Origin of the sequence: Maribacter sp. 6B07 (assembly GCF_002700155.1) — a bacterium.
GTDB classification, from domain to species: Bacteria; Bacteroidota; Bacteroidia; order Flavobacteriales; family Flavobacteriaceae; genus Maribacter; species Maribacter dokdonensis.
In genome coordinates this window covers 547,436-662,778 of record NZ_PDUT01000001.1, presented here as the reverse complement: position 1 = coordinate 662,778, position 115,343 = coordinate 547,436, and the positions used below count along the sequence as shown (strand labels likewise).

112 protein-coding genes (2 of these 112 running past the window's edge) are annotated in these 115,343 nt (G+C 36.5%); 85 read left to right on the top strand and 27 right to left on the bottom strand.

Annotation, left to right across the window (positions count from 1 at the left end; translation table 11 throughout):
* Nucleotides 1–1,107 carry the 5' portion of a SusD/RagB family nutrient-binding outer membrane lipoprotein gene (locus tag CSC80_RS02855; protein ID WP_058103833.1) on the bottom strand. Its footprint begins 570 nt before the window's first position, so 1,107 of the gene's 1,677 nt are visible here — the first part of the coding sequence; it begins with the start codon at nucleotides 1,105–1,107; its stop codon lies off the left edge, out of view.
* A 30-nt stretch (nucleotides 1,108–1,137) separates the two neighbouring features.
* Nucleotides 1,138–4,371, bottom strand: a complete 3,234-nt coding sequence (locus CSC80_RS02850; protein WP_071341360.1) for a SusC/RagA family TonB-linked outer membrane protein — start codon at nucleotides 4,369–4,371, stop codon at nucleotides 1,138–1,140.
* A 400-nt stretch (nucleotides 4,372–4,771) separates the two neighbouring features.
* Here CSC80_RS02850 and rpsL point away from each other — a divergent pair, with 400 nt between their 5' ends.
* The 41 genes from rpsL (at nucleotide 4,772) to CSC80_RS02645 (ending at nucleotide 32,915) form a co-directional block, all read left to right on the top strand.
* Nucleotides 4,772–5,146, top strand: a complete 375-nt coding sequence (gene rpsL / locus CSC80_RS02845) for a 30S ribosomal protein S12 (protein WP_036152127.1) — start codon at nucleotides 4,772–4,774, stop codon at nucleotides 5,144–5,146.
* Between the two features lie 23 nt (nucleotides 5,147–5,169).
* Entirely contained in the window at nucleotides 5,170–5,646 is a 477-nt protein-coding gene (gene rpsG / locus CSC80_RS02840; RefSeq protein WP_027064831.1) for a 30S ribosomal protein S7, read from the top strand.
* A 6-nt stretch (nucleotides 5,647–5,652) separates the two neighbouring features.
* Entirely contained in the window at nucleotides 5,653–7,785 is a 2,133-nt protein-coding gene (gene fusA, locus CSC80_RS02835; protein ID WP_058103831.1) for an elongation factor G, read from the top strand.
* A gap of 9 nt (nucleotides 7,786–7,794) precedes the next feature.
* Complete coding sequence (gene rpsJ / locus CSC80_RS02830) at nucleotides 7,795–8,100, top strand: 30S ribosomal protein S10 (RefSeq protein ID WP_007094989.1); 306 nt, start codon at nucleotides 7,795–7,797, stop codon at nucleotides 8,098–8,100.
* 145 nt (nucleotides 8,101–8,245) lie between these two features.
* Nucleotides 8,246–8,863: a 50S ribosomal protein L3 gene (gene rplC, locus CSC80_RS02825; protein WP_058103830.1), complete on the top strand. Its 618-nt coding sequence runs from the start codon at nucleotides 8,246–8,248 to the stop codon at nucleotides 8,861–8,863.
* Nucleotides 8,864–8,868: 5 nt separating this feature from the next.
* On the top strand, nucleotides 8,869–9,501 hold the full coding sequence (gene rplD, locus CSC80_RS02820; RefSeq protein WP_058103829.1) for a 50S ribosomal protein L4: 633 nt from the start codon (nucleotides 8,869–8,871) through the stop codon (nucleotides 9,499–9,501).
* A gap of 4 nt (nucleotides 9,502–9,505) precedes the next feature.
* Entirely contained in the window at nucleotides 9,506–9,796 is a 291-nt protein-coding gene (rplW, locus tag CSC80_RS02815; RefSeq protein WP_036152136.1) for a 50S ribosomal protein L23, read from the top strand.
* Between the two features lie 9 nt (nucleotides 9,797–9,805).
* Nucleotides 9,806–10,630 carry a 50S ribosomal protein L2 gene (gene rplB / locus CSC80_RS02810; protein WP_058103828.1) on the top strand — a complete coding sequence of 275 codons (825 nt, stop codon included), beginning with the start codon at nucleotides 9,806–9,808 and terminating at the stop codon, nucleotides 10,628–10,630.
* Between the two features lie 14 nt (nucleotides 10,631–10,644).
* On the top strand, nucleotides 10,645–10,923 hold the full coding sequence (gene rpsS / locus CSC80_RS02805; RefSeq protein ID WP_036152139.1) for a 30S ribosomal protein S19: 279 nt from the start codon (nucleotides 10,645–10,647) through the stop codon (nucleotides 10,921–10,923).
* Between the two features lie 3 nt (nucleotides 10,924–10,926).
* Nucleotides 10,927–11,334: a 50S ribosomal protein L22 gene (gene rplV, locus CSC80_RS02800; RefSeq protein WP_058103827.1), complete on the top strand. Its 408-nt coding sequence runs from the start codon at nucleotides 10,927–10,929 to the stop codon at nucleotides 11,332–11,334.
* A 1-nt stretch (nucleotide 11,335) separates the two neighbouring features.
* Nucleotides 11,336–12,052 carry a 30S ribosomal protein S3 gene (rpsC, locus tag CSC80_RS02795; protein ID WP_058103826.1) on the top strand — a complete coding sequence of 239 codons (717 nt, stop codon included), beginning with the start codon at nucleotides 11,336–11,338 and terminating at the stop codon, nucleotides 12,050–12,052.
* Between the two features lie 20 nt (nucleotides 12,053–12,072).
* Nucleotides 12,073–12,501 carry a 50S ribosomal protein L16 gene (gene rplP / locus CSC80_RS02790; protein ID WP_058103825.1) on the top strand — a complete coding sequence of 143 codons (429 nt, stop codon included), beginning with the start codon at nucleotides 12,073–12,075 and terminating at the stop codon, nucleotides 12,499–12,501.
* A 12-nt stretch (nucleotides 12,502–12,513) separates the two neighbouring features.
* Complete coding sequence (rpmC, locus tag CSC80_RS02785) at nucleotides 12,514–12,705, top strand: 50S ribosomal protein L29 (protein WP_058103824.1); 192 nt, start codon at nucleotides 12,514–12,516, stop codon at nucleotides 12,703–12,705.
* Between the two features lie 12 nt (nucleotides 12,706–12,717).
* A complete protein-coding gene (gene rpsQ / locus CSC80_RS02780) occupies nucleotides 12,718–12,975 on the top strand; it encodes a 30S ribosomal protein S17 (protein WP_058104316.1) in 258 nt (85 codons plus the stop codon).
* A 3-nt stretch (nucleotides 12,976–12,978) separates the two neighbouring features.
* Entirely contained in the window at nucleotides 12,979–13,347 is a 369-nt protein-coding gene (gene rplN, locus CSC80_RS02775; RefSeq protein WP_027064819.1) for a 50S ribosomal protein L14, read from the top strand.
* A gap of 13 nt (nucleotides 13,348–13,360) precedes the next feature.
* Entirely contained in the window at nucleotides 13,361–13,675 is a 315-nt protein-coding gene (gene rplX / locus CSC80_RS02770) for a 50S ribosomal protein L24 (protein ID WP_058103823.1), read from the top strand.
* A gap of 2 nt (nucleotides 13,676–13,677) precedes the next feature.
* Entirely contained in the window at nucleotides 13,678–14,229 is a 552-nt protein-coding gene (gene rplE, locus CSC80_RS02765) for a 50S ribosomal protein L5 (RefSeq protein WP_058103822.1), read from the top strand.
* A gap of 1 nt (nucleotide 14,230) precedes the next feature.
* Entirely contained in the window at nucleotides 14,231–14,500 is a 270-nt protein-coding gene (gene rpsN, locus CSC80_RS02760; RefSeq protein WP_058103821.1) for a 30S ribosomal protein S14, read from the top strand.
* Nucleotides 14,501–14,565: 65 nt separating this feature from the next.
* Nucleotides 14,566–14,964, top strand: coding sequence for a 30S ribosomal protein S8 (rpsH, locus tag CSC80_RS02755; RefSeq protein ID WP_058103820.1), 399 nt, complete (start codon nucleotides 14,566–14,568; stop codon nucleotides 14,962–14,964).
* A 19-nt stretch (nucleotides 14,965–14,983) separates the two neighbouring features.
* The gene (gene rplF, locus CSC80_RS02750; RefSeq protein ID WP_058103819.1) at nucleotides 14,984–15,526 is read left to right on the top strand and encodes a 50S ribosomal protein L6; all 543 of its coding nucleotides are present in this window, start codon (nucleotides 14,984–14,986) and stop codon (nucleotides 15,524–15,526) included.
* A 12-nt stretch (nucleotides 15,527–15,538) separates the two neighbouring features.
* Nucleotides 15,539–15,895, top strand: coding sequence for a 50S ribosomal protein L18 (rplR, locus tag CSC80_RS02745; protein ID WP_058103818.1), 357 nt, complete (start codon nucleotides 15,539–15,541; stop codon nucleotides 15,893–15,895).
* Between the two features lie 9 nt (nucleotides 15,896–15,904).
* Nucleotides 15,905–16,429 carry a 30S ribosomal protein S5 gene (rpsE, locus tag CSC80_RS02740; protein WP_058103817.1) on the top strand — a complete coding sequence of 175 codons (525 nt, stop codon included), beginning with the start codon at nucleotides 15,905–15,907 and terminating at the stop codon, nucleotides 16,427–16,429.
* Between the two features lie 10 nt (nucleotides 16,430–16,439).
* Nucleotides 16,440–16,619 carry a 50S ribosomal protein L30 gene (gene rpmD / locus CSC80_RS02735; protein WP_027064811.1) on the top strand — a complete coding sequence of 60 codons (180 nt, stop codon included), beginning with the start codon at nucleotides 16,440–16,442 and terminating at the stop codon, nucleotides 16,617–16,619.
* 12 nt (nucleotides 16,620–16,631) lie between these two features.
* Nucleotides 16,632–17,084, top strand: coding sequence for a 50S ribosomal protein L15 (rplO, locus tag CSC80_RS02730; RefSeq protein WP_071341363.1), 453 nt, complete (start codon nucleotides 16,632–16,634; stop codon nucleotides 17,082–17,084).
* 14 nt (nucleotides 17,085–17,098) lie between these two features.
* A complete protein-coding gene (gene secY / locus CSC80_RS02725; protein ID WP_058103815.1) occupies nucleotides 17,099–18,442 on the top strand; it encodes a preprotein translocase subunit SecY in 1,344 nt (447 codons plus the stop codon).
* Between the two features lie 3 nt (nucleotides 18,443–18,445).
* Nucleotides 18,446–18,661: a translation initiation factor IF-1 gene (gene infA, locus CSC80_RS02720; RefSeq protein WP_013305172.1), complete on the top strand. Its 216-nt coding sequence runs from the start codon at nucleotides 18,446–18,448 to the stop codon at nucleotides 18,659–18,661.
* An 8-nt stretch (nucleotides 18,662–18,669) separates the two neighbouring features.
* On the top strand, nucleotides 18,670–18,786 hold the full coding sequence (ykgO, locus tag CSC80_RS02715; RefSeq protein ID WP_013305171.1) for a type B 50S ribosomal protein L36: 117 nt from the start codon (nucleotides 18,670–18,672) through the stop codon (nucleotides 18,784–18,786).
* Nucleotides 18,787–18,788: 2 nt separating this feature from the next.
* Complete coding sequence (gene rpsM / locus CSC80_RS02710; RefSeq protein WP_036152167.1) at nucleotides 18,789–19,163, top strand: 30S ribosomal protein S13; 375 nt, start codon at nucleotides 18,789–18,791, stop codon at nucleotides 19,161–19,163.
* 9 nt (nucleotides 19,164–19,172) lie between these two features.
* Complete coding sequence (gene rpsK, locus CSC80_RS02705) at nucleotides 19,173–19,565, top strand: 30S ribosomal protein S11 (RefSeq protein ID WP_027064807.1); 393 nt, start codon at nucleotides 19,173–19,175, stop codon at nucleotides 19,563–19,565.
* Between the two features lie 88 nt (nucleotides 19,566–19,653).
* Nucleotides 19,654–20,259, top strand: coding sequence for a 30S ribosomal protein S4 (rpsD, locus tag CSC80_RS02700; protein ID WP_058103814.1), 606 nt, complete (start codon nucleotides 19,654–19,656; stop codon nucleotides 20,257–20,259).
* A 17-nt stretch (nucleotides 20,260–20,276) separates the two neighbouring features.
* Complete coding sequence (locus tag CSC80_RS02695; RefSeq protein WP_058103813.1) at nucleotides 20,277–21,269, top strand: DNA-directed RNA polymerase subunit alpha; 993 nt, start codon at nucleotides 20,277–20,279, stop codon at nucleotides 21,267–21,269.
* A gap of 59 nt (nucleotides 21,270–21,328) precedes the next feature.
* On the top strand, nucleotides 21,329–21,883 hold the full coding sequence (gene rplQ, locus CSC80_RS02690) for a 50S ribosomal protein L17 (protein ID WP_058103812.1): 555 nt from the start codon (nucleotides 21,329–21,331) through the stop codon (nucleotides 21,881–21,883).
* A gap of 95 nt (nucleotides 21,884–21,978) precedes the next feature.
* Complete coding sequence (gene carA / locus CSC80_RS02685; RefSeq protein ID WP_058103811.1) at nucleotides 21,979–23,106, top strand: glutamine-hydrolyzing carbamoyl-phosphate synthase small subunit; 1,128 nt, start codon at nucleotides 21,979–21,981, stop codon at nucleotides 23,104–23,106.
* Between the two features lie 104 nt (nucleotides 23,107–23,210).
* Nucleotides 23,211–24,503 (top strand): phosphopyruvate hydratase, encoded by a 1,293-nt coding sequence (eno, locus tag CSC80_RS02680; protein WP_074672198.1) that lies wholly within the window; start codon nucleotides 23,211–23,213, stop codon nucleotides 24,501–24,503.
* 118 nt (nucleotides 24,504–24,621) lie between these two features.
* Nucleotides 24,622–26,157: a glycogen/starch synthase gene (locus CSC80_RS02675; protein ID WP_074672200.1), complete on the top strand. Its 1,536-nt coding sequence runs from the start codon at nucleotides 24,622–24,624 to the stop codon at nucleotides 26,155–26,157.
* Between the two features lie 115 nt (nucleotides 26,158–26,272).
* Nucleotides 26,273–27,559: a citrate synthase gene (locus CSC80_RS02670; protein WP_058103808.1), complete on the top strand. Its 1,287-nt coding sequence runs from the start codon at nucleotides 26,273–26,275 to the stop codon at nucleotides 27,557–27,559.
* 92 nt (nucleotides 27,560–27,651) lie between these two features.
* Entirely contained in the window at nucleotides 27,652–28,566 is a 915-nt protein-coding gene (locus CSC80_RS02665; RefSeq protein WP_074672204.1) for an arginine deiminase family protein, read from the top strand.
* Between the two features lie 19 nt (nucleotides 28,567–28,585).
* Nucleotides 28,586–29,515, top strand: coding sequence for an arginine deiminase-related protein (locus CSC80_RS02660; RefSeq protein WP_074672206.1), 930 nt, complete (start codon nucleotides 28,586–28,588; stop codon nucleotides 29,513–29,515).
* 106 nt (nucleotides 29,516–29,621) lie between these two features.
* On the top strand, nucleotides 29,622–30,230 hold the full coding sequence (locus tag CSC80_RS02655) for a hypothetical protein (protein WP_099189625.1): 609 nt from the start codon (nucleotides 29,622–29,624) through the stop codon (nucleotides 30,228–30,230).
* A gap of 9 nt (nucleotides 30,231–30,239) precedes the next feature.
* The gene (locus CSC80_RS02650; protein WP_099189623.1) at nucleotides 30,240–30,734 is read left to right on the top strand and encodes a (2Fe-2S)-binding protein; all 495 of its coding nucleotides are present in this window, start codon (nucleotides 30,240–30,242) and stop codon (nucleotides 30,732–30,734) included.
* Nucleotides 30,735–32,915, top strand: coding sequence for a molybdopterin cofactor-binding domain-containing protein (locus tag CSC80_RS02645; RefSeq protein ID WP_074672213.1), 2,181 nt, complete (start codon nucleotides 30,735–30,737; stop codon nucleotides 32,913–32,915).
* On the opposite strand, the gene CSC80_RS02640 is transcribed toward CSC80_RS02645, so the two are convergent.
* The 4 genes from CSC80_RS02640 to CSC80_RS02625 form a co-directional block, all read right to left on the bottom strand.
* Nucleotides 32,912–33,778: a lysophospholipid acyltransferase family protein gene (locus CSC80_RS02640; protein WP_099189621.1), complete on the bottom strand. Its 867-nt coding sequence runs from the start codon at nucleotides 33,776–33,778 to the stop codon at nucleotides 32,912–32,914. The two genes, CSC80_RS02645 and CSC80_RS02640, sit on opposite strands and share 4 nt — an antisense overlap.
* Nucleotides 33,779–33,895: 117 nt before the next feature.
* Nucleotides 33,896–35,329, bottom strand: a complete 1,434-nt coding sequence (locus CSC80_RS02635; protein ID WP_099189619.1) for an SDR family oxidoreductase — start codon at nucleotides 35,327–35,329, stop codon at nucleotides 33,896–33,898.
* Complete coding sequence (locus CSC80_RS02630) at nucleotides 35,326–35,841, bottom strand: DUF1648 domain-containing protein (protein WP_099189617.1); 516 nt, start codon at nucleotides 35,839–35,841, stop codon at nucleotides 35,326–35,328. Before CSC80_RS02630 ends, CSC80_RS02635 begins: the two co-directional genes overlap by 4 nt.
* Nucleotide 35,842: 1 nt before the next feature.
* Nucleotides 35,843–36,268: a hypothetical protein gene (locus CSC80_RS02625; protein ID WP_091606583.1), complete on the bottom strand. Its 426-nt coding sequence runs from the start codon at nucleotides 36,266–36,268 to the stop codon at nucleotides 35,843–35,845.
* A 113-nt stretch (nucleotides 36,269–36,381) separates the two neighbouring features.
* Between CSC80_RS02625 and argS the strand changes: the two genes are divergently transcribed.
* Nucleotides 36,382–38,163 (top strand): arginine--tRNA ligase, encoded by a 1,782-nt coding sequence (gene argS / locus CSC80_RS02620; RefSeq protein WP_099189614.1) that lies wholly within the window; start codon nucleotides 36,382–36,384, stop codon nucleotides 38,161–38,163.
* 2 nt (nucleotides 38,164–38,165) lie between these two features.
* On the opposite strand, the gene CSC80_RS02615 is transcribed toward argS, so the two are convergent.
* The 3 genes from CSC80_RS02615 to CSC80_RS02605 all read right to left on the bottom strand — a co-directional run bounded on the left by CSC80_RS02615 (nucleotide 38,166) and on the right by CSC80_RS02605 (nucleotide 42,361).
* Nucleotides 38,166–40,685: a carboxypeptidase-like regulatory domain-containing protein gene (locus CSC80_RS02615; RefSeq protein ID WP_099189612.1), complete on the bottom strand. Its 2,520-nt coding sequence runs from the start codon at nucleotides 40,683–40,685 to the stop codon at nucleotides 38,166–38,168.
* Nucleotides 40,666–41,577 (bottom strand): FecR domain-containing protein, encoded by a 912-nt coding sequence (locus tag CSC80_RS02610; protein WP_099189610.1) that lies wholly within the window; start codon nucleotides 41,575–41,577, stop codon nucleotides 40,666–40,668. The genes CSC80_RS02615 and CSC80_RS02610 overlap by 20 nt, the downstream gene beginning before the upstream one ends.
* A gap of 271 nt (nucleotides 41,578–41,848) precedes the next feature.
* The gene (locus CSC80_RS02605; protein ID WP_074674725.1) at nucleotides 41,849–42,361 is read right to left on the bottom strand and encodes an RNA polymerase sigma factor; all 513 of its coding nucleotides are present in this window, start codon (nucleotides 42,359–42,361) and stop codon (nucleotides 41,849–41,851) included.
* A 106-nt stretch (nucleotides 42,362–42,467) separates the two neighbouring features.
* On the opposite strand from CSC80_RS02605, the gene CSC80_RS02600 reads away from it, so the two are divergent.
* The 3 genes from CSC80_RS02600 to CSC80_RS02590 all read left to right on the top strand — a co-directional run bounded on the left by CSC80_RS02600 (nucleotide 42,468) and on the right by CSC80_RS02590 (nucleotide 46,730).
* Entirely contained in the window at nucleotides 42,468–44,240 is a 1,773-nt protein-coding gene (locus CSC80_RS02600) for a hypothetical protein (RefSeq protein ID WP_236973312.1), read from the top strand.
* Nucleotides 44,241–44,474: 234 nt separating this feature from the next.
* Nucleotides 44,475–45,812: a signal recognition particle protein gene (ffh, locus tag CSC80_RS02595; RefSeq protein WP_099189608.1), complete on the top strand. Its 1,338-nt coding sequence runs from the start codon at nucleotides 44,475–44,477 to the stop codon at nucleotides 45,810–45,812.
* Nucleotides 45,813–45,845: 33 nt separating this feature from the next.
* Entirely contained in the window at nucleotides 45,846–46,730 is an 885-nt protein-coding gene (locus CSC80_RS02590) for a bifunctional 5,10-methylenetetrahydrofolate dehydrogenase/5,10-methenyltetrahydrofolate cyclohydrolase (protein ID WP_058103795.1), read from the top strand.
* A 51-nt stretch (nucleotides 46,731–46,781) separates the two neighbouring features.
* On the opposite strand, the gene CSC80_RS19405 is transcribed toward CSC80_RS02590, so the two are convergent.
* Nucleotides 46,782–46,928 carry a hypothetical protein gene (locus tag CSC80_RS19405; RefSeq protein WP_156894565.1) on the bottom strand — a complete coding sequence of 49 codons (147 nt, stop codon included), beginning with the start codon at nucleotides 46,926–46,928 and terminating at the stop codon, nucleotides 46,782–46,784.
* A 213-nt stretch (nucleotides 46,929–47,141) separates the two neighbouring features.
* Here CSC80_RS19405 and CSC80_RS02580 point away from each other — a divergent pair, with 213 nt between their 5' ends.
* The 4 genes from CSC80_RS02580 (at nucleotide 47,142) to CSC80_RS02565 (ending at nucleotide 52,073) form a co-directional block, all read left to right on the top strand.
* Nucleotides 47,142–48,194: a PAS domain-containing sensor histidine kinase gene (locus tag CSC80_RS02580; protein ID WP_099189606.1), complete on the top strand. Its 1,053-nt coding sequence runs from the start codon at nucleotides 47,142–47,144 to the stop codon at nucleotides 48,192–48,194.
* A gap of 108 nt (nucleotides 48,195–48,302) precedes the next feature.
* On the top strand, nucleotides 48,303–50,033 hold the full coding sequence (locus CSC80_RS02575) for an alpha/beta hydrolase-fold protein (RefSeq protein ID WP_143751715.1): 1,731 nt from the start codon (nucleotides 48,303–48,305) through the stop codon (nucleotides 50,031–50,033).
* Between the two features lie 140 nt (nucleotides 50,034–50,173).
* Entirely contained in the window at nucleotides 50,174–51,145 is a 972-nt protein-coding gene (locus tag CSC80_RS02570) for an aldo/keto reductase (RefSeq protein ID WP_099189604.1), read from the top strand.
* Nucleotides 51,146–51,164: 19 nt separating this feature from the next.
* Nucleotides 51,165–52,073 (top strand): prolyl oligopeptidase family serine peptidase, encoded by a 909-nt coding sequence (locus CSC80_RS02565; RefSeq protein WP_099189602.1) that lies wholly within the window; start codon nucleotides 51,165–51,167, stop codon nucleotides 52,071–52,073.
* 9 nt (nucleotides 52,074–52,082) lie between these two features.
* On the opposite strand, the gene CSC80_RS02560 is transcribed toward CSC80_RS02565, so the two are convergent.
* The 5 genes from CSC80_RS02560 to CSC80_RS02540 form a co-directional block, all read right to left on the bottom strand.
* Nucleotides 52,083–52,508: a VOC family protein gene (locus tag CSC80_RS02560; RefSeq protein ID WP_099189600.1), complete on the bottom strand. Its 426-nt coding sequence runs from the start codon at nucleotides 52,506–52,508 to the stop codon at nucleotides 52,083–52,085.
* A gap of 2 nt (nucleotides 52,509–52,510) precedes the next feature.
* Complete coding sequence (locus CSC80_RS02555) at nucleotides 52,511–52,762, bottom strand: Rho termination factor N-terminal domain-containing protein (protein WP_058103789.1); 252 nt, start codon at nucleotides 52,760–52,762, stop codon at nucleotides 52,511–52,513.
* Nucleotides 52,763–52,820: 58 nt separating this feature from the next.
* Nucleotides 52,821–53,660, bottom strand: a complete 840-nt coding sequence (locus tag CSC80_RS02550) for an alpha/beta hydrolase (RefSeq protein ID WP_071341387.1) — start codon at nucleotides 53,658–53,660, stop codon at nucleotides 52,821–52,823.
* Between the two features lie 65 nt (nucleotides 53,661–53,725).
* Entirely contained in the window at nucleotides 53,726–54,280 is a 555-nt protein-coding gene (locus tag CSC80_RS02545) for a hypothetical protein (RefSeq protein WP_058103787.1), read from the bottom strand.
* Between the two features lie 3 nt (nucleotides 54,281–54,283).
* Entirely contained in the window at nucleotides 54,284–55,789 is a 1,506-nt protein-coding gene (locus CSC80_RS02540) for a helicase HerA-like domain-containing protein (RefSeq protein ID WP_091606556.1), read from the bottom strand.
* Nucleotides 55,790–55,959: 170 nt separating this feature from the next.
* On the opposite strand from CSC80_RS02540, the gene CSC80_RS02535 reads away from it, so the two are divergent.
* Nucleotides 55,960–56,592: a 7-carboxy-7-deazaguanine synthase QueE gene (locus tag CSC80_RS02535; RefSeq protein WP_099189598.1), complete on the top strand. Its 633-nt coding sequence runs from the start codon at nucleotides 55,960–55,962 to the stop codon at nucleotides 56,590–56,592.
* A 12-nt stretch (nucleotides 56,593–56,604) separates the two neighbouring features.
* Here the strand turns inward: CSC80_RS02535 and CSC80_RS02530 are convergent, their stop codons facing one another.
* Nucleotides 56,605–57,516 (bottom strand): hypothetical protein, encoded by a 912-nt coding sequence (locus CSC80_RS02530; RefSeq protein ID WP_099189597.1) that lies wholly within the window; start codon nucleotides 57,514–57,516, stop codon nucleotides 56,605–56,607.
* A 44-nt stretch (nucleotides 57,517–57,560) separates the two neighbouring features.
* On the bottom strand, nucleotides 57,561–58,274 hold the full coding sequence (locus tag CSC80_RS02525) for a methyltransferase domain-containing protein (RefSeq protein ID WP_099189595.1): 714 nt from the start codon (nucleotides 58,272–58,274) through the stop codon (nucleotides 57,561–57,563).
* 75 nt (nucleotides 58,275–58,349) lie between these two features.
* Here CSC80_RS02525 and CSC80_RS02520 point away from each other — a divergent pair, with 75 nt between their 5' ends.
* The 4 genes from CSC80_RS02520 (at nucleotide 58,350) to CSC80_RS02505 (ending at nucleotide 61,215) form a co-directional block, all read left to right on the top strand.
* Entirely contained in the window at nucleotides 58,350–58,841 is a 492-nt protein-coding gene (locus CSC80_RS02520) for a YkgJ family cysteine cluster protein (RefSeq protein WP_099189594.1), read from the top strand.
* A 25-nt stretch (nucleotides 58,842–58,866) separates the two neighbouring features.
* The gene (locus CSC80_RS02515; protein WP_257786204.1) at nucleotides 58,867–59,589 is read left to right on the top strand and encodes a tRNA-uridine aminocarboxypropyltransferase; all 723 of its coding nucleotides are present in this window, start codon (nucleotides 58,867–58,869) and stop codon (nucleotides 59,587–59,589) included.
* Between the two features lie 52 nt (nucleotides 59,590–59,641).
* Nucleotides 59,642–60,142 carry a hypothetical protein gene (locus CSC80_RS02510; protein WP_099189592.1) on the top strand — a complete coding sequence of 167 codons (501 nt, stop codon included), beginning with the start codon at nucleotides 59,642–59,644 and terminating at the stop codon, nucleotides 60,140–60,142.
* Between the two features lie 200 nt (nucleotides 60,143–60,342).
* Nucleotides 60,343–61,215, top strand: coding sequence for a sterol desaturase family protein (locus tag CSC80_RS02505; protein ID WP_099189589.1), 873 nt, complete (start codon nucleotides 60,343–60,345; stop codon nucleotides 61,213–61,215).
* Here CSC80_RS02505 and CSC80_RS02500 read toward each other — a convergent pair.
* The gene (locus tag CSC80_RS02500; protein ID WP_099191388.1) at nucleotides 61,204–62,439 is read right to left on the bottom strand and encodes a DUF1343 domain-containing protein; all 1,236 of its coding nucleotides are present in this window, start codon (nucleotides 62,437–62,439) and stop codon (nucleotides 61,204–61,206) included. The genes CSC80_RS02505 and CSC80_RS02500 overlap by 12 nt on opposite strands.
* A 3-nt stretch (nucleotides 62,440–62,442) precedes the next feature.
* Here CSC80_RS02500 and CSC80_RS02495 point away from each other — a divergent pair, with 3 nt between their 5' ends.
* The 7 genes from CSC80_RS02495 (at nucleotide 62,443) to CSC80_RS02465 (ending at nucleotide 70,245) form a co-directional block, all read left to right on the top strand.
* Nucleotides 62,443–63,684: an FtsX-like permease family protein gene (locus CSC80_RS02495; protein WP_099189587.1), complete on the top strand. Its 1,242-nt coding sequence runs from the start codon at nucleotides 62,443–62,445 to the stop codon at nucleotides 63,682–63,684.
* Between the two features lie 76 nt (nucleotides 63,685–63,760).
* Entirely contained in the window at nucleotides 63,761–65,056 is a 1,296-nt protein-coding gene (locus tag CSC80_RS02490; RefSeq protein ID WP_099189585.1) for a M20/M25/M40 family metallo-hydrolase, read from the top strand.
* A complete protein-coding gene (locus tag CSC80_RS02485; RefSeq protein ID WP_099189583.1) occupies nucleotides 65,049–65,834 on the top strand; it encodes an aldose 1-epimerase in 786 nt (261 codons plus the stop codon). The genes CSC80_RS02490 and CSC80_RS02485 overlap by 8 nt, the downstream gene beginning before the upstream one ends.
* A gap of 27 nt (nucleotides 65,835–65,861) precedes the next feature.
* Complete coding sequence (locus CSC80_RS02480; protein WP_099189580.1) at nucleotides 65,862–66,635, top strand: SOS response-associated peptidase; 774 nt, start codon at nucleotides 65,862–65,864, stop codon at nucleotides 66,633–66,635.
* A 3-nt stretch (nucleotides 66,636–66,638) separates the two neighbouring features.
* Nucleotides 66,639–66,983, top strand: a complete 345-nt coding sequence (locus tag CSC80_RS02475) for a TfoX/Sxy family protein (protein ID WP_099189578.1) — start codon at nucleotides 66,639–66,641, stop codon at nucleotides 66,981–66,983.
* A 52-nt stretch (nucleotides 66,984–67,035) separates the two neighbouring features.
* Nucleotides 67,036–68,784: a sulfate permease gene (sulP, locus tag CSC80_RS02470; protein ID WP_099189576.1), complete on the top strand. Its 1,749-nt coding sequence runs from the start codon at nucleotides 67,036–67,038 to the stop codon at nucleotides 68,782–68,784.
* A 54-nt stretch (nucleotides 68,785–68,838) separates the two neighbouring features.
* Nucleotides 68,839–70,245 (top strand): rhodanese-like domain-containing protein, encoded by a 1,407-nt coding sequence (locus CSC80_RS02465; RefSeq protein ID WP_099189574.1) that lies wholly within the window; start codon nucleotides 68,839–68,841, stop codon nucleotides 70,243–70,245.
* Here the strand turns inward: CSC80_RS02465 and CSC80_RS02460 are convergent.
* From CSC80_RS02460 to CSC80_RS19400, 3 genes are all read right to left on the bottom strand, one after another.
* Entirely contained in the window at nucleotides 70,240–71,604 is a 1,365-nt protein-coding gene (locus tag CSC80_RS02460) for an exonuclease domain-containing protein (RefSeq protein WP_099189571.1), read from the bottom strand. The two genes, CSC80_RS02465 and CSC80_RS02460, sit on opposite strands and share 6 nt — an antisense overlap.
* Before the next feature lie 227 nt (nucleotides 71,605–71,831).
* A complete protein-coding gene (locus CSC80_RS02455; protein WP_099189568.1) occupies nucleotides 71,832–72,038 on the bottom strand; it encodes a hypothetical protein in 207 nt (68 codons plus the stop codon).
* A 288-nt stretch (nucleotides 72,039–72,326) separates the two neighbouring features.
* On the bottom strand, nucleotides 72,327–72,503 hold the full coding sequence (locus CSC80_RS19400; protein WP_180268574.1) for a hypothetical protein: 177 nt from the start codon (nucleotides 72,501–72,503) through the stop codon (nucleotides 72,327–72,329).
* A gap of 621 nt (nucleotides 72,504–73,124) precedes the next feature.
* Here CSC80_RS19400 and CSC80_RS02450 point away from each other — a divergent pair.
* From CSC80_RS02450 to eutC, 3 genes are read left to right on the top strand one after another with little or no spacing between them, the layout of a single operon-like run.
* On the top strand, nucleotides 73,125–74,441 hold the full coding sequence (locus tag CSC80_RS02450) for an amino acid permease (RefSeq protein ID WP_099189566.1): 1,317 nt from the start codon (nucleotides 73,125–73,127) through the stop codon (nucleotides 74,439–74,441).
* Between the two features lies 1 nt (nucleotide 74,442).
* Nucleotides 74,443–75,813, top strand: a complete 1,371-nt coding sequence (locus CSC80_RS02445) for an ethanolamine ammonia-lyase subunit EutB (protein ID WP_058103769.1) — start codon at nucleotides 74,443–74,445, stop codon at nucleotides 75,811–75,813.
* Nucleotides 75,810–76,550, top strand: a complete 741-nt coding sequence (gene eutC / locus CSC80_RS02440) for an ethanolamine ammonia-lyase subunit EutC (RefSeq protein WP_099189564.1) — start codon at nucleotides 75,810–75,812, stop codon at nucleotides 76,548–76,550. The genes CSC80_RS02445 and eutC overlap by 4 nt, the downstream gene beginning before the upstream one ends.
* A 2-nt stretch (nucleotides 76,551–76,552) precedes the next feature.
* On the opposite strand, the gene CSC80_RS02435 is transcribed toward eutC, so the two are convergent.
* Entirely contained in the window at nucleotides 76,553–76,783 is a 231-nt protein-coding gene (locus CSC80_RS02435; protein WP_058103767.1) for a hypothetical protein, read from the bottom strand.
* A gap of 219 nt (nucleotides 76,784–77,002) precedes the next feature.
* Between CSC80_RS02435 and CSC80_RS02430 the strand changes: the two genes are divergently transcribed.
* The 9 genes from CSC80_RS02430 (at nucleotide 77,003) to CSC80_RS02390 (ending at nucleotide 90,924) form a co-directional block, all read left to right on the top strand.
* On the top strand, nucleotides 77,003–78,793 hold the full coding sequence (locus CSC80_RS02430) for an alkaline phosphatase (protein ID WP_099189562.1): 1,791 nt from the start codon (nucleotides 77,003–77,005) through the stop codon (nucleotides 78,791–78,793).
* Nucleotides 78,794–78,895: 102 nt separating this feature from the next.
* Complete coding sequence (locus CSC80_RS02425; protein WP_058103765.1) at nucleotides 78,896–79,465, top strand: RNA polymerase sigma-70 factor; 570 nt, start codon at nucleotides 78,896–78,898, stop codon at nucleotides 79,463–79,465.
* Between the two features lie 147 nt (nucleotides 79,466–79,612).
* On the top strand, nucleotides 79,613–80,551 hold the full coding sequence (locus CSC80_RS02420) for a FecR domain-containing protein (RefSeq protein ID WP_236973311.1): 939 nt from the start codon (nucleotides 79,613–79,615) through the stop codon (nucleotides 80,549–80,551).
* Nucleotides 80,552–80,758: 207 nt separating this feature from the next.
* Nucleotides 80,759–83,980: a TonB-dependent receptor gene (locus tag CSC80_RS02415; protein ID WP_236973310.1), complete on the top strand. Its 3,222-nt coding sequence runs from the start codon at nucleotides 80,759–80,761 to the stop codon at nucleotides 83,978–83,980.
* Nucleotides 83,981–84,000: 20 nt separating this feature from the next.
* The gene (locus CSC80_RS02410) at nucleotides 84,001–85,758 is read left to right on the top strand and encodes a RagB/SusD family nutrient uptake outer membrane protein (protein WP_099189555.1); all 1,758 of its coding nucleotides are present in this window, start codon (nucleotides 84,001–84,003) and stop codon (nucleotides 85,756–85,758) included.
* Nucleotides 85,759–85,830: 72 nt separating this feature from the next.
* Complete coding sequence (locus CSC80_RS02405) at nucleotides 85,831–87,651, top strand: metallophosphoesterase (protein ID WP_236973309.1); 1,821 nt, start codon at nucleotides 85,831–85,833, stop codon at nucleotides 87,649–87,651.
* A 169-nt stretch (nucleotides 87,652–87,820) separates the two neighbouring features.
* Nucleotides 87,821–89,095, top strand: a complete 1,275-nt coding sequence (locus tag CSC80_RS02400) for a DUF5690 family protein (RefSeq protein ID WP_099189553.1) — start codon at nucleotides 87,821–87,823, stop codon at nucleotides 89,093–89,095.
* On the top strand, nucleotides 89,082–90,239 hold the full coding sequence (locus tag CSC80_RS02395; RefSeq protein ID WP_099189551.1) for a TIGR03364 family FAD-dependent oxidoreductase: 1,158 nt from the start codon (nucleotides 89,082–89,084) through the stop codon (nucleotides 90,237–90,239). The genes CSC80_RS02400 and CSC80_RS02395 overlap by 14 nt, the downstream gene beginning before the upstream one ends.
* Nucleotide 90,240: 1 nt before the next feature.
* The gene (locus CSC80_RS02390) at nucleotides 90,241–90,924 is read left to right on the top strand and encodes a phosphonatase-like hydrolase (RefSeq protein ID WP_099189549.1); all 684 of its coding nucleotides are present in this window, start codon (nucleotides 90,241–90,243) and stop codon (nucleotides 90,922–90,924) included.
* A 66-nt stretch (nucleotides 90,925–90,990) separates the two neighbouring features.
* On the opposite strand, the gene CSC80_RS02385 is transcribed toward CSC80_RS02390, so the two are convergent.
* A complete protein-coding gene (locus CSC80_RS02385) occupies nucleotides 90,991–91,557 on the bottom strand; it encodes a helix-turn-helix domain-containing protein (protein ID WP_082642945.1) in 567 nt (188 codons plus the stop codon).
* Between the two features lie 258 nt (nucleotides 91,558–91,815).
* Here CSC80_RS02385 and CSC80_RS02380 point away from each other — a divergent pair, with 258 nt between their 5' ends.
* Genes CSC80_RS02380 through CSC80_RS02355 form a run of 6 tightly spaced genes read left to right on the top strand, consistent with a single transcriptional unit; the run spans nucleotide 91,816 to nucleotide 102,292 of the window.
* The gene (locus CSC80_RS02380) at nucleotides 91,816–94,995 is read left to right on the top strand and encodes a SusC/RagA family TonB-linked outer membrane protein (protein WP_099189548.1); all 3,180 of its coding nucleotides are present in this window, start codon (nucleotides 91,816–91,818) and stop codon (nucleotides 94,993–94,995) included.
* 30 nt (nucleotides 94,996–95,025) lie between these two features.
* Complete coding sequence (locus CSC80_RS02375) at nucleotides 95,026–96,579, top strand: SusD/RagB family nutrient-binding outer membrane lipoprotein (protein WP_099189546.1); 1,554 nt, start codon at nucleotides 95,026–95,028, stop codon at nucleotides 96,577–96,579.
* Nucleotides 96,569–98,236, top strand: a complete 1,668-nt coding sequence (locus CSC80_RS02370) for an alkaline phosphatase family protein (protein WP_180268573.1) — start codon at nucleotides 96,569–96,571, stop codon at nucleotides 98,234–98,236. Before CSC80_RS02375 ends, CSC80_RS02370 begins: the two co-directional genes overlap by 11 nt.
* Nucleotides 98,237–98,253: 17 nt before the next feature.
* A complete protein-coding gene (locus tag CSC80_RS02365; protein WP_099191384.1) occupies nucleotides 98,254–99,606 on the top strand; it encodes an aspartate aminotransferase family protein in 1,353 nt (450 codons plus the stop codon).
* Between the two features lie 6 nt (nucleotides 99,607–99,612).
* Nucleotides 99,613–101,199 carry a fibronectin type III domain-containing protein gene (locus CSC80_RS02360; protein WP_099189541.1) on the top strand — a complete coding sequence of 529 codons (1,587 nt, stop codon included), beginning with the start codon at nucleotides 99,613–99,615 and terminating at the stop codon, nucleotides 101,197–101,199.
* Between the two features lie 4 nt (nucleotides 101,200–101,203).
* Entirely contained in the window at nucleotides 101,204–102,292 is a 1,089-nt protein-coding gene (locus CSC80_RS02355; RefSeq protein WP_099189539.1) for a sulfatase-like hydrolase/transferase, read from the top strand.
* A 187-nt stretch (nucleotides 102,293–102,479) separates the two neighbouring features.
* On the opposite strand, the gene CSC80_RS02350 is transcribed toward CSC80_RS02355, so the two are convergent.
* Nucleotides 102,480–103,091, bottom strand: coding sequence for a hypothetical protein (locus tag CSC80_RS02350; RefSeq protein ID WP_099189537.1), 612 nt, complete (start codon nucleotides 103,089–103,091; stop codon nucleotides 102,480–102,482).
* A 353-nt stretch (nucleotides 103,092–103,444) separates the two neighbouring features.
* Here CSC80_RS02350 and CSC80_RS02345 point away from each other — a divergent pair, with 353 nt between their 5' ends.
* The gene (locus CSC80_RS02345) at nucleotides 103,445–103,849 is read left to right on the top strand and encodes a response regulator (protein WP_058103749.1); all 405 of its coding nucleotides are present in this window, start codon (nucleotides 103,445–103,447) and stop codon (nucleotides 103,847–103,849) included.
* Between the two features lie 12 nt (nucleotides 103,850–103,861).
* Here CSC80_RS02345 and CSC80_RS02340 read toward each other — a convergent pair whose 3' ends face one another.
* Together CSC80_RS02340 and CSC80_RS02335 are read right to left on the bottom strand one after the other, a co-directional pair.
* On the bottom strand, nucleotides 103,862–104,245 hold the full coding sequence (locus tag CSC80_RS02340) for a hypothetical protein (protein WP_099189535.1): 384 nt from the start codon (nucleotides 104,243–104,245) through the stop codon (nucleotides 103,862–103,864).
* Nucleotides 104,246–104,362: 117 nt separating this feature from the next.
* Nucleotides 104,363–106,879 carry a hypothetical protein gene (locus tag CSC80_RS02335; protein ID WP_099189533.1) on the bottom strand — a complete coding sequence of 839 codons (2,517 nt, stop codon included), beginning with the start codon at nucleotides 106,877–106,879 and terminating at the stop codon, nucleotides 104,363–104,365.
* A 260-nt stretch (nucleotides 106,880–107,139) separates the two neighbouring features.
* Here CSC80_RS02335 and CSC80_RS02330 point away from each other — a divergent pair, with 260 nt between their 5' ends.
* The 4 genes from CSC80_RS02330 (at nucleotide 107,140) to CSC80_RS02315 (ending at nucleotide 113,944) form a co-directional block, all read left to right on the top strand.
* A complete protein-coding gene (locus CSC80_RS02330; protein ID WP_099189530.1) occupies nucleotides 107,140–112,134 on the top strand; it encodes a DUF4132 domain-containing protein in 4,995 nt (1,664 codons plus the stop codon).
* A gap of 119 nt (nucleotides 112,135–112,253) precedes the next feature.
* Nucleotides 112,254–112,667, top strand: coding sequence for a hypothetical protein (locus tag CSC80_RS02325; protein ID WP_091606457.1), 414 nt, complete (start codon nucleotides 112,254–112,256; stop codon nucleotides 112,665–112,667).
* A gap of 67 nt (nucleotides 112,668–112,734) precedes the next feature.
* A complete protein-coding gene (locus tag CSC80_RS02320; RefSeq protein ID WP_236973308.1) occupies nucleotides 112,735–113,109 on the top strand; it encodes a hypothetical protein in 375 nt (124 codons plus the stop codon).
* A 145-nt stretch (nucleotides 113,110–113,254) separates the two neighbouring features.
* Nucleotides 113,255–113,944: a hypothetical protein gene (locus CSC80_RS02315; protein ID WP_099189528.1), complete on the top strand. Its 690-nt coding sequence runs from the start codon at nucleotides 113,255–113,257 to the stop codon at nucleotides 113,942–113,944.
* Between the two features lie 90 nt (nucleotides 113,945–114,034).
* Here CSC80_RS02315 and CSC80_RS02310 read toward each other — a convergent pair whose 3' ends face one another.
* Nucleotides 114,035–114,430: a hypothetical protein gene (locus tag CSC80_RS02310; RefSeq protein ID WP_071341433.1), complete on the bottom strand. Its 396-nt coding sequence runs from the start codon at nucleotides 114,428–114,430 to the stop codon at nucleotides 114,035–114,037.
* 154 nt (nucleotides 114,431–114,584) lie between these two features.
* Between CSC80_RS02310 and CSC80_RS02305 the strand changes: the two genes are divergently transcribed.
* Nucleotides 114,585–115,343: the 5' portion of a hypothetical protein gene (locus CSC80_RS02305; protein WP_143751714.1), read on the top strand. It continues 234 nt past the right edge of the window; the window shows 759 of its 993 coding nt (coding positions 1–759); it begins with the start codon at nucleotides 114,585–114,587; the stop codon falls past the right edge of the window.

Sequence of the window (115,343 nt, the reverse complement as noted above, 5' to 3'; positions counted from 1 at the left end):
AACACCTACAGCTGTTCTTTGGAAACCATCTGGAGGAGTACCTTCATTGTTACCATGAGATCTACCCCAGTATCCGTTAGGTACGGAACAATAGATGAAACCGTCATAATGTGCCGGTGGTGTTGCTAAAGAACAAGCTAATAGCTCTTCATTGGCTGGTTCACCCGCAGCACCGGGAGTAGCACTTTCTTGACGATAGAAATAATATCTGATTCTAGGATCGTTTCGTACCATCATGTTGTTCATTAACCAATTATTTTGGTAAATGTTTGCACCACTTGTAGTATAATCATTCTGATAATCTGGGTGACGTGTATCTGGTTGTAATTCTCTAGTGCCATATTGCCATTGAAAATCATCTGCAGAATCAGCAATATATTCACCTCCAGCAATTATAGAATTAAATGTACTTGTGTCACCGGTAGTAACAGCAGCTTTTAATCTAATGGTGTTAATTAATTTAATCCAATTTTCAGTATCACCACCGTAAAAGAAATCTTCTCCACCTTGAGTAGCTGGGTCGGCTGCAAATAATGCTTCTGCTTCGCTTAAAAGGGCTAACGCTCCTGTATAAACATCTTGACCGTCATCTAACATTGGAGCAGGGAAATCAACTGGATTACCTGCTTCGCTCAATGTCGCTTTTCCAAGATAATCAACTAACAATAAAAGCATGTGTGCTTTTAATGTTTGACCTACAGCAATATGGAAAGAGTAATCAATATCACTTTCAGCATCTATAGTTTGCAAGTTGTCAACGTTAGGGAATATACCTAAATCTACAGTTGAGCTATAAACAGCGCCATTACCATCTGTACTACTGTACAAACGTTCCCAGATGTCATCAAACGTATCACCAGGGTATGTGTTAAAGTAGTTACGACCAAGCATGTAATCAATTCTAGTTAATTCAGAACCAATATCATTTATTGTATACATGTTAGCAACATATGCTAATTGAATTGAATTCAATAATAGGTTAGGATCTGCTTGATCAGCAGCAAGATCATTAGGGCTAGTCCTAAGATCTAGATCTGTTGTTTCACAAGAGTTGAATAACACTCCAGCTGCAAAAACAACGGTTATATATTTAATTATTTTTTTCATAATATTTCTATTAATTAAGATTAGCAATTTTTAAAAGGTTGCTTTAATACTAACTCCATATCTTCTAGAACTTGGACCGTTGATAAAGTCAAAACCTTGAGAGTTACCAACACCAGCACCTTGAATGTTTGGATCGAAGTTAGCTCCATCTGGTGTGTTGTAAGCATCATACCAAAGGTTAAATCCTTGGGCAGTGATCGTCAATGAACCGAAAGGAGTTCTTTCTAATGCTTTTGCAGGGAAAGTGTATCCTAAAGAAAGTTCTTGTAAACGTACTACAGAAGCATCATAAACTTTTAATTCTGTAGGTCCGAATAAGATGTTGTTGAAGTAGTAAGTAGAGTTATTGATCTGCTTATTGTTTACTTCTCCAGTGCTCTGAGATACACCAGGTAAAATATAAGTGTTCTCTCTATCTAAAGTTTCAGTAATTAAACCTCTACCTAATAATGTACCAATAGTGTTAGAAACTATGTCACCACCTTTGGTATGACTAAATTGAAAACCTAAATTCCAATTCTTGTAAGAAAGAGAGTTTATGATGTTCATAATATAGTCTGGGTTAGGATTTCCAATAATTGGAACATTACCATTAGCATCTACCTCTGTAGTTACATAATCACCACCATCATCAATTAAGAAGTTGCCATCCGCATCTCTTGCAATTGCATCACCTACAATAACACCTAATTGCTCACCTTTAATTGCGGCGTTACCACCTACTGATAAAGTTGAACTACCAGCATAGATAATGATATCTTGCTCTTGCTCAGTTACTATAAATTTGTTTTTAGTGAAGTTAGCTCTTGTGTTCCAGTTGAAGTTGTCACCTCTTACCCAGTCAACACCTAAATCTATTTCAATACCATCACCTTCTATTTTACCTACGTTACTTTGTGTGAAGGTAAAACCGGTTGAAGGAGAAAGAGGCTCTCTAACGATCAAGTCTTTTGTAGTTCTGTCAAAATATGTGAAATCTAAAGAAACTCTATTGTTAAAGAATTTAGATTCAAATCCTACTTCAAATTCTGATAATAGCTCAGGTTTTAAGTCAGGATTAGCTTTGAAAGCAGCAACTTGGTTGGTTGTAACTTCACCGCCTTCACCATATACTTGTGTATTTTGCTCAACAACACTTACCGTTGGATAAGCAGTTGGGAAAGTCGCAGACTGCCCTAAACCAGCTCTTAATTTCAAGAAGTTAAGACCTTTTTCAGATTTAATACCAGGCCAAGCAGCAGTAGGTAAGAAAGATGCACTAGCACTTGGATATGTTTGACTGTTGTTTTCTGTAGTTAAGTTAGAAACCCAGTCAGTTCTAGTAGATGCTGTAAGGAATAACATGTTGTCGTAGTCCAAAGTAACCTGTCCTAATAAACCAGCAATATTTCTTTTTTCAGAATATTGAATAGGGGATTGGTTAGAGTAGTTAAAATGTCTCTGTATGTCAAATACAATTTGACCAGTACTAGCAACACCTTGCTGATCAAAAGTTGTTGATCTTGTTGTAGCACCTGCGTTGAATGACAAACCTAATTTTTCAGATAAATCATAATTACCGTTAAGGGCTAAGTAGTGATCCCAAATCGTATTATTGTTATCATAGGTATTCAAGAAACCAAATATTGCACTTGTAAATGCAACACCACCCTTATTAGAGTATTGTTCATTTCTTTCGTTATAATAATCTAAACCTGCTCTATAGGTCATGTTTAGGTTATCATTGATATCATATTGTACAGAAGCATTCCAGAAAACACGTGTTGTTAACTGAGAGTATTTTACGTTATTTTCAGTCCAACGTGGATTAATGATATCGTTACCATTTCTATAGTATACACTAGAACCATCAATTGGGTTTTGGTAAGGTAATCCTAATAAATCAACACTACGAGGTGTGAAGTAAATGTTTCCAAAAATAGAAAGACCTGTAGTACCATTACCTTCACTCGCTGCAATTGGAGGTGAACTGTAATCTGTTCTCGAGTAGTTCATAGCTCCTGAAACTGTGAATTTATTCGATAATTTAGATCTACCACCTAAAGAAACGTTAGCTCTTGTTAAACCGTTTCCAGGTACGAAAGATTCATCATCTAAGTAACCAAAGTTTGCATTAAAGGTCGTATTTCCATCTTCTGATGCACCGTTAATGTTAACAGAAGTAGAGCTTACAGAACCTGGTTTGAAGTAATCTTCTACAGAATCGTAAGGTTTCCAGTCATATCTTGTTCCTTGTAATTCAGGAAAAGCTTCACGAGTAGCAGCAACTGCAGTACTACTATATGGGTGCTCTAAAGTACCATTTTCGTCAATCGCAGATTGTCTTCCCCAACCTGAAAGGCCGCTTTCTTCAAAACTTGGCCCCCAGTTACTGAAGAACCATCCAAATGCTTGATCAAAACCATTACCATATTCATCTTGATAGTCAGGTAAAGAAGCAAACTCATTAACAAAGTAAGATTGGTTTACTGTGATTTCAGTTTTCTTTTTACCACCTACAGAAGAACCTGCCTTAGTGGTAATCAAAATAACACCATTTTTACCTTGTGAACCATAAAGTGTTGCTGCCGCAAGACCTTTTAATACCTCAATTTTTGCAATGTTGTTTGGGTCTAAATCTAAAAATCTTGAAGAACCAGTGTTACCGGTTAAGAAGTTAGAACCACCACCATTTGTGTCTTGTGCATTAGTATCACTACTAAATGGTACACCATCAACAACAAAAAGGGCCTGGTTACTTCCACTAAAGGAGCTTAATCCCCTAACAACAACATTCGTTGCAGAACCAGACATACCACCTGCGGAAGTAATCTGTACACCAGATGCTTTACCTGATAATACACGGGCAACATCACCTTCAGCACGTGATTCCAAATCTTCTTCGTCTACAGATGATACTGCGAAACCTAAAGCTTTCTTCTCACGCTTAATACCTTGAGCGGTTACAACTACTTCTTCCAGCGCTTGTGCATCTTCTTCCATTTGCACATTTACTGTACTGCCAGCACCAACCGATTTTCTAACGGCTTTCTGACCAATGTAAGTAAATAATAATGTTTCGCCTTGTGAGGCCATAATGGAATAGTTACCATCGAAATCTGTTTGAGTACCTGTTGTGGTGCCTTCAACTACAATGTTAACCCCGGGCAAAGGAAGCCCTCCCTGATCAGTAACCGTACCGGATACTGTTTTTTGCTGTGCAAAAGAAATATGCACAACTAACGCCAATAGTAGCGTTAACAATCCATTTAGTTTTGTTCTCATTTTTAAATTATTTGAATTAGCTAGCGACAAACTTCACAATAATGTGTTAATAATGCAAGATAATTTTAATAAAACTTTAAGAACTTGTTATAAAATTCGGAGTTACATATTAAACACGATCCATATTTAAAGTTATATAATTCAACACGGTTTTTTTTATCATATTCATAATTCTTCAGAAAAAGTCTAAAAAACCTGCATTTAATTTAAAGTGAAAATTGTATGGGTTTTTACATGAAGTTTTTAAAATATTAAGACAGTTTTAACCAATGAATTTTGTGTTGAATTCTGTTGAATTGAAAAAAAATAAAAATAAATTCATAATGATTTGAATTTTACCGAAATATGACTACATTTGCCGACCCTTAAAGTAGGGGTAATTTTTATATATTATTATAGTATGCCAACAATATCACAATTAGTACGAATAGGAAGAGAGACGATTACTAAGAAGAGTAAATCGGCTGCTTTGGATTCGTGTCCTCAAAGAAGAGGTGTTTGTACACGTGTTTATACTACCACGCCAAAGAAACCAAATTCAGCTATGAGAAAAGTAGCAAGGGTTAGGTTAACTAATGGTAAGGAGGTAAATGCTTACATACCTGGTGAGGGTCACAATTTGCAAGAGCACTCGATAGTATTAGTAAGAGGCGGAAGAGTTAAAGATTTACCAGGAGTTAGGTATCATATTGTACGTGGTGCATTGGACACAGCAGGTGTGGCCGGTAGAACACAACGTAGATCTAAATATGGTGCAAAACGCCCTAAGAAGTAATTAAACTTGTTTAAAACGAAGTAATGAGAAAAAGACAGGCAAAGAAAAGACCACTTTTACCAGATCCAAGATTTAATGATCAGTTGGTGACGCGTTTCGTCAATATGATGATGTGGGATGGTAAGAAATCAGTTGCTTTTGGTGTTTTTTACGATGCAATAGATATCGTAGATGCTAAAAAGACCGATGAAGAAAAAACAGCTTTAGAGCTTTGGAAGGATGCATTAAGTAATGTTATGCCGCATGTTGAGGTGAGAAGTAGAAGAGTTGGTGGTGCAACATTTCAAATTCCAATGCAGATTAGACCGGACCGTAAGATATCAACTGCTATGAAATGGTTGATTAGTTATGCAAGAAAGCGTAATGAGAAAGGTATGGCGCAAAAACTAGCTGGAGAAATTTTAGCGGCGGCAAAAGAAGAAGGTGCTGCTGTTAAGAAAAGAGTCGATACGCACAAGATGGCTGAGGCAAACAAAGCATTTTCGCACTTTAGATTCTAAATAGACATGGCAAGAGATTTAAAATTTACAAGAAATATTGGTATTGCAGCTCATATTGATGCTGGAAAAACTACTACTACAGAACGTATTCTTTTTTATACGGGTGTTAGTCATAAGATAGGTGAGGTACATGATGGTGCTGCAACTATGGACTGGATGGAGCAGGAACAAGAAAGAGGTATTACAATTACTTCTGCTGCGACAACCTGTACATGGAAGTTTCCATTGGAAAATGCCAAGGAATTGGCTGATACCAAAGATTATCACTTTAATATTATTGATACTCCAGGACACGTCGATTTTACCGTTGAGGTAAATCGTTCTTTACGTGTGTTGGATGGTTTGGTTTTCCTTTTTAGTGCTGTTGATGGTGTTGAGCCTCAATCAGAGACTAACTGGAGATTGGCAGATAATTACAAAGTTCCAAGAATTGGTTTTGTAAACAAAATGGACCGTCAGGGTTCTAACTTCCTTATGGTTTGTAAGCAAGTTAAGGAAATGTTGGGTTCAAATGCAGTTCCTATTGTTTTGCCAATTGGAGAAGAGGCTGATTTTAAAGGAATTGTAGATTTAGCAAAGAATAGGGCTATTGTTTGGCATGATGACAACTTTGGTTCTACTTTCGATGTTATTGATATTCCTGAAGATATGAAAGCAGAGGTTAAGGAGTATAGAGCTGCCTTGATTGAAGCTGTTGCTGAGTATGATGAGGAGTTAATGGAGAAATTCTTCGAGGATGAAGATTCTATTACTGAAGAAGAAGTACATGCTGCTTTAAGAGCTGCTGTTATGGATCGTGCAATTATACCTATGATCTGTGGTTCTTCATTTAAGAATAAAGGTGTTCAGTTTTTGTTGGATGCGGTATGTAGATATTTGCCTTCTCCTGTAGATAAGGACGATATTGCTGGTACTAATCCTGATACTGGGGTTGTTGAAAAGCGTAAGCCAAGTGTAAAGGAGCCTTTTTCTGCACTTGCATTTAAAATTGCTACCGATCCTTTTGTGGGTAGATTGGCGTTTTTTAGAACATATTCAGGTCGTCTAGATGCTGGTTCGTATATATTGAATAATAGATCAGGTAAAAAAGAACGTATTTCTCGTATTTACCAAATGCATTCCAATAAGCAAAATGCTATCGATTTTATCGAAGCGGGAGATATTGGAGCGGCTGTAGGTTTTAAGGATATTAAAACCGGTGATACAATGTCAGATGAGAAGCATCCTATTGTTTTGGAGAGTATGGACTTCCCAGAGCCTGTAATCGGTATTGCTGTGGAGCCTAAAACTAAGGCGGATGTTGATAAGTTAGGTATGGCTTTGGCTAAATTGGCTGAAGAGGATCCAACTTTCCAGGTTAAGACGGACGAAGCTTCAGGACAAACTATTATATCTGGTATGGGTGAGCTTCACTTAGATATTATTGTTGACCGTTTAAGAAGAGAGTTTAAGGTAGAGGTTAGTCAAGGTGAGCCTCAAGTTGAATATAAAGAAGCGTTAACAAAAACTGCTGCTCATAGAGAAACTTATAAAAAGCAATCTGGTGGTCGTGGTAAGTTTGGTGACATTGTATTTGAAATGGGACCTGCTGATGATGATTTCGAAGGTGATGGATTGCAGTTTGTTGATGAAATTAAAGGTGGTCGTATTCCAAAAGAATTCATACCATCTGTGGAGAAAGGTTTCCAGATTGCTATGCAAAATGGTCCTTTAGCTGGATATGAAATGGATTCAATGAAAGTTGTACTTAAGGATGGTTCTTTTCACCCTGTGGATTCAGATGCACTTTCGTTTGAATTGGCTGCTAAAATGGGTTACAAAGCTGCTGGTAAAGCTGCCGGTGCTGTAATTATGGAGCCTATAATGAAATTGGAAGTTATTACTCCTGAAGAAAATATGGGTGATATCGTTGGAGATTTAAATAGACGTAGAGGTACTATTGGCGATATGAGTGATAGAGCTGGAGCAAAAGTGGTTAAAGGAACTGTTCCTTTATCTGAAATGTTCGGATATGTTACTTCGTTGAGAACTTTATCTTCAGGTCGTGCAACTTCAACAATGGAATTTTCACATTATGCGGAAACTCCTTCTAATATTTCGGAGGAAGTTATTAAAGCAGCAAAAGGTATAACAGCATAAATTTAGGACATGAGTCAGAAAATTAGAATAAAACTAAAATCTTACGATCATAATTTAGTGGACAAATCTGCTGAGAAGATTGTAAAAACGGTAAAGACTACCGGTGCTGTTGTAACAGGGCCAATTCCTTTACCAACGCATAAAAAGATATTTACGGTTTTACGTTCACCTCACGTGAACAAAAAATCTAGAGAGCAATTCCAATTAAGTTCTTACAAGAGATTGTTGGATATTTATAGCTCTTCATCTAAGACTATTGATGCACTTATGAAGTTAGAACTTCCAAGTGGTGTTGAGGTTGAGATAAAGGTATAATCACCGTCCATCTCTTTTATAGAGTTGGGTTACATGTCCTAAGCTGCGTGCGAGGGAAAAACGGATAAAAATAATTTAGGGTTAAATTATTTTGACCCTATTTTTTTGAAAAGAATTTAATAAGTAATAATTAATATAAATAAGTATGTCTGGGTTAATAGGAAAGAAAGTAGGCATGACTAGTATTTTTGACGAGAACGGAAAGAACATTCCTTGTACCGTTATTGAGGCTGGACCATGTGTAGTTACCCAAGTCAGAACCGAAGAGGTAGACGGGTATAGTGCCCTTCAACTTGGTTTCGATGACAAGGCAGAAAATCGTGCTAATAAGGCTGAATTAGGCCATTTTAAAAAAGCAGGTGCTTCTCCTAAGAAAAAAGTCGTTGAGTTTCAAGATTTTGAAGGTGATTTTAAATTAGGTGACACCGTTGGTGTTGATGTTTTTGCTGAAGGACAGTTCGTAGATGTTATAGGTACATCTAAAGGTAAGGGTTTTCAGGGTGTTGTAAAACGTCACGGATTTGGTGGTGTTGGTCAAGCAACGCACGGTCAGCATAACAGACTTAGAGCTCCAGGTTCTATTGGTGCTGCATCATATCCTGCAAGAGTATTCAAGGGTATGAAAATGGCCGGTAGAATGGGTACGGATCGTGTTACGGTTCAAAACCTTAGAGTTTTAAAAGTAGTTCCAGAAAAGAATCTTTTAGTAGTTAAAGGTTGTGTTCCGGGCCATAAGAATGCTTATGTAACTATACAAAGGTAGATGTAATGAAAGTAGCAGTTTTAGATATTAAAGGAAAAGACACAGGTAGAAAGGCAAACCTTTCTGATGATGTTTTCGCTATAGAGCCTAACGAGCATGCAGTTTACCTTGATGTTAAGCAGTATTTGGCACATCAAAGACAAGGTACGCATAAAGCTAAGGAAAGAGCTGAGATAGCTGGTAGTACAAGAAAGATTAAAAAACAAAAAGGTACAGGTACTGCAAGAGCAGGTAGTATTAAATCGCCGGTATTTAGAGGTGGTGGTAGAATATTTGGTCCTAGACCTAAGGATTATAGCCAAAAGTTGAATAAAAACTTAAAGCGTTTGGCAAGAAAATCTGCATTGACTTTAAAGTCTAAAGAAAATGCAATTTTAGTAGTCGAAGACTTCGATTTTGATACTCCAAAAACTAAAGATTTTGTTGGTGTTTTAAAGACCTTAGGTCTTGAGAATAAAAAGTCTTTAATAGTGTTGGGTGATTCAAATAAAGGTGTATATTTGTCTTCGCGTAATTTTAAAGGGTCAGAAGTTATAACTAACTCAGAATTAAGTACTTACAAAATTCTTCACGCTAATAGTGTGGTATTGTTAGAGAGCTCTTTAGAGGGAATTGAATCGAATTTAAATAAACAATAATATCATGAGTGTGTTGATAAAACCAATTATAACGGAAAAAATGACTGCTGATAGCGAGTTGAACAACCGTTATGGATTCGTAGTTGACCCTAAGGCTAACAAATTGCAGATTAAAGATGCGGTTGAAGCTACTTATGGTGTTTCTGTGAAGAAGGTTCGTACTATGAATTACGGTCCTTCAAGAAAATCCAGATATACAAAAACTGGTGTGCAACATGGTAAGACGAATGCAATTAAAAAAGCGATCGTTGATGTTGTAGAAGGTGATATTATCGATTTTTACAGTAATCTATAAAGACAAGAAATGTCAGTTAGAAAATTAAAACCAATCACTCCAGGGCAGCGTTTTAGAGTAGTAAACGGATTTGACGCCATTACTGCTGATAAGCCGGAAAAAAGCTTGCTTGCTCCGTTAAAAAAGTCCGGAGGTAGAAACAGTCAAGGAAAAATGACCATGCGCCAAAAAGGTGGAGGTCATAAAAGAAGGTATCGTGTAATAGATTTTAAGAGAGATAAGCAAGATGTTGCTGCTACTGTTAAAACTATTGAGTACGATCCAAACAGAACTGCATTTATTGCTCTTTTGGAATATGCAGATGGAGAAAAGCGTTATGTTATCGCGCAAAATGGTTTACAAGTAGGTCAGCAGGTTTCTGCGGGTGCTACTGTAGCTCCTGAGATCGGAAATGCTCTTCCATTAAGCGAGATTCCTTTGGGAACTATAATTTCATGTATTGAGTTGAGACCTGGTCAAGGTGCTGTTATGGCGCGTAGTGCTGGTACATTTGCTCAATTAATGGCAAAGGATGGTAAGTTTGTTACTGTAAAAATGCCATCTGGTGAAACAAGATTAATTCTTTCTGGTTGTGTTGCGACCATTGGGGCTATTTCAAACTCTGATCATCAATTATTGGTATCTGGTAAAGCAGGTAGAAGTAGATGGTTGGGTAGAAGACCAAGAACAAGACCGGTAGCTATGAACCCTGTTGATCACCCAATGGGTGGTGGTGAAGGCAGAGCTTCAGGTGGTCATCCAAGATCGAGAAACGGAATACCTGCTAAAGGTTTCAGAACTCGTACGAAGACCAAGAGCACCAATAAGTATATAATAGAACGTAGAAAGAAATAAAAAAGTAGAAAGAAATGGCACGTTCACTAAAAAAAGGACCATACGTACATTATAGCTTGGAGAAGAAAATCCAGCAAAGTGTATCATCCGGTAAGAAATCGGTAATAAAAACTTGGTCAAGAGCTTCTATGATTACTCCTGATTTTGTTGGGATGACTATAGCGGTTCATAACGGAAAACAATTTGTACCTGTTTTTGTAACAGAAAACATGGTAGGACATAAACTTGGGGAATTTTCGCCAACTAGATCTTTTAGAGGTCACGCTGGTGCAAAAAACAAAGGAAAAAAGTAAGCTATGGGAGTTCGTAAAAAACAGATGGCCGAAAGAATTAAGGCCGAGAAGAAAAAAGTAGCTTTCGCTAAGTTGAACAATTGTCCTACTTCACCTAGAAAAATGCGCTTAGTTGCTGATTTAATTCGTGGTGTAAAGGTAGAGCAGGCATTAGCTATATTAAGATTCAATCCAAAAGAAGCTTCAAGAAAGTTAGAGAAATTATTACTTTCTGCTTTGGCTAATTGGCAAGCAAAAAACGAAGATGCAAATTTAGAGGATGCTGATTTGGTAGTTGCTGAGATTAGAGTTGATAGCGGTGCTATGCTTAAGAGGTTGCGTCCTGCTCCACAAGGTAGAGCGCATAGAATTAGAAAACGTTCAAACCATGTTACATTGGTATTGGGGTCAAAAAATATAACAGAAAACTAGAATGGGACAGAAAACAAATCCAATAGGAAATCGTCTAGGAATCATCAGAGGTTGGGAGTCTAACTGGTACGGTGGAAACGATTACGGAGATAAATTGGCTGAGGATGATAAAATACGTAAGTATATTCATGCAAGACTTTCTAAAGCTAGTGTTTCAAGAGTTATAATTGAACGTACCTTAAAACTTATAACTGTAACGGTAACAACTGCAAGACCTGGTATCATTATTGGTAAAGGTGGTCAAGAAGTTGATAAGTTGAAAGAAGAGTTGAAGAAAATCACCAATAAGGAGGTTCAAATCAACATTTTTGAAATAAAAAGACCAGAACTTGATGCTAATTTAGTTGCGGCAAGTGTGGCTCGTCAAATAGAAAGTAGAATTTCTTTTAGAAGAGCAATAAAGATGGCAATCGCTGCAGCAATGCGTATGAATGCCGAAGGTATTAAGATTCAGATCTCAGGTAGATTAAACGGTGCTGAAATGGCACGTTCTGAATCATATAAAGATGGTAGAATTCCATTATCGACCTTTAGAGCTGATATTGATTATGCTTTACAGGAGGCTCAAACAACATATGGTAAACTTGGTATTAAAGTTTGGATTATGAAGGGTGAGGTTTACGGTAAAAGAGAATTATCTCCGTTAGTTGGAATGCAAAAGGATTCTTCTAAAGGTGGTAAACAAGAAGGTGGAAGAAAACAACGTCGTAGAAAGTAATTTTTTAAAGAACTAAAGTAATGTTACAACCGAAAAGAACAAAGTTCCGTAAGATGCAGAAAGGCCGTATGAAAGGTCTTGCTGGAAGAGGACACCAACTTTCAAATGGTATGTTCGGTATAAAGAATGTTGATGATGCTGCATTTTTAACTTCACGTCAAATAGAAGCTGCACGTATTGCTGCTACTAGATATATGAAAAGGGAAGGGCAATTGTGGATTAAAATATTTCCGGATAAGCCGATTACCAAAAAACCATTAGAAGTACGTATGGGTAAAGGTAAAGGTGCTCCAGAATATTTCGTAGCCGTGGTAAAACCAGGTAGAATTATGTTCGAAGTGGCCGGAGTTCCTATGGAAGTAGCAAAAGAAGCTTTAAGATTGGCGGCTCAAAAACTTCCTGTTAAAACTAAATTTATTGTAGCTCGTGATTACGAGGCTGGAAATTAAACGTAAGGAATAATGAAAAAACAAGAGATTAAAGAAATGTCTGTGGAAGGACTTACGGAGAAACTGGCCGAGTACAAGAAGCAACATTCAGATTTGAAAATTGCGCATTTTGTAACTCCGTTAGAAAATCCACTTCAGATTAGAAAAGTAAGGAGAACGGTGGCAAGAATAGCAACTGAATTAACTAATAGGGAAAACCAATAATTGGTGGGCTTTATGGAAAAAAGAAACTTAAGAAAAGAGAGAGTAGGAGTTGTCACTAGTAATAAGATGGAGAAATCCATAGTTATTTCTGAGGTGAAAAGAGTAAAACATCCTATGTACGGTAAATTCGTTTTGAAGACAAAGAAGTATGTTGCGCATGACGAAAAGAACGATTGTAACATTGGTGATACTGTAAAGATCATGGAAACTCGTCCTATGAGTAAAACCAAATGTTGGAGATTAGTAGAAATCTTAGAAAGAGCTAAATAAGTTATGTTACAGCAAGAATCTAGACTAAAAGTAGCGGATAACACCGGAGCAAAGGAAGTTTTAACTATTCGTGTTCTTGGTGGTACCAAAAGAAGATATGCTTCTATAGGTGACAAAATTGTTGTTACCGTTAAAGAGGCAACTCCAAATGGAGGTATCAAGAAAGGTGCGGTGTCAACAGCTGTTGTAGTTCGTACAAAGAAAGAGGTTAGAAGACCTGATGGGTCTTATATCAGATTTGATGATAACGCTTGTGTGTTATTGAATCCTGCCGGAGAAATGAGAGGAACACGTGTTTTCGGACCTGTTGCAAGAGAGCTTAGGGATAAGCAGTTCATGAAGATTGTATCATTGGCCCCAGAGGTATTATAATATAACGGACAAGATGAAAAAGTTAAAAATCAAAACAGGAGACACGGTAAGAATCATTGCTGGAGACCATAAAGGTACCGAAGGTAAAGTTATGCGTGTTGATCTTGAGAAAAATAAAGCCATCGTTGAAGGTGCCAATATGGTATCTAAACATGAGAAGCCTAGTGCTAAGAATCCTCAAGGTGGTATTGTAAAAAAAGAAGCTTTAATCCATATTTCTAACTTAGGGTTAATCGACAGTAAAACTGGAGATGTAACTAGAGTAGGTTACGAAGTAAGGGATGGTAAAAAAGTTAGGGTTTCCAAAAAATCCAATGAAGTAATTTAGTTATGGCATACGTTGCAAGATTAAAGAAAGAGTATAAGGAGCGAATTATAGCTGCCCTTACCGAAGAGTTTGGTTACAGTAATGTAATGCAGGTTCCTAAGTTAGAGAAGATAGTAATGAGTAGAGGTGTAGGTGCTGCCGTTGCTGACAAGAAACTTATAGACCATGCAATAGATGAAATGACTATGATTACTGGTCAGAAAGCTGTTGCTACAATGTCTAAAAAGGATGTTGCTGCCTTTAAATTAAGAAAAGGTATGCCGATAGGTGCAAAAGTTACCTTAAGAGGTGAGCGTATGTACGAATTTTTGGATCGTTTGGTTACTTCTGCTTTACCACGTGTTAGAGATTTTCAAGGTATTAAAGCAACAGGTTTTGATGGTCGTGGAAATTACAACTTAGGTATTACGGAACAAATTATATTTCCTGAAGTTAATATTGATAAAATCAATAGAATTAACGGTATGGATATTACATTTGTAACTTCTGCCAATACGGATAAGGAAGCAAAATCATTATTAACAGAATTAGGATTACCTTTTAAAAAGAATTAGTATGGCTAAGGAATCAATGAAAGCCCGTGAGAGAAAAAGGGAAAGAACTGTAGCAAATTATGCTGAAAAGCGCAAAGCTTTGAAAGAAGCTGGTGATTATGAAGCGTTGCAGAGATTACCTAAAAATGCATCTCCGGTACGTTTGCATAACAGATGTAAATTAACTGGTAGACCAAAAGGTTACATGAGAACTTTTGGTATTTCAAGGGTAATGTTCAGAGAGATGGCTAACGCTGGATTAATTCCAGGGGTTAAGAAAGCTAGCTGGTAAATAAAAGATTATTAATGGGTTCAGGTTTAGCCTATTGCTGAAAACCGTTCCCGAATTATATATACATGGTAACAGATACTATTGCAGATTACCTAACGAGAGTTAGAAACGCTAGTAGAGCGGGACATAGGGTTGTTGAAATCCCTGCGTCAAATCTAAAGAAAGAGATAACTAAAATATTGTTCGATCAAGGATATATTTTAAGTTATAAGTTTGAAGAAGACAAGGTTCAAGGTTCTATTAAAATAGCTTTGAAATATGATAAGCTTACAAAAGAGCCTGTTATCAAGAAAATACAGCGTATAAGTAAGCCTGGTCTTAGAAAATATGCCGGCAGTGAAGAATTGCCACGTGTATTGAATGGTTTAGGTATTGCAATTGTTTCTACATCTCATGGTGTAATGACTAGCAAGCAGGCCAAGGCAGAGAAAGTTGGTGGTGAAGTTTTGTGCTACGTTTATTAATTGATTAAAGATTTAGAAAATGTCTAGAATAGGTAATAATCCAGTCGCAATTCCAGAAGGAGTTACAATTGAAATCAATGACAATATAATTTCTGTAAAAGGAAAATTAGGTGAATTGACTCAAGAATTCTCTGGTGTAGCGATTAAAGTAGAAGATGGTCAGGCTTGGGTAACAAGACCTTCAGATTCTAAAGAGCATAAAGCTAAGCACGGTTTGTATAGATCACTTATCACTAATATGGTTGAAGGTGTTTCTAAAGGTTGGACTAAAGAATTGGAATTAGTTGGTGTAGGATATAGAGCAAGTAATCAAGGGCAAAAGCTTGATTTGGCTTTAGGTTTTTCACACAACATTGTTTTTGACTTGGCCCCAGAGGTAAAAGTTGAAACTATATCAGAAAAGGGTAAGAATCCTATCGTAAAGCTGACTTCACATGACAAACAACTAGTTGGTCATATAGCAGCGAAAATCAGATCTTTCCGTAAGCCAGAGCCATACAAAGGGAAAGGTATCAAGTTTGTAGGTGAAATATTAAGAAGAAAAGCTGGTAAGTCAGCTTAATAATAGGATATTATGGGATTATCAAAAACACAAAGAAAATTAAGAATCCGTCGTAGAATTCGTAAGGTTTCTTCTGGGACTGCAGCTAGACCAAGGTTATCTGTATTTAGAAGTAATAGCGAAATTTACGCTCAAGTTATAGACGACGTTAAAGGAGTCACTTTAGTATCTGCTTCTTCAAGAGATAAGGATATTGCAAAAGTAAAAGGAAATAAAACCGAGATTGCTGCTTTGGTTGGTAAAACAATCGCTGAGAAATCTGTAAAAGCTGGTTTGGATAAAGTAGCTTTTGATAGAGGGGGTAATTTGTATCATGGTAGAGTTAAGTCTCTAGCTGAAGGTGCAAGAGAAGCAGGTCTAAAATTCTAATATACTAGTATGTTCCAAAAATATAAAAACGTAGAAACTGTTAAGCCAGGTGGTTTAGATTTAAAAGATAAATTAGTTGGTATTCAGCGTGTAACTAAGGTAACAAAAGGTGGTAGAGCATTCGGTTTTTCTGCAATTGTTGTTGTAGGTGATGAAAATGGTGTCGTAGGTCACGGTTTAGGTAAATCTAAAGAAGTTGCTACTGCAATTGCCAAAGCAATTGAAGATGGTAAAAAGAATTTAGTGCGTATACCTTTGAACAAGGGTACTTTACCACATGAGCAAAAAGGTAAATTCGGTGGGGCTAGAGTATATATTCAGCCTGCATCTCATGGTACCGGTGTTATTGCTGGTGGTGCTGTAAGATCAGTACTTGAATCAGTTGGTGTGCATGATGTATTGTCTAAGTCTCAAGGTTCTTCAAACCCACATAATGTTGTAAAAGCTACTTTTGATGCTTTATTGCAACTTAGAGATGCAAAAACCATTGCAACACAAAGAGGTGTTTCTTTAGAAAAAGTATTTAAAGGCTAAGAGGAAAATTATGGCAAAGATTAAAGTTACACAGGTAAAAAGTGGAATTAAGAAACCTCAAAATCAAAAAAGAACTTTAGAGGCTCTTGGTTTAAAGAGAATTGGTCAGGTAGTTGAGCATGATGATACTCCTAACATTCTTGGAATGATAAATAAAGTTAAACATTTAGTTTCCACTGAGGAAGCTTAAATTTAGAATAAAATGGGTTTACATAGTCTACAGCCTGCAGAAGGTTCAGTAAATAGAGACGGAAAACGCCTTGGTAGAGGTCAGGGTTCTGGTAAGGGAGGAACTGCTGCAAGAGGGCATAAAGGAGCGAAATCAAGATCTGGTTATTCTAAGAAAATTGGTTTTGAAGGTGGTCAAATGCCTTTGCAACGTCGTGTACCTAAATTTGGTTTTACGAATATTAACCGTAAGAATTACCAAGGTATCAACTTAGAAAAGTTACAAGAACTTGTAGATAATAAAGTTATTACCAATGAGGTGTCTTTAGACATTTTAATTGAGAATGGTTTAGTTGGTAAAAATGATTTAGTGAAAATTTTAGGAAATGGCGAGTTAAAAGCTTCTCTTAAAGTTTCAGTACATAAATTTACAGCATCTGCCAAAGCAGCAATTGAAGCAGCAGGTGGTGAAGCAATAAGTTTGTAAGCATAGACGAGAGCATGAAGAATTTTATTGATACAATATCCAATATTTGGAAAATAGAAGAGCTAAGAAATAGAATTCTTATTACACTAGGTCTTTTGTTGGTTTATCGTTTTGGTTGTCAAATCGTACTTCCAGGTATAGATTCAACACAATTAGGTGGGTTAACAGATGGTACTGATCAAGGAATATTTGGTCTTTTAAATGCATTTACAGGAGGGGCGTTTGCGAATGCTTCTGTTTTTGCATTAGGTATTATGCCATATATCTCTGCTTCTATTGTAGTTCAGTTAATGGGTATTGCAATTCCTTATCTTCAAAAATTACAAAAAGAAGGAGAAAGTGGTCGTAAGACCATCAATCAAATCACCAGATGGTTGACTATCGGTATTTGTATTGTTCAAGCTCCTGCTTATTTGTATGGTTTAGAAGCTTTTGGTGTTAGGGATAGTGCTTTCTTGTTAGGAAAGGGACTTGATTTTATGGTGCCAGCTGTTATTATATTGGTAACAGGTACGGTTTTTGCAATGTGGTTAGGTGAGAAAATTACCGATAAAGGTATTGGTAACGGTATTTCGTTATTGATAATGATTGGTATTATAGCTACTATGCCACAGTCTTTTGTTCAAGAATTTATTTCAAGAACAACAAATAATAATGGTGGACTAATGTTCATTTTAATTGAAGTTATTATTTGGTTCTTGGTTATTTTGGCTTGTATTCTTTTAGTAATGGCTACAAGACAGATTCCTGTACAATATGCAAGACGAACTGCTTCTGGTGGTTATGAAAAGAACATCATGGGATCTAGACAATATATACCATTGAAGTTAAATGCTTCTGGTGTAATGCCTATAATATTTGCTCAGGCAATCATGTTCGTACCTGGTATGATAGGTGGTGCTTTTGATGATACATCTTTTGGACAGTGGATGCAAGTTCAGTTCAGTGATATATTCGGTTGGGCTTATAATTTACTTTTTGCAATATTGATTATAATCTTCACATATTTTTATACGGCTATTACGGTTCCTACTAATAAGATGGCAGATGACTTAAAAAGAAGTGGTGGTTTTATACCTGGAATTCGTCCTGGGAAAGAAACTGGAGATTATTTAGATAAGATTATGTCTTTAATAACGTTACCTGGATCTATTTTCTTAGCTTTGCTGGCTATTTTACCAGCGGTTGTGGTAAAGTTGATGGATGTTCAAGCTGGATGGGCGTTATTTTATGGTGGTACCTCCCTGTTAATTATGGTTGGTGTTGCTATCGATACGGTACAACAGGTAAATTCATATTTGTTGAACAGACATTATGATGGTTTAATGAAAACCGGTAAAAATAGAAAAGTAGCATAATTTATGGCTAAACAGGCAGCAATAGAACAAGATGGATCTATCATTGAAGCATTATCAAATGCAATGTTTCGTGTAGAATTGGAGAACGGACATGTGGTAACAGCGCATATATCAGGTAAGATGCGTATGCACTATATTAAACTATTACCTGGAGATAAGGTTAAATTGGAGATGAGTCCGTATGACCTTACAAAAGCAAGAATTACATATAGATACTAAGATACAAGATGAAAGTAAGAGCATCAGTTAAAAAGAGAAGTGCCGACTGCAAGATTGTTCGCAGAAAAGGCAGGTTGTACGTAATCAACAAAAAGAATCCTAGATTTAAACAAAGACAAGGGTAATTATGGCAAGAATCGCAGGTATAGATATACCAAAACAAAAGAGAGGTGTTATCGCCTTAACCTACATTTTTGGAATTGGAAGAAGTAGGTCACAAGAAATATTGAGTAAAGCCCAAGTTAGCGAAGATACTAAGGTTTCTGATTGGAATGATGATGAAATAGGACGTATCAGGGAAGCTGTTTCTGAATTTACAATTGAAGGTGAATTACGTTCTGAAACTCAATTGAACATTAAGCGTTTAATGGATATTGGGTGTTATAGAGGAATTCGTCATAGATCAGGTTTACCTTTAAGAGGTCAGCGAACTAAGAACAACTCTAGAACTAGAAAAGGAAAGCGTAAAACAGTTGCTAACAAGAAGAAAGCAACTAAATAATAATTAGGTATGGCAAAGGCAAGTACTAAAGTTACCAAGAAACGTAAAGTTATAGTTGATTCTGTTGGTGAAGCACACATTAGCGCTTCTTTCAATAATATCATTATCTCTTTGACAAATAAAAAAGGAGATGTTATTTCTTGGTCATCTGCTGGTAAGTTAGGTTTTAGAGGGTCTAAGAAAAATACTCCTTATGCTGCTCAAGTAGCTGCTGAGGATTGTTCAAAAGTTGCTCATGAAGCAGGTTTGAGAAAAGTTAAGGTTTATGTAAAAGGTCCAGGTAATGGTAGGGAATCTGCTATTAGGTCTTTACATAATGCAGGTATCGAAGTAACTGAAATCATTGATGTTACTCCAATGCCTCACAACGGGTGTAGACCTCCAAAAAGAAGAAGAGTTTAATTAATTACAAATAATTTCACCGAAAGTGTAATTACGATTATCGAAGGATAAGCCTTAATTCATAATCTCACTTTCAAATTTTTAGAAAATGGCAAGATATACAGGACCAAAATCAAAGATCGCTCGTAAATTCGGCGAAGCAATTTTCGGAGACGACAAATCTTTCGAAAAGAAAAATTACCCTCCAGGACAACACGGTAATAACAGAAGAAGAGGTAAAAAATCTGAATACTCTGTTCAATTGATGGAGAAACAAAAAGCTAAATATACTTACGGTATTTTAGAAAAACAATTTAGAAACTTATTCCAGACTGCTAAGAGAAAAGAAGGTGTTGCTGGTGAGATTTTACTTCAATTATGTGAGTCACGTTTAGATAACGTAGTTTATAGAATGGGTATATCTCCAACTAGAAGCGGTGCAAGACAATTAGTATCTCATAGACACATTACGGTTAATGGTGAGTTGGTAAACATACCTTCTTATTCATTAAAAGCGGGAGATGTTGTTGGTGTTAGAGAGAAATCTAAATCATTACAAAGTATTCAAGATTCATTAGCTGCTAGTAGTGCAGTATATGAGTGGATTTCTTGGAATAGCGAAAAGAAGGAAGGGACTTACGTTTCTATTCCTGAAAGAATGCAAATTCCAGAAAATATCAAAGAACAATTAATCGTGGAGTTATACTCTAAATAAACAACAACGATCCAATTATGGCATTATTTAATTTTCAGAAACCCGATAAAGTAATAATGATCGATTCCTCTGATTTCGAAGGGAAGTTTGAATTTCGCCCTTTGGAACCTGGTTATGGATTAACTGTTGGGAATGCATTAAGACGAGTATTGCTGTCTTCGTTAGAAGGTCATGCAATTACTTCGGTTAGGATAGATAAAGTAGAGCATGAGTTCTCTATGATTCCTGGCGTTGTTGAAGATGTAACAGAGATTATATTAAACTTGAAACAAGTTCGTTTCAAGAAGCAAATAGAAGATTCTGAAGCTGAAGTTGTTTCAATTTCTGTAAGTGGAAAGAATCAATTGACTGCCGGTGATTTTCAAAAATTTATTTCTGGTTATCAAGTATTAAATCCAGATTTGGTTATCTGTAATATGGATGCAAAAGTTAGCATCAATATGGAGATTACTATTGAAAAGGGTAGAGGATATGTTCCTGCGGAAGAAAATAGAAAGTCTGGTGCTCCATTAGGTACTATTGCTGTTGATTCTATTTTTACACCTATTAAGAATGTAAAATATAGTATTGAAAACTTTCGTGTAGAGCAAAAAACCGATTACGAAAAATTAGTTTTTGAAATTTCTTCGGATGGTTCTATTCATCCTAAGGATGCTTTAACAGAAGCTGCAAAAGTTCTTATTCATCACTTCATGTTATTCTCTGATGAGCGTATCACTTTAGAAGCGGATGAAATTGCTCAAACGGAGACCTATGATGAAGAGTCTTTACACATGAGACAATTGTTGAAAACTAAATTAGTAGACATGGATCTTTCCGTTCGTGCTCTAAACTGTTTAAAAGCGGCTGAAGTTGATACTTTAGGAGATTTAGTTTCTTTCAATAAGAATGATTTAATGAAGTTCAGAAACTTCGGTAAAAAATCTTTAACAGAACTTGAAGAACTTGTAATCAACAAAGGATTAAGTTTTGGTATGGATTTATCAAAATATAAATTAGACAAAGATTAAATAATCATATTTTGCTCCTCGTTCTATCGAGTTTGGTAGCAAGATGATAAAACAAAAACATGAGACACGGTAAAAAAGTTAATCACTTAGGTAGAAAAACAGCGCATAGAAAAGCTATGTTGGCAAACATGGCTTGTTCATTGATTGAACACAAAAGAATCAATACTACTGTAGCGAAAGCGAAAGCTTTAAAACAGTTTGTTGAGCCTTTGATTACTAAATCAAAAGCTGAGAACAATGTAAGTGCTGAAAAGGGTACCCATAACAGACGTATAGTTTTCAAAAACTTACGTGACAAGAATGCTGTAACTGAATTATTCAGTGTGGTTTCTGAGAAGGTAGCCGATAGACCAGGTGGTTATACAAGAATCATTAAACTTGGTAATCGTTTAGGTGATAATGCTGATATGGCAATGATAGAATTGGTTGATTTCAACGAATTATACAATGCTGGTAAGCCTAAGAAAAAATCTACTAGAAGAAGTAGAAGATCTGGCTCCGCTGCTACTGAAGCTCCTGCAGCTGAAAAGGAAGCTAAGGTAGTTGAAGAGACTAAGCCTGAAGCTGAAGCACAAACCGATACAGAAGCTAAGACAGATGATTCAAAGGAATAACATTGTCAATAAATATTAATAATGAAAAAGGATAAGCTATCTAGCTTATCCTTTTTTTTATGTTTTTTTGTTAACGAATAAATTATAAGTACAAGATGAAATATCAAGCAAAAAGAAAAGCGTTAATACTACTTGCAGACGGAACTATTTTTTACGGTAAATCTGTTGGTGATAAAGAGGGTACTGCTTTTGGTGAGGTATGTTTTAATACGGGCATGACCGGATATCAAGAAATTTTCACAGATCCTTCATATTTTGGGCAAATAATGGTAACTACTAATGCTCATATTGGTAACTATGGTGTTAATAAAGACGAAATAGAATCTGAATCAATAAAAATCTCTGGGTTAGTTTGTAGAAATTTCAGTTATGAATATTCTAGACCTTTAGCAGATGATAGCCTTCAGGGATTTCTAGAACAGAATGATCTTTTTGCAATTTCAGATGTCGATACTCGTGCATTGGTAAGTTATATACGTGATAACGGAGCTATGAATGCGGTTATATCTACAGATGTTGATAATATTGAAGATCTTAAGAAACGTTTAAGTGAGGTCCCAAGTATGGAGGGTCTTGAACTTGCATCAAAAGTATCTACAAAAGAAGCATATTTTGTTGGTGATGAAAATGCAACTTTTAAAATTGCAGCTTTAGATATTGGGATAAAGAAGAATATTTTAAGAAATCTGGTTAAAAGAGGGGCATATATAAAAGTCTTTCCATACAACAGTAGTTTTGAGGAAATGTCTTCGTGGAATCCTGATGCTTTCTTTATATCTAATGGACCTGGAGATCCAGAACCATTAGTAGATGCTATAGCAGCTGTAAAAAAGATGATTGAAACGGACAAGCCTCTTTTTGGGATTTGTTTAGGTCATCAAGTTTTGGCATTGGCAAACGGTGTTTCTACATACAAAATGCACAATGGTCATAGAGGAATTAATCATCCAATATTGAACTTGGTTACAGGTAAAGGTGAAATAACCTCTCAAAACCATGGTTTTGCAATTAATAGGGAAGAGACGGAAGCAAATTCTAATTTGGAAATCACCCATACGCATCTAAATGATAAAACAGTAGCTGGTATAAAAATGAAGGATAAGGATGTATTTTCTGTACAATATCATCCAGAAGCAAGTCCAGGACCACATGATGCAGATTACCTTTTTGATGATTTTTTCAAATTAATTGAGAAAAGTTCAAAACATAACGAAATAGTTTAAATAAACATTAAATTATTGGGAAATCAAGGGTGTAAACAAACTCATTGATTTCCCTGTTTCGTATCTTTACTTTTTAATACAAACAACAAATAAAAAGATTAAAAATGAGTATTATATTAAATGTTCACGCAAGGCAGATATTAGATTCTAGAGGAAATCCAACTGTTGAAGTAGATGTAGTTACAGAAAATGGTGTAATGGGTAGAGCAGCGGTTCCTTCTGGTGCTTCTACAGGTGAGCATGAAGCTGTTGAGTTGCGTGATGGAGGGGAGACTTTCATGGGTAAAGGTGTAATGAAAGCTGTTGATAACGTAAATAGTGTTATTGCTGAAGAAATTTTAGGTATGAACGTGTTTGATCAAAATTTATTAGATCAAACAATGATAGATTTAGATGGTACTCCAAATAAATCTAAATTAGGAGCTAATGCTATTTTGGGTGTTTCTCTTGCTGCTGCTAAAGCTGCTGCCAATGAATTAGGTCTTTCACTCTTTAGATATATTGGTGGTGTAAGCGCTAATACATTACCGGTTCCAATGATGAATATTATTAATGGTGGATCTCACTCAGATGCACCAATCGCATTTCAGGAATTTATGGTTATGCCTGTTAAAGCGAAAAGCTTTTCACACGCTATGCAGATGGGTACGGAGATATTCCATAATCTTAAAAAGGTGTTACATGACCGTGGACTTAGTACTGCAGTAGGTGATGAAGGTGGTTTTGCGCCAAACCTAGCAGGTGGTACTGAAGATGCTTTGGATACCATTGCAAAAGCGGTTAAAAACGCAGGTTATACCTTAGGTGATGATGTAATGATCGCATTGGATTGTGCTGCAGCGGAATTCTTTGTAGATGGAAAATATGACTACACTAAATTTGAAGGTGAATCTGGTGTTGTTAGAACTTCAGAAGAACAGGCTCAGTATTTAGCTGATCTAAGTGCAAAGTATCCTATTATCTCTATTGAAGACGGTATGGATGAAAACGATTGGGATGGTTGGAAATCTTTAACTGACAAAATTGGAGATAAAGTTCAATTAGTTGGTGATGATTTGTTTGTAACCAATGTTGAGCGTTTGTCTACAGGTATAGAAAAAGGAATCGCAAATTCCATCTTGATCAAAGTAAACCAGATTGGTACATTGACAGAAACTATAGCGGCGGTTAATATGGCTAAAAATGCAGGTTATACTTCAGTAATGTCTCACCGTTCTGGAGAGACTGAAGATAATACTATCGCTGATTTAGCGGTTGCATTGAATACAGGTCAAATTAAAACAGGATCAGCATCAAGGTCTGATCGTATGGCTAAATATAACCAACTACTTAGAATAGAAGAAGAATTGGGGAGTACAGCTTACTACCCTCAAGAAAAAGCCTTTAAATTAGGTTAATTTCTGTGCTAAAATTATAATTAAGCCTTTCTTATTAGAAAGGCTTTTTTTTTGGCGTACTTCAAAACTTTAACTACCTTTTGAGAATAAACCACATTTAATACCATTTTATTGGCGTATGAATAATTTTCTTTTTGTTTCAGCAGAAAACGATGCTATTCCAGATTGTAAAGCTGGTGGAATGGGTGATGTTGTTAGAGATGTGCCTAGGGAAATTTCGAAACGAGAAGATAAAGTTCACGTTGTCGTACCAGCTTATTCTAGATTACATAAAAACGGAATTTTTAAGACCAAACTAGAATTTAGCTTACGTGGTGTTCCGTATACGGCAGAATTATATGAGGTAATTCCAAAAAGGGTAGATAAAAATATTACACATTATGTAATTCATCATCCAGAAATTTTAGAAGGTGGAATTGCTCATATTTATCATGATGATCCTACCGAGCCATTTTTTAATGATTTTGTAAAATTCATTATTTTTTGCACTGCTACCGCAGAGGCTATTAAAATTGGAGCTTTTGGTGATCTGGATATTGTGCATATGCATGATTGGCATTCAGCGGCACTTTTGTTTATAAAGACCTATCACCCAAATTATAATGATCTAAAAAAGATGAGATATGTCTATACCATTCATAATTTGGCTATACAGGGTATTCGTCCCTTTTATAATAATTATGCTTCGGTTAACAATTGGTTTCCAGAAATACAATTGGATCATAATGCCTTAAAGGATTTAAGATATCAAGACTGTATAAATTTAATGGCTGTGGGCATACGCTTGGCAGATGCCGTTCATACAGTATCGCCATCTTATAAAGAAGATGTTCTACTACCTAGTAGAAGACCAGAGTTTATTGGCGGTGAAAGTTTGGAAAATGATTTGTTGAAGGCAGATAATGAAGGTCGTTTATTTGGAATTTTGAATGCGAGTAATTACGGTAATATTAGAGTTGCAGAAAAAGGTCTTTTGTATAGGAATACGGTAAAAGCACTTTTTAGATGGTTGCAAGAAAACTCCAAGAAATACAAAGCTGATTTTTTAGCCCATACTGGTGAAAAAATAATGCAGTATGTAGGGAATAGACCTAAATTTATTGTGTCTAGTGTAGCAAGGCTTACAGAGCAGAAATTTTATTTTTTAAAACGCTCACCAGAGGCCTTTGAAAAGATGTTGGTTAGGCTAAGTGAAGTGGATGGTATTTTTATGCTTTTGGGGACTGGTGATCCTGATTATGAGGAATTCTTTCGTCATATGAGTTATCATCATAAGAATTTTGTTTTTACGAACGGTCAATCAGAAGATTTAATAGATTCTATGTACTTGGAAACCGATCTTTATTTTATGCCAAGTTTGTTTGAGCCTTGTGGTATAAGTCAAATGTTAGCAATGAGAAATGGAAATCCTTGCCTAGTTCATCATACAGGCGGTCTAAAAGATACGGTAGAGCATTTAAAAACTGGTTTTGCTTTTAGTGGAAATACCTATGATGAACAGATTAGTAATATGGTGAAGAGCTTTGATGAAGCATTGACTATTTGGGAGCATGATAAAGACACTTGGAAAAAAATTAAATCCAATGCTAAAAAAGTGAGATTTACTTGGGAGAAATCCTTAAATGAGTATTATGATAAACTATATCTGTTGTAATGAAAGCTATTCATAGTACTTATTGTTAATTTTACCCAAAACAGATTTATGAAATTGGTAGACCAATCCTGTTTTGTTAACTTTACGAGGAGTATTTAAAACGTAAAAATTAAAAATGTCAGACAAAGCTATTTTAGAATATAATGGTGAAAAATATGAGTTTCCGGTAATTAAGGGAACCGAAGATGAACTTGCAATAGATATCAAGTCATTGCGTTCAGCAACCAAAGGAATGATAACCATTGATCCGGGTTTTAAAAATACAGGATCATGTGAAAGTGCTATTACTTTTTTAGATGGCGAAAAAGGTATTTTACGTTATAGAGGGTATTCAATTGAAGAATTAGCCGAGAAAGCTGATTTCTTAGAAGTTGCCTATGCTTTAATATTTGGAGACTTACCTAACAAGGAGGAACTGGCAAAGTTCCACAAGGATATTAAAGATGAATCTCACGTAGATGAAGAGATGAAGAAGATATTGGATGGTTTTCCAAAGTCCGCACATCCAATGGGTGTTCTATCATCTTTAACAAGTGCTCTAATTGCATTTAATCCTTCTACTGTTGATGTAAGTTCAGATGAGGATATGTATCACGCAATTGTACGTATACTTGCAAAATTCCCAGTTCTTGTAGCTTGGACTTTACGTAAAAAGAAAGGTCTTCCATTAGATTATGGAGATGATAGTTTAGGGTATGTTGAGAACATTCATAAAATGATGTTCAAGCGTCCTAACCAAGATTATAAAAAGAATAAAGTTGTCATTGAAGCCTTAGATAAGTTGTTGATATTACATGCAGACCATGAACAAAACTGTTCTACAAGTACTGTTCGTATCGTAGGTTCTTCACATGCTGGATTATTTGCATCGTTATCTGCTGGTATTTCAGCTCTTTGGGGACCACTACACGGTGGTGCGAACCAAGCTGTTTTAGAAATGCTTGAAGCAATTGAAGCGGATGGTGGTGACACCAAAAAATATATGGCCAAGGCTAAAGATAAATCTGATCCTTTCAGATTAATGGGCTTTGGACATAGAGTATATAAGAACTTTGACCCTCGTGCAAAAATCATTAAAGTTGCAGCTGACGAGGTATTGGCAGATTTAGGTATTAATGACCCTATTCTTGATATAGCCAAAGGCTTAGAAAAAGAGGCTTTGGAAGATCAGTACTTTGTGGATAGAAAATTATACCCTAATGTAGATTTCTACTCAGGTATTATTTATAGAGCTTTGGGCATACCAACAGAAATGTTTACAGTAATGTTCGCATTAGGTAGATTGCCAGGGTGGATTGCACAATGGAGAGAAATGAGATTAAATGGTGAGCCAATTGGTAGACCAAGACAAGTATATACTGGTGAAAATTTAAGATCTTTTGTCGAACTTGACAAAAGGTAGATTGCTACCGTTAATAAAAAAACAAAAGCTCTTTTATTTTTAAAGGAGCTTTTTTTTGTGCCAAATTTTAATTTTTATTTAAATAAACACATATGTTACAATTAAATATCAATGATGAGATTTCACCTTTAAAGGCAGTGGTATTAGGTATTGCTAAAAGCTCAGGACCTACACCTACTTTAGAGGAAGCATATGATCCAAAATCTAAGGAACATATAAAGGCAGGGACTTATCCGTTAGAAGCTGACATGATAAAAGAAATGGAAGCTTTTAGAGAAGTCTTTGAAAAATATGGTGTAAAGGTTTTTAGACCAGAGGTTCTAGAAGATTGTAATCAGATTTTTACTAGAGATATCGCTTTTGTAATAGAAAATAAGTTGATAAAAGCCAACATCTTACCTGATCGTGAACAAGAGGTTGAGGCTATTTTACATGTACTTGATAAAATAGAGGATGACAACATTCTTACACCGCCTGAGGACGTGCATGTTGAAGGTGGTGACGTAATGCCATGGAACGATTATATTTTTGTTGGTACCTATACAGCGGATGATTATCCATCATATATTACTGCAAGAACAAATAAGGCCGCGGTAGAATATTTAGCTAAACAGTTTCCGCATAAAACTATAAAGTCGTTTGAGCTTCGCAAGTCCAATACAGTAGCTAAAGACAACGCTTTGCATTTAGATTGTTGTTTTCAGCCTTTGGGTAAAGGGAAAGCTATTATTCATAAAAACGGATTTTTGGTTGAGGAAGAATACCAATGGTTGGTTGATTTTTTTGGAAAAGAAAATGTTTTTGAAATAGATGCCTTAGAAATGTACCATATGTATAGTAATGTATTTTCTATTTCACCAGATGTTGTAGTATCTGAACGCAACTTCACCCGTTTGAATAATTGGTTAAGAGAACAAGGCTTTACGGTAGAAGAGATTCCGTATGGCGAAATATCAAAACAAGAGGGTTTATTACGCTGTAGTACTTTACCCTTAATTAGAGTATAATTTAAATAAATGTACCCCTATGCAAATTACTAACACAATACTAATGATTCGCCCTGTGTCATTTAGAATGAATGAGCAAACGGCTGTCAATAACTACTTTATGGAGGATATTGACTTGAAGAATCAAGAAATTAACAAGAAAGCCCAAGAGGAGTTTGATGCTTTTGTGGTAGAGTTAAGAAATAAAGGAGTAAACGTAATCGTTGTTCAAGATACTAAAGAGCCTGATACCCCAGACAGTATTTTTCCAAATAATTGGATATCATTTCACGCAAATGGTACCGTTGGTGTCTACCCAATGTTCGCAGAGAACAGAAGAAATGAAAGGCGCGATGATATTTTTGATATTCTAGAATCTAACGGTTTTAAGATCAATGATGTTGTTGATTATACTTCTGCCGAAGAGGAAGAATTGTTTCTTGAAGGCACAGGTAGCATTCTTATAGATCGCGTAAACAAAAAAGCATACTGCGCATTGTCTGAACGTGCAGATGAAGAATTGTTTATTGAGTTCTGTGAAGATTTCGATTTTTTTCCGGTAATATTTACCGCAAACCAGTCTGTAGACGGTAAAAGATTACCAATTTACCATACTAACGTAATGATGGCACTGGCAGAAAATTTTGTAATTATCTGTGCAGATTCTATTGATGATAAGAAGGAAAAAAAGAATGTGTTAGATCATCTTAAAAAAGATGGTAAAGAGATTATTACGATTACCGAGCAGCAAATGCATCATTTTGCTGGTAATATGTTGCAGGTTTTGGGTAGCGAAGATAAAAGATATATGGTGATGAGCTCAGCTGCATTTCATAGTTTGACCAAAGAGCAGATTACTAAAATAGAAAACCATTGTTCAATTTTACATAGTTCTTTACATACTATTGAAACCTGTGGTGGTGGTAGTGCCCGTTGTATGATGGCTGAAGTTTTTCTTCCAAAAGGATAATGATACTTGTTACCCTATTAAAATAATTAAACTTAATGGGGTAACATTTTTAAACTGTATTCGCTATCTTCATAGAGATTGAAGCTATTTAGAATTCAAAGTCTATATGAGGTTAAAAGCAATTTATATTTTATTGGCATTCTCTTCTGCAGGATTTATTCTTGTATGGGCAAGTTCACCTATAATTACTGATTATGAAATTATAGAAGAAAAGGCTCTTTCTAATCAAAATGATGATGACTTCAATACAATGATGAATGTACTTACCCATCAACGTTGTGTAAACTGTCACCCAAATGATCATATTCCCAAACAAGGAGACGATAGTCATCCACATTATTTTGATATGGCAAGAGGTGAAGACGATCATGGTTTTGAGGCTACCAATTGCAATACTTGTCATCAGTCAGAAAATAATTTGAATTCAGGTGTGCCAGGTGCACCACATTGGGCGTTGGCTCCGGCATCAATGGCTTGGGAAGGACTCACTAGAACTGAACTAGCTGAGCGTTTGTTAGATAAAACCACCAATGGCAATAGAAGTCACGCAGCGCTTGTAAAGCATATGACAGAAGATGAGTTGGTACTTTGGGCTTGGGAACCCGGGGTAGATGCGGATGGTGATCCACGTACTTTGCCACCGGTTTCAAAAGAAGATTTTAAAAATGCGGTAGAAAATTGGTTTGCTAACGGGGCGGTTATTCCTGTAAAATAATATATCTATATGAAAATTTCCTTAACGGTTAACGGAGCTGTAAGATCAATTGATAATGCAGATGATAATACGCCATTGCTTTGGGTCATAAGAGATACGTTAAATTTAAAAGGAACAAAATTTGGCTGTGGAAAAGCGGCTTGCGGCGCATGTACATTACATGTAGATGGAGAGGCAGTACGTTCTTGTTCGTATCCGGTGAAATTTGCAATTGGTAAAAATGTAACTACCATAGAGGGGTTGGGAAATAGAGATCGTCCACACCCCGTACAGCAAGCTTGGATTGAAGAAATTGTTCCTCAATGTGGCTATTGTCAACCCGGTTTTATGATGGCAACGGCGGCACTTTTAAATAAGGTTCCCAATCCGTCAGATGAAGATATCGATAATAATATTATTAACGTATGCCGTTGCGGTACGTATTATAGAATGCGAAAAGCAATACATAAGGCAGCTAAGTTGCAAGCAAACATGGATATTGAATCAGTTAAAGAGGAGAAGTAAATGGCTGATAAAAAAAATGGTTCAAAAAAAGTATCTAGACGTAAATTTTTAATCAAGGGCGGTCTAGGTGCTATTGGAGTGGTTGCCATTGGTGCCTACATCTTTAGAAACCCGATAAGGCGGCAAATTTTAGGTGTGGTAAATTCATTGGAAGCACCTTATACCGACAATACAGACCAGCCTATGGTTTGGTTTGAGGTAAATTCAGATAATACAATAGTATTACACTCTCCTAAAATGGAAATGGGCCAAGGAACTTTTACGGGTATTGCTCAAATGGCAGCGGAAGAACTTATGGTTGGTATTGAGCAAATTCATGTGGTTCACGCTGTTTCGGCGACAGGTAATGTAGATAGCTTTGCTACTGGCGGAAGTACATCCATATCTGGATTGTGGCAACCGCTTAGAGAGTTGGCTGCAATGTTGCGGGTAATGCTTTTAAATGAAGCTGCTCGCAAAATGAATATAAATGTAGAAGAACTTACCATAGATAAAGGAATCATTTCTGGTGCAGGTGATAAAATGACCTACGCCCAAGTTGCGGAGGGGGTAGTAGATTGGGAGATTCCAGATGTTCCCGTTTTAAAGGATGCTAAGGATTACAAGTATATTGGTAAGCCTATTTCTAGAGTGGATTTGGATGCTAAAGTATATGGAGATCCTATTTTTGGAATGGATGCAGAAATGCAGGAAATGCTCTATGGAGCGGTGGTAAGACCAACTAAAATAGGAGCAACATTTGTAAGTGCGGACATTAAAGAGGCAGAGGGTATGCCCGGTGTCGTTAAGATTATTGTTGAAAATGATTTTGTAGGTGTAATTGCAAATTCTATCATTGAAGCTGAACATGCGAAAGAGGCTATTAAGGTTGTTTGGGAAAGTTATGAGGACTTAAGCACGGCAGATATTATAGGAATGATGACCGTTGGTAATGGTAATTCCATGGTCATACAAAAGAACGGTCAATCACTTGTCGAAGATGATGATTTTGAAACTTTGGAGTTTAGAAGTCCGATCGGTGCTCACGCACAAATTGAACCAAACGGAGTTGTTGCCTCTGTAGAAGGAGATAAGGCTACTGTTAAAATTTCAACCCAAGTGGTAAGTATTACCAGAAAAGAGCTTGCCAAACGTTTAGATATAGATGTTGAAAACGTCAATATCATACCTACTTATTTAGGAGGTGGTTTTGGTAGAAGATTACATACTCCACATGCGGTGCAAGCTGCTTTAATGTCAAAAGCAGTAGGTAAACCTGTAAAATATTTTTTTAGTAGAAAAGAAGAGTTTCAGCATGATATGTTTCGCCCTCCCACGCACCATGTGATTAAGGGTAAGCTGAATGCGGAAGGTTTTTTAGAAGCTCTTGAACATGATTTCGTAAGTGGTGATGTTGCAACTGATTCTGCTTTAATTCCTAATGCACTAACTAATTTTTTAGGTGCCGATGTAGGTGCTATACGTGGTGGTTTTATACAATATACGGCTGTTCCAAATTTTAAGGCGGTTCATTGGCATGTTACCTTACCATTTGCGACCAGTTGGTGGCGCAGTCTTGGGTTGTTGGCGAATACCTTTGCCATGGAGAGTTTTATGGATGAAATGGCTATTAAGGCAAAGAAAAATGCAGTAGATTTTAGGTTGGCACTAATTGGGGATGATGCCATTGATGTTCGTTTAAAAAACGTTATTCAGGCGGCAGCTGAAAAAGCGAATTATACAGAAGATATTATTGATGGTAGGGCTATGGGTTTTGCAGCTTCTATAGATGCAAATACGCCTTGTGCACAGGTTGCTGAGGTTTCAGTGGTTGGCAATGAAATAATTGTACATAAAGTCACTGTGGCCATGGACCCTGGATTAGCGGTTAATCCTGATCAGATTCGTGCTCAGTGTGAAGGTTCTGTAATTATGGGTATGAGTGCTGTTTTGTACGAGAAAATGGAAGTGGAAAATGGCGAATTAACACCTACGATCTATGGTCCTTATCAAATGGCTTTAATGAAAAATGCTCCAAAAGAAATAGATGTAGTTTTGTTGCAAGGAAAAGATACACCGGGGGCAGTGGGCGAACCTCCATTAGGACCAATTGGTGCAGCTATAGCAAATGCGGTTAGAAGATTGACCGGAGAAAGGCTGACCGAATTGCCCCTTAAAATTTCTAAAAATAATCTGAGCTAATAGGTGATACCATCTCTTTTCCACCTTTTGTGGGTCCACAAATATAGTTCTGGATACTTTTGTATGACCTCTTCTAATTTATGGGCATAGGTTTCTATAATATTTTGTTCGTCTAAGTTAGATGCTGAATTAACGATTGTTTCAAAGAATAGTTCATACGTGCCACGCTTTATTTTCTTTAAATAAGGGAGGAATATTATGGAATCTGTCTTTTTGGCAATTTTTGCGGCTCCAGTAAAAAAAGAAGTTTGCTGATTAAAAAATTGGGTTTGGGATTTACCGGATTTTCCTAAAGGACTTTGATCTCCAATTACACAATTCATAGAGACTACGTTATTGTTTTTTAAGTGTAATAAGTGTCTGTACCCTTTATTGCTTGGAATACAATGCACATTAAATCGTTCTCGCATTAAAATGAATAAGTCGTTGAAATATGTGTTTGATAAGGGTTTGTATAAAGTATTGCAGTTTACTTCTAGAAATAATGGAACCGTAGTAAGCCATTCCCAATTGCCTTGGTGAGCAGTGTACAGCATTATATTTTCATTATTTTTAAGATGATCGGTCAATTGGGATAAGTTATTGATCTTAAATCTGTTTTCAATCTCACTTGGTTTTATCGTTAATAATTTTATTGACTCGAAGAACATATCACAAAAATGCTTGTAGAATTTTTTTGCAATGCTGTTTATTTCTTTCTCTGATTTGTGAGGAAAAGCAAGATGCAAGTTTTTACACACTACTTTTTTTCTGTAGCCAAGTATATAATACGTTAAAAAGTAAGTAATGTCAGATATCATATATAACATCCAAAAAGGTAGAATGGACAATACATAAAAAGGGAAAAAACGTAAATATTTCATCTTCAAAATATTAAAAGCATTGATCAATACAGCTTAAATAGGTGTACAATACTAGTCGTAAAATGGAAATGAATATTACCTTAAAAAATAAAAAAATAACGCTTTAGCATGTGGAATTTAGTTGTGGTCCGTTTTAGCAATATTACTGATCATGCCGCCAAAAATAAAATAATGAAAGGGCACAATGCTGTACCAGTATAACCTGCCTCGTAATCCTCTAGGTCTAAAGGTTGCGGTTTGGTGCAATATGTTGTTCTCGTCAATTTTAAACTCTAGCCAAGCCTCTCCGGGCAGCTTCATTTCTGCAAACAATAGAAGTCTTTTTGCGTTTTTATCGGCCAATAGAACTCTCCAGAAATCCAATGCGTCTCCAGCGAATATTTTGTCTGGGTGGGTTCTTCCTCTTCGTAAACCTACGCCGCCCCAAAGCTTATCTAAAAAACCCCTGATTTTCCATAACCAATTTCCGTAATACCAACCAGTTTCGCCACCAATTCTCCAAATACGTTCCAAGACTTTTTCTGGATTTTTTACCTTAATCTGTTTGTAATCTTTGAGTACGCCATATTTTGGAACTTGAATATGTTTTTCAAGGTTTTCTAAAAAACGACCACTGATCATACTGTCTTTCCAACTGCTGATCACTAAATTTTGTTCGATTTTTTTAAAGGCAAGGTCAATGGCCTCTTTGTAGGTATGTGGTTCAATACCAAGTATTTCTTGCAATCTAGTGTCTTTTGCTATGACTTCAATTTTCATGCTATCCACTAGGTTCAACGCTAATTTATATGAAGTTGAGGTTACAAAATAGAGCCAATATGATGATAATTTTGGAGTCATCACAGGTACGGTCCAAATCCAGTTTTTGAATCCTCGCACTTCGGCATATTTATGCAACATATCTTTATAGGTAAGTACATTTGGACCCGCTATATCAAAAGAGTCGTTATAAGTTTTTTCGTGTCCTAGTACGCCGGTTAAAAAGGCTATGACATCTCTTATGGCAATGGGTTGCGTTTTTGTCAATACCCATTTTGGCGTAATCATAACGGGCAGTTTTTCACATAGGTCACGTATAATTTCAAAAGAAGAACTTCCTGATCCTACAATGATACCTGCCCTTAAAACCGTTAAATTATATTTTCCTTGATACAGAATTTCCTCCACATTTTTACGTGATTGTAAATGTTTTGAGAGTTTTTCATCATTGACAATACCGCTTAAATAAATAACTTGCTTAATATTTGTGTTGTTCACATATTTGTTGAAGTTGACAGCCGTTTTTGCTTCCATGTCATCAAAATCTTGGGTAGATGAGCTCATGGAGTGTATAAGGAAGTACGCGGCGTCTATATCCTTGGGTACAATATTTTCTTTAGGTTCTTCTAAAAAATCAATCTCTATGATTTGAATATTACTTCTAATTTCTTTGTCTACGGATAGTCTGCTTTCATCACGAACCGCACAAACAATTTCATGTCCCATTTCTAAGAGCTGCGGTAGTAAGCGCATGCCTATATAACCATTGGCACCTGTGAGCAGTATTTTCATTTCTTAGGAGTTTTATACATTTTAAATATGTAAAAAAATGGTATTATAGTTATACTGATTACCGTAACTATGGATAAACTTGAGAATTTAAAACCTAAGTTAATGTCATGTGCTTGTAAAATGATCTCTATGATTATTGGGGTAGCTATAATTGCTATCAATACGTTAATGTAGACCAACATTTTTAAAGATGTTTTATAAATTTCTGGAGCATTTTCATCCGTTACTTTTATAGGGTAGTTCATGTTCCATAGATTTATATTTTTAATTACCAGATAAAAAATAAAATAAATTATTGAACTTAAGATTGGAAATGTCCAAATAGTACTTTTGGTACCAAATCCGTCCACCTCTCCTTTATAATTAAAATGAGCGGGAATTATATCAGGTAAATTGGTATAGTATATGCCCACGATAATAAAGTTTATAGCTATAATTAGCCATCCTAAAGTAATTAGCCTTTGTTGGTATTTGGTTAGTTTTATTTTTAGTTTGGGTAAATTTGATGACATATTACAAATCTTCAATTGATGTAGGCGCGTTATCCGCTTTGTAGTCCATGATTTTTTTAAAGAATTTCTGTACCGCCTTGGTATCAGAGGCCACTTTTATAAAATATTGATCGCGGTAAATGGAGTAAACCGAAGCTTGACCTTTGTATATAGATAGTTTATAGTAGGGTATGATCAATGCATATGTTTCTAAAAGTGATCTAAACCCTATAATAATTCCATTTGGTCTCATCTCTATATTACAAACATCCCTATTGCTGTCTAATATGAGAAGATTTCTAATTTCAATGCTTGTCTCCGTAATGATCAGTTTTGGTGACCCAATGCCGTTCATGGCCCATCTTTCTTTTAAGGTAAAAGGCTTGCCTACTTCTTCCTCAATTTTTTTAGTGACGGCTTTATTATTGTATGATACGTTTAACAGCATGCAATTTTTTGTACAGTTTTACTAAAGTTAACGAAATACCGCATGAATGCCACATCTGTTTACCCTTAAAGCATAAAAAATCATTAATTTTGCAGGCTTAATTAAACGTTTTGATGAATATTCAAGAGGTACTATCAGTTAAAGTAAAAGAAGCGGTAAAATCTATTTTTGATAAGGATTTGCCAAATGTGGAATTTCAACCTACCCGTAAGGATTTTGAGGGAGATATTACTATTGTGGTTTTTCCAATGTTACGTGTAGTGAAAGGAAACCCAGTGCAAATTGGGGAGCAAATTGGTGCATATTTAGAAGAACACATAGATGAGGTTGCCGGCTTTAATGTGATTAAAGGATTCTTGAATATTGTTATAATCGATTCTTTCTACTTGAATTTTTTCAACTCGATCTCAACCATACCCAATTATGGTTATGTGCAAGAGTCGGATGATGCCGTTATGGTAGAGTACTCTTCGCCAAACACTAATAAGCCATTACACCTGGGTCATATTAGAAATAACTTATTAGGATATTCCGTTGCGGAAATTTTAAAGGCATCGGGTAAAAAAGTATATAAAACTCAAATTATCAATGACCGTGGTATTCATATCTGTAAAAGTATGGTGGCTTGGCAAAAGTTCGGAAATGGGGAGACACCCGTATCAACCGGATTAAAAGGCGATAAGCTGGTTGGTAATTACTATGTGGCTTTTGATAAAGCTTATAAAGAACAAATAGCGGATTTAGTTGCTAAGGGAATTGATAAAAAGGTTGCTGAAAAAGAAGCTCCTATTTTGTTAGAAGCTCAAGAAATGCTTTTAAAATGGGAAGCTGGTGATCCTGAAATCGTAACCTTATGGAAAACCATGAACGGTTGGGTATATAAAGGTTTTGAAGTTACCTATAAGAATTTAGGAGTAGATTTTGATACGCTATATTATGAAAGTGATACCTACCTTTTAGGTAAGGATGTTGTTGCGGAAGGATTAAAGAAAGGAATATTTTTTAAGAAAGAAGATGGTAGTGTTTGGATCGATTTGACCGAAGACGGATTGGATGAGAAAATTGTTCTTCGTTCAGATGGCACTGCGGTCTATATGACCCAGGATATTGGTACCGCCATACAACGTGTTAAAGATCACCCAGATGTTAATGGTATGGTTTACACTGTTGGTAATGAGCAAGATTATCACTTTAAGGTTTTGTTTTTAATTCTGCAAAAACTTGGTTTTTCTTGGTCAAAAAAACTGCACCACCTAAGTTATGGTATGGTAGATTTGCCTAGTGGGAAAATGAAAAGTAGGGAAGGCACCGTTGTAGATGCCGATGATCTTATGGCAGATATGACCCAGACCGCTGCTAATATTTCTGAGGAACTTGGTAAGCTTGAGGACTATAACGAAGAAGAAAAGCAGACGCTTTACCAAATGATAGGTTTGGGCGCTTTAAAGTACTATATTCTTAAAGTAGATCCTAAAAAGAGAATCTTGTTCGACCCAGAAGAGTCGGTAGATTTTCAAGGTAATACAGGACCTTTTATTCAGTATACCTATGCTCGTATTCAATCTATTTTGAGAAAGGCAGAAAGTATGGGTATCAATATTTCTGAAGATGCCAAAGTTTCTGAGTTACATTCAAAAGAAAAGGAATTGATCAAACAGCTTCAACTATTTCCAGAGACCATTCAATTGGCTGCAGATAATTTTAGTCCGGCATTGATTGCTAATTTTACCTATGATCTGGTAAAGGAATTTAATTCTTTCTATCAACAGGTTTCCATATTGGGAGAGGTAGATGAAGCTAAGAAAGTATTACGAGTTCAATTATCTAAAAAGGTTGCCCAGGTTATACAAGATGCATTCAAATTATTAGGTGTAGAGGTTCCTGAGCGTATGTAATTTTAAAAATTGAATCGTACGCTGGCATTGGGAGTTATACCTAATGAGATACGCTCAATAGTTTCAATGGTATTATCGTCTAGTAGTCTGTAATAGGTGTTTAATGTATTGCGTCTATTGGTGAAATTTAATACGGATACTCCAAAGATTATATTCCTTTTATCATCAAATTTTAGGGTATAATTTGCTGATGCATCTGTCCTAAAGTATTCTGATAGCCTACTGCTATTTGGTTCTTCGTAATTTATTTCGGCAGGAAAAACGGTTTGATCTATTGGGTCGTTTTCGTCTGGTCGGGTAAAAGGTTTTCCCGATTTGTAATTAATGCCCATTCCTATTTTTAAATTACCAACGGTGTAGTTTCCTGCAAGTGTTATAGCGTGTCTAACATCTAAATTGTTCGGAAATGTTGCAGGATCCAAAACATTGAAGGTATAGTCGTTTTTGTTGAAGGTGTAACTAAGCCAAGCACTATAATCGCTATTCTTGGTGTTGATCAGAAATTCAGCTCCTTTAACTGTATAAGATCCAATTTCACCATTAAACTGATTCTGATTTTGAAAACCTTGTGTGTATACGTTGATACCATTTACTTCCTTGTAAAAAGCATCTATGCCCACATATAATTTATTGATATCATAATTGAAACCAATAGACCCCTGTTTACTTTTTGTAATGGGCAGCGCATCACCATCAGATAGTATCCACCTTCTTTTTTCAATACCTAAAAAATTTTGTTCTAAATCTATGATCTGATTGGTAACCTGACTTTTGTATTCCCCTAATACTTCCGTTTTAAAATTTGGTAGTAGCTCATAACTGATATTTATGCGAGGTTCAAAAATGAATTCTTGAAACGTATCTAGGTTTTCTATATAGTTCAAACGACCACCAATGAATCCGTTGAGTCTCTCATCTTTTGAGCTATAGTTTATTTCAGTGAATATACCATGTTTACGGATAACCCCTTTTATGTTACTTGCAAATGGAGGCTGATTAACATTTGTAGTGTTTTCAATTCCCGTTTCGGAAAATTCATAACCGTTTGTCCATTTAAGATTTTGTCTTAAAAGGTAATTGGTTACAAGTTTTATGTTAGATTCTTTTACTAGATTATTTTGGATCAGTCGTTGTGCGTCATTGTTTGATATAGATAGGGCATCCAGATCATATTGAGTGTAATAGGCACTTAATTGTGATGTAAGATTACCTGTCCATTCGCTTTGTAATTCACTGCCAATTGAAAAATTATCTTGATTTAGATTACTGCGGTTTGGTGCAGTGCTGTTTTCAACCGATTCAAAATAGTTTAGATTATTACTCATTGTAATCATACTGGTGCTCACCTTGTGGTATGGGTTTATTTCATAGATGAATTTGGTGGTGAAATCATAAAAATAAAATTCACTCTCTTGATTTACTTCTGAATCTTGAAAGGCTTTTTCTGAGAAGGTAGTGTAGGTTGGAGTGTTAAGGAAATCGGTATATGATCTACGGGCAGAAACTTGTAATGCTGATTTTTTACTAATTGTAATTTCACCAAAAACATCACCCGAGATTAAATTTACACCAGCTCCGCCATTGAAATTTAAAGGTAATTTTCCCATAGATTTCATGCTCAAGGTACCACTTACGCCATCACTAAATATGGCTGAGGTTCCATTTTTTATGATCGTTACATTTTCTGTAACATAAGGGTTGAATGCAGATATTAAGCCAAAGAAATGTCCCGTTTGATACATTTTTATTCCGTCCCACAGAATAAGGTTCTGGTCATTGGTACCTCCTCTTATATTAATATCTGAAACAGTTTCATCAACGCTTTTAATACCTGGTAAAGCTTGTACCGTTTGTAAAATATCTGGTTCACTAACACCTGGTAGAATGCCAAATTTTGATGGATTAAGTTCAATACTGGAGTTGTCAAGCTTCTGTAAACCTGTAGTCAAAAATTGTGTCACAATGACTTCATCTAACTCTTGGTAACTCAGCGGCAGGGCAACAATGTTACATTCTGCAGAGTTAATGAATTCTTTTGCTTTTAAGAAAGTAGGTTTGTAACCTAAATGTTTGATCTGAATTATTGCATTAATAGGAACATTATCAAAACTGAACGAGCCATTTTCTTTTGTGATACCAGATAAGTTGGTCCCATAAATTTCAATAGTGGCACCAGGTATGGTATTCTCTTCGAAATTATCGAAAACAAAACCGCATATAGAAACAGTGGTGGCTTTGGTTAAGGTATAATAGCGATCATTAAGTTTATTAATGGTGATCCCAGTTGTATTGTTAATTTCTTTTATGATGGCTTCAAGTGAATTAGAATCAGGTGGCGGTATTTGTACGGTATCAACATCACTGTCGGCAAAAGAGAATTTTACATCATAGGTCTTTTCTAGTTCAGTAAGCACATTGCGCAATTGCACCAATTTTTTTGGTGAATTCTGTGCATAGCTATTTAAGCCGAATATCAGCACAAAAAATAAATAAGAAAGAGTTTTATGGTGCTTCTTCTGCATAGAACAGCACTTTGTTCCCATCTAAGTTAAACTTAATTTGTAAAGGAACACTTATACTTTGCAGGGCAAGTTCTAGATTTTTGTTGCTAAAAGTACCCGTAAAAAGTTGAGTGATATCAATATGTTCTGTGCTAATCTCAATATCATATTGTCTTTGAAGTTCATCTAAAACATAATGTAACGGTATACTTTGAAAAGAACTTTCCTTTGACAACCATGTAGGTTCGCCATTTACGGTAGCTTTAGATTTTCTGCTATTGCCGGCAATTGTCAAAATCGAATTGCCTGCAGGTAATTTTGTTTCATTGCCATTAATGGTAACGCTAACCAAACCCTCAAAACAGGTTACTTCAAAATAATCTTTTCTATTTTCTACATTGAACTGGGTGCCTAAAACGGTAACCAGACCTTGGGAGGTATGAACAGTAAATTTTTCTCCCTTGGCAACTTTAAAATACGCTTCGCCATCAAGGTCTACGTTTCTGTTAGAGTCCCATTTTTTTTCGTTAAAAGATAGTTCAGAGGCTGCATTCAAAATAACCTCAGAATTATCTGGTAGGGTTATGAATTTGTTTTCTGCATATGTTGTCGTAAAAGACTCGTTCAAGGTACTCAGGTAAAAGAAAGACCCGGCCAATAATATCGCAATGACCGCAGCAATTCGTAGAAATGTCTTGAACGGAGTTAAAACAAAAACTTTAGGTGTTTCTGGAGTTTTACGTTGTTCAATAGTATTCCATGCTTTTTCTTTATCAAATTCAGGTGATTCTAATTTTGATGCGGACTCCTTAATTTTTCTATATGTTTCGTATGCTTCAGATTTCTTGAACTCTGCCAACTCGGCATCGGTCAGTTCATCATTAAGCCATTTTGCTAAGTAATTGTCTTGCATATTTTTAGCTTTGTTTTAGTATAACAACTAAGTTTTTGAAAACCCTACTTTTATTTTACGTATCAAGTATTAAGTACTTTATTTAATATTTTAAATTTTCACTTAATACTTTGTACTCCTTACTTAATATTATTTTTTTCCTAACTCCTAACTCCTAACTCCTAACTCCTAACTCCTAACTCCTAACTCCTAACTCCTAACTCCTAACTCCTAACTCCTAACTCTTAACTCCTAACTCTTAACTCTTAACTCTTAACTCCTAACTCTTAACCTATATCCCATCTATCTGCTCCCTTAAACTTTTTAGAGCCAAGTGCATTCTTTTTTCGATTGCCTTTATGCTCACTTTTTCCATTTCGGCAATTTCCGCATATTTTTTACCGTCTATTCTATTCAATAAAAAAGTAGTGCGTTGATTGTCTGGTAAGCTGTTCAACGCGTTGTCCAATTTTTCCTTAAATTGATTCTCCTCCATGATGAACTCCGGAGATTCATTAGTAGTCTTTAAGGTTTGGTCTGCGTACTTTAATCGTACTTTTTCAGCTTTAATAACATTTAAGTATAAGTTATTGGCTACCGTGTATAGGTAAGATTTTGCTTTTTCTGGGGCAACTTTAGCACAATTTTCCCAAAGTTTCACAAATGCCTCTTGAACGGCATCATGAGCTTTTTCTTCATTGCCAAATTTGTAATAAATATAATTGAAGATGGTTTTAGACGTTTCATTAAAAACGCTCTTATATACCAACTCTTCGCAAACGTTCAAATGTTTTTCAGTGTTCAATTCATAACTTTTTATCAAAGATATCCGAAAAAAAACAAAAAAGAAGGTAGGGTATTTTTTAAGTCGGTTGTTTTAGAAACATAATAACAAACAATACCAAGTCATTATGAAAAAGATTTTTAATTATGCAATGTATGTTAGCCTACTAACTATTGCGCTTAGTTTTACTGCATGTCAAGATGAATTTGAAGAAATCAATACAGGTGAAGAGCCACAGGCAATAACTGCAAGTTCTTCCACTGCAGATTTAATACAACGTACCAGTTCTAATGATGGTTCTGGCGATAATATTGTGGATGGTACCAGTTGCTTTGAAATCAATTTTCCGTACGCTGTTGAGGTAAACGGAATTCAATTGACTATTGATTCTGAGGAAGATATAGAGCAAATAGAAGATATATTCGATAGTATAGACGATGATGAAAATTTATTGGACATTATTTTTCCTATTACGGTAACATCAGGTGATTTTACCGAGATCACAATTAATGGTTTAGCAGATCTACGTGATTTAGCGGCCGACTGTAAAGAAGGTGGCGACGATGATGATATAGAATGTATAGATTTTGTGTATCCAATGACCATGTTCACCTTTAATGTCAACTTAGAACAAACAAATACCGTAGAAGTATCTAGTGATCGTGAGTTACGTTTGTTCTTTAAAGATTTGGATGACGATAGTTTGGTAAGTTTTGATTTTCCTGTGACACTTAAGTTACATGATGAAACAACCATTGTTGTTGAAAGCAATCAAGAATTGGCAATTGCTATTGAAAATGCAAAAGACGATTGTGATGAAGACGACGATGATGATTACAATGACGATGACTTTGATGAAGATGAGTTTAAAGAAGAACTTGTTGAATGTGTTTGGTTCGTAACAGATTTTATACGAAACGATGTAGATCAGACGCCTCAATATGTAAATTATATATTAAACTTTAAAGAAGATGGTACCGTAGTAACCGGTTTTAGAGGAGCTACAACGGTAGAAGGTACTTGGAGCAGTACGGTGGGCGATGATGGCGCTAAATTAACCATTGATTTTGAGTCTAATACTGATTTTAATTTAGAGTGGACGGTATATGACTTAGGTGATGATCAAATTAAGTTATATAATGATGCCGGTAACAGAATTATAATGAAACAATTCTGTGAAGAAGACTTGCTGGAAATAACGGTTGAAGATCTTAGAGAGACTTTAAGAGATTGTTCTTGGGTTATTAAAAGAGTTAAAAATAACGGAGATCATATCAATAGGTTACTAGGTGGTGAATTTGAATTTCAAGCGGAAGGTGTAATTACGTTGACCAATAATGCAACCGTTACTGAGGGTACTTGGGAAATTACTACAAATGCAGAAGGTCGTTTTGTGGTTGCCATTACTATGGGTGATGAAGGTGCGGTGAGTTTTGAATGGTTGTTAACAGATTTAAAAGACCGAATAATTAAGTTCAACGTTGAAGAGACTTTTTATGAATTGGTCATCGTTAAAAAATGTTTGGTGGATGACGATGTGGAAGAAGATATCACTTTCATTACGAATATTTTTGATAATGCTGCTTGGGAGGTAGCTTACTTCGCAGAAAATAACGATGAGTCTACTGCACTTTATGCAGATGTAAAGTTATATATGGAGAATGATGGTACCTTAGAAGTAAGAGACCTAAACGGAGACGTTTTCAGTACTGGAAACTGGTTTGTGTATAGAAACGCCTTTACCGGTAAACTAGAAATGATTATTTCTTTTGAAACAGGCAGTAATTACTTGCCATTGGCAAATGATTATCAAATTCTTGAGATCGAGGAAACAAGGATTGAGCTAAAGCATGAGAATGAGACAGGTTTTTATGATCAACTGGTCTTAGAAAGAGAGTAAGATTAAAACATCCAGAAATATACCGTCAACAGTAAAGAGTTGGGCCTCGTTGGCGGTATTGATGGAGGTTTTATTACGGGAATTTTTGAAAATGTAATTCCTTTTTTGCCCCACAACTAAGTTAAGAGCATCCATTTTAGTATGGGTGCTCTTTTTGTTTTGTATATTTTGTGGTACTTGCTACCGAATTAGCATTGATATTATTAAATTTGTAGCCCCTTAAAAAAGAAAAGAATGTTCGATAATTTAAGCGATAAGCTAGATAAGGCTTTACATGTACTAAAAGGTCATGGTCAAATTACAGAAATAAATGTTGCGGAGACTACCAAAGAAGTACGCCGTGCCTTATTAGATGCCGATGTAAACTTTAAAATTGCCAAGGAATTTACCAATAGGGTAAAAGAGAAGGCATTGGGGCAAAACGTATTAACGACCTTACAGCCAGGTCAGTTAATGGTGAAAATTGTTAAAGATGAACTTACCCAGTTAATGGGTGGTGAGTCAGAGGGTATAAATTTATCGGGCAAACCATCGGTAATATTAATGTCCGGTTTGCAGGGTTCTGGTAAAACAACGTTTTCTGGGAAGCTTGCAAATTTTCTAAAAACCAAAAAATCAAAAAACCCATTATTGGTAGCCTGTGATGTGTATCGCCCGGCGGCAATAGATCAATTGCATGTAGTAGGTGAGCAAATAGGGGTTCAGGTATATTCGGACAGGGATAATACCGATCCTGTAGCTATCGCAAAAGCTGGTATTGCAAAGGCAAAAGCGGATGGCAACAATGTTGTTATAATCGATACCGCAGGTCGTTTGGCGGTAGATGATAAAATGATGGCAGAGATATCTGACATACATAAAGCCATTGAACCTCAAGAAACATTGTTCGTTGTAGATTCTATGACAGGGCAAGATGCTGTGAATACGGCAAAAGCTTTCAACGATATCTTGAACTTTGATGGGGTTATATTAACAAAATTAGATGGTGATACCCGTGGTGGTGCGGCTATATCCATTAAGTCCGTAGTTGATAAACCAATTAAGTTTATTGGTACTGGTGAGAAAATGGAAGCAATTGATGTTTTTCATCCATCACGTATGGCGGACCGTATTTTGGGTATGGGTGATGTAATATCACTTGTAGAAAGAGCTCAAGAACAGTTCGATGAAGAAGAGGCTCGAAAGATCCAAAAGAAAATTGCAAAGAATAAATTCGGTTTCGATGATTTCCTGAGCCAAATTCAGCAAATCAAGAAAATGGGTAATATGAAAGACCTTATGGGGATGATACCTGGTGCAGGTAAAGCCCTTAAAGGTTTGGATATTGATGATGATGCCTTTAAACATATTGAGGCGATCATATATTCAATGACACCAGATGAACGTTCTACACCATCTAAATTAAATGCCAGTAGAAAAAAGCGTATTGCAAAAGGTTCCGGTAGGGAAGTTCAAGAGATCAATCAATTGTTAAAGCAATTTGATCAAATGAGCAAGATGATGAAAATGATGCAAGGCGGTGGCGGTAAAAAGATGATGCAGATGATGGGCGCCATGAAAGGAATGAAATAATAAGCGAACAACACAACTAAAAAAGAGACGGATATGGAATTATTGGATGGTAAAAAAGTATCCAATCAAATAAAGGAAGAAATCAAGGCTGAGGTTGCCAAGATGAAAGAGCGTGGTGAAAAAGTACCACATTTAGCGGCAATAATTGTTGGTAGTGACGGTGCCAGTTTAACCTATGTTGGTAGTAAAGTGCGTTCTTGTGAGCGTATTGGTTTTGAATCTACGTTAATTCAAATGCCCAGTACCACTTCTGAACAAGAATTATTGAACAAGATCAAGGAATTGAACGTTGATGATGATATCGATGGTTTTATTGTTCAATTGCCTTTACCGGAACAAATAGATACCCAAAAGGTAATTATGGCCGTTGATCCAGATAAGGATGTTGACGGATTTCACCCTACCAACTTCGGTAAAATGGCTTTGGATATGAGTACGTTCATACCTGCAACACCATTTGGTATTCTAGAATTATTGGAGCGTTATAAAGTTGATACCAAGGGTAAGCATACCGTAGTTATTGGTCGTAGCCATATTGTAGGTAGGCCAATGAGTATTTTAATGGGTAGAAAAGGTTGGCCCGGTAACTCTACAGTGACCTTAACTCATAGTCACACTAAAAATATTACCCAGATTATTTCTCAAGCGGATATTGTAATTTCAGCTCTAGGTGTACCTAATTTTTTAAAGGCGGAGATGGTAAAAGATGATGCCGTAGTTATAGACGTAGGTATTACAAGAGTGCCAGATGATACAAAAGAAAAAGGATACTATATAACCGGTGATGTTGATTTTGAAAACGTTAGTAAAAAAGCATCATATATTACACCTGTACCAGGTGGGGTTGGTCCTATGACGATTGCCATGTTGTTGAAAAACACTTTACTAGCTCGTGAGAGACATAGAAGTAGAAACTAGTATCTAATAAAATGATGAAATCAGCCTTGCGGAACAATCGCAGGGCTTTTTTTATGCAGGTAGTTTTTTAATCACTGCTCCGGTTTCTGTAGTGTCATTTGGGGTTAAAATATCAATATCGTTGCTGTCATCATAATCGCAGCTTGCCATGATGGTTATAGAACAACTTAATATAATCGCGTAAATTACTTTTTTCATAACAACTACGTTTAATGTTAACACCCAATGTTTAACTAAAACGTTCTTATCTTTAATATGGTATGTTTTCAAACCCAAATAATTAATTCATAAGAGACCGTTAGGTTGTTAAATTTTCATAAGTATGTATTAGGCTGATAGATATTTGTCTATGTTTAGCAGAGGTTTAGGTGATTAGCAATCGCTTAGGCTTCTTTTTTACACTTCTAGACTATGAAATTGAACCATTTTTTTGATGCATCCATAGATATGCTTTGTATAGCTAATTATGATGGATACTTTGAAGATGTAAATCCGGCATTTATCAAACTACTAGGGTATGATAAAGAAGAATTAATGTCCAGAAAAATTAATGATTTTGTTTTTGAAGAGGATAAAGAGGTAACGCAACAGACAAGGGCTAGTTTGCACGAAAACAAAAAATTAATCAGTTTTCAAAATAGGTATGTGACCAAGAGCGGCGGTGTGGTTTGGTTATCTTGGAGCGCAGTACCGGTAGATAGTGAAAAACTTGTTTATGCTATAGCCAAGGACATTACCCATGAAATGAATTTAAAGAATGCTAGAATTCTTGAATTTGCAAAAATGAAAACGGTCAATGATGATCTGGTAAGGCTAAATTATACTACTTCACATGATTTAAGGGCGCCATTAAATAACTTAATTTCCCTTTTTGATGTTCTCGATTACAATGTCCTAGATGATGATACGCTACAGATTTTGAGATACATGGAGATTTCTGCCAAGGGGGTGAAAGAGTCTTTGGAGAATTATTTAAAATTAATTGAAAATGCACGTAAAGGGCTAAACACATTAACGGAGATTTATTTTGATCATGTACTTGCCAAAACCCAAAACGTATTAAGTTCGATTATCAAGAATTCTAAAACCTCAATTTCTTATGATTTTACACTTTGTAAAAGTGTTTTGTTCGATAATTCTTATATGGAAAGTATCTTCTTGAACTTGATTACCAATGCTATTAAATATACTATTCCTGGTGAAGCACCAAGAATTGAAATTAAAACGGAATTTGTAGATGGTAAGATAGTTCTATATTTCAAAGATTACGGTCAAGGCTTTGATATGATCAAAAATGGCAGCAAGATTTTTGGTTTAAATGAACGTTTTAATACCGAACAAGATGGCAAAGGCGTAGGTCTTTATTTAATACATAATCAAATTAATAGTCTAGGCGGTACGATCACGGTAGATAGTGAGCTAAAAAAAGGGGCTTTGTTTACTATTGTTTTTCCTACGCAATAATTTTTACTGTCCGGTATTATTATCTTGGTAAATATGGCATAATAATGTTTCTGAATATCCACTTGAGTGGTTTCATTAATTATCTTTAAGCATGTAAATTTATTTGCCATGATAAAACAAGTAATAGCAGTAGCATTGGTATTAGGTCTTTTTATAAGTTGTGAAAAGGTTGTAGAGCCTGTTCAAACTATACAAGTAACTTTTAGTAATGATATTGGTCAAGAATCTATAGATGGTCGTTTATTGCTAATGTTATCGTCTGATGATAGTGATGAACCTCGATTTCAAATTAATGACGGACTTAATACTCAACTCATATTCGGTATGAATGTAGAGAATTGGGTTCAAGATTCTATTTTGACCTTTGATGAATCTGTGTTTGGTTACCCTTATGAAAGTTTAAAAGATGTACCGCCTGGGGAGTATAATGTGCAGGCACTTTTGAACGTATATGAAACGTTTAATCTTTCTACCGGCCATACCGTAAAGTTGCCTATGGATAATGGCGAGGGACAACAATGGAATAAATCACCAGGTAATTTATATAGCAAGCCTTTTAAGATAAGGGTTGCTAGCAACGGGTTTGAGAATGTGTCTGTAGAACTAGATCAGGTGATTCCGCCCATTGAAGAACCAAATGATACCGAGTGGATCAAGCATATAAAGATGAAATCTGAAAAATTATCCGAGTTTTGGGGGAGGGATATCTATTTAGGAGCTCATGTATTGTTGCCTAAGGGATTTAACGAGCATCCGGAGGCCAAGTACCCACTGATGGTTTTTCACGGTCATTTTCCTTCAGATTTTGGCGGATTTAGAACTACACCACCAGACCCTAATTTAAAGCCAGAGTATTCTGAGCGTTTTAGTTTAGAAGGGTATAATATTATTCAACAGCAAGAAGCCTACGATTTTTACAAACGATGGAACGAGCCCGATTTTCCTCGCTTTTTAATTATTGAAATTCAACACCCAACTCCATATTATGATGATTCATATGCAGTAAATTCTGCTAGTCAAGGTCCTTATGGTGATGCTATTACCTATGAACTTATTCCTGAAATTGAAAAACAGTTCAGGGGCATGGGAGAGGGGTGGTCTCGTTTTCTATACGGCGGATCAACCGGCGGTTGGGAAGCTTTGGCGGTACAGGTCAAATATCCGGAGGAATACAATGGTTGTTTTGCGGCATGCCCCGACCCTATAGATTTTAGGGCGTATACCTTGACCAATATTTATGAAGATGAAAATGCATATTACTATCCAAGCGCGCATAAAAAATTAGAAGTGCCCTCACATAGAAATTACTTAGGGCAAATTCAATCTACCTTAAGACAGGGAAATCACTTAGAGTTGGTGTTGGGAGATAAATCTAGATCAGGGCAACAATGGGATATTTGGGAAGCAACTTATTCCCCACAGGGCAAAGATGGCTATCCTGAAAGAATTTGGGATAAAATGACAGGAGATATAGACCATGAGGTTGCCGAGTATTGGAAAGAGAATTTTGATTTAAGACATATTCTTGAACGTGATTGGGATAAACTGGGCGATAACTTAAAAGGGAAAATTCATATCTATTGTGGTGATATGGATAATTACTACTTAAACAACGCTGTCTACCTTATGGAGGATTTTCTTGAAAGTACAACAGATCCTTATTATGAAGGCGAAGTAAAATACGGCGACCGTGATGAACATTGCTGGAACGGTGATCCTGATCAACCCAATGCCATAACGCGCCTACGTTACAATAGTATGTATGTTCCAAAGATTATGGAGCGTATTGAGAAAAGTGCTCCAAAAGATGCCGATTTAACAAGTTGGAGGTATAAGTAATGCTAGTTGTGCAGTCAAAATAAGTATGTCACTTCGAGTGAATTTAGAGGCACGAAAAATTAGTATCGAGAAGCGTTTCAATATACAAAGATGCTTGTTGCTATTTAAAATATGTATAATAACTATAGTGTAAAGATGTAATGAAATACAGAAGATTCGGAAGAACAGATTGGCAAGTAAGCGAAGTGGGATACGGAATGTGGGGAATGGCCGGTTGGACGGCAAGTGATGATGCCCAATCTGCAAAATCGTTGGATTTGGCAGTTGAAAAGGGCGTCAATTTCTTTGATACCGCTTGGGGATACGGGGAAGGTCATAGTGAGGAGCTGTTGGGCGAGTTGGTAAAAAGACACCCTTCCAAGAAATTATACACGGCTAGTAAAATTCCACCAAAAAATTTTCAATGGCCAGCAAAACCTGAATATACGTTTGAGGAATCCTATCCTACAGTGCATATTATGGAATACACCCATAAGACTTTAAAGAATTTAGGGCTAGAGCAAATAGACCTCATGCAATTTCATACATGGGATGACGGTTGGAGCGAGATAGAAGAATGGCAACGCGCTATTGAAGATTTAAAGACTTCGGGTAAAGTAGCTGCAATTGGTATTAGTATGAACCGTTGGGAACCGGAAAATGGAATAAAAGCCTTAAAAACAGGATTATTAGATGCCGTTCAGGTCATTTATAACATATTCGATCAAGCGCCAGTAGATAATTTATTTCCACTTTGTAAAGCGTTGGATATCGCAACCATTGCACGCGTACCTTTTGATGAAGGAACTTTGACAGGAACTATGACGAAGGAAACTACGTTCCCTGAAGGTGACTGGCGAGGCACCTACTTCGTGCCTGAGAATTTAATTTCTTCGGTAGAGCATGCCGATGCTTTAAGACCGCTAATTCCTGAAGGTATGACCATGGCGGAAATGGCACTACGTTTTATTTTGATGAACGATAATGTTGGTACTACCATACCAGGTATGCGTAAACAACGTAATGTCTTGGCGAATACTGCAACAAGTGATGGTAAATTGTTATCTAACGAATTGTACAAAGAATTATTAAAGCACCGTTGGGATAGAGTGCCTACTTCTTGGTCGCAGTAGTAATTTTTTTAGGAATCCAATGAAAAGTATATTCTTCATCATATTAAACTTAACTATTTTCAATATCGGATTTGCCCAAAACGGAAAATTGATTTCTAAATACATTATTGATATTATTAGTACCTCAGTTTGGAATAGGGTTTCCGAAAATAATATTTTGAAACCTGATTATATTCATTTAGAAAAATTAGATTTCTTCTCTATAACTTATCAAAGTGACTCCTTGATAGTAGGGGGCATTGTTGTAGAACCTAAAGAAAAAGGAGTCCATCCTGTTGTAATTTTTAATCGTGGTGGAAATAGGGATTTTGCTCCACTAAACTTGTCTACGATAATTAATTATACTTCAAAATTGGCTGAACAAGGGTATGTTATTATAGGAAGTAATTATCGAGAAAAAGATGAGTTTGGTGGTAAAGAATTGAATGATGTTTTGAATTTGACAGAAACAGTAAAAGAAATTGAAAAAGCCGATGCAAATTGTATTGGTATGTTCGGGTGGTCAAGAGGAGGTATAATGACATACTTAAGCTTAAAAGAGTCAGATAAAATAAAAACAGCCATTGTTGGTAATGGGGTTACGGACTTGTTTCAATTGATAAAAGATAGACCTAAAATGGAAACAGCGGTTTTAGCTGAATGTATTCCAAATTACTATCAGAATAAAGAGGTCGAATTGCGAAAACGTTCCGCTATATTTTGGCCGCAAAAACTTAATAAACATAGTAGCTTATTAATTATCTCTGGAAAGAATGATAAACGAGCAAATCAGGATTCTACAACTAAGTTCGCAGACAAATTATCATACTTGAACTATGATTTTGAATATCAAGAATTTATAACAGATCACTTTTTCTCAAATAAAAGAAAAGAGCTGGATTATTTAGTCATATCCTGGTTTAATAAACGATTAAAAAACGCAGATTAAGCTTGTTTATTACTTCGCAAACAACTGTCCCATATCTTTAAAAGCTTTAAATTCCAAAGCATTACCCGCTGGGTCATAAAAAAACATGGTAGCTTGCTCACCTACTTTACCTGCAAAACGCACATAAGGCTCTATGACGAATTGTACACCTTTGGATTTTAGCTCTTCTGAAAAGCTTTGAAATGTATCCCAAGGTAAAACAACTCCGTAATGCGGTACGGGTACATCATGACCGTCAACAGGGTTGTGATGTACGGTTTCGGTTTCAGATTTAGGCTTGTAGTGTATCACCAATTGATGTCCGAATAAATTAAAATCTACCCAGTGGTCGCTACTACGGCCTTCTTCGCAATTCAATATTTCTCTGTAAAAAGTTCTACATTCCGCTAAGTTGTGTACAGGAATGGCAATGTGAAAAGGTGTAACGTTTTGCATATTCAGTTGTTTCTTAATGCTGAAATTAACTCTTTTTTATTCATTTTAGAACGTCCTTCAATACCAATTTTCTTCGCTTGTTCGTAAAGCTCATCTTTTGTTCTGTCTTCATAAGTAGATGCTTTACCACCTTTTTTGCCCGCATTTTCAGTATTGGCGATTCTAGCTGCTTTTTCTTTGCTATAGCCCTTGTCTACCAATGCTTCATATTGCTCTTCGTTTTTAATTTGCGGTATGTTATTTGATTTTGCCATTTTTTATTTTAAAAATAAATAATTAATGGTCTGTGAACGTGCTGTATACAACAAGAAATTACTCCGCTAAAAAGGAAATGATTTTGTTGTTGACCTCATCTTGGTGCATGGAGTGTCCAAATCCCTCAGTGCTTATAAATTCACTCCCTTTCCAATGTTTATGTACATCAACAGATGCATGGTAAGGTGCAATTTTATCAAATCGATCATGAAAGAGCAATCCTTTTTTAGTATTGTTCTCAACAAATTTGGCACTTGAAAATTCATCTGTTGTAAAATTGAATTTTTTATGTACAAATTTTTTGAGAGCGTTAACGACCTTACTGTTTAGACCAAGAAGGTTTTTGTAATGCGTTAGTATTTCATGAAATTCAGAAGGTGAACCTATGGTTACCATTTTTTCTAAAACTAAATTTGGATTTTGATACTCATTATACAAAATGGTCATACCTCCCATAGAATGCCCTATCGCAATTGTGGGCTTGTATTTTTGTAACATGACCTGTACAAATTCAGCGTATAAAGGGGCATGAAGTATTTTTCCTGTAGAATATCCATGGGCAGGGGCATCAAATGCAATGATATTGTAATTTTCCCTTTGTAGTTTTTCAATAAGTTTATGCCATCGCCATGTATTGCTTTCCCAGCCATGTACCAATAATACTGTTTCATTATTTCCGGGCCAGTTATAAACTTGTATTTTGTGATCACCCGTGGTAACGACTTCTAATTTGGCATTGTCCAAGTATTGTTTTTGATTTGGCAAGACCCTGCCTTTTCGTACGGTTGCAAATACCGTAAAAGCTTTGTGGGCAGTTTTCTTTGGAGCAAACCAAACAAGAATATTAAAGTATAGGCCGTATAGTTTAGGAATAAGTTTTTGAAGAAATAAGGGCACCTATGAGTTTTTTGAAATTAGTAACTATTGATGTGGTAATCACTGTTTATTTGTAGGGTTTTCTGTTAGTCCCAGCCAATCATCATATATTTTACTTTTGCGTTATCAGGTATTTGTACTTCCTCAATATTGTTATTGGCATTATACCTAAGGCTTTCGGGCAACTCTTTTTTATCTATGGTAAAATAAAGGTCATTGTCTTTTAACAATACCACTACATTGTTAAGAGAAGTAATAATCTTTTTTATGGAATAGTTTTCACGAATCTCTTTAAATGTGCTCATTTTAGAGATGCCCTTGTCGGTTTCAAATCTTTCATCGTTAACAAGTACGTTTTGTATAGTGGCTATACTATCGTTATTAGGTGTTAAGGTCAATAGTAAAGCCCCACCTTTTTCATAGATTTTGATTTTACTGGCGCCATTGCCAAAATTTAGTTTAACGGTATCTTGAACTACAGAGTCTTTTTCAAAAATTAACTCTATATCTCTTGCCAAGCTTTCTTTTGATAATTTGCCAACTTGGTTGCCGGTAATTTTAAAATCATTGTTCTGTTGGTCGGCACAACTAGTTGCTAGTATGCAACAAATAATCAATATAAGGGTATATCTAAACTTCATAGGTTATCTCATCACTTTTTTTAATACTCCAAGTACACCTCTTATAAATGTAGCGCTGGTTAACACCTTTATTACGGGGTTTTGTCTGGTACTGGCTCTTTTGGTGGTCTTGCGCGCAGCAGGTTTGTTTTTTTCCTTTTCCGCTAACTTTTCGGCAGTTTCAATTTTTTCGTTCAAAATTTCATAGGCACTTTCCCTATCGATTATTTCACCGTATTTCTTAACCAATGAAGAGCTGTTGACTACTTCGTCCAATTCTTTTTTCGTTAAAACATCCATACGGCTCATTGGTGCACGTAGTAAGGTTGCTGCAAGTGGGGTAGGTCTACCTTTTTCATCTAAAGCTGAAATTAATGCTTCACCGATACCAAGGGAAGTCAACACTTCTTTAGTATCGTAATATTCAGATTCCGGGTAGTTCTCTGCCGTTAGCTTGATAGCCTTTCTGTCCCTGGCGGTAAACGCTCTTAACGCATGCTGAACTTTTAGCCCTAATTGAGATAAGACATCATTTGGTACATCTGTAGGGTTTTGGGTTACAAAATATAAACCTATTCCTTTTGAACGAATTAGTTTTACAATACTCTCTATTTGATCTAACAGTGCTTTTGAAGCTTCCTTGAAAATAAGGTGGGCTTCATCTATGAACAAAATTAATTCTGGTTTGTCACTATCACCTTGTTCAGGGAAGGTATCGTAGATTTCTGCAAGTAAGCTCAACATAAAAGTAGAGAAAAGCTTAGGTCTATCTTGAATATCGGTCAGTCGTAAAATATTGATATAGCCTCGTCCTTCATCATCTATTCGGGTAAGGTCGTTTACATCAAAAGATTTTTCACCAAAGAACAATTCAGCACCTTGCTGTTCCAGCTCAATGATCTTTCTAAGAATTGCACCGGTAGAGCTTGTAGATATTCTACCATATTCCTTGGTGAATTCTGCTTTGCCAGTACCCGTTGCGTATTGTAATACCTTTTTAAAATCTTTTAGGTCCAATAGGGGCATTTTTTGGTCATCGCAATATTTGAATACCACGGACACAATACCAGATTGCGTTTCGGAAAGGTCTAGTATTCTTGATAACAGCACAGGACCAAATTCGGAAACTGTGGCTCTCAATTTTACGCCATCTTGCTCTGACAACGAAAGTATTTCCACGGGAAAACTACTGGCCTCAAAAGGGAAGCCTATTTTTTCATGGCGCTCGTCTATTTTTGCATGACCGGGACTAGGTTGTGCCAATCCACTTAAATCACCTTTAAGGTCCATCAACATTACCGGAATACCCTTGTCAGATAAATTTTCTGCCAAAACCTGTAATGTTTTTGTTTTTCCTGTACCGGTAGCTCCGGCAATAAGCCCGTGCCTATTTAAGGTTTTTAAAGGTATTTTTACGAAGGCATTTTTTACGGCTTCACCATTTAACATGGCAGCACCCATATTTATATAATCGCCCTTTGTGGCATATCCTTTTTCTATATGGTCAAAAAAATCTTCGGTACCGGCCATTTTCTATATTTTCGATAAAAATAGGGCATTTTTCACCAAACCAAAAAACAACATCACCCTTAAATATCACTACTTTTTAACATTGTACGCGCCTATAGTACTAGTCTAAGGCAGAATTAACCATCATGTTCTTCTTATATAAATTGTGAACTAAAGCGTATCTTTGCCGAATGAAAAATGAGGAGGTACTGGAGAAAGTGAATAAAGGGGTGTATTTACCCTTAATGGAAGAGTTTTATACCATACAGGGTGAAGGATTCCATAAGGGCACTGCAGCTTATTTTATTCGTGTTGGCGGATGCGATGTAGGCTGCCATTGGTGTGATGTGAAAGAAAGCTGGAATGCAGAAACACATCCGCCTACGGCTATAGAACATATTGTGGATAATGCCGCCAAATATTCAGATACTATTGTCATTACCGGAGGAGAGCCATTAATGTGGGATATGAACCCCATTACCAAGGCCTTAAAGGAAAAGGGGCTAAAGACCCATATTGAAACTTCGGGTGCATATACCTTAACGGGTGAGTGGGATTGGATCTGCCTGTCACCAAAGAAAAACAAATTACCGGAAGGTCGTATTTATGACGAAGCGCATGAGCTTAAAGTAATTGTCTATAACAAACACGATTTAATTTTTGCCGAGGAGCAAGCTGCCAAGACCAATGCAAATTGTATTTTGTACTTACAGCCCGAATGGAGTGTTAGAGACAAGGTGGTTCCAATGATCGTAGATTATGTAATGAACAATCCCAAATGGAAAGTGTCTTTACAGACCCATAAATACCTTAATATTCCTTAACTGATTTTTTGCTTATTGGCGACCGCCATTTGCTTGTATATCTAACAAACATTCTGGGTCTAAACCTACTGTGGCAACACCTTTTGCAGTGTTTTGCTGTAAAAGATGTAATACGGTGGCTCCAGATAAAGTACAACCGGATGTTATACCGGCCTCATACTTGGCCAAAGCATTTGAGGATAAAGATTTTCCTGATGTACCTCCAAATTGTAATTCTGCTCGCATAAGGCATCCCTCTTGATTACAATGGTTATCACCCACTAATTGACCATCTTCGTTTTCAGATTGAGATTGGTGGTCATTGATCATTTCAGTACCTAAATCCACTAACCCGAACAAATGCCCAAATTCATGGTTTAGGGTTGTTGTCTCCACATCGCTCTCGTTGATCGACGAACTTAAACTTGCCAATTCCCTAACGGTTACCTCATGAATGATCATTGAAGTGTTTCTATATACCGAGCCTAGGGTTACTAAACCTCCATCAAGATCATCACCTTCCGCAGGGGCATCGGCAAAATAAATATAAATTGCCAAAGTACTGCCCGTATTGAATACGGTTCTGTTAGAAGTTTCTAAATCTGCAATTTCTTGAAGGGTAAGTTCGTCTTCTGACGGACTGGATAGTTCATTGTAAACCAATTCAATATCTTCTTTGAATGTATGCTGTTTCAAGTAATCGGTGAATTGGGTCATAGCTGACTCCGTTGGTCTGAAACCACTTACGTAAGCTATCTCTATTAAAAGTTTGTCAAAATTGTCATTTGAAAGTATATCAAAGGCAGAATCTCCTGTTGCCAAAAGATTACCGCTCTTATCCACTTGTGTTGTAGCGTTAACATCTTCAGAATCAGAAGAGCTTTTAGAGCAAGAAAAGGTAAATAGTAGAATACCTAACAGCAATAAACCTTTGTATTTGGTCATAATAATATATGTATGCATAGGATAACGAAAAAAAAGTTGACCTATTACTTCATATGGGTCAATCTTGCTAAATAGTCGTAATGTTCGCCTTCCATTACAAGATTACATGTTAAATTGCTATAATTTGCAGCCCTTTGTAGCGTGTTGTAATCAACATAGAGCCAAGGGAAAGTAGTGCTTTTTTCGTTTTTATATTCCATACTAAAGTTCACTTCACCGTAGTAATTAACATTATCGGGTATCCAATAACCACCATCTTCGTCATTTTCGAACATGTAGATAATATCGCTGGAGTCTAAAAGAATTTGTCCGTTCTCATTAAGTAGTGACTTTAGCTTACTGAAAAAGGGTTCTAAGCCGTTTAAAGTACCTGCCAAACCAACGCCATTCATCAAAATGAGAATAGTATCGTACTTATCTCCTTCGTATTTTAAAAGTTCTGAATGTGCGGTGCTTTTAAGTCCACGTTGCTTGCTTACGGAAATTGCGCCTTCCGATGCATCTAAACCAGTGACCAATAGACCTTTTTCCTGTAAATATAGACCGTGGCTACCTGCGCCACAACCAACGTCCAGAACCTTGCCCTTACTTAATTTCAGAGCTTTTTGTTCAATCTTAGGCATTTCCCTAAAATTTCTGAACATATAGGGTAATGGTAATACATCTTCTTCTTCAAGCGAAGAATAGGTGATGATATCTTCTGAATAATTACCTTGTTGATAATCTAAGAGTGCTGTTCCTAAAATGTCCTTGTCCAAAATTCTAGTATTTCTATCTGCAAAAGTCTCGCTTTTTGGTACTACTTTCCTAGTTTTGAAGAATTAATTTGATACATGGAAGAGGTTTTACGTCAATTGCCCAAAAAGGCAAGGGAAAAACATAATGAAAATAAAAAGTTCTTTGCCAAACTAAGGAAAAAACCGCCAAAAGATTTGGACTATACCATGCAAGAACTGCATGAGGCGGAATTTGAACATACCGATTGCCTAACCTGTGCCAATTGCTGTAAAACTACAGGGCCGTTGTTTACCAACGCAGATGTGGAACGTATTTCAAAATCTTTCCGAATGAAACCACAGAAGTTCATTGAAAGCTATTTGCGTATAGATGAGGAGAACGATTATGTGTTACAGCAAGTACCATGTACTTTTTTGGGAGCGGATAATTATTGTTCTATCTATGATGTACGCCCAAAAGCATGTCGAGAATTTCCGCATACGGATAGAAAGAAGTTTCAGCAAATTAGTAATCTTACCTTAAAAAATGTGGCTATTTGTCCTGCTGCTTATAATATTGTAGAGGAGATGAAGAAGTTGATTAGGTAAGTAGAATATTGAAAATAAATTAAGATTGCTAGTTGATATAAATAATCCAAGAGTAAAATGTTACCAATGCATGAGACCTTCAAGTACCTGTATTTGTGAACATATTAGAGCCGTAAAAACTAAAACACGTTTCATTATTTTAATGCACCCTAAGGAGTATAAAAAGGAAAGGAACGGTACAGGCTACATGACGAATCTTCAACTTGAAAATTCTGAAATAATAGTGGGCGTAGATTTTAGTGATAATACTCGTGTAAATGAATTATTGGACAGTAATGAAAATTCATTTTTACTTTACCCGGGTAAAAACAGTTTTAACCTATCTCAAAAAAGTAGTGCTGAAATGCATAATTTTATAGGTAAAGGTGCAAACATCTACATTCTTGATGGTACCTGGCCCTGTGCTAGAAAGATGCTTAAATTGAGTAAGAACTTGCAAAAGTTAAATAGGGTTAGTTTTGATAATAGCATAGCATCAAAATTCATCATCAAACAACAACCAGAAGCACTTTGTCTTAGCACCATAGAATCGGTCTATACCGTTTTAAACTTGTTGAATAAAGGAACGATTGAACAATGTGATACGGCGGACTTCCTAGTCCCGTTTGAAAAAATGATTGAACATCAACTTGATTATATGCTAAACCCAAATAGTAAAAATTATCGCTATGGTGCTAGTTTAGAGATTGCTCCCAAAATCAGGTATAAGACAAATACCGAAAGAAATGTTGTTTTTGAATTAGATTAGCTAATAGCTTTATCATTTACCTCAGATATACTATTCAACCAAAACTTTATTGATGAAACGTACCCTTTATTTTTCTTTATTGATGATTTCCTTATTGGTAACCTATACTTCCGTTGCACAAGAAGATTTTAGAAATACTGAGCTTGTAAATACTGTTTTTAATGCCCTGAAATCTCAGAGTGAAAAAGAATTTTTAAAAATCTTACCTACTAAAAGCGAAGTGGAATATTTGATTCCAATTGTTAAAAATGCTCAGCCCAATGAAAATATTCCTTCAGTAGATACCATAATTTCAAACTTTGAGATTAAAGCTATCGAGAATTTTAAAAACATTAGTAAAAGAGGAAACTCTTTCGGGGTATTGTGGAAAGATATAATTTTAGAAAAAGTAAGTTATAAAAGTAACCCTGACCATAACGTACCTGTTGAAAGAGGAAGTATTACTATGGAATGTTCAAGTAACGATAAGAAGTTTCTGATCGTTTTAAAAAAGTCATATAAAATACAAGGTACTTGGCGGGTAATGGACCCAATAAAGTTTACCCTGTTGTAAAATTTTAATTTTTTAATGTCATTAATTCAAGGATGACATGGTATACGTATCCTGTATTTGTAGCGGGTTAAATTAATAAAACTTTATTATATTACGTAATTAATTACAAAATCATTAGAATTTGAATATTTTACTGATGATACTATAATTGAGTTGCAGGTTGATTTCTGCAGTTTATAATTTAACTACTTACTTATTTAATGGAACAATTAATAACCTATTTTGAATCGATACCTGCTGCACACCGCTCTTTAATTTTGGTGGGTGGTATTACCTTTTTCTGGATACTGGAAGGTATTGTCCCCTTATTCAATGGTGCTTATAATAAGTGGAAGCATTCCGTACCCAATTTCTTTTTTACCTTGACCACCATAATCGTAAACTTTCCGTTGGCATTCTTTCTTTTGAAAACGTCTGACTGGGCGGTTGCCAATGATTTCGGAATTATTAATTGGTTGCCAGAAATGCCACTATGGGCTTATGTGTTTTTAGGTGTTGCCTTGCTTGACCTTATAGGGGCATATTTGGCCCACTTGGTAGAGCACCGTGTAAAACCGTTGTGGATGTTTCATTTGGTGCATCATACAGATCATAATGTGGATACTACTACAGCAAATAGACATCACCCTTTAGAAAGTTTGATCAGGTATATGTTTACCCTTGTTGGGGTTTTTATCGTTGGTGCGCCTATAGGCATTATAATGTTGTACCAAAGTTTATCTGTAGTATTGTCGCAATTTAACCATGCGAACATAAAATTGCCAAAAAGTGTGGACAAAGCAATTAGCTGGGTGTTGATTTCGCCAGATATGCATAAAGTACATCACCACTACGTGTTACCATATACAGATTCTAATTACGGTAATATTTTTTCTTGGTGGGATCGTTTGTTCGGTACGTACATGCATTTAGATCGAGAGAAAATTATCTACGGCGTTGACACTTTTCCTGATGAGGTTGCCAATGGTAAAATTGGACCATTGCTAAAGTATCCTTTTGTTGGGTATAGAAAACCTACCACAGATGGTAGTAACCTAGCAGACGTTGTAAATGAACAGCCTTTAGTAAAGTAGATACTTTGCCCTTATTTTTTTAAACTTTTCAATGTCTTCTTGCCAAGTCCCTTTAATTTCGGCATTGGTAGCACCGGCTTCAATTTGTTTTTGAAGTCTATTGTTGCCTGCGTGTTTGGTAAATCCGCTCGTTAAAAAGAATTTACTTTTGTCCAAGGTATTGATATAGGCGTCAATAATAAAATCCATCGTTACTTGGTTCATTCGTTCGGTTTCCGATAAATCTTTGCCGTAACAAAGTTTTCCCTCTTCCTTTGGGTATTTAGAACCAAAATTAGGTTCAGGGGTATAGGTGAAATCATACACTTTTGAATCTAAAAATGACGCTCCATAACGTTGAAACTGAAACTCCGTTCCACGCCCGGCATTGATATTGGTACCTTCAAACATTCCTAAACTCGGGTATAGGGTAATTGAAGTGTCGTTAGGCAAGTTTGGCGAAGGTCTAATAGGTAAACTGTAGAACATGTCATGCGCCCAGTTTTCTAGAGGAATTACTGTTAGATTTACTTTTTTATTTCCTTCAAGCCACATTTCTTCATTGATCATATTTGCATATTCACCAATGGTCATACCATACACTAAAGGTATTTGGGTCATGCCAAGAAAAGAAGTGTGTTCTGCTTCCATCGTTGGGCCATCTACATAATGTGCGTTCGGGTTTGGTCTATCCAATACCAAAACGGGAATACCTTTTTCTGCACAAGCCTCCATCACTAATTGCATGGTAGAAATATAAGTGTAAAAACGAACGCCCACATCTTGTATATCGAACAACACTAAGTCTAATCCCTCTAATTGATCCTGGTTTGGTTTTCTATTTTTTCCATGTAAGGATATCAATTCTAGACCTGTCTTTATGTCTTTACTATTGTTCACGTGTTCGCCTGCATCAAAATTCCCCCTAAATCCGTGTTCTGGGGCAAAAACGTGTTTGATGTCCACACCTAAAGATAGTAGGCTATCAACCAAATGGGTGTGACCTTCAGGTTTAAAAATGACACTTGTCTGGTTGGCGACAACGGCTATTTTTTTTCCTTTTAAAATTGGTAGATAGGCTTCCGTACGGTTAGCGGCTACAACTATTTCTTTTTTCTCTTGTACTATTTGTGGCTCGGTTTGGCTTTGCGTGCGCTCGGCTACATTTTCGGAATCGTTTCCGCAAGTAGCCAATACCAAAAACCATAATAAAACTGTACTTTTGAAATTGGATAAAAATAACATCATTTGAATCTAGAATATTTTATCGCCAAACGGCTTATAAAGGGTAAGGAGCATAAAATTAGTATATCCGCACCAATAATAAAAATAGCTATTGCCGCAATTGCTATTGGGGTGGTTATGATGTTGATCGCTATTGCTACGGGGTTGGGTTTAAAAGAAAAAATCCGTGAAAAAGTGACCGCTTTTAACGGTCACGTACAAATCTACAATTACGATAATAATAATTCTGAAGTATCTGTGGTGCCTGTGAGTACGGAACAAGAGTTCTATCCGGATTTTAAAATGGTAGATGGGGTGCAGCACATTCAGGCGGTGGCCACCAAGGCGGGTATTATAAGAACGGAAGATACTTTTGAAGGTATAATTGCCAAAGGTGTAGGTAAGGATTATAATTGGAAACCGTTTGAAGAGTTTCTTATTGACGGGGTATTGCCAGATTATTCCGGGGAGTTGAATTCAGATGTGCTGATTTCCAGGATAATGGCAAACCGACTCAATTTTAAAGTGGGCGACTCGTTCTTTACTTTTTTTTTACGGGATGATGCAGCGGATAAAATACCCAATCAGCGGAAGTTCACCATTACCGGTATTTTTGATAGCGGATTTGAAGAGATTGACGGACTCTATATTTTCACCGACATAAGGCATATTCAACGCATGAATAAGTGGGAAGATACCGAAGTTGGTAATTTTGAGATATTCTTGAACAGTTTTGATGATATTGATCAAAAAGCAAATGAGATTTACGGAGAAACGGTTGCTAGTTTAGATACCAAGACCATAAAAGATAAGTACTATAAAATTTTTGAATGGATCGGACTTTTTGATTTTAATATTGCCCTGATCATAGGCATTATGATTATAGTTGGCGGTATTAATATGATTACTGCATTGTTGGTGCTTATTTTAGAACGAACGCCCATGATCGGTATATTAAAGGCATTAGGTACCACAAATTGGAGTATTAGAAAGGTCTTTTTATATAATGCGGCTTATTTGATTGCGGTAGGTTTGTTTTGGGGCAACCTTATAGGTTTGGGTATTATCTTTATTCAGGATCAGTTTAGGGTATTTAAATTTCCAAATCCAAAGGAGTATTATATTGAGTACATACCTGTAAGTATAGATCTGTGGACTATTCTTCTTTTAAATGCGGGTGTTTTGTTATTATGTTTATTGATGTTACTGATTCCATCATATATAATAACCAGAATTACACCGGTAAAAGCGATCCGATTTGAGTAGTATATTATAATAAGCTTGTTCCATATTTAGTTTAGGTTAAATCCCTTTTTGGTAAATTTGATGTAAAACAGACCACATGCATCAAAAGTTACTTTTTACACTATTTACATTGTTGTTAGTGACCACTAGCAATGCGCAAAAGCTTTCTAAGAACGAAAAGAAGGTTGTAAAAACCATCGAAAAAAATAATGCCCAGGCAATTTCATTCTTGGAGAAAGTTGTCAATATCAATAGCGGAACTTTAAACCTTAAAGGGGTAGAAATGGTAGGAAAAGAGTTTGCTACTGCTTTTACTGAAATTGGTTTTGAAAGTACGTGGATTCCCATGCCCGAAGAAATAAATAGAGCGGGACATTTATTTGCGGAGATTAAAGGGACCGAAGGAAAGAAATTATTATTAATAGGTCATTTAGATACGGTTTTTGAAGAAGATAGTCCGTTTCAAACATTTAAAATGGTGAACGATTCTATTGCCCATGCGCCGGGAGGTAATGATATGAAAGGTGGCAATGTCATCGTGCTCTATGCATTAAAAGCATTACGGGAAAACGGATTGCTGGATGATGCCCAGATTATAGTCGCTTTTACCGGAGATGAAGAAAGTACAGGTAGCCCATTGGAAAAAAGTAGGCATGATTTAATTGAGGCAGCAAAAAGAAGTGATATTGGTCTGGGTTTTGAAACTTCTACAGGGTTCAATTATGCTACCGTTGCCCGTAGAGGATCATCTGGCTGGAAAGTTGAAGTGGAAGGTAAAAGAGCGCATTCATCAGGTATTTTTAGTGAAGACACGGGTGCAGGTGCCATTTTTGAAATGTCAAGAATATTGAACGGTTTTTATACCGATGTTAAGGGAGAAGATTTATTGACCTTTAATCCTGGAACTTTAGTGGGAGGAACGTTTGTTGAATTTGATGAAATGACCAGTAAGGGTAGTGTGTTCGGTAAGACCAATGTAGTAGCGCAAAAAGCAGAGGTGCGTGGCGGATTGCGTTTTATATCCGAAGAACAAAAGGAACGTGCCCGTGACAATATGAGAGCGGTTGTTGCCAACAATTTACCACATACATCGGCAAAGGTGACTTTCAAAGATAGTTATCCGGCAATGCAACCTACAGAAGGAAATAAGGCTTTGTTGGCAAAGCTAAATCAAGTAAGCCTTGATTTGAAACAAGGTGAGGTAATTGCATATGATCCCGGTAAAAGAGGAGCAGCAGATACTTCTTTTGTAGCGGAATATGTAGATTGTTTGGACGGATTGGGTACTATGGGAAATGCTGCCCATACTCCTGAGGAAACCGTGAACTTGAATACGATAGAAGCATTAACAAAAAGAACGGCATTATTAATTTATAGATTGATAAATGAGTAATATAACAACATTAAAAATAGGAGAACATCAGGTTAAAATTGAAGCTGGAGAATTGGTAGGCTACCAAGTTTCTGGTCATGAGTTTATGCATCAAAAAGGTAACCCTGGTTGGCGAAGTGTAGACACTGAAATGTTTCCGTTGATCGGTCCTACCAATGAAGCGGATTTTAAGGTAAATACTTCAAAAGGATTTGCTACCCAAGATCAACATGGACTATTGCGTGAAATGGAATATGTACTTACGGCTAGCACCGATAATAAAGCCGTATTTTCTAAAAAATATAGCGCGAATACGGAAATTTTAAACTCTAAATATCCAGCAAAATCAACTGCCGAAAAATTGAGTTGGCCTTATGATTTTGAGTTCGTAAAAACACTTGAATTGGTGAACAATACTTTAGAAGTTACGTTTTCTATTTCAGGAGAAGAAGGTATGCCTTTTATGTTGGGTTATCACCCGGCATTTATGCTACATTCAGAAAATGCCGTAATCTCAACGGGCAATCAAGACATTACTATTCCAGAAGTAATGGCGGTGGGTAGTAGGGCACTACAAGTGCCTAAAACGGATACCATTACCTTAAAAGATGAGAAATCCATTCAAATAACATCTGAAGGATTTAGCCATTTTATGCTTTGGACAGAGGTGCCAAATATGGTTTGCATAGAGCCGATTACCTTTTATCCATATGCTGTGGCACAACAGAATTTAGCGGAAGGATTTATGGTGCTAAAAGATGAGCCTGCCATTTTTAAGGTAAGTTTAAAACCATTGTAGTCAAAAATTACCGTTAAGAACAGACGTATGTGTTATGATGTGAAAACCAGTTTGGAAGCGCAGCTAAAAAGAGCGAAACGTAATCAAGATTTAAAGGCAATTGAAGAAATTGTTGAAAAATTAGGGCCGTTGACCGATCTACCGCTTCATCATGCACCCGGGTTTTCGCATCCAGAAGTGTTGATCTACACTAATCAGGATCGTTTTTATCCCATAGTAGCTACTTGGGGTTTAATTCCGCATTGGGTAAATAATGTGGATCAACAAAAGAAAATTTGGAACAGTACATTAAACGCTCGGGTAGAAACCATTTTTGAAAAACCCGCCTTTAGGGATGCAGCCAATGAGAAACGTTGTATACTTTATGTGGACGGATTTTATGAGCATCATCATTTTAAAAATAACACCTATCCATTTTTCATCCACCGAAAAAGTAATGAACCAATAGCTTTGGCTGCATTATGGTCTGAATGGATACACCCTGAACATGGTGGTACTATCCATTCTTTTTCAATTGTAACCACTGTTGGTAATGGCATGATGGCTAAAATTCATAATAACCCAAAATTAAAAGAACCCCGCATGCCATTAATACTATCCGATGATTTGGAAGAGCAATGGCTTTCCTTACATTCGGATTTTGAAAAGGAGTTGAAAGAATTATTGAACAGAAATGACAAGGTGGAATTAGAGGCACATACCGTTGGTAAGCTTCGAGGTAAAAATTATGCAGGCAATACCGCTTCAATTACCGATGAGGTAAAATACATGGAACTTGAAACTAACGGATTGGACTTTTAGAAAATGGCATACAGTGAATATTTGGCAGATAGGGTAAGACCAAGATTAAAGGGCAAAGGGTTTGTAGAGGAGAAGAAAATGATGGGCGTGCTCGTTTTTATGGTTAATGGGAAAATGTGTATTGGTATTATGTTCGATAAAAAAACCGAAGAAGACAAGCTAATGGTAAGAGTAGGGAAACTCAATTATGAAGAACTGCTAAATAAACCAGGTAGTAGCCCAATGGATTTTACGGGTAAGCCTTCACGTGGTTTTTTGTTTGTTGGTTCTGATGGGTTCGATAATGAAAATGACCTGGATTTTTGGGTGGCGAAAGCTTTGGAGTTTAATACACTTTTAAATACATGATCTTGGCTGTCAAATAGGCTTTCATGCCCTATGAAATGATTAAATTTACGGCGTGAAAAACATTTTTCCTTTTCTGGATTGGATTTCATCCTATAAAAAAACCGACTTTGTAAAAGATTTGTTGGCGGGTATTACCGTAGGAATTGTATTGGTGCCACAAGGTATGGCATATGCAATGATAGCAGGTTTGCCACCCGTACATGGTCTTTATGCCTCTTTATTTCCTGTCCTTGTTTATGCACTTTTAGGCACTTCAAGAAAAATAGCGGTTGGTCCTGTGGCCATGGATTCGCTTTTGGTGGCTGTAGGTTTGGGTACCTTGGCTATAACCGGGGTAGAAAACTATATAAAAATGGTGGTGGTACTTGCCTTAATGGTAGGTGTTATTCAGTTTTTATTGGGGGTTTTGCGAATGGGCTTCTTGGTCAATTTTCTTTCAAAACCGGTAATTAGTGGTTTTACATCTGCCGCGGCTATTATAATTGTTTTTAGCCAAATGAAACATTTGTTGGGTATTTCCGTAGTAGGAAGTAACAGAATCTACAAGACCGTAATCAATATTTTTTATAAGCTAGGAGAAATAAATTATGTGGATTTCTCAATCGGTCTGGTTGGTATAGCCTTATTGCTGGGATTTAAAAAGTGGGCAAAGAACATTCCCGGTATATTAATTATCGTAGTGTTGGGGATTGTGGCGGTTTACTTTTTTCAGCTAGAAACTTACGGAATTAAATTGGTAGGTAACGTACCTAGTGGATTGCCATCTTTTATAATGCCTACATTGAATATTGAAGATGTAAAGCAACTTGCGCCAATTGCTATAGCATTGGCATTGGTGGGCTATTTAGAAGCTATTTCTATAGGTAAGGCCATTGAAGATAAAACAGGGGAAGATACCATAAAGGCAAATCAAGAATTAATTGCTTTAGGGTCATCAAATATTGTGGGTTCTTTTTTTCAAGGGTATCCAGTGACAGCAAGTTTTTCTAGATCGGCAATTAGTTTTGATGCTGGTACTAAAACCAATTTAAGTGCTGTCTTCAGTGTTATTTTGGTGGTGTTGACCTTACTTTTTTTAACACCTTTGTTTAAGTTTTTACCCAATGCTATTCTGGCTAGTATCATTATGGTATCCGTAGTAAAACTTATAGATATTAAGTACTTTAAATATTTATGGTCAAACAGAAAAGATGAATTTTTTGTGATGCTGGTAACTTTTTTAATCACTTTGTTCATCGGTATTACACAAGGTATATTAATAGGTGTTCTATGCTCTTTATTGCTAATGGTCTATAGGACTTCTAAACCCCATTTTGTAGAGATTGGTAATATTGGCAATTCCGACTATTATAAGAATGTCATTCGTTTTGCAGATGAGGTGGTGGTGCGTAACGATCTTTTGATCGTTAGGTTCGATTCTCAGTTGTATTTTGGTAATTCAGCTTATTTTAAAAAACAATTGCTTAAGCATATAAAGGCAAAAGGTCCGGCACTTAAAGGAATTATTTTGAATGCAGAATCCATAAATTACATTGACGCAACCGCTGCGGATATGTTGACTAAATTAATACATGATATTAGGGAACGTGAACTGCAATTTTACATTGCAGGTGCCATTGGACCTACAAGGGATATTATTTTTAGTACAGGTATTATCAAGGAATTACAGCGAGAATTTTTGTTCGTAAAAACAAAAGAGGCTGTCGATTTCTTTGATGACCCCAATGAGATTTCATTGTTGGCCGCGAAAGTAGCCTATGAAAATAGTAGAATGGCCAAGGCCAAAAGGAATATAAATTAAAAAAATCTTGTACCTTAAAGGTGAAGTGATGGTTATAATATAAAGTAGTTTAGTATGAATATAGAACAGATATATACAGGTTGTTTGGCTCAAGGAGCATATTACATTGAGAGTGATGGGGAAGTTGCCATTATTGATCCGTTACGTGAGGTAACGCCTTATATTCAAAGGGCTGAAAATGACAATGCCAAGATCAAGTATATATTTGAAACCCATTTTCATGCAGATTTTGTCAGCGGACACGTAACGCTTTCAAAAGAAACAGGAGCTCCAATTATTTACGGCCCCACCGCTAACCCTACTTTTGACGCTATCATTGCCGAAGACGGTCAAGAATTTAAGTTGGGCAAACTTACTTTTAAAGTGCTTCATACACCGGGGCATACTATGGAAAGTACTACTTATTTGTTGCGTGATGAAAATGGTAAAGATCATGCAATTTTCTCTGGTGACACCTTGTTCTTAGGTGATGTGGGTAGACCTGATCTAGCGCAGAAATCTGCTGATATGACCCAAGAGCAATTGGCAGGTACGTTGTTTGATAGTTTGCGTACTAAAATAATGCCTTTGGCTGATGATGTTACCGTATATCCTGCACATGGTGCCGGCTCTGCATGTGGTAAGAACATGATGAAAGAAACGGTAGATACCTTGGGTAATCAGAAAAAAATGAATTACGCTCTTAGAGCGGATATGACCAAGGAAGAATTCATTAAAGAAGTAACCGATGGTCTTTTGCCTCCACCTAAATATTTTCCTTTAAACGTAAAAATGAATAAGGAGGGATATGAAGATATAGACGATGTGCTTAATCGCGGTAATGTTGAATTATCGCCGGATGCATTTGAAAAAGCAGCTAATGATACCGAGGCTTTGGTGTTAGATGTTAGACACCAAGATGAATTTGTAAAAGGTCATATACCAAGGTCCATATTTATAGGATTGAACGGTGATTTTGCTCCTTGGGTGGGCGATTTAATTGCCGATACCAAACAGCCTTTACTATTGGTGATTCCTGAAGGTAAAGAAGAAGAGGCTATTACTAGATTGTCCCGAGTAGGATTTGATGCTGCCATCGGATATTTAAAAGGCGGAATAGAAGCTTGGAAAGCGGCAGGGAAGGAAGTAGATCAAATAACTTCTATTACGGCACCTGAAGCAAAAACTTTAATAGATAAAGGTAATGCCGTTTTTGATGTGCGTAAAGATGGTGAGTATTTAAGCGAGCATTTGGCAGGTGCAGTTCATACTCCATTAAGTGAATTGAACAAACATTTGTCCAAATTTCCTGAAAAGGGAGAATTTTTGGTGCATTGTGCAGGTGGTTACCGTTCTGTTATAGCATCTTCTATTTTAAAAAGTCGTGGTATTCATAATCTGATCGATGTTAAAGGTGGCTATGGAGCATTGAAGAAAGAAGATTTGGAGAAGACGGACTATGTGTGCCCTACTACGCTATAATTGAAAAATAGTGTTGGGGTGTTTTCTTAAATAGCTTTCTACGATACGCTGGGTTTCTAGCGTATTTTTTTGTGGTGTAATGAACATTTCTAGGTCTTCCATTTGTGAAATAGCCACTTCAGTAGGTGCAAAGCCGTAACCGGCGTAGTTATTTTCCTTAATGATTACAAAGCCGTTTTCGTCCCAAGTTCTGCCTTTGGTCTTAATAACTAAGGTGGAGGAAACATCTTTAATGTTTTGTATAGCATTATGAACGCGTTCGTTATACTCATCCACCATTTCTAGATCCGAGCAAATGCCAATGCACTGCTTAATTTTGTAATGTGAACAAACCGTCACGTTTTCTTGCAGATGGCAATATTTTGGGCAAAGCTCAAAAGTACTACACAGGGTTTCTAGATATTGTCTTGCCTCCGTTGGGCTATAACAAACGGCAATAGGGTTGGGAGTCATTTTTATCTTATTGAACGCCAAGTGGTAAATACCATTGCGGTCAACGTAAGTGAAAATACCATATTGTTGAATAGACCTTTTTTGAGCACTATTGTACTTGGGGTAATAGTGTTTAATTTCGGCAGATTCCTTTAAAAGTGCAATAAGTTCATTACCTGTTTCCTCATAATCTAAAGAAGCGGTTTCAGCGCAAAGAACCAATTCTTTCGTTTTTTTATCATAAAAATGCCCAAGCACTCTTTTTTTGATGTTTTTTGCCTTACCAACATAAATAATCTTTCCCTTTTGATCTTTAAAATAATAAACACCGGGGGTCGTAGGTAATTTTAAAAATTCTTCTTTTGGTAAGCCGGGCGGTAGTGTAGCTTCTTGAGATTTGGCATTGAGAAATTGCTTGAAAACAATTTCGGCATTTTCAGTTCTCAATAATTTATGAAATAAAAGTACGGTGGCATGAGCATCACCTCTGGCACGGTGCCTGTCAGTTAATGGTATGCCTAAGGCACTGGTTAATTTTCCTAAACTATAAGAATTGTAGCCGGGCAATAATTTTCTTGATAAGCGTACGGTGCATAATTTTTTTCTAGAAAAGTCATGCCCAAGCAGTTTAAATTCATTTTTTATGACATTATAATCAAAATTAACGCTGTGCGCTACAAAAATGGTGTCTTTGGTAATATCAATAATCTGTGGAATAATATCCTCTAACAGCGGAGCATTACGTACCATATCATTATCAATACCTGTAAGTCCGGTAATAAAAGCGGGAATCTCACATTCCGGATTTACTAGTGAAGTGAATTCGTCAACTACCTCATGACCATCATATTTAAAAATAGAAATTTCGGTAATTCTATTACCCTTAATACCGTTACCGGTAGTTTCTATGTCAATTATCGTGTACAAAAAAGTGAGGAATATCTAATCATTACAAAGTTAGTTGAAAATGAGTTAGAAAGATAATATGTTTTATGGTAAAGGAAACCTAGTAGGTAGAAAACTAAATATTATTTAGTGGTATAAAAGTTAAAAAGCATTTAAGTACAGTGGCGCTTCTGACTAATATATACACTTAGATATAGATGTGAAGCCATCTAGGGAAAAATCGGAGTCTAGTAGGATGAAGGAACCTATTATTTACCCTTATTGTTTTGGGTATCTATTGAGGTTACACTAGAATTTTGGGAATTCATATTATCCTCTAAAATATTGGTTTCAACATTCTCACGTACTACGTAATCTGAAACTAGGTCGTAGTCTTTACCACAAGAAGATAAACTTAATAAGAAAACAATGGCTGCAACAGGGACGAAAAAGGCTTTAGTAAGGTGGAATTTCATGTAAATGTTGGTAAATTTTATCTCGCTAAAAAATTAACGCAATCCGAAAATATTTAAACTTTATCCATTAACGACGAAAAGTTGAATTTATTCGATGAAATGCACACTAAATGTTATTAACACTAATTGTTAATAATTTATCAGGGTATGATATAAGGTGATTTGTTAATATAATGGGTGTAGGTTGCAGCTGTTTTATCCATTAAAAATATAAAAACCAAGCCCTTCAATTTCGTTGCTTCTCTAGTTCCCCCGATTTCGATAGGCAATTTCCATGAAGGGCTTGGTTTAAAATATATTCAAGGTTTTGGCAAAATCTAATTCCTTTCGATTTCTGTATTTATAATGAAGTTTAATAATCGTTAAAAGCTCAGTTTCAGTTAATTCATAGCTATTCATTAACGATTTTATTTTTCGTTCTCCTATTCTGGCTAAAATTTGAAGTTCTTCTTTTTGTCTTTGCATTTTACTTAGGTTAAATCCGTCCTCTTGTGGGGAGAACGGATTTTTACAACTAACAACTACGCTCTATTGAATCGGATTGATTACTGGGTAAAACTATTGGAAGTTAGGTATCTGTACAATACCCAGTTACGGGTATTTTTTCATGTATAAAGTTTTGAATTTTTAAATTTCAATCAAATAGATGAATAAAATGGTAAACGAAATATGAACTAATGTAGCGGTGTAGTCGCTTTGAGTTAATAGAAAAGAGATTGGTTGTTCATTTATTGCCATCGTAGAATACTTCAATGTAAAACGAATTTAAAGTTTCCTTGATGTTTAGTTAAACTTGATCCTAATAAATGAATGCATCTTTGCAGCGAGTTTAGAATAAGTTTGAGTTAGTTGAAAAAACCGGCATATCCTCATAATGTGTCGGTTTTTTGTGTCTTGACTTTACCACAGAAACTATAAAAAATGGTAGTCTTAAATTATCGGTTTTTAATTATGGACCTATTATTTTTATTGATTTCATACTTCTATGTCAATTCTTATTTATTATATCGGTGTTGGGCTTAAGCTATCATAATTAATCTTAGCTTTAAGGTGAACGTTGATTTCCATCACCTTACTCATACTTTAATGAAGATTACTGAAAAACCTGCTGTTTCTAAGAAAATTGGAGTTTTTGCCATTTGGGCAATTGGTGTTGGGATGGTGATTTCAGGTGAATCTTTCGGCTGGAATTTAGGTTGGGCCATTACCGGACCATTATGGTTTTTTGTTCCTGTGGCAGTTGCGGCTTTAATGTACTTTGGGCTAGTGCAAAATTTAATTGAATTGGCATGTGTACATCCTAATGCGAATGGTCCGCATTCTTATGTCGAAAAAGCTTTTGGTCAGAAATGGGGTTATTTTGTAGGGTTGGCAATTTTGTTTGAATTTTTATTTGCTACTCCTGCTATTGCCAGTTCTCTCGGTGAATATTTAGGGTTTTTAATAGATGATTTAACGATGTCTCCCTGGATAGCTACACTTTTTATATTATTTTTCTCTATCATAAACCTCTTTGAAATGCATGTTGGGGTGCGTCTGTTAGTGATTTTAACCTTATTGGCCATTGCGGAATTATTTTTGTACCAAGGTTCTGTCGTTAGTTCTTTTCAAGTGGAAAATCTCATGAATTCAGGAGTGGGGTCATTAGATGTTGAGCGTTTTGTTCAAGCCATACCATATGCTATTTGGTTGTTTTTAGCCATTGAAGGGATATCGCTTATGACCAAAACGATCGATAGAAAGGGGTTTAGAAAAACAATTACCAAGGGGTATAATCTCGCTTTTTTTACCTTATTGACTTTGGCGCTTTTGGTGTTATTCCTTGCCGCTGGAGGTATAGATTGGACATTGCCAGAAAGTATGGATATACTGACTGAAAATCATCCCATGCCTGCATCTATGGCATTGATATTGGGGAAAGAGAATTTTTTAGTGCAACTATTTACATTTATTGGGCTATTTGGACTCATAGCTTCCTTACAAGGAATTGCTTTTGCGGCAACTACGCAGCTAGAGCCCTTGCTTCCAGATTTAAAAATCAAAGGGGTTTCTAAAAGAGCCGTTGCTTCTGCGTTGGTTTTTATTATTAGCCTCGTCGCTATTTGGAGTAGCCAAACCGGATTTTTAATTGAACTGTCGGTTTTTGGGGCGGTATGTATGTATTTGGCGGTAAGTGCATCTTTGTTAGTTTTAAGAAAAAGGGAAGACTTGGTATCTTCGGTATCTGAGTTCGATTGGTATCAACATTCAGATTTTAACCCTATTTTCTCAACCGTTAGCGCTATGACTGCTGTAATTATTTCGCTAATTTGTGTATTGGCTTTTGCATACCTTCAATTTACGGCGTTTGTTATTTTTATTGCTTGTAGCTTGGTGTATGTATTTTTAATCCGGAAAAAGTAGCATGGCTTATCAATTTACATTGGGAAAACAGAATTATCTTTTTGATGATTTGAAATCTGTTTTGGCAAAAGCGAGTCCGTTACGATCGGGCGATGCTTTGGCTGGTTTGGCAGCCGCTAGTAATACGGAAAGAATTGCAGCTCAGTATGTGTTGAGTGAATTGCCCCTAAAAGTTTTTTTAAATGAAGCAGTAGTTCCTTATGAATTAGATGAGGTTACTCGGTTAATAATCGATACCCATGATGTCAAAGCTTTCGATAACATTTCTCATTTTACGGTAGGTGACCTTAGGGATTGGTTGCTGGAAAATACTACATCTGGGCAAAATATTTTAGAAGTTAGCAAAGCATTGACTCCAGAAATGGTAGCTGCCGTATGTAAGCTAATGCGTAATCAAGATTTGATTGCCGTCACTTCCAAAATTCAAGTAATTACCCGTTTTAGAAACACGGTCGGCTTAAAAGGTCATGTTTCGGTGCGCTTACAGCCCAATCATCCTACGGATGATATGAAAGGGATTTTAGCAAGTACGATAGACGGATTATTGTATGGTTGTGGAGATGCGGTTATTGGTATTAATCCCGCAACCGATAGTCCTAGTGTGACCATTAATCTATTGCAAATGCTTGATGATGTTCGTTTAAAATATGAAATACCTACCCAGAGTTGTGTGTTGTGTCATGTAACTACGGCTTTACAGATTATGGATAAAGCTCCGGTCGATTTAGTATTTCAATCCATTACTGGTTCGCAAAAGGCCAACAGTTCTTTTGGTATCGATCTACAAGTTTTAAAGGAAGCTCATGATGCTACTTTGGCTTTGGCGAGAGGTACGATTGGTAATCAGTGTATGTATTTTGAAACTGGTCAAGGGTCCGCTTTATCTGCAAATGCCCATCATGGTGTTGACCAGCAAACAATGGAGGCAAGGGCTTATGCGGTAGCTAGACACTTTGATCCTTTTTTAGTGAACTCTGTGGTTGGTTTTATTGGTCCGGAATATTTGTTCGATGGAAAACAGATTATCCGTGCGGGATTGGAAGATCACTTTTGTGCCAAAGTTATGGGCTTGCCTATGGGTATGGATGTATGTTATACCAACCATGCAGATGCCGATCAAGATGATATGGATAATTTATTGACTTTATTAGGAGTAGCCGGATGTAATTTTTTTATGGGTGTACCCGGTACAGATGATATAATGCTAAACTACCAATCTACCTCTTTTCATGATGCATTGTATTTACGTAAAGTTCTTGGTAAAAAGCCAGCACCGGAGTTTGAAGCTTGGTTGTTGAAAATGGGTATCATAGATGAAGCGGGTAATAAATGTAATATAGATGACGCGAATAAATTGCTGTTGAAATTATGAGTAAGGATTTAACCATAGCCAATAAATGGCAGCAATTAAAAGAACATACTAAGGCGAGAGTAGCACTAGGCCATGTGGGTACTAGTTTGCCTTTGGGCGAAGTACTGGCATTAAAACATGCACATGCAATGGCAAAAGATGCTATTGTAACCAAGTTAGATGTAGAGGGGCTATCCCGAAAATGTAAAGCGCAGGAAATACCATATCAAACATTTAAAAGTAGAGCAAGCGACAGGCTTGAGTATTTGAAGAGACCTGATCTTGGCAGACAATTACTGTTTAATACTCATTTAACAAAGACTGAAAAAGTCGATATTGTTTTTGTCATTACTGACGGACTTTCGGCAAAAGCGGTAAATACTTATGCCTTTAAAGTTTTAAATCATCTTTTACCAAATTTGAACGAAAGCTATACTTTCGCAGTTACACTCGTGGAACATGGGAGAGTTGCAATTGGTGATGCTGTAGCGGAATTTTACCATGCAGATTTTGTAGCAGTATGTATTGGTGAAAGACCAGGTTTGTCATCACCTGAAAGTATGGGTATTTACACCACGTATCATCCAAAAATAGGCTTTACCGATGAGCGTAGAAATTGTATATCAAATATTCATGCCAACGGACTAAGTGGTAAACAAGGTGCTCAACTTTTGCAGTATTTAATTGAAAAATCATTCGCCTTAAAAATAAGCGGAGTAACATTAAAGCTTGAAGTTGGTGAAATATTAAAAATCTAGTTTTATAGCTTCACTTTTATTTCCTTTATTCTGAAAGCTTGTGTTCTAAGTAGATTTTGAAAAATACGAACAATTCTTTCTTGGTTTTCCTCAGGTATACGCCCTCCTATAATCCAATTCTTCTTAGCGTATTTGGTACTTTCCAAGTTGAACTCGGCCATTAAGCATTCTAAAGCTTCTTCGCGAGTTTCGTCGTTCATTTTACTGAACATTTGTTTAATATTTTCGGTCATTGGTGGTTTTGGTAGTTTTCAAAAATAAATAAAAAAATCTTTCAGCTAGCTAAAAAAAATAAATAGATATGAGCATTTTGATAACAACTTAATGTTTACTTGATATTAATTTAAAATAATTAAGAAATTTAGACCTCACTTTTGCAAACCAAAGAAAATAGCTTAGGTAAAAAAACACCTAATGATTGTTGACCAAATTTCTTCTTTATATAATTATTTATGAGACTTTTAAAATTACCAATAGTTTGTTTATTGTTCATTAGCGTGTGTGCGGGTTATACACAAGAATTTAAAGTGCATTCCCATAACGATTACAAGCAAAATATTCCTTTTTGGAAAGCTTTGGGCGCAGAGGTGCAATCTGTTGAGGTTGATGTGTTTTATAAGGACGGAAAATTGTTGGTAGCACATGAACAAAATGAAATTCAAGAAAACTCAACCTTGGCCCGACTTTATTTAAATCCCCTTCAAGAGGCTATAGCCTTAGGGTTGCTTAACAATAAATCTTTACAATTATTGATAGATGTAAAGTCAAACGCACATAAAACGTTAAATGCTATAGTTGCTGAATTGAAAGAATACCCAGCAATCATTAACGCCGATAATGTAAAAATTGTTATCTCGGGTAACCGCCCAGATTTGAAAGAATATATTGATTATCCTGATTTTATTTTCTTTGATTATCAGAGTTTGCAGCCTGTAAACAATACTGAAGTGCTTAAAAAAATTGCGTTGATAAGTTTAAGTTTTAAAAACTATTCTGAATGGAACGGTAAAGGTAGACTTACTTCTCAGGACTTTATAAGTGTTACTGAAGCTATTAATAAGGCACATGCTTTAAATAAGCCTTTTCGTTTTTGGGCAACACCAGATTCAAAATCTGCTTGGAAGGCTTTTGTTGACATGGGTGTAGATCATATAAATACGGATATGCCCAATGAATGTGTTACATATGTTACTTCCTTAAAAGACAGAGTAGTGCAAAATTCTGTTTTTTCTAAAGTGTATTATCCAAATTTTAAAGTAGATCAAGCAAAAAGGGTTCCAAAGAATATTATTCTAATGATAGGTGACGGTAATGGGTTAACGCAGATATCGTCTACTGTTTTAGCAAATAATGGAGAATTGTCCTTAACGCAATTAAAAAGTATAGGTTTTATTAAAACACAATCTGCAGATGATTTTACCACAGATTCTGCGGGTGCAGGTACAGCGATAGCTACAGGGCAAAAAACAAATAATAGGGCAATAGGTACTAATAAGAAAGGTGCGACTATTCTCAATCTCACAGAAATATTATCTGAAAAAGGTTTTTATACAGGGGTCATTACTACAGATGAAATTACTGGGGCAACACCTTCTTCTTTTTATGCGCATAGAACGGATAGGGGTATGGCGGCAGAAATAGCCTCTGACTTAAAAATCTCTAAATTAAAACTGTTTCTCTCTCAGCCAACAAAAACGGTAAAACATATTGATGATGCCGGTTTTGTAATAAAAACCGATATAAACACTATAGGCGCAAGTGAAGATGAAAAAATAGGAGCTTGGTTTGATCATTCCAATGAAAACGTGACCGAATCAAATGTCCAAAAATTGGCTTTGGCCACCAAGAATGGAATTTCATATTTGAATAAAGAGAAGCCTTTTTTCTTAATGGTAGAAGGTGCAAAGATTGATAGTTATGGTCATGCCAATGATATAAAGGGTGTTGTTACGGAAAGTATCTCTTTTGATAGGGCGGTATCAGAGGCTATAAAGTTTGCAGATGAAGATGGTAATACCCTAGTAGTGATTACAGCAGATCACGAAACTGGCGGGTTGACCATACCGCAAGGTAATGTTGTTAGGCATGAGATTGAGGCGGATTTTACCACTCATGACCATACCGGCACTATGGTTCCTGTTTTTGCTTATGGTCCCATGTCACAGGAATTTCAAGGGGTGTACGAGAACAATGAAATTTTTGATAAATTATTAAAGGTGTTGAAAATTGCTGTTAAAAAGTAATTTGCAGAGCACTATCCGCTCATTAGGTTAAAGAGATCATTTTACCTAATGTTTACAATGTTATAATATCACTTCAATTAATTTATAGGAGATTTGTGAACTATGAAAGTGGAGGGAATAGATAACGGTAGTATTGAAAATTTGGTTTTGCGTGTAAAAAAGTCGGACCAAAAAGCATTCAATATATTGTTTACAGAGTTATGGGATCCAATGTATTCCTACGCTTGTTCTATACTCATGAATGACAGTCTAGCCCAAGATGTGGTGCAGGATATTTGGGTAGATTTTTGGCAACGAAGACAAGATTTGGATGTCAAGTTTTTAAAATCTTACCTATATAAATCTATTCGTAATAAATGTTACAATCATTTACGCAATCAAAAATTCAATAAGATTCAGTTAGAGGTTGCACATACATTGTCTGTAGCATCAGATGTGGATCAAAATGATGATGTCATTGAATTATCTACCAGAATAAATAGTGTCATCTCTCACCTTCCAAAAAGATGTCAGGTAATTTTTAGACTTAGTCGTATAAATAATATCGACAATAAGGAGATTGCCCATAAATTGGATATTTCCCAACGTTCCGTAGAGAACCAAATTTCTTTTGCCTTACGCCAATTGCGAAAAGAACTTGCCGTGGCAAAAACCTTGTTTTTCTTTCTTTAGTTTCCTTTTCATTATCTAAAAGTTAAGCACACCGTTGTTTTGTTAAGTAACCATTAAGCCTGCTTTTTGGAGTGTGCGTGCCCCTTAGGTTATGGTACTTGTGATTGTAACAATAGTATAATGACCGAAAAAGAAGTAAAAATACTCATGAACAAGTACCTAAATGGTACAATTACAACTACAGAAGAAAAACTTTTAGAAAAGTTTGATGCTTCTCTAATGCTTAATACAGAAGGTCATGTATTTAAAAATGATGATCATAGAAAACAGGTAGGGAAAAAACTGCTGAAGAGAATACATGACAAGCAAAATAGAAAGTCGGATAAATCTTGGGTGAAAGTTGCTGCAGCTATTGCGATAATAATCAACCTAGGGGTTTTAACATATTTAGGGTTAAATACAGAAAATAAAAAGACGGTTACTGTATCACAAATAGTTGAAACTACAGAATGGGGTCAACGAAAAGATTTTGTGTTAGCTGATGGTACAGAGATAAAATTGAATTCGGGAAGTACAATTTCATTTCCAGAGAAATTTTTGGGCAACACCAGGGAGGTCACCTTAGTGGGCGAGGCCTTTTTTAATGTGGCAAAAGATAAGACCAAACCTTTTATCATAAAATCCGGAGATTTAAGCACTACGGTTTTGGGCACATCATTCAATATTAATGCATACCCTAAAAGCAATGATATTTTGGTAACCGTTGCTACGGGTAAAGTGCAAATTGGAGCTAAGGATAATACGGTGTTCTTACTGCCCAATGAACAGGGCGTATTTCATAAAAATTCTGATAGTATTTCAAAAAACGATGTTGATACCAATAGTTTGATCAATTGGCAAAAAGGACTTTTAACGCTGAATGATATAACCATGAAAGAGGCACTTGATGTTTTACAGAAGTGGTACGGAGTCACTTTTGTAATTCATGATGATACGCCGTTAGATTGCCATATTACCGCTTCGTTCAATAATGAAAGTTTGTCCAATGTTTTAGAAAGTATCACTTATGTGAAAAAGGGTTTGTCTTTTCAACCCTTGAAGAACAGTACTATTCTGATCAAAGGAAAATGTAGAGATAATGACTAACAAACCAAAAACCAATTATGATGTAGACCTAAACCTAAAAAAGTAGACAGCCTGTAACACTTTGGCGAGCTAAACAGACTGTCAATTATTCAAAGATTATTTATAAAAAACAACCATTAAACATTATGTGAAATTATGAATTTGCTAACTAATAAACAATTTATCAAGTTGACATTCAATACGTTTTGTCTCCTTATGATCATGGCGATGCTGAATCCCATATTTGCAGCTGACCTTAGGGGCCAAAAATTAGAAAATTACAAAGTGGATATCGCCGTTGAAGGCGCTACGGTATTGGATATTTTAACCAATATCGAAGATCAGACAAATTTTAATTTTGTGTACGATCGCAAAGTAGGTAAGCTTAAGAATACCTATAGTGTAGCTTATGAAAGCGTGTCTTTACGATCCGTTTTAGAGCTAATGGCCAAAGATGCCAATTTAACCTTTAGAAGGATTAATAATACTATTTCTATTACCGTAAAACCAAAGGTTTTCAAAAGAGTGGTAGAGGTTGAGTTTTTGACCGTTAATGGTACGGTTACCGATCAGGGTGGTGTTCCATTGGTTGGTGCTACGGTACTTGAAAAGGGAACTTTAAACGGGGTCACTACAGATTTTGATGGTAACTTCACAATTGATGTTAAGAGCGATGCTGTATTGGAGGTATCTTATTTGGGCTTTACAACGCAAGAAGTTGCCTTGCAGGGCCAAACCACAATAGCTGTTCAATTGGTGGAAGATGCTACGCAATTGGATGATGTTGTTGTTGTGGGCTATGGTACTCAAAAAAGATCGGATGTTACGGGATCCATTGCATCGGTTAAAAGTGAAAACTTCAATAAAGGGGTAGTTGCCAATCCTGGTCAATTATTACAGGGTAAAGTTGCCGGTGTAAATATTACTTCGGTAAGTGGTGAGCCTGGCGCTTCACAAAATATTGTTATTCGTGGTATTGGTAGTTTTAGATCGGGTACTTCGCCTTTGTTCGTAATAGATGGTTTTGTCATAGATAATACTTCTACGGGTGTGGCATCTAATCCTTTAAATTTCATCAATCCTCAAGATATTGAATCCATGGATGTGTTGAAAGATGCATCTGCTGCCGCTATTTATGGGGCACGTGCTGCAAATGGGGTTATTGTGATCACTACTAAAAAAGGAAAAACCGGTAAAACGGAAATGAATGTTTCGGTTTCTACGGCTTTTGCAACATTGGCCAATAAAATAGATGTGTTTTCTGCAGATGAGTTCAGAAGACAGGTGCCGGCTGTTGGTGGTACTTTGGTGGATGGTGGCGCAAATACCAATTGGCAAGATGAGCTTACACAAACAGGTATTTCTAAAAACGTAAACTTTTCAATGAGTGGTGGGGCATCTGATAAATTCAATTATTATGCTTCTGTAGGGGTTGACGATCAAGAGGGTACGTTTGCCAATAGTTCTTTAAAAAGATATTCTGGCCGTTTAAACTTGAATCAAAAGGCTTTGGACGGTAAGTTGAATATAGATTTCAATTTATCCGCTTCTAGAACTTTGAACAACAGACCAGATGCTGGTGCTACGGTTGCAGATATGTTAGAGCTGAACCCTACAATACCTTTATACACAAATGGTGAACCCACTTTGTTAGATGATAATAGGTTAAACCCAATGATTCGTAATGAAATCTATGCCGATGAGTCTAATAGTAACCGTATTTTGGCGAATATTTCTCCATCTGTAGAGATTGTAAAAGGATTAACGTACAAACTTAATTTGGGTGTAGATTATTCCTCTACAAATAGAGATCAACAACGTGCACCGTATGCCTTGTTAGAAGATTTAAATCAAGGGTATTTAAATAGTTGGATCACTACTAACCAGAATACGCAGGTAGATAACACGTTGACCTATACATTTGAAAAAGGAGATCATGGAGCAACAGTTTTGGTTGGTCACTCTTACCAAGAAGTGTTCTTCCAACAAAAGAAATTTGAGTTGCAAAGTTTTGCGGATAATGGTATTGATCCAAGATATCAAGATCAGATCAGTAGCCAAGAATTTCCTACTAGTTTGTTCTCTACGGCAGAGAAAAATGAATTACAATCTTTCTTTGGTAGGGTAAATTATGATTATCAAGATAAATATTTATTGACTGCCACCATGCGCGCAGATGGTTCTTCAAAATTTGGAGAGAACAATAAGTACGGTTATTTTCCTTCTGTAGCCTTAGGTTGGAATATAAGTAAAGAGATTTTCCTGTCAGAAAGTACCATTGTGAACAACCTAAAGCTACGAGCTAGTTGGGGTCAAACGGGTAGTCAAGAAGGTATAGATAATAAAGTGTCATTGGCAAGTTATATTGATAGTAAAAGTGATAATGACACCTATCCTTTAGATGATAGTGCTACTACATTAGATGGTTATCCATTTGGTACGGTACCTGCTCGTACTGCAAATCCTAATTTAAAATGGGAAGTTGCTACACAGACCAATATTGGATTGGATTATGGTTTCTTGAATAATAAAATTACGGGTACGGTAGATTATTTTAATAAGGTAACTACAGATGTAGTATTGTTTGCCAATAGAGTGGATCCTATTCAACCAACCGAGAAAATATGGACCAATCTTGAAGATTTGGAAATACATAACTCCGGTGTAGAATTTGCGTTGGATTTTAGAACAATGATCGGTGAAGATTTCTCTCTTAATGTAGGTGGTAATGCTACTTTTATTAAAAATGAGGTTACGGACTCTCCTTTTGCCATTATTACCACAGGTGCCGCACAAGGTGGTGGGCAAACTGGCGCAACGATCAACGGTTATTTGAACAATGAGGCAATAGGTACCTTTTACATGAAAGAGTTTATTGGTATTGGTGATGACGGTTTAAATCAATTTAGAGATGTAAACGGTGACGGTGAGATTTTAGATGATGACCGTATTGCTGCAGGTAGTGCCCTGCCAGATTTTACTTATGCCTTCTATTTGAATTTTGATTATAAGAATTTTGATTTAGGATTTAATTTTAATGGGGTGTCCGGTAATAAAATTTACAACCACACCGCAATGTCCTCATTCTCAAAAGGACAATTGAGCAGAAATTTGAATACTACTGATTTCGCTATTCAGTTTCCAAACGAAGATGTTAATAATTCCAATGAGGTATCAACCAGATATTTGGAAGACGGTGCTTACCTAAAACTGAACAATGCTACATTGGGATACAACCTTTTGGCCAGTAAAATTGGGTTAGATGATTATGTGAACGATATACGCTTTACACTAACGGGTCAAAATTTATTCATCATTACGGATTATACGGGCTACAGTCCAGAGGTAAACACAGGTAGTGAAATAGATGGTATACAAACTTTTGGTATAGACCGGTATACTTACCCTAATTCAAGAACCATCTTGTTTGGTTTAAATGTATCCTTTTAACACAAAAAAAATCTATCAAAATGAAAAATAAACTAATTATATCATCACTGGTTCTGGTCTCTTTGTTGACATGGAGCTGTACTGATCTAGAAGAAGAATTATTAGATGAATCATTAACAGGTGCCCAGGCAGAAGTGATTAGTGGGGCTATTGCACCCGCTTACGGTTATATTTCTTGGACATGGAGGCATACCAATTATTATGGTCTACAGCTTATACCATCAGATGAGGCAATACTACCTTATAGAGGAGGAACGGATTGGTTTGACGGTGGTAAGTTCTTGGCGGCTCATAGCCATAATTTCACCCCTACTAATGATTTGGTCGCTAGTGGTTGGAATGAGCTTACCACGAATATTTCAAGAACCTTGGCCGCCATTGAAGTACTTACTCCGTTAGCGGATGAGGGAGATGCGGAAGCAGCAGGGGCATTGTATGAAATGAAAGCCTTAAGAGCGTATTTGAACATGTTATTGCTAGACAGTTGGGGTATTGTTCTTAAAAAGGAATCATCTGAAGAGCTTTCAGAGGTTTTGAGAACACAAGATGCCATAGACTATATTGAGAGCGAGTTGTTGTCTGTTGTTGATGTGATCAATGATGATAAAGGACCTGGTAGAATGTCGCGTTCTGCTGTATATGGTTTTTTGGCTAGATTGAACTTGAACGCTGCCGTATACCGTGATCCTTACGGTACGCCTAATTTCACGCAGGCAGATATGGACCAGGTAATCACATATACCAGTAATATTATAGATTCTGGAAACTTTTCTTTATCTCCAGAGTATTTTGAACTGTTCAATGATGAGAACCATTCTAACCCAGAATTGATATTTGCTTTAGATCAACGTGGTGTATTGACCCAGGAACATAGTCGTTGGGCATATTGGTCAATTGCGGGGTCAATGTTTCCAAGACCTGAGTGGCCTAGTGCCGATGGTACTGACGGACCTGCCGTTACTTCAGATTTTTATCAAACGTGGGTAGATGCCTATGGAGATGTTGATCCTGCGGATGCAGATGCTCGTTTCTATCAAAAAAACACCTTGGTGCCAGATGCTCAACTGGCAGATTTGGAAGGTCGTGAAAAATTATTGGAAACTGAGACCGAAGATAGTTTTTACTGTGTACAAGATGTTGCTTTTGAAATGGATAGAGGTATTCTTCGTGGTATACAATGGGGACCTAGAAAAGGTGATGACGGCCAGTTTCTTACCTGTGAAGACGGTACTATTAAAATTTTACCGGTAAGACAGATAAAAGGAAATGGTCCTTCTCGAGATATAGGGTACGTAGATCACACTTTGGAAATAGATTTTACCAATGAAGGATCTTTGCATAATACGGGTTACAGGGCATCTAAGTATCAATTCAGCCGTACCTCACCAAATGGTAATGGTAACAGTAGTGTTGACTTGGTGTTGATGAGACTTGCCGAGGTATATTTAATGCGAGCGGAAGCTAAATTAAGAAATGGCGATGCTGCCGGTGCATTGGCAGATGTAAATGTGGTAAGAACTTCAAGAACTGCACGCCCGGAACAAACCCCAGATCCTTTAACTGCGGTAGATACGGATATCTTATTTCGCGAGCGTGGTTTTGAACTGTATTGGGAAGGGTTTAGAAGAGGAGATCAAATTCGTTTTGGAAAGTATGAAGATACTTGGACGGAAAAAACGGATACCGATGTAAACCATAGATTGTTCCCAATTCCACAAAGTGCCGTTGATGGTGCTTCTGGTATAGATGGTTTCTTAGAGCAGAACCCAGGGTATTGATCAAAAATTAGCTTTAATAGGAAACGGTAAGAATATGAATTCTTGCCGTTTTCTTTTAATATATAATTGTTCATGAAAATTAATTTTAAAAGTATGAAAGGTTATATGTCAACTTTCTTTGTTCTATTATTTCATTTGGCGTGTACTTCTCAAACTATAAGGAACGAAGTTCAAATTGCCTTCATGGCCGATGTTCATTTCGCAGATGTGTATCCTGAATTTGAAGAATTAAATCCTGATGTGTATACAGACACCGTGAATGGTAAAAATGTTTTAATACGGTCAATGGAATCACAATTACATTCTACCCGATTGTTCAATGAAAATTATTTCGCTTTTCAGGCGGCTTTAGATGATGCCGTCAGAAGAGGAATTAAAATTATTGCCATGCCTGGCGATTTTAGTGATGATGGTCAGCCTGTTCATATTAAAGGTTTAAAGAAAATAATGAATCGTTATGCTGAGGAATACAATGTGTCTTTTTTTATGGTAAATGGTAATCATGATCCCACGAGACCTTTTGGAAAACAAAGTGGTGAACGTGATTTTCTTTCAAAACATGGTCGATTGCAACCTATTATGAGTACTAAAGGCTTATATACATCGAGCACTATAGCTGAGGAGCCTATAGTGATTGCTAAAGAAATTGCGGAGTGGGGGTATAAAGAGATTTTAGAAGAGTTAAAAGCGTATGGCTTTTTTCCGCAACAAAAGTTCAGATATTGGGAAACTCCTTTCTCTACTTATGATTATGAAGACTATACTTTTAAAAAAGCGGAATTGGCATCTAAACTGGATAATAGAATTTCGTCTAGCGCTACGTTAAAAACAATTCCAGACGTAAGTTATCTGGTAGAGCCGGTAGAAGGTGTTTGGCTTTTGGCTATAGATGCTAATGTGTACACGCCAAAATCAGATGGTAAAGGGTTTAACGGTTCTGGCATAGGTTATAATGAAGTATTGACATATAAACGATATCTGCTAGAGTGGACAGAAAAGGTGGTAGAAAACGCCAATCGGTTAGGTAAGACGTTAATTGCGTTTAGTCATTACCCTATGGTCGATTTCAATGATGGGGCAACTGATGAAATGAAACAGTTATTCGGTGTCAATAGTTTTCAAGCGCATCGTGTGCCCGATGAGGTCGTAGGTGAAATTTTTGCCGATATGGGATTGAAAGTACATGTGGGTGGGCATATGCATTTAAACGATACGGGTATCATAACTACCAAGAATGGTAATACATTAACGAATATACAAACTCCTTCATTGGCTGCTTATCCGCCAGCTTATAAGTTAATGACCATAAAAAATACATCTAAGTTGGAAGTAGAGACTGTAGTTTTGGATTCGGTAGCTTCCTTCAATTCTTTTTTTGAAAATTATAAAAAAGAGCATGATTTCCTAAGAGATAATTTTCCTGATAGAATGTGGAACGACACTATTTTGGCATCATCCAATTACCTCGATTTTACAAATATACATTTACAGGAATTGGTGCGTTGGCGTTTATTGCCTAACAATTGGCCTGAACATTTAAAAAAGTCATTGTTAAATATAAGTGGATGGCAATTGGTTCAAAAAGTTCTAGGCGAGGATTTTTCTGAAAAGGAATTATTGTTGAAAATGAACAATGCTGGTGTTTCAGAAACTGATTTTAAAAATTGGAGTGGTGGAGATTTAATTTTAGATTTTTATCGACTTAGAAATGCTGATGGAATTGCATTGATTGATATTGAACCTAATAGATTAAAAACGTATAGTTTTTTGTTTGATGTATTGCAACGGCAAACTGGAAATGAAGATATACTTTCATTACAATTATTTGCGCTAATTTTTCAAAAACAGATGAATGGGGAAGAGTCAATGAAATTTAAGGTCCATTTAGAATAATGTTTGTAACAATCTCCTCAATAATTCAGAGGTTTAACTTAATCTATCACTTTTTATAACCATCTAATAACATTTAAAAAGTTACTAATAGTAAATAAATATAGATTTTTGAGGTAATTATTTACTATTAGTAAACAAATGTTACGTGTTTAAGATTTCTAAAATAAATATGGCCATACTGTTAAATGGAGCTTTAGCTTCGTTCGGACTTTACTTTTGTATGTATGCTTTTAGAAAGCCTTTTTCAGTAGCCACATTTGATGGTCAAATGTTGTTTGGTATCGACTACAAAATTTTGCTCATTTTGGCTCAGGTAGTAGGGTATATGCTTTCTAAATTTATTGGCATTCGGGTGGTTTCTGCATTGCAGGTACAAAATAGAGTAGCCTATTTAACGGGCATGATCTTATTTGCAGAATTAACGCTGGTACTATTTGGTCTGCTGCCAAGTCCATATAATTTCATACTATTTTTCCTTAACGGACTTTCCTTGGGTATGATCTGGGGAATTACGTTTTCTTTTTTGGAGGGTAGAAAAATGACCGAGATACTGAGCATTATTCTATGTTCTAGTTTTATAGTGTCTAGCGGTGCCGTAAAATCTGTTGGGTTATGGTTAATTACCACCTATGCAATTTCCGAATTTTGGATGCCTGCGGTTACGGGAGCCCTGTTTCTTCTGCCGTTTTTCATTTGCCTTTATTTTTTGAACAAATTACCTCCACCAACAGCAGAGGATATTAAACTCAGAAAGAAAAGAAAACCAATGTGTGCAGCGGATCGTAAAAAGGTCTTCAGCAAATTTTCTTTTCCGATTATAATTTTAGTGGTCTTTTATACCGCGCTTACCGCGTTACGGGATTTTAGGGATAATTTTTCTAGAGAATTATGGGACAGTGTGGGGTATGCCGGTGATGCTTCTATTTATACACTATCTGAACTTCCAATAGCATTTTTGGTGTTACTTGTATTGGGGTTGTTCGGGTTGATAAAAAATAACTTTAAGGCTTTTATGGGGTTTCATTTCTTGTTGATACTGGCAAGTGTGCTGGTAGGGGTTTCTACCTTTTTATTTCAACAAGGCGCCCTTCAGCCTGTGTATTGGATGGTGTTTATAGGTTTTGGACTTTATGCCTGCTATGTGCCGTTCAATTGTATCTTTTTTGATCGGATGATCGCCACTTTTTCTATTAAAGGTAATGCTGGTTACCTTATTTATATTGCAGATTCCTTCGGTTACTTGGGTAGTATGGCAGTATTACTTTATAAAAATTTTGGAAGCCCAAATAGTTCTTGGCTACAGTTTTTCATGGGTGCTACCTACTGTATTGCCTTTTTGGGTGTAGGTGTTTCTATAGTATCCATGTTCTATTTTCAAAAGAAATACAAGCAAAATAATTCTAGTATCCATTTTAAAATCCCCATGATTAATGGCAGATATTGAGTATGATTTAGTTGTAGTTGGTGGTGGTGTGTTAGGTACTTTTCATGCCTATCATGCCATGAAAAAAGGGTTAAAAGTAGCTTTGCTTGAAAAAGATGCTATGCCCAAAGGGGCTACAGTTCGCAATTTTGGACAGGTGGTACCCTCTGGTATGAATACCAAATGGCAACAATACGGTCGTAAAAGCTTAAAGATATATAAGAAGATCCATGCTAAATTTGATATTTCGGTACGGCAAGAAGGATCTATTTATTTGGCTTCTAACGATGATGAGATTCAGCTAATTGAAGAGTTGAAAGAAATTAACCGAGCCAATAATTACACTTCTATTCTTTTTACAAAGACGGAATGTCTTAGAAAATACCCAGGATTAAATGAGCGGTATGTAAAAGCTGGTTTATTCTTTCCTGAGGAAATTACTGTAGAACCTCGCACCATGATCGGTCGTGTACATAAGTATTTAAAGAAAAAAGGGGTAAGCATTTTTTATAAGGCTAAGGTAATTGAATGCAATGCGCTTAATAATGAAGTAAGCACTCAATTGGCAAACGGTAGAATGTTGATGTCTGCAAAGGTAATTATCTGTAATGGTAGCGATTTTAAAACGTTGTATCCAGAACTATTTTCCACTAGTGATTTAGAGGTTTCTAAGTTACAGATGATGAAGACCAAATCACAAGGTGATTTTAAAATTAGCGGATCTATATTAACGGGACTTTCCATTAGAAGATATGAGGCTTTTGCTGAGTGTCCGTCTTATTTAAAGATCAAATCCAAAGAACCAATGGATAGTCTTGAGAAAAAATGGGGAGTACATATTTTATTTAAACAAGCTATGGATGGTGGGGTTATTCTTGGGGATTCTCATGAATATGCAGATGCGGACAATATTGATGATCTTGGGTTCGACTTAAATATGGATATTGATGACTTAATGCTAACAAGGGCCAAAGAAATTTTTAGCCTGCCCACCTATGAAATTGAACAGCGTTGGTTTGGCATGTATTCTCAATGTATGAATTCTGATATTTATGAGCGCACCATAGATAGGAATATTCATATTGTTACCGGTATTGGGGGTAAGGGAATGACCGGTAGTGCAGGTTTTTCAAAACAGAACATTCAACAAATTTTTAATATTTAGCATGCATAGAATTAAATTGGCCGTATTTGATATGGCAGGTACTGTTGTCAATGAAGACAATGTGGTATATAAGACTTTACAAAAGGCGATCAATGAGAGAGGTTTTCAATTGACCTTGGATTTTGTGTTGGAACATGGTGCCGGTAAAGAAAAACATCAAGCAATAAAAGATATTATTAAAGCGGACATCGGTAGTGTAGATGCAGAAATGGCAGCTTCCATTTTTGAAGATTTTAAGGTGTTGCTTAATGAAGCATACCATAAGCTGGAGGTAGGTAGTTATGAAGGTGTAGAACAGATGTTACTGTCATTAAAAGAAAATGGCATTAAAGTAGCTTTGAATACAGGGTATGATAGTAAAACCGCCCAGTTATTATTAAATAAAATGGATTGGACCGAAGGCAAGCAGTATGATGTTTTAGTAACGGCAGATGATGTGGTTCTTGGTAGGCCTAATCCAGATATGATCGTTGAGGCAATGATGAAACTTAACGTTCATGATGAAGAACTGGTGCTAAAAGCCGGTGATTCCATAATCGATATTGAAGAGGGAAAAAATGCCAATTGTGGGGTTACGATCGGGGTGACCACTGGTGCACATACCAGACATCAGTTATTAAGTGCAAACCCAACCCATGTTCTTGATAGCTTAACCGAATTAAGGCAGTTGTTATTACCATCTTAAAGGATGAAAATAAAATAAAAAAAAAGCCACTGATCGTGGCTTTTTTTATTTGTATGTTTTGGTTGGTTATATAAAAAAGTAAAGTACTAACATAGTTGCCGTATTGTTGCTCCTGTTTTCTGGGACATGGGCAATTCTACCATCAAAAAATATAGAATCTCCTTCTTTGATCAGTACCTCCTCTTCGTCTATAATATAATAGCATTCACCTGAAAGCATGTATTTGAACTCATAGGCATCGGTCTTTACCTTGTCTCTTTTAGAGTTGGGGTGTACGTGTAATAATACGGCTTCAAAACCTAGGCTATTAAGCTGTTTACCAAAAATAAGCGAATAAGAAAATCCAATAGCATCGTCTTCTTTTTCTATAAAGGTATTATCCTCTTTTCTAGAAACAATAAAATTGGCTCCGTTAGATTGTGGTAGTCCGCTAAAAAAATCGGTCACTTCAATATCCAAGGAACTTATAATTTTTAATAGTACGGGTAAAGAGGGAATTGTTCTACCATTTTCTATTCTAGAAATAAGTCCTGCTGTTACTCCGGCGCGCATGGCAATTTCACTAATAGTCAAACTCCCGTTTTTACGAATTTCTTTGATCCGTTTGCCAATTCCAATAAGGTAATCATCCATTGATAAGTGTTCTCCTACAAACATAATGAAAAATAAAATGTATTGTTTTTTGGTAGGTGCTACAGCTGTAATCAGCCATGGTGCAGGGGCTTAACATAAAACTTACATTTTGCATATTTGTAAATAATGTTTAACTAACCATAAGCTAACTTTAGCTTTGTAATGGTTGCAATTGCTTAATGTGTAATAGGCTTGTCATTGAATTTTCATTTAGATATTTGCTAAACTAACAAACCAAAGTTTACAAATACGAACAAAATGAAAAAAACATTATTAATTACAATGCTTGTGTTTTTAGCAAGTTTTGTAGCACATGCCCAAACGGTATTTACGGGTAAGGTGTTAGACGAAAACCAAGTTCCTTTACCTGGTGCTACTGTAGTAGTGAAAGGAACAACGAACGGGGTGGCCACAGATTTTGATGGCAACTTCAGTATTGAACTGAACGGTTCAAATGACATTTTAGTGGTATCCTATATTGGGTATATTGCTCAGGAGTATAATACAGCGAATAAAATTACGGGCACCATAAACCTACAGCCAGATTCTCAACAACTAGATGAAGTTGTAGTTACCGCATTGGGAATAGAAAGAGAGAAAAAATCTTTGGGTTACGCCTCTCAAGAATTGGATAATGACGAGGTTGTTCAGGCACGGGAGCCAAACTTATTGAACAGCATGTCCGGTAAGGTGGCCGGTTTACAAATTACCAACAGCCCAACCGGATTGGGTGGCTCGGCAAGGGTTTCTATTCGTGGAGATGCTTCTCTGAACATTAATGGTAACTCGCCATTGTTCATTGTAGATGGTACACCTATCAGTAATGAAATTGTTGGTTCTAGTGGATCTGGTACGCAGAGTGTAGATTATGGTAATGGTGCAGCTGAAATCAATCCGCAAGATATAGAATCGATCAACGTGCTAAAAGGTCCGGCTGCAGCAGCGCTTTATGGATCAAGAGCGGCAAACGGTGCTATTATCATAACAACAAAAAAAGGGAAATCCCAAAGTAGTAAGCTTGGTGTTTCTTTTAATACGGGTATTACCGTAGAAAATGTATTAATGCTGCCAGACTGGCAAAATGAGTACGGACAGGGGAATAACCAACAGTTTTCTTTTGTGGATGGTAGTGGTTCAGGTATTGCCGATGGTGTTGATGAAAGTTGGGGCCCAAGATTGGATACCGGACTTATGATCGCACAATTTGACTCGCCAAGAACAGATGGAACCAGAGGTGGTGACACCTCGGTGAGTAATGCCGATATTATTCCTACACCATGGGTATCTCAACCTGATAATACAAAAGATTTCTTTGAAACTGGTATTACAAAGACCAATAGTATTGCCATTTCTAAAAGTGGTGAAATGGGAAACATGAGATTGTCGTTTCAGAACTTAGATCAAGAAGGTACATTGCCCAATACTGATCTCAATAGAAATACCTTAAGTTTTTCCGGAACCATGAATGTATCGGATAAAGTAAAGGTAAATGCCAATCTTAATTACGTAAAGACAGATAGTGACAATAGACCTGCAGTAGGTTACGGTACGGAAAGTATCATGTACCTGTTCATTTGGTACGGGCGCCAATTGAATACCAATAACCTTAGAGATTATTGGCAACCTGGTTTAGAGGGTATACAGCAGTTTAACTACAACTACAACTATCATGACAACCCTTATTTTACAATGTATGAGAATACCAATGCGCAAGATAAGGATCGTATGTTCGGTAATGTAAGCCTAACTTATGATATTAGTGAAAACTGGAAGTTGTTGCTTCGTAGTGGTCGTGATTTCTATAGAGATTTTAGGGTTCGTAAAAGAGCGTTCAGTACGCAGCGTTTTCCTTTTGGGACATATCAAGAAGATAATATTTTCTTTGAAGAAAGTAATTCTGATTTCTTGCTGAGTTATGATAAAACCTTTGGGGAAAAGTTTAATTTAAATATTTACGCAGGTGGAAACCAATTACGTCAAAAGCAAGATTTTACAAAAAGTGTAGCTCCACAGTTGATCAATCCCGGGGTGTATTCATTTAATAATAGTAGACAGGCAGTGCAAGTGAGCTCTAACAACAGTGAAAAGCGCATCAATAGTTTATACGGTTATGCCAGATTTGGTTATGACAATGTGTTGTTTATGGACATTACAGGAAGAAATGACTGGTCTAGTACATTGCCAGAAGGTAATAATTCATATTTCTATCCATCGGTTACATTAAGTGCCATTGCCAGTGATATGTTCAATATGCCAGACTGGGTAACGTTTGCCAAGGTAAGGGCTGCTTATGCTGAGGTAGGTAATGATACCGATGCGTATAGATTACGTAGTTTTTACCAAAATGAGACTCAATTTGATAGTTCCACACCTATATTGACAGAATCTTCATTGATACCAAATGCAAATTTAAAACCAGAGATAACAGGCTCTTATGAATTTGGTCTGGACCTGCGTTTTCTACAAAGTAGAATTAATTTGGATATGACCTATTATGATAGCGCTACCAAAAACCAGATCATAAATATTAGTACGGATATTGCCAGTGGTTATAGCAGTCAGTTGATCAATGCGGGCGAAGTTCGTAACTACGGTTTTGAGGCTATTGCCAACTTTGTTCCAGTGTTAACGGATAATTTTAAATGGAGCTCAACCTTCAATTTCGCCACTAATAAAAGTGAGGTGAAAGATCTGGGTGATGATATTCAGTTTACGTTGACCGAGGCTAACGGAGCATATATACAAGCTCGCGAAGGAGGTTCTATCAGTGCTATTTATGGTAGAGGTTTTCAAAGGGTAGAAGATGAAACTAGTGAGTACTTTGGGCAAATGATCATCAATAATCAAGGTATTCCAGAACGTACAGATGATTTGGTATACCAAGGTGATTATGCACCAGACTTTACTTTGGGTATACAAAATACCTTCAAATACAAGAATGTTGATCTAGGGTTTTTGATAGATACCAGACAGGGCGGTATCGTAGTATCTAGAACTAAGACTATTGGTAGTACTTCTGGGCAACTGCAAGAAACTTTAGAAGGAAGGGAAACCGGAATTGTTGCAGAAGGTGTTATAAATACGGGAACGGCAGAGAACCCTGTATATACTCCAAACACTATAAATGTAGATGCTAGAACATTCAATAACAGATATTATGAAAGGGATAATGTAGAAGCGGCAAAGTATGATGCTTCTTATACCAAACTTAGAGAGGTTTCATTAGGATATTCATTTCCGCAAAAAATGATCGATCAATTACCGATCACCAATGCTAGAATTTCTGTAACTGGTAGAAACCTGATTCTATGGACGGACAATCCTCATTTTGATCCAGAAACGGTTGGTGTTTCCGGGGGTACGTTGCAACCGGGTATAGAAAATATGAGTTACCCAAGTTCGCGTTCGTTCACCTTTAACCTACAGGTTAATTTCTAATTGACGAAAACTAAATAATATAAAGAAATCATGAAAAAAATACTATTACTTCTAATATCCTTGGTACTTGCGGTTAGCTGTACCGAAGATTTTGAAACGATCAATATAAATCCTAACTATCCGGCTTCTGCACAACCAGAACTTTTATTGCCGGGCATACAACGAGAAATGGCCTATAATTGGGGGAACCAAGGTTGGGAAGAAGGTTTTACCGTGGTACAATATGGCGCTAGGTTGCAGTTTACCAGTGGCGATACCTATAACTGGTCTCCGTCTGGTGACCCTTATGACAATGCATATGCGTCTTTACGCGATGTGGAAAATATCATTAGGGATACGGAGACCAATGAAGAGGCGCAAAATTACTATGGTGTTGCCTTGGTAATGAAATCTTGGATTTATTCTTACGTAACCGATGCCTATGGTGATGTGCCTTATTCTGAAGCTACCAGTGGTATTGAAGACGGTAACGTAACTCCTGCTTTTGACGCTCAAAGCTCTATTTATGCTAGTATTTTGGCAGATTTAGAAACTGCGAACACCGTTTTAACGGGAGCTGGAAATATATCTGGCGACATCATCTATAATGGTGATATTGAAAAATGGAGAAAGTTTGCCAATTCATTGAGGTTGCGTTTGCTAATGCGTATCAGTGATGTTGATAATGCCACCGCAGTTGCGGGTATGGCTCAAATAACGGGTAACCCATCTGCCTATCCTATTTTTGAAAGTAATGAAGATATGGCTATTGTAGAGTGGAATTCTGATAACCCACAACCAAAATATGACGCCCGTAGCGGTAGTTTTGATGAGGTGAGATTAAGCCAAACTCTTGAAACCCGTTTAAAGGATCTGAACGATAATAGACTATATGTTTTTGCACAGCCAACTACAGATTCTGATAAAGGTATTTTCTCTGAAGATTTTAATGATTATGTAGGTATGCCCAATGGGTTGGATGATGAAGCGGCATTAGGATATAGTCCCTCTGGAAACCCAGATGAGTCCGGCTCAAATTTCATCTCTAGACTGGGTATTCTTTTAGCATGTAGGGCCTGTAACCCAGAGCAGGCTTCGGCTACGGCTTCACATACTATTATAATGAGCTACTCTGAACTTCAGTTTATTTTGGCAGAAGCTGCTGAAAGAGGTTTTATTTCTTCTGGCGATGCAGCTATGTATTATGAAAACGGAATTAGAGCTTCATTTGCATATTATACAGAAAGAGTTGCCGCTGGCGGATGGTCAGATATTGCCAATGCTATGCAAGCAACGGATCTTGAGGCTTATGTTGGGCAAGATGCTGTAGCATTAACTGCGGCTACAGATGATAATTTGGCGAAAATTGCGCTTCAAAAATGGATATCGTTATTCTACACCGGTTTTGAAGGATGGTCAGATTGGAGAAGAACGGGAATGCCAGAAGTAATTCCAGGACCAGATGCTGTTAACGATGGTATGGTTCCGGTACGTTTTCAATATCCAAATTCCGTAAAATCTACCAATAGCGAAAACTACAATGCCGCTGTACAAAGTATGGGTACCGATGATATTAATACCAAACTTTGGTGGGATGTTGATTAAGCAAAGGGTTAAAAAATACACTTCAATTATAACACTGACCATAGGGATGACCTCCCTATGGTCTTGTGATTATGACAAGTTGGATAAAATGGGTTCTGAAACCACCCATGTTGTGGTAATCGGTTTTGATGGGTTGAGTCCAGACGGACTCCAAAATGCTGATACGCCTACTTTTGATTCTATGATAGAAGAGGGTGCTTCAACCATGCACGCAAGGGCAGTTTTACCCACAAGTTCAAGTACCAATTGGGCTTCTATGATTATGGGTGCCGGACCGGAACAACACGGTATTACATCCAATGCTTGGGAAAGAGATAATCTTACCTTACCTGCGGTTACACAGAGCGAACCTTTTTTGTTTCCCAGTATTTTTCATTTGATTCGTGAGCAAAGAACATCGGAAAAAATTGGAGCTATTTATCATTGGGGAGGTTTTGGACGGTTATTTGAGAAAAATGCGGTAGACTTTGATGAAAATCCCGCTACCGAGGAAGAAACTGCTGTGAACGCCAGTAGTTATATCAAAGTAGAAAAACCCTTATTTACGTTTGTCCACTTTGATCATATTGATCATGCTGGTCATGAGTTTGGGCACGGTACAAAAGAGTATTACCATGCGGTTGAAAAGGCAGATTCATTATTGGCGGAAATTATGAAGGCCATTACGGAATCTGGTATGGCAGATAATACTATGGTAATCATTAGTTCTGATCATGGCGGTAAGGGCAAAGGCCATGGTGGCGAATCTATGGAAGAAATTGAAATACCTTTTATTCTTTGGGGCAAGGGTATAAAAAAAGATTATAGGATAAAATATCCTGTATACCAATATGACAATGCTGCAACTGTTGCACACGCCCTTCAAATTAAAACACCACGTGCATGGATCGGTAGACCTGTACTTGAGGCTTTTAAGGGTAAAAATGTGGAAGATGGTTACCCTACTTTGGTACAGTTGAAAAAACCAAGATTAAATAGACCAGCAAAGGGCTATGCAGCAGATGGGGGCTTGTTCAATGATGAGACCCAGTTAGTATTAGAAAACCCAAATGCCTACGGTGAAATTAGGTATACGCTAAATGGTGCAATGCCAACGAAAGAATCCAACACCTTTACACAGTCCATAGTTCTAAAAGAAAATACGGTGGTAAAGAGTGCCATATTTGTTGCTGATAAGTTGAGCAGTAGGGTTTCCGAAGCATTTTTTAGGATAAAACCAGCATCGCTTAAAGCTCCTGTTTCTTATGAGGTTTTTCATTTGAACAACCTTTCCTTTATTCCATCAATAGGGAATAGAAAACCGGATGCTAGGGGAACCGTTTTTGAATTTTCATCGGAAGAAGTTCGTCAGCATATACAAGTAAACACATTGTTCAGGTTTAAGAGTTTGCTCAAAATAGAACATGAAGACAGTTACAACTTTGCAGTAAGATCAGATGATGGTAGTAAGCTGTACATAGATGGTCACTTGGTTGTCGATAATGACGGGGACCATGGCGTAAGAACAAAAACAGGAAGTATTGAAATGGACAAAGGTAGTCACACCGTTGAAGTGCTTTGGTTCAATGGCGGTGGTGACGGTTGGTTAGATGTTTATATTGAAGGTGATAAAACGCCTAATCAAATTTTATCTACGGATTTTTTAAAAGCGCGATAATGTTGAATGACCGTAATATGAAACATGATCCATTGCAGAATAAACGTACCGAAGGAGATATAAATAACACACATGCCAGAAATGATTGGATTGATGGTATTACCGATGTAAAGACTTTAAGGTTATTGGAAAAAGATGCCCGTTACTTTTTTCATCAAGCTTTGTCTACGCCTTGTTTAGATGTGCTTGGTAATTGTAGCGGTCCACATATAGAGAATATATCCGGTAAGCGATATTTAGATTTTCATGGTAACAATGTGCATCAACTGGGGTTCTCACATCCTAAATTGGTAAAGCGCTTAACGGAGCAGTTACAGGGGCTGTCTTTTTCTACCAGGAGATATACGAATGAACCTGCTATAAAATTTGCGGAGAAGCTGGCTTCATTGCTTCCATCGGATTTAAATAGGGTTTTAATGACTCCAAACGGGAGTTCGGCGGTAGGTATTGCTTTAAAATTGGCACGCGCCGTTACCGGTAAATTTAAAGTGGTATCGTTTTGGGACTCATTTCATGGCGCATCTTTAGATGCTATCAGTGTTGGTGGAGAAGCTGTTTTTAGGGAATATATGGGACCAATGATGCCAGGTGTAGAAAGAATACCTCCACCTGTGACCTATAGGGGTATTTTTGAAGGTGATGAGGCTAAATGCTTGGAATATTTGGAATATGTATTTGCTAAAGAGGGTGATATAGGTGCTTTTATCGCAGAGACGGTTCGAAATACGGACGTTCAATTGCCTTCGGTAACATTTTGGAAAGCGGCTCGTGCATTATGTGATAAGTATGGGGTTGTTCTTATTTTAGATGAAATACCCATTGCTTTGGGCAGAACCGGAAAAATGTTCGCTTTTGAACATTACGGTATAGAACCCGATATTCTTTGCTTGGGCAAAGGTTTGGGCGGTGGTATTTTTCCACAGGCCTGTATGGTTACCAGAGATAGGTATAATACCTTCCCGGACATTTCATTGGGGCATTATACCCATGAAAAAAGTCCCATAGGTGCCATGGCGGCATTGACGACCTTAGAAATTATAGAAGAGGAAAAAATACTGCATAAGGTTGCGGGAGATTCTTTGACAATGTGTACTTCAATGACCATTTTAAAGGAAAAGTATGAACTTATAGGCGATATACGTGGTCGTGGATTACTATGGGGCGTTGAGTTGGTAACCAATAGGGAGACGAAGGAGAAAGCAGTGGAAAAAGCTGAACAGGTTATGTACAATTGCCTTAAAAATGGTCTGAGTTTTAAGGTATCCGCAGGTAATGTGCTTCAATTGGCTCCGGCGTTGACCATTACTAGAACTGAATTAAAGAATGCAATACAAATTTTAGAACATGCGCTAGATAGCGTTAGTAATTAATGACATATGAAACTATTGAATTTTACTTTTTTGGCAACCTATTTTTGTGGTGTTGCCTTATATGCCCAAGAGACATCGGTATTTGTGGTTAAGCCTTATTTGCAAGATGCGAACCCTACCGAAATTACGGTAATGTGGGAGACTTCTTTGGGAGAAGAAAGCGTGGTTGAGTTTGGTACATCACCTAAGTTGGGTAAAAAAGCGGTAGGTGGTGCTGAGGATATCAACTTTGGTCCATCTCGTATTCATGAGGTAAAATTAACAGGACTAAAAAGATTTACTACCTATTATTATCGCGTGAAAACAGATAAGTTGGTGTCAGATATTTATCAGTTTAAGACACCTCCATTTGCAAGTGATAATGAGTCGTTCAATTTTTTGGCTATGAGCGATATGCAGATTGATCACCAAAATCCGGATAAGTTCAATGAAATTGTAAACAAAGGTATACTGCCCTTCTTGAAGTCGGAATATGGCAATACTACGCCAGATGATTTGGCAATGGTTTTAATACCTGGAGATTTGGTAGAGAACGGTGCAAAGTATGAGCAGTGGCAAAAAGACTTTTTTAAGCCTGCGCAAAAACTTTTTTCAGAAGTGCCTGTGTATCCTGTACTGGGTAATCATGAAAGAAACGCAAACTATTATTTTAAATATTTTAGTTTGCCTAAAAATGGTACACCCGCATATGCAGAGCATTGGTGGTACAAAGATTATGGCAATACCAGAATTATCGGTCTTAATTCAAATGAAGGATACCGTGATAGTCGTGAGCAATTTGCTTGGCTGAAATCATTGCTTGAAGAGACGGCTAAGAATGGGGAAATAGATTTTGTGTTCGCACAATTGCACCATCCGCACAAATCTGAATTATGGATTCCTGGTGAAGAAGAATCTTCAGGTAAGGTGGTAAAAATGTTAGAGGAATTTACCACCAAAACAGGTAAGCCTAGTTTGCATTTTTTTGGACATACCCATGGCTATTCTAGAGGGCAGTCTAAGGATCATAAACATCTTTGGATCAACGTGGCGTCCGCAGGTGGTGCTATTGATAATTGGGGTGAGTTTGAGGGTAGGGACTATGATGAATTCAGTGTTACCCAAGATGAATACGGATTTGTCATGGTAGAGGTTGATGGTAATCATGAGAATCCAAAATTCACCATCAAAAGAATCAGTAGGGGAAATGAAGAGTTGTATAGGGACAATGAAAAAACAGATGAAATTGTCATTTATGCCAAATCACATCAACCGGAAACTCCAATAGCTATTGCATTTAATGGTGCGGTGGAGTATACTGGAGGAATGTTAAAGGCGCAACCTTTTAGAAGTTCCTTTAAAGATGCCTATCATGCGGCATCACATTGGCAAATATCCACAACACAGGATTTTGATACATTGGCTCTGGATAGTTGGAAACAATCTGAAAATTGGTACTACGGCGAAAACAGGCAAGAAAACGATAACTTAACCGATGAACCCACTAAAAGATTAAAACCGAATACCAAATATTATTGGCGAGTACGCTATAGGGACCAACATTTAAATTGGAGTGATTGGTCAAAAACTGAATCATTTAAAACGAATAATTAATTTGATGATGAAAATACGAACGAGAATACTATTGGTTGCCGTGCTATTTATGTGGGTAGGGGCAACAGCTCAAATTGATAAGACGGCTAATGTATTTTTAATTACGTTAGATGGTGTACGTTGGCAAGATGTATATCATGGTTTAGATACGGCATTGGTGCAGAGTAATTATACAGAGGGCAAAGAGCTATTGAATAAAATGTTTTCAGGTAGTTCACCTGAAGAAAGTAGGGAAAAAATCATGCCTTTTTTTTGGAATACCATTGTCAAAGATGGTCAATTGTACGGCAATAGGACCAAAGGCAGTAAAGTTGATCTCACTAATAAAATGTTATTTTCCTATCCTGGGTATAATGAGATCTTAACCGGTAAGGCAGATGATGCCCATATTGATAGTAACGACAAAAACTACAATAAGAATGTAACGGTTTTAGAATTGGCAAATAAACAAGAGCGGTATACAGGTAAGGTTGCCGCCTTTGCCAGTTGGGACGTTTTTCCTTTTATCATCAATGATAAAAGGAGCGAAATCCCCGTAAATGCCGGGTATATGAATGCCCAAGGAGATTTGAGTGGTAAGGAGATATTCTTAAATGAAATGCAACGTCAAGCGCCAATTATTTGGGAAAGTGTACGGTTAGATGTGTTTACCCACCATTACGCAAAAGAATATGTAAAAAAGAACCATCCTAAAGTTGTATACATATCTTATGGTGAAACGGATGATTTTGCACATGGCGGCAAGTTTGATTTTTACATGAAATCATTACATAATACTGACGCTTTAATAGCGGATTTATGGCAATACGTACAGCAAGACGATTTTTATAAGGATAATACCTATTTTATAATCACTACGGACCATGGTAGGGGATCTGGTATTCTTGAAGATTCTAAATGGACAAGTCATGGTAGCAATGTAAAAGGAGCCCAACATACATGGATGGCAATTTTAGGTCCAAATGTAAAACCTGTTGAGGAAGCAGTTGATGGGCAACTTTATACCGATCAACTTGCACCAACCATAGCTAAAATTTTAGATGTTGACGTAGATATACAAACTATGCCGGCAAAACCGATTAACTTAAAATAAGATTGATGATTACTTTAAATTAAAACTAAAGTTAATTGCGATTTTTACAGCGAGTTTAGAATAAATTAGAGTTGAAATAAGCCAATGCCAATGAATTTTGGTGTTGGTTTTTTTTGATAATAATCTGATAAAAAGAAGGCTGTTACACCCAGTATAACAGCCCATTGGTACATTAAACACAAAAATATTAATTCATGCTATACACTACGTTGACCGTTAATTGCTCTTGGTAGTCTGCATAATAACTGGTCCAATCGTCATTATAATTAGAGTTACTGCTAATAGCGTGTATGTTGCCTAAATCAGTGTTTATTGTTTTACATAATTCCATAGCATATGCCTTGGCATTTTCCAATGCGGCATTGAGTGCAACTTTATTGTTTTCAGGTGAAACATTTTGTTTTACTTGAAATTGTAATTGAACCCCTAACAAGTTTGTCTTCAGTAATTTCATGGCTAGCTCTTTAGAATCTGTTTCATAGTATAAAATGGTACCGTCGCGTTGATATCCTAAAGAAAAATACTCCATCTCTTTTTCTTGAAATTTAGAGGTATCTATGTTCAATGCTTTCAATTCTTGATAATATTGTTTTCTTAATTGGTCTAGGTTTTCCACTCGTGTATCGGCATAGTAGACTTGATCCATACTTAAGGTAGCCTTAACCCTGTATTTAATAATTGTTTTTTCTAAAGGGGCGCTACCGGTTACGGTCACTGTCTTTTGTTCTAAATTAATTTGTGCCTGTAAAGCGTTGATCGCAAAAAGGCTGAATAAAAGGATGATGCTAATTTTTCTCATTTCAGTAGTAGTTTAAAAGATTAATATTAATTTTTTACAGGATGTATTTTCGGTTATTATTGCATTGTTTTTAGTTACATAGTTGTATTTCATAGTGATACAAGTATTTTTATCATATTTTAAATTTTTGCTTATGTTATTTATCGTTTCAAAAAAAATGTGTTAGTTTCTAATTTTTTTAACAAAATTTTAGCGTTTAATATTGAATAATTAATAATGTTAAAGTTTTGAAATGCTGTGGTTTATGCAATTTATTGTAGAAATTATTAGCAACTATCAAAATTTTATTGTAAGTTAAATCCTGTTAATTTTAAGAACTAAATTTCCCCAGGGATTAACGAATATTATTAGCTATGAAAATTGATACAGTTTGTATTATAGATGACGATCCAATTTGTGTTTATGGTACTAAAATTCTTTTGAACCACAATAATTTTGTGAGCGCTGACATTCTTGTATATGAGGATGGTGATGAAGCTTTAACCAATTTAACTTCCCAATTAAACAAAGGTCAACGAATGCCCGATATCATTTTATTGGACCTTAATATGCCTATTATGGATGGATGGGGATTCTTGGATAAATTCTCAAAATTACCGCTGGTAAACAAACCTCAGATTTTCATAGTAAGCTCACATTATGGAGACCATGAAATTAAGCGGGCAAAAAAATATGATTTAGTTCGCGATTTTATTTCAAAACCGTTGATTTCAAAAAATTTGAACGATATTTTAATGATGAGTAATATTGCAGTGTAAGCTGTTATTACTTTAGCTTAAATCTAGCTCGTTCAAAATAAAATCAATGTTGACCACATTTGCTTTATGATAGCTTAATAGTCTATTAAAAGACATCATATACCCCAAGCCGTTCAATGCTTTATTGTCGGTTTTTTTTAGGCTTATCTCATGTAAATTCTCGGTAATTTCATTTACTATTGAATCTACGGTATTGCCTGGGTTTACCTCTAATAAGCGTAACATTTTGGTGACCAATTCCTCATTCTTAAGATTGGCATTTATGTAATTATTTACGGTTTGCTGTCTATGTTCGTCTAAAAAGCTCAGGTCACTATTTTTAAAATAATGGCTTACCTGTTTGTTAATTGCATACAGGTTACTCAATTCTTTACCTAGTAATTCTTGTTTGTCCATCGTAATCTAATTTATCATTTCTTCATAAGATAGTTTTTAAGGTTAATGTTCATTAATGTTATTACGTGATTTTATATCTCAAAAATGAGATTGTTCATTGTTTTTTGGATATTCATTTTATCCAAGTTTAAATGGTTTTATTTTGTCATCATCGTCAAAATATCTTTGGGTTATACCTTTGCCAACAAGAGGTTCGTATAGTTCAAACTTCATATTACTGCCTGAAAATTTAGAGGTCCAATAAATCAATTTTTTTAAATGTAGCTGTCTAAATTCCTCTGATAACCGCTCTTGAAAATCACAACCGGTGATACTCAATACTTCCAATTGGGTAAGTTTTGCCAATTCTTTAGGTAGTGTGTTTTGTGTAAAACTTTCTATTCCTAAAACTCGAAGCGATTTCATAGTGCCGATCCAATGTGGTATTTTCCTTTTGCTGTATTTGCCGTTAATTAAAAGAGTGTCTAAAGTGAGATTGGCAATTGCAGTTGGGTAGGTTTTCATTTCTTTTGATATATGTTCTAGCCAAAGGTATTTTAGGGTTTTCCACTGCGTAATCGTTTCTAAGGCTTCTGAACCAAAATTATCACAAAAGTTTATTTTAAACGCTCTTATTTGGGGCACATTTAAGCCTGACAATGTTTGTACATCACAACTGTATAGTTCAAGTATTTTTAACTTGTTCAGACTTACCTTTGGAAAATCACGAATTCCCGTGCAATCCCTTAGCTCTAGATGTTCAAGATTAGGAGTTTGCTCCAATACCGATTGTAAAGAAGCACTATCTCCCTTATAATTATTGAGTTGTAGCGATTTTAATTTTGAGTTTTCATATCCAGAAAGTCCCTCGTAGAATTCTGGTTTATCTTCCGGGAACTCAACAAACAGATATTCTAAATTCGGACAGGCTTTTAAAAGCTCTGCAATATTGTTAGCGGGACCGGTATACTCATATTTTTTAATGTTCTGCGGATTTTTAAGAAACGCGAATCCCGATTCGCCTGCTATATATGAGTTGTTTTTACCTAAGTCCATCTGTTGAGCATCCATCACATCATAAAACGCTTTTAAATCTGATACGGGCGTATGTTCAATATTTACCTGAGTTGCCGAGCGTTTTGTTTTTCCAGGAATAATCCCTTTTAAACCTTTTATGGTCAGCTGCTCTGTATGTTTGGGCAGTGCATCTGTATTTAATTCCAAATGGTTCTCAAACTGAACGGTGAATTGCTTTAGTTTTTCAATTTTAGAAAGTGCTTTGGGTACCATTGCAGAGCTAGGTGCTTCGCCTACGGGAGTAGCATAAGAAGTGTTTTTATACAGGGTGACACTTTCTATTGTTTCTAATTCATTTATCCCATCAAAAATCCAATCTAAGTTGGGTACTAGTTTATAAGTAATGCTGGTTAGGTTTTTAAACGCTGCCAAGGTATTCTTGTGCTTTTTTTCCGGAGCTTCGCAATTAATTGAGATGGTTGTCAATTCTGGAAAAAACTCCGCATTGTCCAATACATAATGTAGCAGTTTGGGTGTATCTAAATTCAGTTCTTTTCGGCTAGATTTCTCGGTCATTGGGGCAATGTCTATATTACGGTTGCCAATTTTTGTGATCAAATTCGGTCTGGACTCAAAACCAAAAAAGAAATCTGCAGAAATGGTTGTTATTTTGGGAGCTATAAGTTCAAACAGCTGCAACTCTGGCATTGCTTCAAATCCTGTAGGTAAGGTTTCCAAACGGTTAGAAACTACCTTGAATTTCTTTAGTTTCGGTAGGTTTTTCATTTCCTTTGGCAACGCCGTTAGCTGGTCTAAACCATATAAATCTATCTTTTTCAATGTGGGTGGAAATACAACTACAGACAAATCTTCCACTCCTACATTTTGCAACTTTAATTCTTTTAAAAATTTAAGGTCAGCAAGCCAATGGAAATCTTTTAAATAGGTGTTGTGATCATCGCCTCCAAAAGAGTAATCGCCTTTAAAGGTGAATTCTTCCAGTGATTTTAATTTACCTATTGAAGCAGGTACTTCCTTTAAAAATGGCATGGTAAGCTTCATTTTTTTTAGGTTGGTTAGGTTGCCTAATTCATTAGGCAATTGTTCAAAATCTGCCTGTATTTCTAGTGCCTCTAAAGAGGTGAGATGAGGTAGTGCTTCTAAAATTGTAGTGTATGCATTGCCCTCATTCTTTAATGATATTTCTAGCTTTTGTATTCCGTTGAATCTACCTAGTATACTTGGGTGTTCTACCAAACGGTCTAAAAAGTTTTTTGTGAAATTGAAGAGCCCTAATTCGGGTTCTTTGAATAATAACGAGTGTAGTTTAAAAAGATTTAATTCATCAGAAAGTAATCCGTATTCCAACATCGCAACCAATCTGGAATCAACCGATTTCACACCTCCTTTTTGACTTATTTTTTTACGGCTCTTAAATGCCGTTTGAAAGTACTCAGGTGCCTGTTTTTTGATAATATTGGTGCATTCCGTTCTAATTTCTTTGTTCGCCGTTGTTTTAGCTATCACAAAAATTTCATAGAAAAAATCTTCAGGGTAGTTTGTACAGCTTTTTATAGCTTCAAAAGAAGCATCGATCTCAAAAAAATCGAACAGGGGTGTTTTGTTAGTATTCGGCATAATAACACGTAATTTTTTAGATGTACAAAGCTTTCCAAAAGCACTGGTGTTTTTGTCACTGCATTCAGTGATATTGAAGATTAAAAAAATCCTGTAGGTTGAAAAATCCCCAAATTCCGGTAGAAAGAAAAGTTACTTTCCGGCTACCTTGCCATAATTAATTGGAGACTGTAAAATAACATTGTACTGCATAAGTTAATATGTAGATACAATCCGTAATGTCCTCATTTCAGAATATAAAGCATAAAGAATAGCATCATATGATTCCAGCAGAAAAAGCGCAAAAATATATAGCCCAACACCAAAAACCGGAGGTAGATCGTTTTGAGTTTCGTTCATTTTCTCAACCTTATAGAAGGCTTGGGCAAATTCTAGGACGTATAAAGAAGGAGAAATATGAATATTATAATAGTAACGATTTCATTAGCGAGTTTGATGATCCCTTGACCATAAACCCTTGGTTGACCGAAGAAGGTATGCGTTTGGGTATACAATTATTTGGCGTGGTACAAGCACCGTATTTATCTGCCATGTGGGATTTTATCAATACCATGCCTTACCAAAGAAGCTATGATCGCAAAGCCTTTAGATCACAACCAAGTGAAGATATTTTACAGAATAAGCTAACTATTTTTAGTCAATTTTTATACAATAGCCGTGTTGGTTTCTGTGGATTAAGCTTGCAAGAACATTTTCAATACAGCATATATTACCCACATGGCAACAGTGTTTTTTTTGCTATTGTTTTGCAAAATAGTGGTGATATGTTCAATGAGCTGTTGAACGATATTTTACAGGGTGAAGATGAAATTGGTGGTGTAAGTCAAGATATTATCAAAGCTTTATTACTCTCGGAAGACGAAAAACACTGGGAGATGGTGGGTAAACTATTATTGGCTGCTCAACGTCAAGAAGGTTTGCGACAGTCCATTATGGAATCTATGGATGAAGCCGGTCTCCAGTCTTTAAAATACATGATCAATGTAGTGTTAGAGAATGATCTTACCCGTTTCAGTAGCGTTGTAAGGGCGGTAAATACCTGGTTTGGGTTAAACTGGGAGGCGCCTAAGAAATCTGTCATCAATCGTATTTTGGAACTGGCGCACTCTTTAATTCTTAACTTAAAGGAAGTAGACACACTTCTGAAAAGTAAAGATAATATTGAGGTGTATGTGGCATTATGGGCTATAGGTATTTTGGATGTTGATAAAGCCAATGCAAAAGCCTTGGACATCGTGTATTCTTCAGCCGATAGGAACAAGAAAATTCTCGCGCTTTACTATATGAGTAAAACGGATCGTACCAATGATTCTTTGGTTGCATATTTTATACAAGAACTAGGTAAAGATTATGCCCTAGATCATTGGATGGCGGTAAACTTACCGGAAATGCAGTTGGATAATGATACGTTTACCAAATTATTCGAGGTCGCAAAAACAGTTGAGGATAAGGGAAAAACTTATGAAAGCAAGATTTTCTCTTGGTGGAGTTTTACCCCTAATTCTCAATATTTCTATCAGTTTTTATTGCATGAGGCAACGGAACAGCAGCTGGAGCTTATGGCAAACGATCTAGATGAATTGCCGTCGGAATTTAGGGAGACTTACATTCGTAAAGTTTTTCCAATACATTATAGTTATGCATTTCACCATTATAAGACAGATGAGAAAAAAGTAAAGCTAAACTATGATCAATACTCATGGCGCAGGGCGTTGGCAAGAAAGGCTGTATACAATAGAAATGAGTGTGTTATGGCAACGGGACTCAACATTTTCCGGAAAATGCATTTGTACGATACCGATTTGGAGATTGCCGAAGATCTGTTGAAACGGAAGAACAAAAGTATGCGTACCGCCGTAATACAACTGCTGGTGTCTTTACCTAATGATACCATAAAACAGAGTGCCGGCAACTTGGTTACGGCAAAAAGTATTGACCAACGATTGGCAGGTTTAGAGATACTTACCATTTTAGATGCAGAGAACAGATATCCAGATTTTGTAGAAGCTCAGGTGGCTACATTTAAGGAGCGACCCAAGATCTCCAAAAATGAACAAGTACTTTTAAATAAGTTCGTTAAAAATAAGGATGAATACAATTTCAGTAACGGTTTTGGCACTGTAGATTACAATAACTTAAGTGCCCTTTACCAGCCACAGCCTCGTTTTGAGGTTAAATCTAATTTCTTGGATAAGCTGGGTATTAAAACCTCTCAGTCTTCAGACTTTAAATTTAAGGATATCATTGACATTGATAAGATAATTACCACTGTCAATGCATTAATTGCTCTGGTTGCTGAAAATGGTACGTATGAATATCAGATGGAGGGCTATCAAGGTGAGAACGACACCACCTTTATTAACCGGGGGCTTCATGATATGAAAAAACTAGATGAGCATGCCACGGCACAAGATCGTTTACATAATTTACCATTGTCCAATGTTTGGGTAGCCTGGTACGAACAAAGTAAGTTGAACGATTTTGAAATGAGTGCCGTATTGCGTTTTCTAAACCATAAGAGTTATCCTTTTGGACAGTATGAAGAACTGGTACCTTATATAAAACAATTTTATCCAGATTTAACGGGGTTAAATATCAATAGCGAAGAAAACTATTATACCAAAATAAGAACGTACATTACTATAATCAGGCGCTTGTTCATAGTATATGCGGATAGGGAAACCATTGTTTCCTATAAGCTAGATGTTTTTGAAGACATGGTGGCTTCATTTCCCAAAAGGTTGCAAAATTATAAGTTTCAATTAAGTGGATACCATCATTCCATAACCGCTAACTGGGCAAATATTATTACATCGTATGCAGGTGATCTAAGTGTTGGCGAGATTAATTTATTAAGTAATGAAGATTTAAAAAGATTCTGGGACATTCAAATGTACTTGGTGGCACAGTATTTTGGACATCCTGATACGGTTACGGATATACAGGAAATTACCAGGGAAAAACGAAATTCTGGCAACCTTAATTTTCCAGATGTAGAAGTAACCTTAAGGCTCTATAAAGCAGGATTTATAAATGATGACGACCTACTTTTCCAAGCACTGTATTCCAATGATCTAATGACCATTATAGATGGTGGCTATAATTATAGAATTCGCAGAGGTACGCTAACTGAAAATTTGGTTCCTAAACATGTGTTTTTACCCTTAAAAACGAACCTGTTGGAAACCGAGCTGGAACGGGGAGATTTGGTGACACCGGCAACGGATTATATTTTTTCCATTAATACCGTTGAAGGGGTAGACTATGTTTTTAAAGTGTTGCAGCGTTTGGGTAAAGATACCTTTGAGCGTGGTTATAGCTATTATGGTAATAGTAAAAAATCACTTTTCAGCGCTATTTTAAAGAAGACGACATTTAAGGAAACCGAGAGTTATGCTGATTTTGTAGCACTTGCAGACGAGCATAAAATATCCAAAAAACGACTAATAGAAGTGGCGTGCTATGCTACCCAGTGGGCAGGTGTTATTGGTGAATATCTAGGATTGGAAAAACTGGAAGATGCCGTTTGGTGGTTTCAGGCGCATGCATCTGATTATATGAGTAGCGAGAAAGAAACCATTATTTCAAGGTATTCCAATATTCCAAAATCGGACTTTTCGTTGGGTGCTATTGATATAGATTGGTTCAATAAAGTATATGGCAGTTTGGGTAAAGCCAACTGGAAAATTTTGCATGATGCCGCTAAATATATTACAGATGGTAATGCGCACAGACTGGTAAAATTATACTCCAGCGTAATGTTGGGCGAGGTAAAAATTACCGAGACCTTAAAGAAGATAAAAGATAAGCGAGACAAAGATTATGTGCGTGCTTTAGGGTTGATTCCGTTGAGCAAAACCGTACCTGAAAAAGATTTGTTGAAGCGTTATAACTTGTTGCAAGATTTTTTAAAGGAAAGCAAGCAGTTTGGGGCTCAGCGCCAGGAAAGTGAAAAGGCAGCGGTAGAAATTGCACTAGATAATTTGTCAAGGAATGCGGGCTATCTAGATCGCGTACGTTTTGGTTGGGCAATGGAGGCAAAGGCAACCCAGACTATAATGGAAAATGCGGTGTTGACTATTGATGATACCCAAATTACTCTGGTCATCAATGATCTTGGAAAAGCCGAAATTATAGTTGCAAAAGGTGATAAATCTTTAAAATCCATACCGGCCAAGTTGCGAAAAGACAAGCAGGTAATCGCATTAAAAGAGAATAAAACCTACCTCTCAAGGCAATATAGTAGAACACGTTTGTCGCTAGAGAATGCTATGGTAAATGAAGATAAGTTTACCGATTTGGAGATTCATAAAATGATGCAGCATCCTATCGTGAAGGTGATGTTGAGCAAATTGGTACTGTTCGCTCCCAATAAGGAAATCTCCGGTTTCTATACCGATGGTAGCCTTACCGACGTTTCCGGAAAAACCCATCAATTGCAAGAAGAAGATGAGTTGGTCATTGCCCACGCATCGCATTTATATACAGCGGTAGAATGGGATGTATATCAGAAACACCTTTTTGCTGAGCGTTTGGTACAGCCTTTTAAGCAGGTATTTAGAGAATTGTATCTACTTACTGAAGATGAGCGCGAGCACAGCAATAGGTCTGAGCGTTACCAAGGGCATCAAATTCAGCCCAAGCAGACCATAGCACTTTTAAGGGGTCGCGGCTGGACGGTGAGTAGGGAAGAAGGCTTACAGAAAGTATATCATAAACGCGGTTTCATTGCCACCATGTATGCTATGGCAGACTGGTATTCCCCGTCAGATGTAGAGGCGCCAACGCTAGAAGAAGTGTGTTTTCACTCCATTGAAACGCATGAGCGTATTCCGCTAACAGAAATTCCGGCTGTGGTTTTTAGTGAGATTATGAGAGATATGGATCTTGTGGTAAGTGTTGCCCATGTTGGTGGTGTAGATCCAGAAGCAAGCCACAGTACCATGCAAATGCGTGCTGCCTTGGCAGAAGAGTCGGCAAAATTGTTTAAGCTGAGCAATATAACGGTTAAAGAGCGTCACATATTTATACAGGGCACGTTGGGCGAGTACAGTATACATTTAGGTAGCGGTCAAGTAAGCAAAAAAGGCTTGTCGTTATCCATTATTCCAGTGCACAGTCAGCACAGGGGGCGTATGTTTTTACCCTTTGTGGATGACGACCCAAAATCTGCCGAGATCATTTCAAAAATGAAGTTACTATCAGAGGATAATAAAATACAAGATCCAACAATTTTGGCGCAGATAAATAGCTAAATAACAAGAATAATGGCGTTACCCCACTTAGGTGGGGTCGGGCTTTTGTTGCAAGTCCGCGTGCTATCGCACTGTGGGCTTTCCACGACAATCCCTAACGCTAAACAAAACAGAGATCAATGGAAATTACATTACAGCTAAAAAGACTCGGTAAGAAAAAGGTAAAGCAAGTGCCTTTCACCTTAGTGGAAACTCCAAAGAATCTTGAGGAACTTTTAATAGGTTGTGTAAAAAACCAAGTGGCGGCATTCAACAAAAAGCGAATGGAAGTCAATGTGGTTGGTTTTTTAAGTCCCGCAGAAATTCAGGATCAGGCACAAAGCGGTAAAGTAGATTTTGGCGATTTGGCAAATAAGGACCTCGCCGATGAGCAAAAAGCAATTGATAATGTTTTGCTTGCTTTTAAAGACGGACTCTTTGTTGTATTCATAGATGATGATGAGGTAACCGATTTAAAAGCACCAATAGCACTCAGCAACGAAAGTGTCATTGCCTTTATTCGAATGACATTTTTGGTGGGTACCTATTGGTAGTTACTTTAAATATCAGCGTAAAAAAACCATTATAGAACACAAACAAACAACTAAAACACATACGATTTTGACATATTTAGACGAGAGTATCAATGATGAGGTACAGAATTTAATGATAGACGTTTTTGAAGCTATCAAAACATCACAAGAAGCAACACTTGGCGTAACCGAACTTCTAGCTACGCAAAGCATCCTTGAGAACATTTTTGAAAAGGTGAAGACCACCGGTTTTTATAATGATGATGAGAATTTTAAACTGGTAAAAGCCATGAATATGGACACCGATGGTGAAAATGCCGAAGAAGCTCTGTTCAACAGTTGGGGCAGTATGGTGAAAACCATAAACACGGCTGCATCGCAAGAAGAATTCAATGCTAAATTTGCTTTGTTCGTGCCTATTCTTCTAAAAAGAATGACGGTAATCAATCAAGTTTTGGATTAGCGTTTTAGGTGAATAAATAAAGCGCTTCACTAAAATGAAATACCAATATGCATTAACTGTTATTGAAGATGCAATATCACTGAAAACGGGTATTAATTTTAGCGCTATACGTTCCATCTTTACTGTCTTAAATTAAAACAGAACTATGGATTTTAAGACAATGCTGCAGCTACCTGTACTAGAAATTTCCCAGGTACTCAAAACCCTTCAAGGAATAGCGGACGAAGAACGAAATAAAGAAAGACCCCAAATGCCTAACGTGTCTATTGGTACCAGTAGAGGTAATGTCTCTGGGTACTTCATTAATTATGATACGGAAAAAAGTATTGTTTTATTGGGGAATTGGTATGACCATAAACCAGATTTACAATATGTAGAGTTGCATGCCATTGCTTCGATCTCGCTAGGGAATATTGAAAATTACCTATATCAATTTTCAGATGGTAACATTCCTTTTACGCCAAATGCAGAAGATGTACCAACCGTACTTCAACTTAAAAAGGAAATCAGGGATGTAGAACAATCGGTCGGGAAAATGTTGGGTAAGGCAATTGTCATTAATTATGACTATGCAGAAAAACCAGAAGATCTTGAAAAGTACTATGCAAAGAAAACAATAGTGTTATTGCAAGAAACATTAGCAGCAATAGCCGCGGACGCATTAGCCAAAGAAGCATTTGTAAACGCTGTAAAAGAGCTGTCGTTTCACTTGGGAGAGGAAAATACAGTAAACCTACAAAACAATATGCTTACTGTATGCTTAGACTTTTCTAAGGGATTAAAGAGTGTGGCGTCAAAAACGCTACTGAAGGATTGTATAGAGAAGTGCTTATAAGCTTAAAATAAGATTGATGAAAACAAAAAAAGGAAAGCCTACTTGGCTTTCCTTTTTTTGTAACAACATAGTCTTTATAGACCAATACTCTTAAAGATTGTTCTCTAAGAATTCTCTTATAACCAAATCAGAGAAATACCCGCTGTGGTGACCTCCCCAACATGCAGTTAGTGAGAATACACCATCTGCTATTTTCAATTCTTTTTTGTCTTCTGCACCGTCATTGGCAATACAGAATACTTCAATGCTATTAATACTTTCTGCAATAGCTTCTTTACCTAAATCATCTGAACATACTTCTTTAAAGGCATCTGTAACACGTTGTAAACATACACTTGGTACAAATTTTATGTAATCCATTTCAAAGGTGTCCCAATTAATGTTAATAGGTAATTCTTTACCTACTATTTCATTGATTTCTTTTTGGTAATCCCCTACATATTGTTCTTCAATTGCTTTTGCGGCTCTTTTTTCCTGTAATCCCATTATGATTGTTTTTTAGATGTAATTTTGAATACTTCAAAGGTATTTTAGCACGTTAGTTTCTAAGCACCCCATTTAAGTGAAATGTAAAACTCACGGAATTCCGTGAGGTGCTTACAAGGCAATCACGGTAACTTCACTTTATAAAATTTCAAGTATGAAAACATTGATCGTTATAGGCGTTTTGCTAGTGCTTTTTTTCATTTTTGTAAGCAATTTTTCCCGTTTTATGGGTGGAATTTCAACCAATAAAGCTGCTCAGAATTTGGAACATTACTTAGAGAAAGAACACAAGGGCGAGTTAGGTTTTAGGGAACTGAATAGGTTCTTTAATGCCGCTACCATGAACCCGAACATGTTTACCGTAGTTATTTTTCATAAAGAAATACCTGAAATTGAATTCTACTGCCATGTGAACCCAAAAGAGCTATTGGAGAATGATACCTTATCTTACTATGGAAAAGAAAACTTGAAAATTGCGGACCTTTACGAAAGAGAACGCAAGCGCTATGAAACACGACAAAACGTAAAAGCCGATTTTGTAAATGAAATACCTAAAATAAAATTTGAGAACGATAGGTTTGAGATTTTTGTTCCGGGGGAAATAGAAACGGCTGCTTTACATGATGTAATTGAAAGGTTTGTTGCTAGGCTGAACAGTGTTTATGAGGAGTTGGATATTCCGTATACCATGTCATTGTTCATTAAAACGGAAGCCCATCCTGAGGGGTTTATTGACATTCCGCTAGAGAATATTGAAAATCAATGGTACCCGCAGATGTTTATGCTTTCTGCTACTATGAACAATTTTGCTACCATAGAAAAGGACATAAAACAACGTATTCAGACCGATTTGGATGCCTCGTATCCTAATTATGAAATAGACGATAATTACCGGAAAATCATTTTAGATAAA

Bases quoted from the DNA above. Each gene is read 5' to 3' on its own strand.
- CSC80_RS02580 (WP_099189606.1), top strand. From the start codon at position 47,142: ATGAAATTGAACCATTTTTTTGATGCATCCATAGATATGCTTTGTATA.
- CSC80_RS02530 (WP_099189597.1), bottom strand. From the start codon at position 57,516: ATGACCAAATACAAAGGTTTATTGCTGTTAGGTATTCTACTATTTACC.
- CSC80_RS02315 (WP_099189528.1), top strand. From the start codon at position 113,255: ATGGATTTTAAGACAATGCTGCAGCTACCTGTACTAGAAATTTCCCAG.
- CSC80_RS02520 (WP_099189594.1), top strand. From the start codon at position 58,350: ATGGAAGAGGTTTTACGTCAATTGCCCAAAAAGGCAAGGGAAAAACAT.
- rpmD (WP_027064811.1), top strand. From the start codon at position 16,440: ATGGCAAAGATTAAAGTTACACAGGTAAAAAGTGGAATTAAGAAACCT.
- rpsS (WP_036152139.1), top strand. From the start codon at position 10,645: ATGGCACGTTCACTAAAAAAAGGACCATACGTACATTATAGCTTGGAG.
- CSC80_RS02380 (WP_099189548.1), top strand. From the start codon at position 91,816: ATGAAAAAAACATTATTAATTACAATGCTTGTGTTTTTAGCAAGTTTT.
- rpsK (WP_027064807.1), top strand. From the start codon at position 19,173: ATGGCAAAGGCAAGTACTAAAGTTACCAAGAAACGTAAAGTTATAGTT.
- CSC80_RS02565 (WP_099189602.1), top strand. From the start codon at position 51,165: ATGAAAAGTATATTCTTCATCATATTAAACTTAACTATTTTCAATATC.
- rplB (WP_058103828.1), top strand. From the start codon at position 9,806: ATGTCAGTTAGAAAATTAAAACCAATCACTCCAGGGCAGCGTTTTAGA.
- rplD (WP_058103829.1), top strand. From the start codon at position 8,869: ATGAAAGTAGCAGTTTTAGATATTAAAGGAAAAGACACAGGTAGAAAG.
- fusA (WP_058103831.1), top strand. From the start codon at position 5,653: ATGGCAAGAGATTTAAAATTTACAAGAAATATTGGTATTGCAGCTCAT.
- CSC80_RS02370 (WP_180268573.1), top strand. From the start codon at position 96,569: ATGTTGATTAAGCAAAGGGTTAAAAAATACACTTCAATTATAACACTG.
- CSC80_RS02540 (WP_091606556.1), bottom strand. From the start codon at position 55,789: ATGGCCGGTACCGAAGATTTTTTTGACCATATAGAAAAAGGATATGCC.
- CSC80_RS02655 (WP_099189625.1), top strand. From the start codon at position 29,622: ATGAGGTTAAAAGCAATTTATATTTTATTGGCATTCTCTTCTGCAGGA.
- rplX (WP_058103823.1), top strand. From the start codon at position 13,361: ATGAAAAAGTTAAAAATCAAAACAGGAGACACGGTAAGAATCATTGCT.
- rpmC (WP_058103824.1), top strand. From the start codon at position 12,514: ATGAAAAAACAAGAGATTAAAGAAATGTCTGTGGAAGGACTTACGGAG.
- CSC80_RS02330 (WP_099189530.1), top strand. From the start codon at position 107,140: ATGATTCCAGCAGAAAAAGCGCAAAAATATATAGCCCAACACCAAAAA.
- rpsQ (WP_058104316.1), top strand. From the start codon at position 12,718: ATGGAAAAAAGAAACTTAAGAAAAGAGAGAGTAGGAGTTGTCACTAGT.
- rplQ (WP_058103812.1), top strand. From the start codon at position 21,329: ATGAGACACGGTAAAAAAGTTAATCACTTAGGTAGAAAAACAGCGCAT.
- ykgO (WP_013305171.1), top strand. From the start codon at position 18,670: ATGAAAGTAAGAGCATCAGTTAAAAAGAGAAGTGCCGACTGCAAGATT.
- rplP (WP_058103825.1), top strand. From the start codon at position 12,073: ATGTTACAACCGAAAAGAACAAAGTTCCGTAAGATGCAGAAAGGCCGT.
- rpsD (WP_058103814.1), top strand. From the start codon at position 19,654: ATGGCAAGATATACAGGACCAAAATCAAAGATCGCTCGTAAATTCGGC.
- CSC80_RS02365 (WP_099191384.1), top strand. From the start codon at position 98,254: ATGAAACATGATCCATTGCAGAATAAACGTACCGAAGGAGATATAAAT.
- CSC80_RS02630 (WP_099189617.1), bottom strand. From the start codon at position 35,841: ATGTCATCAAATTTACCCAAACTAAAAATAAAACTAACCAAATACCAA.
- CSC80_RS02695 (WP_058103813.1), top strand. From the start codon at position 20,277: ATGGCATTATTTAATTTTCAGAAACCCGATAAAGTAATAATGATCGAT.
- rplV (WP_058103827.1), top strand. From the start codon at position 10,927: ATGGGAGTTCGTAAAAAACAGATGGCCGAAAGAATTAAGGCCGAGAAG.
- CSC80_RS02425 (WP_058103765.1), top strand. From the start codon at position 78,896: ATGAAAGTGGAGGGAATAGATAACGGTAGTATTGAAAATTTGGTTTTG.
- CSC80_RS02325 (WP_091606457.1), top strand. From the start codon at position 112,254: ATGGAAATTACATTACAGCTAAAAAGACTCGGTAAGAAAAAGGTAAAG.
- rpsL (WP_036152127.1), top strand. From the start codon at position 4,772: ATGCCAACAATATCACAATTAGTACGAATAGGAAGAGAGACGATTACT.
- rplW (WP_036152136.1), top strand. From the start codon at position 9,506: ATGAGTGTGTTGATAAAACCAATTATAACGGAAAAAATGACTGCTGAT.
- rplC (WP_058103830.1), top strand. From the start codon at position 8,246: ATGTCTGGGTTAATAGGAAAGAAAGTAGGCATGACTAGTATTTTTGAC.
- CSC80_RS02555 (WP_058103789.1), bottom strand. From the start codon at position 52,762: ATGGCAAAATCAAATAACATACCGCAAATTAAAAACGAAGAGCAATAT.
- CSC80_RS02360 (WP_099189541.1), top strand. From the start codon at position 99,613: ATGAAACTATTGAATTTTACTTTTTTGGCAACCTATTTTTGTGGTGTT.
- CSC80_RS02575 (WP_143751715.1), top strand. From the start codon at position 48,303: ATGATAAAACAAGTAATAGCAGTAGCATTGGTATTAGGTCTTTTTATA.
- CSC80_RS02485 (WP_099189583.1), top strand. From the start codon at position 65,049: ATGAGTAATATAACAACATTAAAAATAGGAGAACATCAGGTTAAAATT.
- CSC80_RS02505 (WP_099189589.1), top strand. From the start codon at position 60,343: ATGGAACAATTAATAACCTATTTTGAATCGATACCTGCTGCACACCGC.
- CSC80_RS02640 (WP_099189621.1), bottom strand. From the start codon at position 33,778: ATGAAATATTTACGTTTTTTCCCTTTTTATGTATTGTCCATTCTACCT.
- CSC80_RS02645 (WP_074672213.1), top strand. From the start codon at position 30,735: ATGGCTGATAAAAAAAATGGTTCAAAAAAAGTATCTAGACGTAAATTT.
- rpsN (WP_058103821.1), top strand. From the start codon at position 14,231: ATGGCTAAGGAATCAATGAAAGCCCGTGAGAGAAAAAGGGAAAGAACT.
- CSC80_RS02455 (WP_099189568.1), bottom strand. From the start codon at position 72,038: ATGAAATTCCACCTTACTAAAGCCTTTTTCGTCCCTGTTGCAGCCATT.
- rpsE (WP_058103817.1), top strand. From the start codon at position 15,905: ATGTTCCAAAAATATAAAAACGTAGAAACTGTTAAGCCAGGTGGTTTA.
- rpsH (WP_058103820.1), top strand. From the start codon at position 14,566: ATGGTAACAGATACTATTGCAGATTACCTAACGAGAGTTAGAAACGCT.
- CSC80_RS02375 (WP_099189546.1), top strand. From the start codon at position 95,026: ATGAAAAAAATACTATTACTTCTAATATCCTTGGTACTTGCGGTTAGC.
- rplE (WP_058103822.1), top strand. From the start codon at position 13,678: ATGGCATACGTTGCAAGATTAAAGAAAGAGTATAAGGAGCGAATTATA.
- CSC80_RS02635 (WP_099189619.1), bottom strand. From the start codon at position 35,329: ATGAAAATACTGCTCACAGGTGCCAATGGTTATATAGGCATGCGCTTA.
- CSC80_RS19405 (WP_156894565.1), bottom strand. From the start codon at position 46,928: ATGAAAAAAGTAATTTACGCGATTATATTAAGTTGTTCTATAACCATC.
- CSC80_RS02670 (WP_058103808.1), top strand. From the start codon at position 26,273: ATGTCAGACAAAGCTATTTTAGAATATAATGGTGAAAAATATGAGTTT.
- CSC80_RS02420 (WP_236973311.1), top strand. From the start codon at position 79,613: ATGAACAAGTACCTAAATGGTACAATTACAACTACAGAAGAAAAACTT.
- CSC80_RS02500 (WP_099191388.1), bottom strand. From the start codon at position 62,439: ATGTTATTTTTATCCAATTTCAAAAGTACAGTTTTATTATGGTTTTTG.
- rpsC (WP_058103826.1), top strand. From the start codon at position 11,336: ATGGGACAGAAAACAAATCCAATAGGAAATCGTCTAGGAATCATCAGA.
- CSC80_RS02450 (WP_099189566.1), top strand. From the start codon at position 73,125: ATGAAGATTACTGAAAAACCTGCTGTTTCTAAGAAAATTGGAGTTTTT.
- CSC80_RS02600 (WP_236973312.1), top strand. From the start codon at position 42,468: ATGAAAAAGATTTTTAATTATGCAATGTATGTTAGCCTACTAACTATT.
- carA (WP_058103811.1), top strand. From the start codon at position 21,979: ATGAAATATCAAGCAAAAAGAAAAGCGTTAATACTACTTGCAGACGGA.
- CSC80_RS02465 (WP_099189574.1), top strand. From the start codon at position 68,839: ATGAATATAGAACAGATATATACAGGTTGTTTGGCTCAAGGAGCATAT.
- CSC80_RS02560 (WP_099189600.1), bottom strand. From the start codon at position 52,508: ATGCAAAACGTTACACCTTTTCACATTGCCATTCCTGTACACAACTTA.
- CSC80_RS02310 (WP_071341433.1), bottom strand. From the start codon at position 114,430: ATGGGATTACAGGAAAAAAGAGCCGCAAAAGCAATTGAAGAACAATAT.
- CSC80_RS02665 (WP_074672204.1), top strand. From the start codon at position 27,652: ATGTTACAATTAAATATCAATGATGAGATTTCACCTTTAAAGGCAGTG.
- CSC80_RS02625 (WP_091606583.1), bottom strand. From the start codon at position 36,268: ATGCTGTTAAACGTATCATACAATAATAAAGCCGTCACTAAAAAAATT.
- infA (WP_013305172.1), top strand. From the start codon at position 18,446: ATGGCTAAACAGGCAGCAATAGAACAAGATGGATCTATCATTGAAGCA.
- CSC80_RS02340 (WP_099189535.1), bottom strand. From the start codon at position 104,245: ATGGACAAACAAGAATTACTAGGTAAAGAATTGAGTAACCTGTATGCA.
- CSC80_RS02675 (WP_074672200.1), top strand. From the start codon at position 24,622: ATGAATAATTTTCTTTTTGTTTCAGCAGAAAACGATGCTATTCCAGAT.
- CSC80_RS02345 (WP_058103749.1), top strand. From the start codon at position 103,445: ATGAAAATTGATACAGTTTGTATTATAGATGACGATCCAATTTGTGTT.
- CSC80_RS02435 (WP_058103767.1), bottom strand. From the start codon at position 76,783: ATGACCGAAAATATTAAACAAATGTTCAGTAAAATGAACGACGAAACT.
- CSC80_RS02650 (WP_099189623.1), top strand. From the start codon at position 30,240: ATGAAAATTTCCTTAACGGTTAACGGAGCTGTAAGATCAATTGATAAT.
- rplR (WP_058103818.1), top strand. From the start codon at position 15,539: ATGGGATTATCAAAAACACAAAGAAAATTAAGAATCCGTCGTAGAATT.
- CSC80_RS02430 (WP_099189562.1), top strand. From the start codon at position 77,003: ATGAGACTTTTAAAATTACCAATAGTTTGTTTATTGTTCATTAGCGTG.
- rpsG (WP_027064831.1), top strand. From the start codon at position 5,170: ATGAGAAAAAGACAGGCAAAGAAAAGACCACTTTTACCAGATCCAAGA.
- CSC80_RS02400 (WP_099189553.1), top strand. From the start codon at position 87,821: ATGGCCATACTGTTAAATGGAGCTTTAGCTTCGTTCGGACTTTACTTT.
- argS (WP_099189614.1), top strand. From the start codon at position 36,382: ATGAATATTCAAGAGGTACTATCAGTTAAAGTAAAAGAAGCGGTAAAA.
- CSC80_RS02475 (WP_099189578.1), top strand. From the start codon at position 66,639: ATGGCATACAGTGAATATTTGGCAGATAGGGTAAGACCAAGATTAAAG.
- CSC80_RS02570 (WP_099189604.1), top strand. From the start codon at position 50,174: ATGAAATACAGAAGATTCGGAAGAACAGATTGGCAAGTAAGCGAAGTG.
- rplN (WP_027064819.1), top strand. From the start codon at position 12,979: ATGTTACAGCAAGAATCTAGACTAAAAGTAGCGGATAACACCGGAGCA.
- CSC80_RS02350 (WP_099189537.1), bottom strand. From the start codon at position 103,091: ATGAGAAAAATTAGCATCATCCTTTTATTCAGCCTTTTTGCGATCAAC.
- CSC80_RS02590 (WP_058103795.1), top strand. From the start codon at position 45,846: ATGGAATTATTGGATGGTAAAAAAGTATCCAATCAAATAAAGGAAGAA.
- CSC80_RS02535 (WP_099189598.1), top strand. From the start codon at position 55,960: ATGAAAAATGAGGAGGTACTGGAGAAAGTGAATAAAGGGGTGTATTTA.
- CSC80_RS02490 (WP_099189585.1), top strand. From the start codon at position 63,761: ATGCATCAAAAGTTACTTTTTACACTATTTACATTGTTGTTAGTGACC.
- CSC80_RS02610 (WP_099189610.1), bottom strand. From the start codon at position 41,577: ATGCAAGACAATTACTTAGCAAAATGGCTTAATGATGAACTGACCGAT.
- CSC80_RS02545 (WP_058103787.1), bottom strand. From the start codon at position 54,280: ATGAAGTTTAGATATACCCTTATATTGATTATTTGTTGCATACTAGCA.
- CSC80_RS02615 (WP_099189612.1), bottom strand. From the start codon at position 40,685: ATGCAGAAGAAGCACCATAAAACTCTTTCTTATTTATTTTTTGTGCTG.
- rpsM (WP_036152167.1), top strand. From the start codon at position 18,789: ATGGCAAGAATCGCAGGTATAGATATACCAAAACAAAAGAGAGGTGTT.
- CSC80_RS02390 (WP_099189549.1), top strand. From the start codon at position 90,241: ATGCATAGAATTAAATTGGCCGTATTTGATATGGCAGGTACTGTTGTC.
- CSC80_RS02660 (WP_074672206.1), top strand. From the start codon at position 28,586: ATGCAAATTACTAACACAATACTAATGATTCGCCCTGTGTCATTTAGA.
- CSC80_RS02395 (WP_099189551.1), top strand. From the start codon at position 89,082: ATGGCAGATATTGAGTATGATTTAGTTGTAGTTGGTGGTGGTGTGTTA.
- secY (WP_058103815.1), top strand. From the start codon at position 17,099: ATGAAGAATTTTATTGATACAATATCCAATATTTGGAAAATAGAAGAG.
- CSC80_RS02415 (WP_236973310.1), top strand. From the start codon at position 80,759: ATGCTGAATCCCATATTTGCAGCTGACCTTAGGGGCCAAAAATTAGAA.
- CSC80_RS02410 (WP_099189555.1), top strand. From the start codon at position 84,001: ATGAAAAATAAACTAATTATATCATCACTGGTTCTGGTCTCTTTGTTG.
- rplF (WP_058103819.1), top strand. From the start codon at position 14,984: ATGTCTAGAATAGGTAATAATCCAGTCGCAATTCCAGAAGGAGTTACA.
- rplO (WP_071341363.1), top strand. From the start codon at position 16,632: ATGGGTTTACATAGTCTACAGCCTGCAGAAGGTTCAGTAAATAGAGAC.
- CSC80_RS02355 (WP_099189539.1), top strand. From the start codon at position 101,204: ATGATGAAAATACGAACGAGAATACTATTGGTTGCCGTGCTATTTATG.
- CSC80_RS02850 (WP_071341360.1), bottom strand. From the start codon at position 4,371: ATGAGAACAAAACTAAATGGATTGTTAACGCTACTATTGGCGTTAGTT.
- CSC80_RS02510 (WP_099189592.1), top strand. From the start codon at position 59,642: ATGAAACGTACCCTTTATTTTTCTTTATTGATGATTTCCTTATTGGTA.
- eutC (WP_099189564.1), top strand. From the start codon at position 75,810: ATGAGTAAGGATTTAACCATAGCCAATAAATGGCAGCAATTAAAAGAA.
- CSC80_RS02385 (WP_082642945.1), bottom strand. From the start codon at position 91,557: ATGGATGATTACCTTATTGGAATTGGCAAACGGATCAAAGAAATTCGT.
- CSC80_RS02335 (WP_099189533.1), bottom strand. From the start codon at position 106,879: ATGCCGAATACTAACAAAACACCCCTGTTCGATTTTTTTGAGATCGAT.
- CSC80_RS19400 (WP_180268574.1), bottom strand. From the start codon at position 72,503: ATGCAAAGACAAAAAGAAGAACTTCAAATTTTAGCCAGAATAGGAGAA.
- CSC80_RS02480 (WP_099189580.1), top strand. From the start codon at position 65,862: ATGTGTTATGATGTGAAAACCAGTTTGGAAGCGCAGCTAAAAAGAGCG.
- ffh (WP_099189608.1), top strand. From the start codon at position 44,475: ATGTTCGATAATTTAAGCGATAAGCTAGATAAGGCTTTACATGTACTA.
- CSC80_RS02405 (WP_236973309.1), top strand. From the start codon at position 85,831: ATGAAAATTAATTTTAAAAGTATGAAAGGTTATATGTCAACTTTCTTT.
- rpsJ (WP_007094989.1), top strand. From the start codon at position 7,795: ATGAGTCAGAAAATTAGAATAAAACTAAAATCTTACGATCATAATTTA.
- CSC80_RS02445 (WP_058103769.1), top strand. From the start codon at position 74,443: ATGGCTTATCAATTTACATTGGGAAAACAGAATTATCTTTTTGATGAT.
- eno (WP_074672198.1), top strand. From the start codon at position 23,211: ATGAGTATTATATTAAATGTTCACGCAAGGCAGATATTAGATTCTAGA.